This window comes from Parapedobacter lycopersici, from assembly GCF_024643285.1.
GTDB lineage: Bacteria > Bacteroidota > Bacteroidia > Sphingobacteriales > Sphingobacteriaceae > Parapedobacter > Parapedobacter lycopersici.
This window is the reverse complement of the sequence record NZ_JAMSLW010000004.1, coordinates 1-115,343: the sequence shown is the minus strand read 5'-3', so window position 1 is coordinate 115,343 and position 115,343 is coordinate 1. Positions and strand designations below refer to the sequence as shown.

The window sequence follows — 115,343 nt, the reverse complement described above, 5'->3', positions numbered from 1 at the left end:
TCGTCATATGCCTGTTGTCTTCCGTAGTGATAGATCGTTAGACCTGCAATCCCTGCCAGTACGATTGTGGCGGCTATCCGTATCAATCGCCCTTTCCAGAATTTACGGACCGGGGGTTGATTTTTTTGCTGTGCATCAAGTGCCGTTGCAATGGATAACCAAAGCCCGTCCGGTGGATTGGCATGGTCGAAGTCTGCCCGGTTATGCTGTATGAATTTTTTTAGCTGCTGTTTCATCTCCTTATCTTTATTCTTTTTCCTAAACTCGCTTTCGATCTTAATTAGCCAGATAATCCAGCAATTTTCGCCTACCCCGTAAAAACTGACTCCGGGAGGTCGCCTCGTTGATATGCAAAATATGTGCAATCTCCTCGTGATCGTAACCTTCGAGTAAATACAGTGTCAGTACCAGTCGGTAACCTTCGGGTAGTCTGTCGATGGCTTGTTTGACCGCTTCGACCCGGAAGGTAATATCCTGTTCTTCGGTATCTTCTTCAGCTACATGCTCCCCGTCTTCAATCGGACACCAGGTGACTTTGCGTTTGCGCAATGCGGAGATCGATTTGTTGACCACGATCTGCTTCATCCAGAGGCCAAAGGTGCTTTCCTGCCGAAAATTATCCAGCCGGGAAAACGCATCGATGAATGCCTCTTGCAATACATCTGCTGCTTCCGCTTCGTCCTGTACAATGCGAAGCGCCGTATTGTACATCGCTTTTGCATATAAATGGTACAACCTGAATTGTGATTGGCGATCACCCCGTTTACAGGCCAATACCAATTCATAGTGTTCATCATTGAATGAGGCTTTCAATTAATTGTGTTTTGCTATACTATTCAAAAATACATGATTTCACTGATGGTTCCCCTGCTTCTGATTCACTTGATCAATAGACGTTGAAATCAATGGGGCGTTGCACCTTTTTGAAAAAAAATTGATTATCACGTTTTCCAAAAAATTATTTTTGCGGTTCATGCATACCATACAACTCAAAAAGGGAAAAGACAAGGCGGCTTTTCAGTATCATCCGTGGATATTTTCGGGGGCTGTAGAGCGGTCGCCGGAGGCCACGGAAAATGGAGAACTGGTAGAGGTGATTAATCATGCAGGTGATTTTGTCGCCTATGGTTATTACAACGACCAATCGCGGGTGGCCATCAGGTTGCTTGAGTGGCGTGTTGACTGCCCTCCTGATGAGCAGTGGTGGCGTCAAAAAATACGACGTGCCGTGCATGCAAGGACAGCTCTGCTGCAGTCGGCGGATACCAATACCTTTCGGCTTATCTTTGGGGAAGCTGACTACCTACCTGGTTTAATTGTGGACCGTTATGCTGATTTTATTTCACTGCAGGTTCATGCCTCCGGCGTGGAGCGGATGAAACCGGTCATCATTGATGAACTGAATTCACTGCTACACCCCCATGGGATATATGAGCGCAGTGATGCCCGGGCACAGCAACATGAGGGGCTGACTACGGAGAATGGGTTGTTGGCAGGTGTATTACCCCCGGAATGGGTAACGGTAAAAGAGCACGGAATTTACTATGGTGTAAATATTGTGGAAGGGCAGAAATCGGGTTTCTATTGCGACCAGCGCGATAATCGGTTGATTACCGCCGGATATGCCCGTGATAAACGGGTACTCGATTGTTTTTGTTATTCGGGCGGGTTTTCACTTAATGCGCTAGCCCGTGGTGCCCGTGAAGTGATCAGCGTTGACAGCTCGGCGTTGGCGCTTGAGGCACTGGGAAAAAACATGGAGCAGAATGCATTTGACCGCAATAATCACCGGATGATCCAAGCCGACGTAAACAAGCAGTTACGTGCCTTTGCGGATGCTGGGGAGCGGTTCGATCTCCTGATACTTGATCCGCCGAAATATGCCCCTTCACGCTCCAGCCTCGATAAGGCGGCCCGCGCTTACAAAGAGTTAAACAGAAGGGGGCTGTTGCTGCTGGAAAGCGGCGGTTTGATGGCTACGTTCTCCTGCTCGGCGGCCATGGATATGGGTACATTTAAACAGGTGCTCGCCTGGGCGGCGTTGGATGCGGATAAGGAAATTCAGTTTATCCATCAGTTCTCTCAACCGGAAGACCATCCAATAAGGGCTTCGTTTCCCGAAGGGGAGTACCTGAAGGGATTACTGGTCCGGGTGGTATAAGGGCGGAAGTACCGCATTTGTCGCAGCTATAGCAGTGCGATGAATACGCATATGTATGTATTTATTGCATATAGGGAAAAGGCGGTCAGTCTTTTTGGGAGAGTGCGGCCAGAATCACATCGCAGGCAGCTATGATTTCTGTCTCACTGATGGTGAGTGGCGGGGCGATGCGCAAGGCGGTTTCGCAATGCAGAAACCAGTCGATCATTACACCATGGGAGGCACAATAGGCACTGACGGCGGACACCTGGCGGAAGGTGTCCAGCTGCAAGCACAACATCAGGCCTTTTCCGCGGATTTCGTGTATTGCCGGATGCTGCAATCGTTGCCGGAACAACTGCGCTTTTTCCTCCACATGCTGCAGGAGGCTGTCTCCGGTGATTACGCGAAGCGATGCCAGCGCCGCTGCACAGCTGACGGGATGGCCGCCGAAAGTGGTAATATGCCCTAATATGGGGTTTTCTTTGATGACGTCCATGATCCGTTTATTGGCGATAAACGCCCCGATGGGCATACCGCCGCCCATGCCTTTGGCGAGCAGCAGGATGTCGGGTACTATTCCATAGTGTTCAAAAGCGAATAACCGGCCTGTACGGCCGAACCCGGTCTGTATCTCATCAAAAATAAGTATGGCACCCACTTCATCACAGCGTTTGCGGACGGCCTGCATATATGCCGGAGTTGGCACCCGAATGCCTGCCTCACCCTGTATTGCTTCAAGTACAACCGCTGCGGTGGCATCGGTAATCCGGTCGAGGTCATCAAAATCGTGATATCGGATAAATCGGATACCCGGTAGCAGGGGAGCATAAGCCCGTCGGTATTCGGGGTTTCCAATGAGGCTCAGCGCGCCTTGAGTACTGCCATGATATGCTTTGTCTGCCGCAATGATCTCTTGCCTGCCAGTAAACTTTTTAGCGATTTTCATTGCCCCTTCCGTGGCTTCGGTTCCGGAATTGGTGAAGTAGACACTGTTGAGTTGCTGGGGAAGTAATGCAAGTAGCGCGGTAGCCAGCTGTACCTGCGGTGCCTGGACAAATTCGCCGTAAACCGTTACGTGCAGGTATTTGTTGAGTTGATCAGATATGGCCTCCAGCACTTCGGGGTGGCGGTGACCGATGTTGCTGACGGCAAAACCGGACACCAGATCGATATATTTCTCGCCGTTGGGGCCAAAGAGATAGACTCCCTCGGCCCGGTCGACCTCAATAAGTCGTGGGGCATCCGAAGTCTGGGCAGTGTTCAATAAGAAAAGCTGGCGATTATTAAGCATACTTCATCGTGGTGGACTTGTTATTCCTGGTCCCGTCCGTTTCTGCGTTGCTGTAGTTCGCGCATCAGGTAATTGCGGAATTCTTCTTCCACGGCAAAAAACTGCGAAGCACGTGCCGCACCAATGACATTGGAAAAGCGTTGGCGGTAAATTTTCTTAAGCTCCAGTTCCTTGGCGTCAAATGCCAGGACATCACGGCTGGAATTAAATCCGTTAGGTTGCAGCGATTGGCTCTGGCTTTGCAGGTAAGTACGAGCGGCTGGGCGCCTGTCCCGTTTTTCCTGCCGCAGTTTGGAAAACTCTGCCCGGTATTGGTTATAAATCGGGAAAAACTTTTCCGCCTCCCCCGGTGAGAGGTCGAGCTCTTTCGTAATAAACGCAATCTTTTCCATTTCGATCCGCTCAAAACGCGCTGCCCGGCTCTCTTGCGCCCATACACTGGTTGCTATGGATGACAGCAGTACAGCGATCACGATCTTGAAATAGTTAGCCATGGTCATTTTACAGCGTATTATTGAGGTATGCTTCGATATCCTCTTCACTTAATTCGTTTAATTCGACGGCAATGTCATCGTCCCGGTCCAGGTACTCCGCAATATATGTGATATCGGCTGGCTCGCCGTAAAACTCGAGGTAACTCAGTATTTCCTGATCAGATACCGTTGCTAAACGGCTCTCTTCGCGGTTGACTAATCCGAGATATCCCATTATACCCAATACACCTGCCACACAGGCCGCTGCGGCATATCGCAGCCATGTCCGGGGGATTATTCTTCTGACGGGAGGAACTGCCAGCACCGGTTCATCCTGGCTTATCCGGTTGAGTAGAGCGGCTTGGGAGACTTCAAAATAACCCGCTGGCACGGTAAAGCCCGAAGCGCCGGCTTTCTCCCTTAATTTTTCCTCTGCAACTTTAATCAGTATTCGGTCCTGCAGTTGATCGAAATACTCCGCATGTGGAGTGAATGCAGCTTCTGAAGCAACGATGTGCTGACACCGTTGAAGGATACGGCGATTTGATTCTTCAAAATAATGATCCGGCACGGTAAATGGAGTGGCCTGCAGGGAACCGGCTGATTCCTCCAATCCGTTCAAATCATGGTGTGTATCTTTTTCCTTCATGGTACTGCTTAGATACAAATGGTATCCGAAGGTTTAATCATGCGCCTCAAAAAACTGTGCTATTTTCTTTACTGCCAAATGGTAAGAGGCTTTCAGCGCCCCGACACTGGTGCCGACAATTTCTGAAATTTCTTCGTATTTCAAATCGTCAAAATATTTCATGTTGAAGACCAGTCGTTGTTTTTCAGGAAGGGTCAGCAATGCCTGCTGTAATTTCAGCTGCGCCTGGGTTCCATTGAAATACGTATGGTCGGCCAGTGAATCAACCAGATATGCTGAACTCTCATCATCCAGGGAAATTTGCTGGCGCTGTTTCTTTTTGTTCAAAAATGTGATACATTCATTCGTGGCAATCCGGTAAAGCCAGGTGTATAGTTGCGCATCCTCCCGGAAGTTGCCCAAGTTTTTCCACACCTTGACGAAGATATCCTGTACCAGGTCATCGGCATCATCGTGGTCGATGACCAGCCGGCGCACATGCCAATAAATCTTTTGCTGATACTTTTTCAATAACTGGGCAAACGCCTCGTCACGTGTACGCTCATCTGCAAATTTTTCCAGTATTTGGGCGTCTTCCATAGCTCAGGCGTGCGCAAAGCCACACACGCAGGGATTACTTTCGTTTAATTACCCGTTGTACGGCAGTCACGATGTTCGCTGCATTTAAGCCGTACTTTTCCATTAATTGCGCCGGTGTACCGCTCTCGCCAAAGCTGTCGTTTACCGCCACATATTCCTGGGGAGTAGGCCGGTGTTTGGCTAATACCTGGGCAATACTGTCGCCCAACCCACCGAGCCGGTTGTGTTCTTCGGCAGTGACCACGCAACCCGTTTTGGCTACCGACCGCAGCACGGCCTCCTCATCGAGTGGTTTAATGGTGTGAATATTAATAATTTCTGCATCAATACCGAGATCGGCTAGCTGCTCACCGGCCTGTATCGCTTCCCACACCAGGTGGCCAGTGGCGAAAATGCTTACGTCTTTACCTTCGTTAACCATCCATGCCTTGCCTATTTCAAATTTTTGATTGGCATCGGTAAAAACAGGAACAACCGGCCGACCGAAACGTAGGTAAACGGGGCCATGATGATCTGCAATGGCCATAGTAGCCGCCTTTGTCTGATTATAATCGCATGGATTGATTACCGTCATTCCGGGTAGCATTTTCATCAGCCCTATATCTTCCAGAATCTGGTGCGTGGCGCCGTCCTCCCCTAAAGTCAGCCCGGCATGTGAAGCACATATTTTTACATTTTTGTCGGAATAGGCGATCGACTGCCGGATCTGATCATAAACGCGTCCGGTTGAAAAATTGGCAAACGTCCCCGTATATGGGATCTTTCCGCCAATCGTTAACCCTGCTGCGATGCCCATCATATTGGCCTCAGCAATTCCGATCTGGAAAAACCGCTCGGGAAACGCTTTGATAAAATCGTTCATTTTGAGGGAACCGATCAAGTCAGCACACAATGCAACCACCCGGTCGTTGCGGCGGCCAGCTTCCAATAATCCTGCCCCGAATCCTGAACGGGTATCTTTCTTTTCAGTATATGTATATTTTTTCATGGTTATCCGTTAATAGTCTCCCAGGGTTTCTTCCAATTGGGCCAGTGCAGCGGCGAGTTGCTCATCATTCGGTGCCACGCCATGCCATTTGTGCGACCCCATCATGAAGTCCACACCATTACCCATCTCGGTTTTCATAAGGATTAATACCGGTTTTCCTTTGCCGGTATGTGCTTTCGCCTCCTGAAGCCCTGACACCACTTCGGCCATGACGTTGCCATTCATTTCCATTACATCCCAGCCAAAAGATTCCCATTTAGCTTTCAGATTGCCAAGCGATAAAACGTCTTCCGTAGCGCCGTCGATCTGTTGGCCATTATAATCGATAGTAGCAATCAGATTGTCCACCTTATTGTATGGGGCGTACATGGCTGCTTCCCAAATCTGTCCCTCCTGTTGTTCACCGTCTCCCATCAGCGCATAAACCAGGTTATCGTCGTGGTTCAGCTTCTTTGCCAGTGCTGCGCCGATTGCCACGGAAAGTCCCTGTCCCAATGATCCGGATGCTACACGGATGCCCGGAAGCCCCTCGTGGGTAGTGGGGTGACCCTGCAGACGGGAGTCAATTTTTCTGAATGTCGCCAGTTCACTGACTTCGAAATACCCAGCGCGGGCCAGTGTGCTGTAGAACACGGGGGATATGTGACCATTGGAGAGGAAAAAAAGATCTTCTCCAATGCCATCCATTTCAAATCCCTGTTTCCGCTTCATGATGCTAAAATACAGGGCTACAAAAAAGTCAGTGCAGCCTAATGATCCACCGGGGTGTCCCGACTGACAAGCATGTACCATGCGCACGATATCGCGCCTGACCTGCGATGCAATTTTTTCCAGTTTGGTGATGTCTTCGCTCATTTTATATACTTGCTTCAGATTTTGGTGCTAAAGTTAGTTATTTTAGGTTAGATATGGGATGCAAGATGTCAGATTGGGTAACACGGTGCACCGACTGGAAGGATATGGTGTGGCGATTATAGCATGGGTGCCAATATCTTCCACACGTTGTCTGCCAGTATCTGGTGGCCTTCTGCGGTTGGGTGGATGCCATCCTGCTGATTCAGCGCTGTTTCTCCGGCCACACCATCGAGGAGGAACGGAATAAACGCCATGTTGTTTTCCTTGGCCAGTGCCGGAAATATGGTTCTGAAGGCCTGTACATAGGTGCCTCCCATACTCGGCGGCACCATCATGCCAGCCAGTACCAATTGACAATCCGGATACTTCTTTTTTACCTTGTTAATGATACTTTGTAGATTTTTCTGCGTCTCATCTGTCGGGATGCCCCGGAGTCCGTCATTAGCCCCCAGTTCGAGTACGAAAACAGCTATCTCCTCATTGAGCAGCCAATCGATGCGTTCGTTTCCGCCTGCCGATGTTTCACCGCTTAATCCGCCGTTAATTACCCGGTACGGCAGTTCGAGGGAATCAATCCGTTGTTGAATAATTCCAGGAAAGGCAAGGTCCTGACGCTCCAGACCCAATCCGGCAGTAAGGCTATTGCCAAAAAAAAGAATGTTTTTGATTTTTTTCTGGGATCGAATTGCAGTATCCTGTAATGTTCCGGTTGCGCTGGCAGATTCTTTTTGCCCGGGTGAATTGCTGCAGGCAGCGAAAAAAGTCGCAACCAACATAAAAAGTACTCCCGGTAGCTTATATTTTAAGAGAAAAGGAGAAACAACAGACTTCATATCGGCGGTGGAATTACATAGCCTCTGCTACCACTTCCTGTACTTCGGGTACCATCCGCTTTAACAGGCCTTCTATACCCGCTTTCAGCGTAATGGTCGATGATGGGCAGCCACTGCACGAACCACGCAGTTCAACAACCACGGTTCCTTCCGCAAAGGATTTGTAACTGATGGCGCCGCCGTCCTGTTCTACTGCCGGCCTTACATAATCGTGCAGGATCTGCTGAATTTTGATCTCCGTTTCCGTGCCTTCAAAATTTACGTTTTCGTCTTTTTCAATTTCCTGCACCTTAAGTTCGGCTTCTACCGCACCCTTGACGAAATCCTTGAGGATCGCTTCGATATCTTCCCACTCCGCATCGTCGGTTTTGGTAATGGTTACGAAATTACTGGCAAAAAATACCCCGTTCACGAAATTAAACTTAAAAAGTTCGCGCGCAAAAGGGGAGGCATTTGCTTTTTCCTGATCCGGAAAATCCAGACTTCCGTTGATCAATAATTTGTTGACCAGGAACTTCATGGTTGCCGGATTAGGGGTATATTCGGTATATACGTTAATAGTAGCCATTTTATACACTGTTTTTACAAAGGTATTAAATTCCATGTGTATTTCAGTCAGCGTGAGGTCAAAGGGTAGATTTCTACATGTTACGTGCGTATACGAGCACATTTATGTGATGATAGTTCAGTCAGATTCGCCACGTAAAAGACGCCCGGACCTGCAAACGGCTGCAATGGGTATCAAGGTTGTAGGTTCTGGAACGCGGGAAGCGCATACATGGGCCGGCTTATACGCTTATCGCCGGGAAATGAATAAGGGAGGCTAGTCGGCGTCATTAGCAGGAGGCGCTGGATCCTGCTGCGGCTCTTTCACCTTATTAACGAGTTCCCTACCTGTTTTGCCCGCTTGTGTGGCTAAATCGGCAATCTTATTACCTGCTCCTGTAAATAACTGCTGTAACCGCTCGCCATCGTCCGTTTTGAAATCCTGTAGTGAAGTGACCTCATTCATCCCCGATACATCAAACTGCAAATAAGGTGCTTCAGGGAACCCCATTGCCCTGGCAATGAATACTGTTGGAATCCGTAACCTTTTTGTGTTGTATTCCTTAACGGCGTGATTGTATTTTTCGCGGCTTTCCTGGATGTTCTGCTCGCACTGCTGTATACTATCCACCAACCGGTGATACTGTTCATTGGCTTTTAGGTTAGGAAATTTTTCGGCAATTCCCTGAACCGTGGCCAGTACAGTGCCGGATTGCTGATAGGAGTTGGCTAGGTTGGTAGCCGACGTATCCTGCGATACCTTAAGCTGGATCAGCTGTTCACCTTCCTGGTAATTTTTCACCACATCGATCAACTGGTTAATTAATGCTAACTTTTTGCTGATTGCTACCTGAGCATTGGAAGCCTTTTCACGTACATCCTGCGCCAATTTCTGCAATCCATTGTAGGAACTGGCGGCCACGATGAGGAAGAGTACGAGCAGAGTAATAAAGGAAAATAACATAATACGATATGTGTTAACGATTCTGGTTGGATAGCAGGATGGGTACATAAAATTCGCCATCGGTAATGATCACTTCTTTCAGGTCTGGATACGTTGTATAAGCATGCATCGAAAACGTGCCCTTGACGGTTGTATCGTTAATCTGGCTAAACTGGGCAGATGCAACATCTTTCACTTCAAATGGAAGTGATGGTGATTGGTAAAGCTGCGCATGGTACTTTTCAGCCGATGCGCTGTAATGCGAACCGAAGACCTTCGAAATACGTTGATTGTATTCGGGCCACTCAAGCCGTTCCGAAAGTTGGTAGACCGTGCCTGTCTTGAGTGGTCCGGCATCCGTAACGGCAAGGAAAATCGCATCCCTATTCTGATCGTTTTCCTGCAAACGTCCTTGTATAAGGCATTGCCGGGCATCAGTATCGGGTAGCGTAAGAAATATTGCGTAGACTAGTTGCTTATCTGTGTATTCGTGGTTCACTCCGTTGGCTTTATATCGAATATAGTACGCCCCGGGAGCATCCGTTTTTTCAATCGGTCCATCATTCGATTTACTGCACGCACTTGCCAAAAGTCCCAGGCAAACCAGTATGGCGATAAAACGTAAAGGATAATTGTCCATCGTGGTGATTTTTCTTTTTCTCAAATAGAAGCTTCTTCTATGAAAAAAACAACACACAATGATTAACTGCCGCTTCATAATGATTAACTGCTGATGCTGGATGAATATGTGTGATGGGCCTGATCGCTGCGGGCTGATCACCCCATGGCATTGCGCTATTTTAAATTGTATATACCCTTATCTTTCTGTAAGTTTGATTCAGAAATCTCTGCAAATGAAGAAACTGGCAACCTTTACCTGTGTTTCAATGATTTGTTTATCTGCTACGGGGCAAACGCCCGTTGATTCGCTTAAGAATGAATTGGCCAGCCTTTCCTCAGCCGATACAACCCGCGTAACCTTACTGCTCAATATCGCGGATGCGCTTGTCTGGAATGATCCACAGGAAGCCTTAACATATGTAAAACAGGCAGCCCGGTTAACCGACGATCTCCGATGGCAAAAGGGTAAAGCGTATGCCTTACGGCAAGAAGGCGTTATATACTACGAGCAATCAGATCCAATACGTGCGATGGACCGGTTTCACGAAGCACTGAAGGCTGCAGAACCGTTGCAGGACCGATCTTTCGAGGCTTCTATTTATAACAACATCGCCAATATCTACAGCGATCTTAAACAATACGATATGGCGCTTGACCATTACAGGCGCTTATTAGCCGTTTCCGAAGCACTCCGGGACACGACGAGGATCATTATTGCCACAGTAAACATGGCCAGTGTGTATATCGAACAGCAACAACTATCGATGGGTATCGCTAGTCTGAACCAGGCACTTCCATTAGCCCAGTATATTAAAAATAAGCGATTTGAAATGGCTATCCAAAATAACCTGGGTAGGGCACTGTCTAAACAGGGTGACGACGAGTTGGCGCTTGGGCATTTCAACAGCTGTTTACAGCTCGCCGAACAATTGGGTAGCGACGGCATCAAAGCCAACGTGCTCAATAGCATCGCTGAAATCATGTTCAATCGGCACCAATATGCCCAGGCCGAAGACCGGAGCAAAGAGGCACTTGCACTGGCGGAAAAAGTAGCTGCCCTCGAATGGCAAGCTAATGCCTGGCAGACGTTAAGTAACATCCACGAACGCCAACACAGGCCAGGTGAGGCGTTGCACGCTTATAAACAGTTCATCACTCTTCGTGACAGTGCTGTAAATGATGGAAAAAAAGCGGAGATCACCCGAAAGGAAATGCAGTTTGCGTTGGAGAAACAGGAGGCGGCAGCTGTTGCTGAGATGATACGCCAACGAAGCATCACCTATGCCGTCATTGGCGTGGCTTTGGTGATCATGGGTGCATTTGCTATTGGTTGGCGCTTGTACAAGCGTAAACGCGACAGCGATGAGCTTAAGAAGATCGCTGAATTTGAAGCATTGGTGGCCGACACGGAGATGAAAGCGTTGCGGGCCCAATTGAACCCGCATTTTATCTTTAACGCGTTGAATGCCATTGGCAACAGTATTGCTGAACAGGATTTTGATGCCGCGGGAAGTTACCTCACCCGATTTGCCAAACTCATTCGGCAGATTCTGGAAAATTCAGAGCATAAGGAAATTCCCTTAACCACAGATTTGGAACTGTTAACGGGATACATTCAGCTCGAATCAATGCGATTACAGGGAAAATTCACATACGGGGTAGACGTCGCCGCTGACATCGATCCCGAAAATACCCTTGTGCCGCCGCTGATCCTGCAACCCTTGATCGAAAATAGTATCTGGCATGGAATCCTGCCCAAAAAAGGTCCGGGGCATATACAAATCCGGGTGCAGAAAGAAGAAGAATCACTTTGCTATACCGTGGAAGACAATGGTATAGGAAGAGCGAATGTAAACGGGCGGTCTACTACAGCGAAACGGTCCATGGGAATTGCGCTGACAAAAGCACGGGTTTCAATTGCGGGCACGCATCAAAATAAACCATCGGCTATTTTGTTTGACGATTTGCCCGATGGACTGGCTGTAACGGTGAAACTGCCGTTGTCCCTACAATTTTAATCAAATACACATGATCAATGCCGTTATCATAGACGACGAGCCGCACTGTATCCAGCACCTGCAGCGGCTCCTGCAATACCATGCTCAAGATAGCGTGCGGCTATTGGGCGCGTTTGAGAATATCGAACAGGGGATGGTTGCTATTGAAGAGCTGAAGCCCAACTTGCTGTTTTTGGATGTTCAGCTGCAGGGAGAGACGGGCTTTGACCTACTGCGCCAGCTTGATATTAGCCGGATAGCCGTTATTTTCACTACAGCCTATGATCAATATGCCGTGCAGGCATTCCGCTTCAGCGCGACGGACTACCTGCTCAAGCCCATTGATGGTGACGATTTGATGGAAAGCCTGCGGAAAGTAACCGACAATATCAACAAAAAAGAGACGGCTGCCCGATATGAACTTTTATTTGAGCATTTAGATCATCCGCCTGGTATGCAGGCCAAAATTGCATTACCATCTGCCGAAGGGTGGGATTTTATTTCAATCGATAAGATCATTCGATGCGAGGCCCAGGGTAATTATACGTTATTTATTTTACGGGAAGCGAAACCACTCTTGGTATCAAGGACATTAAAAGGGTACGAGCAATTGCTGGAGAACCGGGGTTTTTTCCGGATTCACCATGCGCACCTGATCAATCTGGACCATGTCAATAAGTACCACAAAAGTGGCTTTGTGACCCTGAACGATGGGTCCACTGTTGAAGTGTCCACCAGAAGGCGGGAAGCCTTTGTAGCCCGGATAACGGCACGTAGCAGATAATCTTCCTTTGTCCTTTAATCGAATGCTTAATCCAGGATGGTAGTCAGGAGGTAATTTTTCGTGATATTAGTCTATAGGAATAATCAGGACTTGTATCTTTGATGTTATATAGTTAATTAGGTTTGATTTGATGAAAGCGATCCAGTTATTTTTAGTGGGGTTATTTATGGCTGTTACCATAGCCAATGGTCAGGAAGCACCCACAGCGTCTAAAACGGTATTAGTAGATTCGGCCCTGGCCCAGCCTTTATTTGCAGTGGACGGCGGGCAGACTACCGTGGGCCAGGTATTGGCTGCCAATCGGGGAAAGACCGTACTGCTATACGTATGGGCCACTTGGTGCCCTGATTGTATCAAGGGATTCCCGGCGCTCTATGCGCTCCAGCGGGCTAATCCGGATGTTCATTTTTTGTTCCTTTCCTTGGACCGTGAAGCGCAACGCTGGACCGGCGGGATTGAAAAATATCAGCTAAAAGGGGAGCATTACTGGTTTAAAACCGGATGGAAAAATGCATTTACGAATTACATCGACCTGAACTGGATCCCGCGGTACATGGTCATTGATCCAGAGGGTAATATCGCCAGCTATTATGCAATTAATGCCGATGACCCGACTATTCAGCAGGCCATCGACGATATCGCAGACCGGTAACGGACGGTTTAAACCCCTGTATAATTCGCCGGCGTGATGGACTTAAGTTCGGTTTTCACGCGCTCATCGACATTAAGTCCGTCAACAAAGCCAGCAATTGCCTCTTGTGTCACGGCCTCATTGATGCGTGTCAGTTCTTTAAGCGCTTCATAGGGTTTCGGATAGCCTTCGCGTCGCAGTATGGTCTGTATGGCTTCAGCCACTACAGCCCAGTTTTGCTCCAGATCGGCCTTTAATGCGTTTTCGTTCAGAATAAGTTTCTGAAGCCCACGGACCGTCGATTTTATTGCAATCAATATATGCGCCATCGGAACGCCGATGTTGCGCAGTACGGTGGAGTCGGTCAGGTCGCGCTGCAACCTGGAAATCGGCAATTTAGCTGCCAGGTGTTCCAGCAACGCACTGGCGATACCCAGGTTGCCTTCTGCATTCTCAAAATCAATGGGATTCACCTTATGGGGCATAGCCGACGAGCCAATCTGGCCTTTGGTGATTTTCTGCTTGAAATAATCCATGGAGATATACGTCCAAATATCCCTGCAAAGGTCAATCAAGATCGTATTAATGCGTTTCAGCGCATCACAATGCGCGGCAAAATAATCGTAATGCTCAATCTGGGTGGTGGTTTTTGAACGGTGTAGGCCAAGCGTGTCCTCAACGAACGCATTGCCAAAAGCAACCCAGTCCGTTTCCGGGTAGGCGACCTTATGGGCATTGAAATTGCCGGTGGCCCCCCCAAATTTAGCACCATAGGGTATTGCTTCCAGTTGCTGGCGCTGCGCGATCAGCCGTTCGGTAAAAACGCGGATTTCCTTTCCCAGCCGCGTAGGAGAAGCTGGCTGTCCATGTGTCCGGGCAAGCATAGGTACCTCCGACCAATCGGTAGCCAGGCGGTCCAGCGCATCGATCAGCGCATTCAGCTGTGGCAGATAAACCTCAGTAAGGGCTTTCTTCCAGGAGTAGGGAATGGCGGTGTTGTTTATGTCCTGTGAAGTCAATCCAAAATGGATAAATTCGAGCGAATCGGTCAACCCCATCGCTTCGAAACGGTCTTTCAGGAAATATTCGACCGCTTTTACGTCGTGATTGGTTTCTTTCTCTTTCGTTTTGATCCATTGCGCATCTTCGAGTGAAAACTGCTCGTAAATAGCCCTTAATCTGCTATTAAGTGTACCGTCGAAATGCCGCAACTGCGGGATACCGCTATTGCAAAGACGAATAAAATACTCGACCTCAACAAACACCCGGTATTTTATGAGTGCATATTCGGAAAAGTAGTCCGCCAGTTCCTTCGTGGCGTTATGGTAGCGGCCGTCAACAGGAGAAACAGCCGTAAGCGGTAATAAGTCCATGCATTATGATTTGTCGCAAAGGTAAAAAAATGTAGGGAGAAACTTAAGGAAACGAAGGACTCTGCATGGAATCTGTGGTTTTTAACGAATCTCTGCTCCTGGCACGCGAGGTGTCGCCCCACGTCGGGGAGTCATCCGAAAGTGTATCTGTTAACATGGAATCGCCGGCTGACCCGTCAAGGTAAGGCGATCGTTCTTCATTTTGTCCGCGGTTTCCACAGGATAATGCCATCAGGCCAACCGAAATCAGCAGAATTAGTGCACCTGCTTTCAGGATCGCTATTTTTTGTTGTAAAGTGTTCAAATAAGAAGTCATCGTCGTCTATATTATGTGTGTTTACTAAAAGCAACAGCAGCTTCTGCCAGATGTTTTAAAAAACAGCCAATTTCGAATTCATGTTAACAAAAACGGGCTACGGTTGTTACCCTAACAGACAAACAGACGTTCCGCACATGGCAGATCATAATGAAAGTCAGCATAAAATACTTATTGCACTGATCGCAATCCATAAAGAACGCATCGCGCTGTACGAAGAGCTGGTGCGGCATGTGCCAGGCAATCCGATCGAATTGCGGTCAGCACTGGAAGACCTGATTGCCCAAGCGCGCATGTTCAAGCAGGCCCTCATTGAGGCATTAACTGGCTATGGTGAACTGTCGGACATTGGGAATGAATCTGACCGGCCGGCATTCTATGAAACCTGGTGCAGGCAGGTGGCGGCCATACGCGACCGGCCGTCCACGGTGCAACTTATGCACATTGAGCAGGCGATGCAGCTGGCCTATGAAATGGCCCAGGCTGACCTGCAGGACGAAACGCTCGGCGATATGCTCCAAAGCCAGCGGGACGAACTTGATTATAACATCACCAAACTTCATCTTCTTATCCGGAAAACAACGGATAACCCCGAATAAAAGCAATCACGGATATGAAAGTAGTGAAACAGGAACTGACAACTATTTATCGGGATGCATTGAAATTATTGCTCGATTCAGGATGCGACTTTATGGTAGGCGGCGGTTTCGCGGTTGTTCAATATACCGGCATTTTTCGGGATACCAAAGACCTGGATGTATTCTGCAGGGCAGCAGATTATCCAAAGATACTGAAATGTTTTGCCAGCAACGGATACCGTACGGAACTGACGGACGTGAGGTGGCTTGCCAAGATTTTTAAAAATGACTATTTTATTGACATTATTTTTGATACCGTAAACAACATCTGCACGGTGGATGATGTATGGTTCGATCATGCGCAGGTGGGCGATTTCTGCGGCCTGGATGTAAAATTCATTCCCCCGGAAGAATTGATCTGGTGCAAGATATACGTTCAGAACCGGGAAAGAAATGACAGCGCCGACATTAATCATATTTTATTGAAATACGGACGTAACCTGGATTGGTCGCGCCTGTTGCAGCGGCTTGATGCACACTGGCACCTGCTACTTTCACAGCTGACCATTTTCCAATTCGTTTATCCGGCTGATTATCGGGATATCATTCCCGATTGGCTGTACCACGATTTGCTGGCCCGGGCCCGGGAACAATACGAGCTGCCCCCACCCGTTGAAAAAGTATGCCGTGGACCATTAATTGATCAAACCCAGTATGCAACCGATATCAAATCGTGGGGATATAAAGCATACACCATTAAAACCGTATGAATACAATGGAAGCAGTAAAAAAGCGGGTCCGCATTGCGGCCACAGCCGATTTGCATGTCCGTGAAACCGATCGCGGAAAATGGAAAGATTACTTCAAGGCAATCTGTCAGGAGGCTGATATCCTGGTGTTAGCAGGCGACCTGACGGATACGGGTGATGAGGATGAGGCGGCATTGTTGGTGGAAGAACTGAAAGGGTGTAACCTGTCTGTCGTGGGGGTATTGGGGAACCATGATTATGAAAAGGACCGTCAAAAACTAATCAAACAAGTGCTTAATGAAGCAGGTGTGCAGGTCCTGGATGGAGAATCAGCCATTATACAGGGGATAGGTTTTGCAGGGATAAAGGGTTTTGGCGGTGGTTTTGGCAACCATATGCTCGCTAAATTCGGTGAGGGTATGATGAAAGCGTTCGTGCAGGAAGCCGTGGAAGAGGCGCTCAAACTGGAACGTGCCCTGGCCCGCCTGGGGCAGCACCATGGTCACCTGAACAAGATCGCCATCATGCACTATGCACCGCTGGCAGCCACCGTTGAGGGGGAACCATTGGAGATCTATCCTTTCCTGGGATCTTCGCGCCTTTTGGAGCCGTTGCAGCGCAATAAAGTGGCCGCAGTTTTTCATGGGCATGCACATATGGGCCAATACGAAGGGCAGACTGCGGATGGTACGAACGTCTGGAACGTATCCCTGCCGGTGCTGGCCAGACAGGGTAAAATCCAACCGTTCCACCTGATGGAGGTCGAAGCCATGGACAACGAAGTAACACAACGTATTCAGTAGGGTATCCATATATCAATGGACGAATAGCATAATAATTTGAATGATAACAACATGAGTAAACACCTTTACCAAAGCGGCATTATCGGAAATTGCGCCTTTATGGCTCACGTGCAGATGAACACTAATATTTCCTGGTTATGCTGGCCATCGTTTGACAGTTCATTTATTTTTGGAAGCATGCTCGATGAGGATAAGGGCGGAGAATTCTCCATACTTCCCGTGGGTGATTACAGCAGCAAACAGTATTACATCGAAAACACCAATATCATCCGCACCGAAATAACAACCGGTGACGGCACTTACCGGATTACGGATTTTGCCCCGCGCTTCAGGCAGTACCAGCGATATTTCAAGCCACTGATGCTGATCCGGAAAATCGAACCGCTGACGACCGACCGGCCCCGGATCCATATCAAGTGCCGGCCGGTGCATGCACATGGTCTCGGGCATTTTGAAAAGTACAGGGGCAGCAACCACGTGGAGTTCCGGAATGGTACAGAACAGTTGCGGCTTACAACCAATATACCGGTAAGTCATTTTTTCGGAGAAACCCCGATCGTTTTAAGTGAAACCAAGTACCTCGTACTCACGTACGGCAATCCCCTGGAAGCTCCACTTGAGCGGACCGTGGAAGAATTTCTGCGGGAAACCATTACCTATTGGCGTACCTGGATTAAGCATGCGACCATCTCGACTTTTTATCAGGAAGAAGTGATCCGTTCGGCGCTTACCTTAAAACTGCACCAGTACGAAGATACCGGTGCGATTATCGCGGCGAGTACCACCAGTCTGCCTGAATATCCCGGCAGTGGCCGGAACTGGGACTACCGATATTGCTGGTTGCGGGACAGCTACTATGTCCTTTCGGCCCTGAACCACATCGGCCAGTTTGAGGAAATGGAACAATATGCGCATTACATTACCGATATCACACATGCCGACACCGGTCGGCTGCAGCCACTTTATGGAATTAACGGGCAGCTGAAGCTAAGCGAAAAAATGCTTGACCACCTCGCCGGTTATCAGGGGAATAAACCTGTCAGGGTAGGCAACCAGGCTTATGAGCACATTCAGAATGACGTATACGGACAGGCTATGATTGCCCTACTGCCGTTGTATACCGATCACCGGTTTGTATTCAGGGAACGATCCGACACTGCCAGGTGGGTTGATTACATCCTTAAAAAAATAGAAGAGACCATTGACGAACAGGATGCGGGGATATGGGAGTTCCGGAATTTCGCTAATCATCACTGCTATTCCAATTTGTTTCAATGGGCCGGCTGTGCTGCAGCCCAGAAAATCGGCGTGGCCATCGGTGACGACGAGCTCATCCAGCGCGCCAAGGCACTTGGGCAGCGGGCCACCCAGTATGTTGAACGTTGTTACGATGAAAAACGACAGGTGTATACCAATGCGGTAGATAGCCCGCACTTGGACGCCAGTACGTTACAGCTGATCATGATGCATTATCTCGATCCGGCTTCCGACCGGGCGCAGCATCACCTACGGGCGCTGGAAAAGGAATTGAAGACCCCCCAGGGCCTTTTTTACCGTTACCTCCATGCCGACGATTTTGGCCGGCCGAAGTCCACGTTTTTAATCTGCGCTTTCTGGTATGTGGAAGCACTGGCATGTGTCGGACGCATTGACGAAGCTGTTTCGACATTTGAACGGCTATTGAGTTATTCCAACCACCTGATGCTATTCAGTGAAGATGTCGATGAAAATGACGGAAGCCAGTGGGGGAATTTTCCACAAGCCTACAGCCACGTAGGGTTGATGAACGCAGCCTACCGGATTTCCATGAAGTTGGATCGTCCGATCTTTCTTCCGTAAAACGGAAGTCTGCCGGTCTGTTATTGAATGAGTGATCCGAGCAAATGCCGCACATCCTGCCACCGCTTTACATAATAGCGGGCAGCGGACATCACGTCCCCCACTTTGATGGTAATGGCCGTATCGGGGAGCACTTCGAATGTGTCCTCATCGGTGCGGTCGTCGCCAATGGCCAGTATAAAATCGTAATGGTTGCCATGCAGGATATCCAGTGTCGCCCGTCCCTTATTTACCTCGGCACTCCTTATTTCTACCACTTTGTCACCATCCAGCAGTTGAAGGCCAAAGGTTGAAGAGAAATTTTTCAGGCTGTCAATCAGTTCGTTGGCTCGGAGGATCCCCAGGCCGGTTTCTACTTTGCGGTAGTGCCACGCAAGCGAAAAGCTCTTCTCCTCTACAAAAGCGCCCGGCGTCCGGTCGGCATACGATTCCATTAAGACGCCGACCTCTTCTTTCCATCGGTTGGACAATCCGGATTTAAGCCGCCACGGTGTTTCCGGATCCTTGGTCCATACCCCGTGCTCCGCCACCAGGCTGTACCTGGTTCCATTAAACCATTTGTCCAGTGTTTGGTGTTTTCGGCCGCTGATAATCACCATGTGATTGGCCACATCGCGGTCCAGGGCGTTCAAAAGCGTGTAAAGCGCCTCGTCGGGAGAGGCTTTGTCAATGTCGTCGTGAAACCCGACCAACGTTCCGTCGTAGTCGAGCAGGAGCAACCTGCTGGACGCCTGCCGGTAAGCTGAAATAATCCGGTCATTAATTTCCTCGTGTACCAGCCTGGCTTTTGTAGATTGTTGCAATGATTTGATTTCTTTTAATCGGTTCATAAATAATCTGGCCCAATGGTGTACGGTGAATTTAAACACCAATGCGCGCATGTTTTCCATCCTTCGTCGTTCTTCTTCGCGGGGCATGTCCAACGCCGTCAGCAGCGCATCCCTGATGTCGTGAATGTTATTCGGGTTTACGATCAGCGCATCGATCAACTCCTTGGATGCCCCAGCCATTTCACTTAGGATCAGAATACCATCGAGATTCTTCCGACAGGCGACATACTCCTTACAGACGAGATTCATCCCGTCGCGCATCGGCGTCACCAGGCAGATATCAGCGGCATTATACAGCGCGGTAATCTCTTCCATGGGGTAACCGTGATAAAAATAAGCGATCGGATACCAGTCGAATGTACCATACCGCCCATTAATATTACCAACCAGCTGGTCGATATGCTCCTTTAATCTGCGGTACTCCGGCACGGTGTCCCGCGAGGGAACCACCACCATATACAGCGTAATCTTTTTCAGGTACTCGGGATGTTCACTGAACAGCAGTTCAAAAGCGTTGAGTCGCTGTATGATGCCCTTACTGTAATCAAGCCGGTCAATGCAAAGAATAATTTTTTGCCCGTCAAAATTCTGTTTCAACTCCCTGACCCGTTTCAACACCCCTTTGTCGATCGAAAGCCGGGCAAATTTTTCACTGTCAATCCCCATGGGATAAGGTTCAGCAAAAACGGCGCGCCCGTCCACTTCCAGGCGGTTAAACCGACTGTGTATCGGCGAGAGCCGGGTGGCTGAACTTACAAAGTGCCGGACATCATCAAAGGTATGAAAACCCAGTAAATCGGCACCCAGCATGCCGCCCAGCAGTTCGCTGCGCCATGGGATCAAACGGAAAAGTTCCTGCGAAGGGAATGGAATGTGCTGAAAGAAGGCAATGGTAGCATCCGGCAATGCCTCGCGAATCAGTCCCGGCAGCAGCAACAGCTGGTAATCGTGGATCCAGATGGTGTCGTTCGCACCCGCATGCTCCAGCACGGCATCGCGGAAACGCTCGTTTACCCGCTGGTAAGTTTCCCAATTATTGATGTCGTAATTGGCATACGTACTGATGTAATGGAAAATCGGCCAGAGCACCTCGTTGGAAAAACCTTCGTAAAATCCATTGATTTCTTCCTCCGTCAGAAACAGCGGCACCAGTTGCTGTTTTTTCAGTGCCGTCCGGAAATAAGCCTGTTGGTCTGCATCCGCGATGTATAATCCGGGCCACCCGATCCAGATATTTCCTTCTTGTTTATGGATAGATGCCAGCCCTGTGGCCAGTCCGCCTTCGCTGGGCTGGAGTTCCGGTCCGTCTGTGCCTTCAGAAATCCTGACGGGTAACCGGTTGGAGACAATAATGGTTTTACTCACGCTTCTTTGGTTTCACGCTGATGGGCATCGCGTCCATCATGCGCAATCATATTTACTTGGTGCTTAATATAATCAATTTAATCCATACCCGCAATCAGATCGTAATCCTTCCGCCGGTTACCGGCAACGTTGCTCCGGATACATAATTGGCTTCGTCTGATGCTAGAAATACATACGCGGTTGCCACTTCCGCAGGCTGGCCCGGCCGTTTAAACGGGGTATTTTCACCAAAATGTTCATGTTCCGGTATCGTGGAAGGGATGAGCGGTGTCCAAATCGGTCCGGGTGCAACCGCATTGACCCGGATTCCCTTCCGTTGCTCCAGCAATATCTGACTGAGATTAGCAGAAAAATTCTGGATTGCCGCTTTAGTTGCAGCGTAGGGGAGGAGCGTGGCATTTGGTTCATAAGCATTGACAGATGTCGTATTTATGATACTTGATCCGGGGCGCATATGCGGGACGGCCGCCTTACACAGGTAGAACATGCTGTGAATATTGACGGCAAATGTTTTTTGCCATTCGTCGGCAGAGATGTCCTGCAGGGTTTTGCGCGACATCTGGAACGCGGCATTGTTGACCAGTATGTCAATGGTGCCAAATTCGCTTACCGCTGTTTCGATAATGTGCTGACAGTGTTGCTCCCGGCTGATGTCACCTTTAAGCAATACCGCCTGCTGTCCGGCTTCCCGTATGTAAGCCGCGGTATCTTCGGCATCCTCATCCTCCATATCGGCCAGGTAACTGATGAGCACATCTGCTCCTTCACGGGCAAATGCAATGGCCACAGCTTTGCCAATTCCCGAATCGCTACCGGTGATAATGGCTTTTTTGCCCGTTAACCGGCCTGATCCGCGGTAGGTCTTTTCTCCATGGTCGGCCCGTGGCACCAGGTCGCTTTCCTTTCCGGGGATTTCCTGGGGTTGTTTTGGGAAAGGCGGACTGGGGTAACGGTCGGCCGGATTCCCCTGTTCCCCTGCTGTGCCGGTGTTATGGTTCCCTTCTCCTGAATTGCTTTGATTCGTCATCATTGAAAGTTATTACTGAATTGTATACCACTAACAATTTACCGGATGTGTAGTTTTAATTTAATGGGATCCGTTAATGCAACCGGCCACTTTCCATCCAAAAGATGTTATCGCCAGTACGTTTCAAAACATTTAAGCAACCTGCACTGTTAAGGAAAAACAATAACACAGCTACTTATGGCAATTAAGAAAGAAAGTGAGGCACTCTCCGCCGGAGGAAAAGCACTGCCCAATAAAAAGGCGAGCGACCTGATTCGGGCACGACACGATCTCAAAGACAAAAAGGAGCAAAAGAATTACGAAGGGGGCATTGACCCGCAGGATGAACAGTTGAATACCCTTCCCGAAGGAACCGGCTCACAACAGGGCAATTCCAAACCGGGGGGCGGAAACCGCATACATCGTGATCCGGCCGGATCGGATAAAGACCGGGATTAACCAGATACATGCGGAAGGTATACGAAAACGATCCGGTGCATTTGCCCGAGGTGGTCCGTTGTGCGCGGTTACTTGCTGATAAGGGGCTGACAGTTGCTTTCGCCGAAAGTGCGACAGGGGGGCGCCTGTGTGCCGAATTTACGCTTGCGCCGAATGCGGGGGCATTTTTAAAAGGGTCTATCGTGTGTTATGACGCCTGCATCAAACATGCCTTACTCGGGGTACCGATGGCAGCCATTGAACGCCACACCGCTGAGTCCAGTGAGGTGACCCGCCTGCTGGCCCTCGGATTAAAAAACTGCATCGACGCGGACATCTACATCGCTGTTACCGGACTGACGCATCCCGGTGGCAGCGAGAGTGCGGCGAAACCGGTAGGTACCATGTTTATCCACCTGTTGGACAGCCGTGGAGAGGTTAGCCTTCGGAAAACATTCGAAGGAAATCCCGAAACCATCGTGTTGCAGACCATATCGGAGATCGCCAATCACCTGATCCGGCATTTTTAATGCTGAATAAATATGTTTATCTTGTAAAAATTTTTGAAACAAAAAGACGTATATATTGTATACTTCCCAAAGTAACCATTTGAGCAGTATATAATCGTTTTTTAGGGGATATAAACTTAAATTATTCTTACATTTTTCCAGCGCACTACTTCAATGAAGAAAAAAATTCTTTACATCGAAGACGATCCGGACATGGCAGAAATCGTTTCCGAAATCATACAATACGAGCATTATGAAGTGATCACAGATAGTGGAAAGTCAATGTATAAATACCTGGCAGGTGGGGAGGTAGGCCTTATCCTCATGGATGAGGGACTGAGCTGGTGCTGGGGCAGCAATCTTTGCCGGGAATTGAGGTCAAATAAAGACACGGCAGAGATTCCGATCATTATGATCTCGGCGGTCCGGGAGATTCAGGATATTGCAGCGAGCTGTGGTGCCAATGCGTACATACGCAAACCGTTTGAAATATATGACGTGATTGATGCGATCAATGAACATTACCCTAAGAGCCTTTCCTAATTTGGTGAGTTTTTAGTGTTTTTGAACTTTAATCCATCGATGTATATGTTTGAGGGGCATTGACCCCAAGGAGTCGTTTAATAAATTCAGTGAATCAACACAGATTGGTATGAAAGCAAACAAAGTACATCGTAATTTGGCAGGCGCTATGCTGGCTGCCTCTTCCCTGGGTTCAGCACAATTATCCGATTCAGGCCGGAGGGATCGGAATAGACATGACGGCAGAAATGACGATGCGTCTTTTCGAAGCCTCGAAAATTTTAAGATGGCACTGCTCTTTAATGAGGTCCAGGGTCAGTTCGGAAAAAAATAGAAAACCTAAAACATTCCATCCCCGGCCGTGTATATGTACATGGAGGAAATACAGGATGACTTATGTTGCGCAACAGCTGTTGCAGCTATTGGGAAGGTGGTCGGTTGGCTCAATACAAAAATTTGCCGAGGAGCTTCATGTCGACCCTTCGGAACTGTTTAGTGCCGTAACCGAATTGCGCGGAGCGGGCTATCTGGTAACCTATGCCATGAAAGACAGTCAGCTTCCCGGTAATAAAATGCTGGAGATCACCCAGGAAGGCCTCGACTTTATCGCTGCATATGATGGACAAACCGAGCAGGGACGATGAACCCCGGCCTGCTGTGCCACGAACCAAATTACGGTACATCCCGGATAACGTACCGGGCTATACCCGCGTCAAACGTGGTAGGGGTGTCTATTATGCAGACCCCGAAAACAATCGGATAACCGATGAAAAGACACTGGATCGCTTCCAGGCACTGGCCATTCCGCCCGCCTGGGGTGAGGTGTGGATATGCCCCAGTAAAAAAGGACATTTACAGGCCACTGGATTGGATGAGGAGGGCAGGAAGCAATATCTTTATCATCCCGCGTGGACAGCGGAAAGGCAACAGAAGAAAATTCGAAGGATGGTGGCCTTCGGCGAAGCGTTGCCGCGTATCAGGCGGCGGATGGCCCGCGATATCCGGTACCACACGCCAATAAGGGAAAAAGTCATCGCCATTGCCCTTCGGGTGATGGAAGAAACACTGATTCGGGTGGGCAGTGATCAATACCTGCATCGCTACAGCAGCCATGGATTAACCACGCTTAAAAAGAAACACATTAACATTTCGGACAATATCATTACGTGCTGTTTCCGCGGGAAAAAGAAAGTATATCATGAAATACAGCTTCAGCATTCCCGGTTGGCGGCCTGGTTAATGGAAGTGCAACAATTGGCCGGGCCGTTCTTCTTTCAGTACGTGGACGCGGCAGGTAAACCATGTCGGCTCCGCGCCCGTGATATCAACAGTTACCTCCAGCGAAATTCGGCTGTTGCATTTTCGTCGAAGGACTACCGGACCTGGTATGCCGGCCTCTGGACATTCCGCCTGCTGGCCGGATACCCCGAATATACCGATGACAAAACTTGCAAAGCCAATATTATTGAGGTGCTTGATGCGGTTTCCGAACGCCTGGGTAATACACGTTCCGTTTGCAGGCAATATTATGTGCCGGATAATCTCCTGGCTGCCTATGAAGATGGCACGTTACTGCCCTATCTTTTTAAAAGCAGGCAATACCGCCGGTTGCCGACATTGAAACAGTCAGAAACCCATTTGTTGGCATTTTTGCGTACCCACATGGAAAAAAGGTAAAGCGGCTATTTTCCCGGTAAAAGCCGTTTCAGGAAGTTCAATACCGATGTGGAGTCACCCCGTGATCTGATCGGACCGATCACGGCCCCGTAAGCATGTAATTCAGGTACGTTGTCGCATACTATCTTTACAATTCCCAGCAGGGGAATGGCCATCGCCATACCGGCAATACCCCAAAGTAATTCGCCGATCACCAGTGCGATGATGGTAAATAGCGGATTTATGTTTACCCGTTGTCCGACGACAAGCGGCTCCAGGATATAACTTTGCAGAAACTGAATGGTCAGGTAAACCGCCAGGATGCCCAGCACCATCGCGGCGTCGCCACCCTGGGACAGTACGGCCAGCACCGCTACCAGGTTGCCGACGAGATTACCGATGAACGGAACGATCTCAAAAATGCCGCATAATATGGCAAAAAACACTGCGCCCGTCAGCCCAACAAGACTGAATCCAATGCTATACATAACCCATAAAATGGCCACCATATTAAATAGACCGATTAAATAATCGCCCGATACATCGACGGATTTGCGGATAATCGTGCGGACATGGTTCCGGTTTGACTGGGGAACCGCTTTCAGGATAAATCGTTTAATGTGTGTGCGGTAATACAGTAGCAGGTAGGTATACACCACCACCAGTACGGCATCAACCAGCAGCCCGGTTAATTTGTTGATAAACTTCAGGAAGAGGTTACCGGCCTGGGACCCGCCACCCTGTGCCTGCGGGGTAACCAACTGCTGTTGCTGTACGAAATCAATGCCGGTCGACCGGCTTATCCATTCACGGAGCGCACGGAACTGGGAAACGACCTGCTCCTTCATCTTGTCGAAATTATCGGTCAGGCCGCTGATCTGCCAGGCCAAAATAACGCCGATTAATACAACCGTACCCAGCAGTGCAAGCACCGAAAACAGGGCGGATAGTCCACGGGGTATACCTTTCCGCTCCTGCCATTCACTGAACCGGTAAAACAGCATAGCTAACAGCGCAGCGAGCGACAGTGGAATCAGAAACGGAGCGGCAATATAAAGTGCAATAATGGATACGGCTGATATAATGACAATATTGGCAGCACGTGTCGTGCGATGTATCTGCATACAGTCTCCGGATTAGATCATGCACGTTATGGATAAGGGTAACGCTAATTAATCAGCTGCCTGTGAATAGCATTTCAGTTTTTTCTTCAGCTGCTGACGGGCTACATGGATCCGTGTTTTTACCGTTCCGATGGGTATGCGGAAATGTTCGGCAATCTCATGGTATTTGTATCCTTCAAAATACATGGAAAATGGCAGGTAATATTCTTCGGGCAGTTTGGATAATGCAGACTGGATGTCCTGCATCATAAACTTTCCCTCCGCGCTGTTATTACAGGCACTTTTGAACAGATCAGCCGATGAAATTTCGTTTGATTTAAGAATGATGCTGTTGGTCTTGGTCTGGCGGCGGTAATAATTAATGAAGGTATTCTTCAGAATGGTGTAAAGCCAGGCTTGTAAATTGGTGCCTTCCCTGAATTTATTGTAGTAGGAAAATGCCTTAAGCATGGTGTCCTGTACCAGATCGTGTGCATTTTCCTCGTTATGCGTAAAATATAATGCGTAATTATTCAATGAACCAACTTCTCTGACTACTAAGGTGTTAAATTCTATCTTATTCATAATCGATAATTTATTTATTCATTATTCCGTTAATCGCAGGGTTCAACCGACAGTATCACCTTGCGCAATTCACGTTAACCAGTAGCATGACCTGTTTGACACACTGATTTTTATGATCCCGGTAAATTTCTTTTCATACGAACAAGATTTTTAACTGATGATGGCGTTATATTTTCATTTTAGTAGTGTTAGTTGTAATTGAAGAAACAGAACTGCCTTTATTTTGTTTGAAAAAAAGTAAAATAATCCAGGGGTTACGGTAAATCGGTGCGTTTTGATTTCTGGGCTTCTATCCATTCGTTATGCCGGCACCTCGCGCAGTTGTGCTGGCCACTGGACAGCCGGGCCACCCGGCCGCAGTACGCACAGGCGTATACCCCTGTCTTGTCTATCCTTGCCGTGCGCTGGCTATATATTTTTGGCAGGATGGGAAGCCCGGGCTTCACCTCTTCATTCGGGTAGTAGAACACACTCATATTCCCATTGGTTTCCAAGATGGCTGTTTTTACCTGGCCAAGGTGCTCAACCCCCTTTTCCCGCAGTTCAGCAAAAAACTCATCCTTTGATAGCGTATCCTTGGCGTCGTCCTTAAAGACCATAATTCCTTCCTCCACAATATATACCGGCTCACCCTCCAGTATTCGCTCAAACTTTTCAGATTTGGGCGTGATCCAGGTAATAACGCGATACAGGCCAATGGTAGTGATACACACGATGACGGCAGGCAGCACGGCAATGTCTTCATTGAACATTGGATCCCCGGCTGCCGAACCCAGACTGATGATAATAGCCAATTCAAAGATTGAAAGCTGTCGGATGCCCCGCTTGCCCGAGAGCCGCAGAATGACCAGCACCACGACAAACATAAAGGCCGTTCGAAAGATGATTTCCAGAACGAACTGACCAGTTAGTTCATTGATGAAAATTTGCTGCCAATCAAAAGGTTCCATATGATTAATAATCGCCGTTTATTCGAGATGTCTGTGTTAAGCCAGGCTTGCTTTCAATTGTTCCAGCAGATCGGTTGCTTTGGTGTTTTTCACCTGTATTTTCCGGATAGCCGGACGCTTGCCTTTCGCCTTCGCCTGGATGATTTTCATCAGATCCTTGCTGTATTCATCCCGGTAGCCACTGATGTCAAAGGTCCGGTTATGCCGCTTGATCAATTCAACGGCCATATTCATCTCTTCCTTGTTGAGGCGTATGGCACCCGGTAATTTCAGGTCTTCCGGTTCACGGATTTCTTCTTCAAAACGTAAGGTATTCAGTAGAAGTAACTGGTCGTGCGGCCGGATAACCGCCAGGTTATCCGTAGTACGCATGACAAAAGTAGCCAGGCCCGCCATTTTTGTTTTTTCCAATGCTTTCAGCAATAGCCGATAGGCTTTTTCCCCGCCTTTCTGGGGCTCTAGGTAATACGGCGTATCATAATAAATCGGATCGATCTCTTCTTCCCTGACAAAGGATTGCAGGTTGATAATCTTATTTTTTTCAGGACTTGCCTCTTCAAAATCGGCCTCTTCCAGGATGATATACCGATCATCCAGGTAAAAGCCACGGACGATATTATCCCAGTCTACTTCCTTGCCGGTATTTTCATTTACCCTTTTGTACCGGATACGCGCATGGTCCTTACGGTCCAGCATGTCCAGGTCGGGCCGGCTGGCCGTTGTGGCGCTGAACAGCTTAACGGGGATATTTACCAAACCAAATCCGATGGCTCCGGTCCATATTGCACGCATAGTTTCTGTGGTTAATTTACTGGTATTAACAGCCAGGTTGCCAAACTGTTTCGTTGTGCATTCGCTTTTCATGTGCAGCTGATACCCGGCTGATGCGGATTGCGCCATATTAAACCTTTTATGGAAAACGCCGTTACATAAGTATGACGTTTTTATTATTTGCTTTATTGACATCGCAACTGCCGGCCCAACCGGATACTACCCGTGAACTTTCCATTTATAAAAAGAACAAGCAGATTCCGCATGCAATCGAACGGCAGGTGCTTACTGCACTTTCCCATTATCCGGAGTTGGAGGAAACAACCATCCGTTTTGTATTCACACGCCGCTTAAAACGCTCGGTCATGGCTGCGCGACCGGTCGTGGGATCGCTGCTGAAGCGTAAACGCAAACGCGCTTACTCCGTACTCATTAACCCTGTGTTTAAATTGAAGCATCATGTGGATCCCCTGCGTCAGATACCGGACAGCGTGCTTATTGGCTGGATCGGGCACGAACTGGGTCACATTATGGATTACGAACGCCGGAGCGCGTTGGACATGGCTGTGTTCGGCATTTCGTACGGGCTCTCGAAGAAATACATCCGCAAAGCGGAACGCACAGCCGATACCTTTGCCACCAATCACGGCATGGGGCCACACCTGGTGGCAACAAAAAATTTCATTCTGGATCATACGGAACTGCCGGCCCGCTATCGGGATAAAATCGCCGAGCTTTACCTGTCGCCCGATGACATCATGGAGCTGGTAACGGAATTGGAGGAAGAAGACGGGAATCAGGCCGCTGAAACACTGGAAGAGGAAGCAGGGTTGGCGAGGGAAATAGACGCGGAAAACACCTGATACAGTATTTTTCATGAAAATTCTGAGGGTGCCGGATTCCGGTACACATGATGCAGCGGCAGGAATATGCAATAACGCTGGCACAGTTGCCATCCGGCGGATACGACGATCGCCGAAACAATTAACCCGGTCAGGGGTTGTAAGAAAAAGGGCGTGATACGCATGAACGAAGGGAAAAATGGAAATTGTCCGCGGTGCGTTTCATGGTCTTTTAAAAACGTCAGGCATGAAAATTTACCGGCAGAATGAAAACGTAAAGTGGACTGTAAATAACTTTCCATTCGACGAGGACAACCTAAATCCCAATGTGCAGGAAAAGGCGGTGGAAATCGCGAACCAGCTGTATGCGTCCGGACGTGTCGAGGGGCCGTTGCTGTATCGCGAGGCTATCCGCAGAGCCAAGAAATGGTTTTTGGATATGGAGGGATAATGGCAGGCAATTGATAACCATTCGTAATTTTTACTTAAGCATATGGATCTGTATTCCGGGTTACCCTATTGGCTGATAAAAAACCAATTAGTCAATCATTACAATCCATTAAAGGCCGATATGCAGGTTGATGTAGCCATTATCGGCTCCGGCATAACAGGCGCATTAACCGCTCACGAACTCTGTCGTGCCGGAATTGACTGCGCCGTCTTTGATAAACGTATGGTCGCAACAGGCAGCACCGCCGCAAGTACTTCCCTACTGCAATACGAAATCGATGTTCCGTTGGTGGATATGGAGCGTTTATTAGGAACTGATGTGGCGGTGAAAGCTTATCAGGCAAGTTTGCAGGCGATTACCGACATCGAAGACGTATTTAACGAAGTGAGCTATAACCCCGATTTCAGTCGTGTGTCGAGTATTTACCTGGCAAGTAATAAAAAAGGAAGGCGGTTACTCGAAAGCGAGTTGGTCGCAAGGCAGCAATATGGACTTCCGGTTACCTGGCTTGATGCAGAGGCGCTTTGGGAGAAACACCGGCTTAAAGCACCCGCTGCCCTGAAAAATACGGAGGCCGCCCAAATGGATTGTTATCGGGCAGCTACTTATCTATTGCACTATCATGAACAGCAGCATGGACTCCGCGTGTTTTCACCAACGGAAATCAGGGGATACCAGGAAACGAAGCGAGGCTACGACCTGGTAACGGCAGATGGTTTCCGGATACAATCCCGATATGTCGTGATTGCAGCCGGATTCGAAGCAGGGTACTTTTTGCCGAAAAAGGTAATGGATCTGAATTCGACATACGCCCTGATTTCCCAGCCTGTGGATGAAGACCAGCTTTGGCCGGAGCGAAGCCTCATCTGGGAAACCCGGAAACCATATTTTTATATGCGTACCACATCCGATAATCGTATGATGATCGGCGGTGCGGACATTTCCTATAAGGACGCAGACAGAAGGGACAGGCAGCTTCGCGCTAAGGTTGAACAATTGAAACAGCAATTTGGAAAAATCTACCCAGACATTCCGTTTGAAGTCGATATGGCATGGTGCGGTACGTTCAGTACCACAAAAGACGGACTCCCCTATATTGGTTCATGGTCCGGTAAGAACCGTATGTTTTTTGCGTTGGGTTATGGGGGCAATGGCATTACATTCAGCATGATAGCCGCGCAGGTGATAAAACACATTTTGCTTGGTAACGACGATGAACGAATTAAGATCTTCGGTTTTGACCGAAGTCACTAACTTCAAAGGCAGCGGTGTAGGATAAAAAATGTAAATTTGCTTAAAAACAGATGAAAGATTATAAAGCATACTTTATCATACCTGCGTCCCCGTCACAGGTTTACCTGGCATTAACGGTGGAAACCACGATTCATTTGTGGACCGGTGAGGAGGCGCAGATGGAGGCGGTTCCCGATACCGAATTCTCCATGTGGGGCGGGTCTATTGTCGGAAAGAACCTGGCATTTGAGCCGGACAAAAAAATAGTGCAGGAATGGTATTTCGGCAATGAAACGGAGCAATCGATCGTTACCATTAAGCTCCATGAACACAAGCAGGGTACGTCCATGGAAGTCCGGCAGTCCAACATACCCGATGAGGCTTATGATGACATTGTGGATGGCTGGCAAGACACCTATGCCGCCGCGCTGATTGATTTTTACCTGGAATAACGGCTTTTAATCCAATGGCGATGAAGCGATTCTTTTTTTGCATCCTGGGCCTGGTCATCCTATCGATATCGGCCCATGGCCAGCAGCGGGAAGTGCTGGATATTGATCTTTCCAATTATAACTATCCCTACGAGGTGCATTTGCTGGCGCTGGAAAACCAGCAACAATCGCTGCAGATGGCTTACATGGACGTACACCCCGAACAGCCCAACGGTGAAACGGTGATGCTGTTTCACGGCAAGAATTTCAACGGTGCTTACTGGGGAACCACCATCGATGCACTCACCCGTGCCGGCTACCGGGTGGTGGTGCCCGACCAGATCGGATTTGGAAAGTCCACCAAACCCGCACATTACCAGTATAGCTTCCAGCAGTTGGCGCAAAATACAATGAAATTGCTGGAAACGCTGAACATCAGCCAGGTTTATTTACTGGGCCATTCCATGGGCGGCATGCTGGCCATGCGGTTTACCCTGATGTACCCTGAAGTGGTTAAAAAACTGGTGCTCGAAAACCCCATCGGGTTAGAAGACTGGAAATTGGTAGCGCCATACACGGCCATTGATCAGTTATACCAAAAAGAGCTGAATGCCGATTTCAATTCGGTCAAGAAATACCAGCTGGACAATTATTACGACGGCAAGTGGCGCCCGGAATACGATGAATGGGTATACTTGTTGACCGGGTGGGTAGATCACCCGGACTATCCACTGGTTGCCTGGAACAATGCGCTTACCTCAGACATGATTTTCACCCAGCCGGTTTACTATGAAATGGAACAGCTTAAGGCGCCTACCTTACTGATTATCGGTACGCGCGACCGCACCGCTATTGGCAAACAGCAGGTGTCCGAAACTGTCCGCGCAACCATGGGCCTTTACCAGCACCTGGGTAAGGCCGCGCAGCAACGTATAACAGGATCCAGCTTAGTGGAACTTGAAAATGTGGGCCACATGCCCCATATCGAGGCTTTTGGCCGATTCATTGAACCGTTACTCCGTTTTCTGAAGGATTAACGGCGCCTGATGGCGACCTGCTAAAACATTCACTGCATCACGTTGTTCTCTTAGTAAAGAACTACATGATGAGTACATACGCAACCATGACACCACTTTCCGTGGTATTGACGCGCCTTAAGGAAAAAGGCTACGGACGGGAATTAACAATAACCAAAACGGGTGCCCGGCTGGAAGGCGGGGAGAAGACCTATGGAGCCAGCCAGCTGACAATCGTCAAAATTTACCGGTTTGAGGGGGCGTCCGACCCGGCCGACATGGCCATTGTTTATGCCATACAGGCGGCTGATGGTGAAAAAGGATTCCTGCTCAATGCTTATGGCACTTATTCCGATCAGGATAACCCCTTCTACGATACATTTATAAAGGACGTCGCCGTCGATGAGGTAGACGCTATCTAAACCGGGGCCGGTGATGCACCACCTCATCGCCCAAGATTAGGTAAATGGCTGCGTCTTCAGACGGCGATACTGTATGCAATCCCGTATATTTGCCAAATGCCGGCAGGATAAAGGTCTGCCGTTCCCGGTAAAAACACGGCAGCCGGTACCGCTGCTTTCCCTTTGCACGGATCGTATAACCGGGGTGTACATGACCCGTCACATTGATAAAACCTTCGGGGACACTCGCCATTGGCTGATGGGTAAAGATCAGCTGATTATCCAATTCCCACTGATCATATAGCGCTAAATGACCGGAACCGTTGCGTTCAAAATCGATGATATCATGATTGCCGATGATCAAGCTGAACGTTAATGACGTACGCTCCGCTAAGTAAGTGAGCAGCATATCCCATTCCGGGTTCCAGCTGCTATGGAACAGGTCGCCCAGAAATAATACATGCCGTGTCGGATATACTGCCGTTAACGCAGTAAGCTGCTGAAGCTCATTCGCCAGGGTGTTCTGAGGGATAAATATCCCGTTTTTCCGAAAATGCTGTATTTTGCCCAGATGCCAATCGGCGATAACCAGTAACTGGTGCGCGGGGATATACAGGGCCCGTTGGGGGAGGAGGTATACCGCTATCCCGCCCAGGGTAATCGGGAGTGCGTTACCCAACATGCAATTCCTTTTTCAGTTTTTCCAATTGTTTTGCCCAGTCTTCATTACTGTATCTTGTCCGGAAAGACTCGGTAAAGATAGGGAATGCAAAAGGTGAAAACCGGTCATTTTTCATATAAATCAGCTGCTGCTGTTGCATCCGAAGGAAAGCCCGGTGCATCCGGGCCATTTGCAACTGCAGGTCGTACACCTCATCGAATGCCTGTTGGTACAGCAGATTTTCCGGTTCATATTCGGCAAAAACCTTAAAAAAAAGCGAAGCGTGTGCCTGCAGGTGTTTCGTTTTCTGCCGTTTTCCCGGATATCCGTTGAACATCAGTCCGGAAATGGATGCAATATCGCGGAAAGTCCGCTTTGCCATTTCTTCCACATTGACGCCGTGGTTGATGTCGTGCATCAGGGCCGCCGGATCAAACAACTGGACCACCTGTTGCCGGTCCAGTTCAAAAGGCTCGGCCGACAGGAGTTCAAACCCGTAGTCGTTGCTGCTGATACTGAAACTGTGGGGGTGGGCCTGCCCAATCCGGTATGCCAGGATAGCGGCCATTCCCTCATGTACGAGTTTTCCCTCAAATGGGTATACAAAAAGGTGGTACCCGTATTTGGATTGATTGTATTCGACCAGTAGTTCGTTTTCCCGGGGCAAATGCGAGCGGGCCTGCTGTTCATCAAACAGCGGCCGCAGGAAAGCGAGTTCGGGATAGGCACTATGGGGATTGTCCAGCACATGGCGGAGCGATTTTCCATAATCCACGGATATGGGAAATCTTCCCCCGAGCCAGGAAGGGACAGCCGCCCGGGTAGCGCGGGATGGCTTTACCACAGCGGCATTCTCGCGGATATATAGCAATTCCAGGGATCGGCCGCCGAACCAGAATACATCGCCCACCGACAGGCGGCTGATAAACCATTCTTCCACCACGCCCAGGTACTTGCCGGATTTGAACACCACCCGCATCATCATATCGGACACAATAGCACCGATGCTTAGGCGGTGCTGCATGGCAACCTTCCGGGATACCACTTTATAAAGGCCTTCTTCCACCACCACCTTATGGAATTCATCATAGCCGTGCAGCGTGTTGCCCCCCTGTGTAATCAGCAGTAAACATTGATCAAACTCGTCGCGGGTGATCTTTTCGAAACAATGTGTCCGGGTCACTTCGTCAAAAAGTGCGTCGGCCCGGAAGCCGTCGCTTACCGCCAGTGTCATCATGAACTGGATGAGCAGGTCGAAACTGCGGATAAAAGGAATCCGTTCCTCAATCATGTGCTGCCCGATGGCATAAGTGAGCGAGGCCCCCTCCATGATTTCCAGCGAGTGTGTGGGCAGGAAATAAATCTGGCTGACGGCGCCGGGTCGATGCCCGCTTCGGCCAGCCCGTTGTAAAAACCGGGCGATCCCTTTCGGCGACCCAATCTGGATCACGCAGTCCACCGCGGGAAAGTCTACCCCTAAATCGAGGCTACTGGTGCATACAACCGCCTTCAATTCTCCCTGCCGCAGCATGTCCTCCACCCACAGCCGGAGTTCCTCGCTCAGCGAGCCGTGGTGCAGCGCGAGCTGACCCGCTAGGCGGATATCAGCTTCCAGTAACTTCTGATACCAGATTTCTGCCTGTGACCGCGTATTGGTGAAAAGCAGCGTGGTGTGATTTGCGTGGATGACGTCCAGCGCTTTAGCTGCCAATCTGGTGCCTAAGTGGCCGCTCCACGGGTATTTATCCAGCTCGTCCGGAAACAGGGTCTCCAGGCGGATCGCTTTTTCGATATCCGCCCGTATCAAAGCGCTCCCATCGTCACGCGTAAGTATGGATTTTGCTTCCGCCAGGTTGCCGATGGTGGCGGAAATACCCCAGGTCATAAGCGCGGGCTGGATGGTCCGCAGATGCTGGATAGCCAGCTCGGCCAATACCCCCCTTTTATTGCCCAGCAACTCATGCCATTCGTCCACAATAATAAAAGCCAGGTTTTCAAAGAAAGATCGGTATCCTTTGCTCGCCAGAAGGAGATGTACGCTTTCCGGCGTGGTAATCAGCGCCTGGGGCGGATGTCGCCGCTGCCGCTGCCGATCGTGGGTCGGTGTATCCCCCGTACGCAGCTCAATGCGGTAATCCAGTTCCAGTTCCCGGCTTACGTCTTGCGTAGCCAGTAATATCTCCTTTGACAACGCACGGAGCGGCGTGATCCAGAGTGTATGCAATCCCCGGCGGCCAACCCCCGTGTCCTGGCGGTAATAATGATCCAGGATGCCGAACCACATGGCAAAGGTTTTACCGTAACCGGTGGGCGCATTCAACAGTCCGGATTTTCCCTGGGCCATGGCGGCCCAGCAGGCTTCCTGAAAAGGGTGCGGTGTCCACTGTTTATTGAAAAAATATGCGGAGGCAAAAGCGTTCATTGTCCATATAAACGTAAAAGATCCAGCAAATCGTCTTTCGTATTGGCTTCGGCCGCCGTTTTATCCAGCCGCCACCGAAGCATACGGGGAAACCGAAGCGCCACACCGGACTTATGGCGGTTACTTGCCTGAACGCCCTCAAAGCCGATTTCAAAAACGTGTACGGGCTTGACGCGCCGGACCGGACCGAATTTTTCGACTGTGTTCTGCTTAATCCAGCGGTCAAGTGATTTGATCTCCGTATCGGTCAGGCCGGAATAGGCTTTAGCAAAGGGAACCAGTGTGTCGCCGTCCCACACGGCAAATGTATAATCGGTATACAGATTTGCCCGCCGGCCGTGGCCGCTTTGTGCATAAATCATGACGGCATCGATGGAAAACGGGTCGGCTTTCCACTTCCACCAGTCGCCTTTCCTTCGCCCCACGCCATAAGCGCTTTGCCATTGTTTGAGCATCAGCCCTTCGCAATGAAACTGCCGCGCCCGTTCCCGGAAGTCGGCTGCCGCCTGCCAGTCGGGGAATGCCATTTCTTCCGATCGCAGCAGGATGCGCTGCAGTGCGGGGTTATCGATGAGTGCCGCAAGCTGCGCCCGCCGGATCAGGAGCGGTTCATGTCTGATATCCCTGCCCTCGTATTCCAGCAGGTCAAAGCAAACCATCACCAAGGGAACTTCCTGTAGCATTTTTGCCGAAAGGTTTTTGCGTCCGATACGCGTCTGCATCCGTGCAAAGGGCAATGGATGACCGTCTTTCCAGGGGATAATTTCGCCGTCAATGACGGTACCATCCGGCAAAAGGGTCGTAAGCGGTCCAAACTCAGGAAACTTATCGGTAAGCAAATCCTCGCCCCTCGACCAGATGAATAACTCCCCGTTGCGGCGGATCAGCTGGCCGCGGATACCGTCAAGTTTTTTCTCCAGGAGCCAGTTGTTGATATCGCCCAGATCGGCTGGTTCCCGGTCCAGCGCATAAGCGAGGTAAAAAGGATAGGGGATGTGATGGGGAAGCGCTGTCCCCTGTTGGGGAAACAGGTCGGTAAAACGGGTAGTCAAGGGGTCCCATTTGCCCATCAGCTGATGGGCTACCGTTGCCTCATCCCGGTCCAGGTGCCTTGCCAGCGCGTTGATCACGAGCTTACGCGAAACGCCGACACGCAGGCTGCCCGTTAGCATTTTGTTGAAGAGGAACAACGCCGTACCCCGGAGCGTTGTCCAAAAGGTATACAGCGTTTCCCGCTGTTCCATCGGGCTATATTTCCGCAGTGCGGTCATGGTCGCAAATACGGCCTTCAGTGTAGGCGTTTCCTCCGGCCGCGACTGCTGCGGCATAAGCAGCGTCAGCGTTTCGCCCAGGTCGCCAACAGCGTAATAGCTTTCCTCAAAGAGCCACGATGGAATGCCCGCGAGTGCGGAAGCCCATTCCCGCAGCGACGTGGTCGCTACCGGGCGTTTTGGTTTATTGCCGATCAGCAGCGCAACGGCAAACAATTTTTCTTCGTCGGATACGCGGTCGAAATAGTCGACCATGGCCGCCACCTTACGGCTGGTTTTGGTCGAGCTGTCAATGGCTTCAAAAAGCTGTGCAAACACTCTCATAATTCTTCCAGTTCCATATCCTCATACAAGGTGTTCATGATCTCGGCAGGTAATCCCCGTTCCTCACGCACCCAGCGGGTAAACTGGCTTTCATAGCCGTGCGTTACATAGATGTGTTCGGCCCCGGTTAAATCAATGGCCTCGTTAAGCTGCCGGAAATCACAGTGGTCCGAAAGCACAAACCCTTTATCCACCCCGCGTCTTCGCCGCGCGCCGCGTAGTTGCATCCATCCGCTGCACAGGGCTACCCGGTAATTGCCCATCCGCCGCATCCAGGGCGATCCGAGGGCTGATGGAGGAGCGAGAATCAATGCCCCTTTCGGTGCCTTGGTCACCGGCTCCGTTTCCATCCACTGCCCCGGGAAATGATAGCCCCGTGCGGCGAGAGCTCCATTTACATTGGCGACGGCACCATGCAGCAGGATGGGAACGTCTGTTTCTTCACGTAGCTGGTTTAAAATGGACTGTGCTTTCCCCAGCGCATAGCAGAGCAATACCGTATTCACACCTGCCTGCTGATTTTCCCGCCACCAGTCCTTTATTTCTTTATAGACAGCAAAAGGGGACTTAAACGCGTAAACCGGCAGTCCAAAGGTAGATTCCGTAATCAGGTGATGGCAAACTACAGGCTCATAAGGTTGGCTTAACCCGTCGTTGAGCAATTTATAATCGCCCGTTACTACCCAGATCTCGCCTTTATAGGCTACCCGGATCTGCGCAGACCCAAGGATGTGCCCGGCCGGGTGAAAACTGAATGTCACCCCGTTGATTTGTATCGGTTCACCGTAAGACACGCGCTGGATCCGGATATCGGTACCCAGCCTTAGGGTTAAGATCGGAGCGGTATCATGGTGACAAAGGTACTGCCCGTTACCCCTCCGGGCATGATCGCTATGGGCATGTGTGATGAGCGCACGTTGTACCGGTTGCCAGGGGTCTATATATACGTCGGCCCGCTCGCAATAAATCCCCCTGTCGTTTACCTGTAATAACCGTTTCATAGCTGCTTGTCCCTGGTTGTTGCTTATAATAAGGCGAAAGCCACCATTTTGTTTTAGCCGCCGGATAACAGGCTACGGATGGCTGCCGGGTTGGGCCAGCAGATAGAGGTACGGGTGGTGGCCATGATGCACAAATGGGGTTTCCGGATTGTCCGGATACCGTTTGTAATAGTCTTCACCGCCCATCAGAACCACGGTGGTTCCGGTTCTTACATAATGGTTACTGCTGTAATAATCGGGAGGTACATATCCGGGAAGGGTGTTTTTAACCATCTTGGAAGTCATTTTCCCCAGGAATTTTTCATAATTCCGCTGGGCGCGTATGGTGGGTTTGTTTAGCCGGTTGTATACGTACCGAAGCGTAAGCCGCTTTAAGAACCGCTGTTTTTTGATAAGCATATCCGCATTGACAAAGGGATTGGTTTCATTAAAATCCGCCAGGGTCTGGATCGACATCGGCGTCTCCGGCACCCAGTCTGCCGCGTTAACCACATTGTACGACCATCCACCCTGCGTCATCACCTCATAAGCATAGGCAAAATACAGGTTGCCGGGTTTGGGACTGGCACTGCAGTAGGTTTTGAAGCGGATATCCGCAGGCAATCTTCCCTGCTTTTGCAGGTTATACAGATACGCCGTTAGCAGAAAGGTGATCGCCCCGCCCTGGCTGTGGCCGGTCAGGATCACGTTTTTTATACCCGCGCGGTAGCACGAATCAAGTTTGGGAAGCATGTCCTGCGACAGAAAAGCCAGACTAACCAGCCAGCCCACATGCACCGCAGCCCGGGGATGGTCGGCCAGTGCATACGTAAAGGTGTCCCGCTCGCTGATCTGCAGCTGTCCCTTTGCCGGTACCATGGCCGCATAGAAGTTGGCCAGCCAGCTTTCCGCCTTTTCCGTAGTACCCCGGATACTGATGACTGCCGAGGAACGGTCATTTAACCAAAGCTCCCAACGGTTATCCAGCCCCATGACTGCCGATCGGTAGGCCATGTGATAACCTGGCTCGGGAATATCCTTGTAATAGCTGCTGTCAAAAGCGCCGGTCCTTGCCGAAATATACAGCAATTCCCGGAACTCCGCTTTATCAAAACCGGGCGCAAGCTGCTGCCCCCGGGAAGAAAGGCTGATGCTGAGTCCGATCATGACCAGCCCGTAAATACATGCGTTTTTCATCATGGGAAATAGTTATACGATGAATAAATATAGGCACTTTTGTCCGTTTCGACACCTTCAATATACTGTTCCCATACCGTAATGCGGCTCAACCATTTCTATTTCCGTTTGTTCTACTACGAAATAGGGCATCAATATGGCTGCAAAACGACAAACGACAACAGAAATGCCCGACCGGATTTCACCTATGCTTTGTACACTGGTTAAACAGCCGCTGAACAATCCGGAATACCTGTATGAAATTAAGTGGGACGGCTACCGCATTGTATCGTTTGTACAAAAAAAGCACGTACGGATGGCATCGCGGAACGGGCTTGATTATACCAAACGGTATCCGCTGATTGAAGCGGCATTGAAAGACCTGGGCCATGAGGTGATTATCGATGGGGAGGTCGTGGTCTTCGACGAACACGGCATGGCTGATTTTGATGCGCTGCAATTATATAACGGCAAGCGAACGCCAATCCGGTATTGCGTATTCGACCTGCTCTGGCTCGACGGTAATGACCTGCGGCCGCTGCCACTTGCCGAGCGAAAAGAGCTGCTGCGTTTGCTGGTAAAAAAAAACAGCGTACTCCAATTCAGTGAGAGCGTCGACGACGGGTCTGCGCTATACCGGAAAGTGCTTGAAGAAAACAGGGAAGGGGTTATTGCCAAACGGCGTGAAAGTAGCTACCAGGAGGGAATACGTAACAACGACTGGCTAAAAGTACCGACGCGCAAGCGGCAGGAGTTTGTGATCGGCGGCTGGGCTGATTCCGACAAAAGCCGCGCATTCAAAAACCTCCTGTTCGGCGCCTATGAAGACGGCAGGCTGGTCTGGATCGGCCGCAGTGGCAGCGGCTACAAGGAAAAGGAAATGCGTGAAATCCTGGATAAGCTGAAAGCCCTGGAGCGCGATACCTCCCCGTTTGTAAACCGTGTGCTGGACACCAAGGGAGCCATATCCCACTGGGTCGAACCGAAACTGATCGCCAATTTTGAGTTTGCTACATGGACCAAATCCGGCAGGATCCGCAAACCTGCTACTTTTTTAGGATTCCGCGACGATAAAAAGCCGACACAGGTTGTCCGTGAACTGCCCAAGCCACTGACCGAAATCGAAGCGGAAACGGAAGCTGGGGCAGCATCGCTGGGCGAATATTATGGAAAAAGGACCTTTGCCGATAATCCGGAACCTACGGGGGGCAAACCATCGGATGCCCGGCTCCGCTTTGTGGTACAGCAGCACCGGGCAACCAGCCTGCACTACGACCTGCGCCTGGAGATGGGAGGTGTGCTCAAAAGTTGGGCGGTGCCCAAGGGACCTTCCATCGATCCGGCTGTTAAGCGGCTGGCCATGATGACGGAGGACCACCCATTTGACTACCGGAATTTTGAAGGTGTCATCCCCAAAGGCAACTACGGTGCAGGTGCGATGATCATCTGGGACGAGGGTACCTACCAGCCGGTCGGGAACGCAGGAACCAAAACCGAGCAGGACCGGGAGATGCGCCGGCAATGGCATAAAGGAGCCATGAAATTTAAACTCAACGGCAGTAAACTGAAGGGAGAGTATGCGCTGGCCAGAACAAAAGGCCGGGCGGAAAATGCCTGGCTGCTCATCAAATTGAAAGACCGCTATGCCGGCGATACCGATATCACGGAAAATAATAAATCCGTACGGTCCGGCCATACGGTGGAAACCCTGGCAAAACCCAAAGCGATGACAACACCCAAAAAACGTACGGCAACCGCCCGACAGCGGAAACCGCTACTCGATACCGCGGGTAAGGAAGCGGTCGTGACCGTAGACGGACACGAACTGAAATTGACTAATCTCAATAAGGTGTTCTGGCCAGATGCAGGCTATACCAAACGCGACCTGCTGAACTATTACCATCAGGTGGCTCCGTATATTTTACCTTATTTGAAAGACCGGCCGCAATCCCTTAACCGTTTTCCCAATGGCATCCGGGGTAAGAGTTTTTACCAAAAAGATGTCACCGGCAAGGTGCCCGGCTGGATCGATAAATACCCGTACCGTTCGGAGGATGAAGACCGGCGGAAAAACTTTATGCTGGGTAATAACGAAGCCAGCTTGCTTTATATGGCTAATCTCGCGGCCATTGAAATGAATCCTTGGAGCAGCACGATCCGCAAGCCCGACCATCCGGATTGGTGTATCCTGGATCTCGACCCCGATAAAGGCAATACATTTGAGCAGGTCATCCAGGTAGCCCGCGTTATCAAAGACGTCCTCGATGAAGTGAATATTCCGGGTTACTGCAAAACATCGGGTTCCACGGGCCTGCACATTTACATTCCATTGGGCGCAAAATATACATATGACCAGTCCCAGTTACTGGCCCGATGGATAGCGGTTCACGCAAACGGACAGCTGGATTTTACAAGCGTAGCGCGGATGACAGACAAGCGGAAAGGAAAAATTTATATCGACTTTCTACAGAACAGGCCTTCCGCCACCTTAGCGGCTCCTTACTCCCTGCGACCCAAACCGGGTGCCACCGTATCGATGCCACTGCATTGGGATGAGGTAAAGCAGGGCCTGGACATGCGGGATTTCAACCTGGCTAATGCGCTGGACCGTATCCGCGAAAACGGAGACATCTTTAAACCCGTGCTGGGCAAGGGCATTGACCTGAAAAAAATCCTGAAGAACCTGGAATAGCCGCCGGGCAATTAAAGCAAAGCCCTGACTTCTTTTACCAGTGCCGCCGATACGGTATCCGCCCGGTTTCCGAAGCTGTTGCGAATGTACGATAGTACATTCGCAACTTCCTCGTCGCTCAAAAAAGCATGAGCAGGCATGGCATTACTGTAAACCGCGCCGTTCACTTCCAGTCCCACATTTGAACCATTCAAAACGATGCCGATCAGCCGGTTTTTATCTCCCGTTACGTAATCTGTACCGGCCAGCGGCGGGTTCAGGCCCGAAACGCCTTTCCCGTTGGTCTGGTGACACGTCACGCAATTCTGTTCGTATATGGCTTTCCCTGCTGTCATTCCCGCGGTGAGTACCGGCGGCTCCTGCTCCACAGTTTCGGGCGTATCCGTTACGGTGGCGGCAGTGCCGCTGTCTTTTGACTGGTTTCCACCACAGGCCATGCAGGCACCGGCTACCAATGCAACCAATAGGCCCCTGAACAGCGTGCGGTTATGCACCACCTTCATAGATAACGCGGTAAATTTTGCCGGTAACATCGTCGGAAATGTACAATGAGCCATCCGGCCCCTGTGCAAGACCGCAGGGGCGGTGTTTTGCATCATCCGGGGCGGCTATTTTTTCCACACCGGCGAAACCGTCCGCAAATACTTCCCACTCACCGCTTGGAGCGCCGTCTTTGAACGGAATGAAAGCAACCATGTAACCGGCCTGTTCCTCCGGTGCCCGGTTCCATGAACCGTGGAAGGCGACGAAGGCGCCGTTTTTATATTTCTCCGGGAACATATCTCCTGTATAGAACAGGAGGTCGTTCGGACCCATGTGGCCGGGGAAAGCGACCGCGGGCGTAAGGTAGTCTTCCGTACTTTCTTTCTTGCCGTCGCCGCCGTATTCGGGGGCTACGACGATTTTCTTCTGTTCCTGATCGTAATAGGTATATGGCCATCCGGCATTAGCTCCCTTGTCGAGACGGAACAACGCTTCCGCGGGTAAAGTCGCCGATGCCTTGGTGTCGTACAGTTCGGGGAACAGATCATGCAGGTTGTCCCGTCCATGCTGCGTCACAAAGAGGGTGTTGGCCTGGTTATTCCAGTCAATACCCATCACATTGCGCAGGCCGGTGGCGTAACGCTCACCGTCGCCATAAGTCTGCCTGATGCCGTCGGCCCTGAACTGCCAGATGCCACCGGCAGAATCGAGAATAGGGCAGGGTTGCATAGCCGGGGAACCTTTGGTCCGGTCCTGTACCTGGCAGGCATTTGAATAAGCGCCGATGTTTACGTAGAGGTTACCGGCACCATCAATGGTAAATGGCTTGGAATTATGCGCACGACGATCGATAAGTCCCGTAACCACGGTGTCCGGCGCATTAGGATCAATGACGTGGCCATTTTCATCCAGCGCATAGCGGAAAATGTCGGTGTTGGACGACGCGTATAAATAATTGCTGTCAAGAAAAATACCGGTTCCATTGTAATCGCCGAACCCGGTTTGCTTATCCGCCCGGCCGTCGCCATCGGTGTCGGAAAGCATCACGATGCCCCGTCCGTCTTCGATGTTACGGCGTTTGACAAAGATGTCACCCTTGGCGTTTACGGCCAGGTGGCGTGCTGCCCCGAGGCTGTCGGCAACGACCAATACCCCAAAGCCTTCGGGTAATTTCAATCCCCCGTTGTCGGTGTCTGTAGCCAGCTTGCCGCTGCCGGCCGGGTTGCAGGAAGCGAGTACCAGTCCTGAAAGCAGCGCAAGGCACCAGTTACTTCGCCCGTTTACGATGCTTGTCTTTTCAGTTTGATTTTTCATAGTTGCAGTTTTCTATTGGTAAAGAATGATGTAATGCAATATAAATACAACACAAAATTGCACTTTTTAACGGTCAATCCAATTGATTCTTCTTTTTTTTATCGCCGGAGGTGCTCGATGTTACAGGATTGTTACGCCCCATCTGCAAGCGGAAACACCGATGACGGTTGCCGGTTGTATAATACTGCACGCCGCATGCCGGCTATTAATCGGCGTTATTTGGCTAAATTTGCAAAATAATTCCGGCGCAGGTAAGGGTAACCGCGCGATGGATTGTCACAGGTACAAAAACCACAAACGATTGAAAGAAGAGCCATTGGCAACACATACCGGCGACGTGCCCCGCATGGATGAAAGGCAGTTTGAGCGGTTGTTTAAGGAATACTACAATCCGTTATTTGCCTATGCCTACACCATCGTCCACGACGAGGCGCTGGCTGAGGAAATTGTGCAGACGGTTTTCCTCAGGCTCTGGGAGAAGCGGGAGGCCATTGCCATCCAGGTTTCCTGGAAGGCCTACCTCTATAAGGCTATTTATCATGAAAGTCTGAACAGTAAGAAACGGTGGCACTTGCATCAGCGGTATGTGCAGGGACAGGGGGAATCCGTTGGGGTGGTGACGGACAGCACGGATGACCGGGAGCTGGAGCACCGCCTCGAAGAGGCACTGCAGCAACTGCCGGAAAAATGCCGTACCGTTTTCCAACTGAGCCGTTTCGAGGAACTGAAATACCAGGAAATTGCCGACCGCCTGCAAATATCGATCAAGACCGTGGAAGCGCACATGGGAAAGGCCCTGAAAGTACTGCGCGTGCAACTGGCCGACTTTCTTGTAAGCCTGGCTTTTTTGCTGATTAATCTCTTTAAGTTATGAACGACGAAATCCTGGTAAAATATATGTTGGGCGAAAGCGACGCCGAGGCGCAGCAAGTGGTACAGGACTGGCTTGCCGGAAATCCGGAAAATGAGCGGCACTACCAGCAGCTGCAGGCAGCATGGAAACTCAGCCATGACGCGGCGATGCCCGCCCACCGCGACAGTGACGCAGCATGGGAGCGGTTTAAAGGACGCCTGGCCGAACAGCAGCGGCAGACCCGGTTGCGGCCAACAGTCACAATGCGATGGATGCGCGTTGCGGCGATACTGCTGGCCTTCCTGTCGGTGGGCGCGATCCTTTATGGCGTGCTGTATACGCCGGCGGAACGTTTTGTAGGTAAGGACCTAGCCTCCACGCACGCCGTGCTGCGCGATACATTGCCGGACGGTACCGTAGTTACCCTGAATAAGGGCAGTTCCATCCATGTTGCCCCCACGGCACTGGCCCGCAGGCGGCTGGTCAGTATGGGTGCCGGTGAGGTCTTTTTCGATGTCGCCCGCAACGAAAGCAAACCTTTTGAGGTAACCGTGGGTGATACCCGGATAACGGTGCTGGGCACGTCATTTAATATCAGGAAAATGGGCGACCGGGTAGCGGTCACCGTGTCATCCGGCCGGGTCAGGGTGCAGTACGGTACGTGGGTGCGGCAGCTCGGTGCAGGACAGCGCGCTGTCATCAATCCGGACGACGACATATTTGTCGTAGACCGCGTGGAAGACAGCCTGTACCAATACTACGTGGAAAACCGGTTTGTACTGAAAAACACCTCCCTCCGGCGCGTTGCCGAAGTCCTGTCGGAAGCCTATGGACAGCCCATCCGGATCGAACGCCCCGAGTTGGAAAACCTGACACTGACGGCAACCTATGAACGCGATTCGCTGGAACAGATCCTGCATGTTGTTGCAGAAACATTGGCGGTAACGGTGGTAAACGAGGGGGGTACATGGGTGATCCGATAGCGGACAAACCCGCCTGCCGCGGGGGCTTTGTCTTCCTCGCCAGCTTACTATTAGCCATTCTGACAGCTGGCCCAGTCCGGGCGCAACACCTGCAGCAGCAGGTTGCCGTCCGGGAGATCACGCGGCAGCCCATCGCTGCCATCCTGGAAACGTTGGGTGCCGGTGGAAATTTCCATTTTTCATACAGCAGTGACCGCGTGCCGGCGGACAGCATCATTTCCGTGCCTGCTTTTCACGGCTCGCTGCACGACTTTCTGCTGCGCCTGCTGGGGCCGGGATACGACTTTAAAGAACTGTCGGATTACGTAATCATCCGGTATTCGCCCAACCGGTTGCAGCCTGCCATCGAAATAGGAGAGGCCACGGACCAGCTGCTGGTGGTGGAGGGCCGCATCACCGACGCGCAGACGCAAACGGGTGTAGCCAATGTGAGTGTCTATGATCAACATTCCTTCGCATCGGCGTTGTCCGACGGGCAGGGCTATTTCAAACTGGAGATCCGGAAACCCGACCCAACGGTATGGATGGGGGTGAGCAAGGAAGATTACCGGGATACCACGCTCGTGATATTGATGCCGGTGGAAGTGCGCCACAGGAACCGGCAGCTTACTTTCCGGTATTATCCCGGACACGATAGTGGCATGCCGCTTTGGCGGACGCGCTTCGGCCGTTTTTTTACCAATTCGAAACAGCGCGTGCAGCAGCTTAATATCGGTGCATTTTTGGCGGAACAGTCGTACCAGTTTTCACTGTTGCCGGGCATCAGTACCCAGGGCCTTTCCAGTAGCCGGACGGTCAGCCGCGTGTCGGTCAACCTCATTGGAGGCCATGCCGGCGGGGTAAGTGGCGTGGAGCTCTCCGGTGCATTCGCGGTCAACGAGCTGGACGTTTCCTATGCCCAGGCCGCTGGCCTATTTAACCTGGTCGGCGGCGACGTACGGGGGATTCAGGCGGCGGGGATCGCCAATCGCGTGGTAGGTTCATTCGAGGGCATGCAGGTGGCCGGACTGTACAACGCTACGGGAAAACACATAACAGGCATGCAGCTGGCGGGCATCATGAACCGTGCCGGAAAGGTGGACGGCGTCCAGCTGGCCGCACTGGTCAACCTGGCCGACAGCAGCGACTACCCCATCGGACTGGTCAATCTCATCAAAAACGGGCACCGGAGCCTCTCGGTGGAAGGCGACGAACAGGGCTATCTCCGGCTCAGTTTCCGGTCGGGGGGAAGCGTACTTTATGGCATCATCGGACTCGGGTACGGACTGGCAGGCCAGCAGCTTCCATACCAGGTACAGGCTGGTATCGGAGCACGGTTGATTGCCGGGGCACCGGTAGGGCTGGATGCCGAGTTAACGGGCAGCACAAACACCGATTTTCACCGACAGCAGTTCCGGTACGACATGGCGTTGCTGCCGCGGGTACGGCTGACCCCGCGGCTGGAGCTGTACGGCGGACCTTCGCTTGGTATTGTTTCCGGAAACGGACAGGTATTAGCTGAAGAGCAACCATGGACGATACGTAAGTTTCACGATGGAAAAGGAGCCTGGATTGCCGGCTTTACGGCCGGTATTCGCTATAGCTGGTAAATATTTTAAAAACGAGTAGGGGTAAAGCGCCGGACAGTTGTCTTAGGTCAAAAATCGTAATAAAATGCAAGTTAACATGAAAAAAACAACTCGTTTGATGACCGTATGCAGCATCCTGATGCTGGCTTTCACTTCCTGTGATAAGACCAGCGTTGTCGGAGCTGATGAACTGCCGAAAGAAGCCAGTATGTACCTGACCCAGCATTTTCCGGCACATGAAGTTACCCAGGTGGTAAAGGAACGGGATGACATGAAGACCACGTATGAGGTTTACCTGGCCGAAGGCTACCAGCTGGAATTCGGTAAAAAAGGGGAGATCCGCAGTGTGGAAGGTGTTGCAAAGCTGCCGGACAGTACCGTTCCCGCACCCATTCTCGATTATGTAAAAACCCAATATCCGGATATGTTCGTCGTCAGCTGGGAATTGGATGACCGCGGACAGGAAGTCCGGCTCTCCAATCGGATGGAGCTGAAATTTGATCGGAACGGCAACTTCCTGATGATTGACTAATATCGCGGTAATCACCTGTTTGTCCGGTGACAGCATGGCGTCGGCCGTTGCCGTCACCGGGCAATTTACAAACCGTTGGCCTGTCCTGAAAGCGCGTGGTGGCGCAGAAAAAATCATCGGATAATTTCCTGGTTAACCTGTTGCAATAATTAAGGGAAGAAAGCGTTTATTCCAGCAGTGGCCTGCGGAAGCACGGCACTGGTACATAAACATATCCGCCGATATGCGCGATAAAGAGACGATAACGGGCATTCAAAGGCCAGAAGCCGTTGAAACCGTAACTCCACCACCGGCCCGGCCATTGCGGCACCGGTGGTTTGGTATGTTAAAGGAGACCTTCATCAGAGCCAGCCATTGGGAATACTGGCCGGTATATGTCTTTTATGCGCCGGTTATTCCCTACTGGTTGTGGCTCAGCCTCCGTGCACGCACCTTGTTTTTCTTCAGCGCCGCCAATCCCGGCATGCCGAACGCCGGATTTACACTGGCCAAAAAGACCGAAATCTATCGCCTCATTCCCGTAGCCTATTACCCGAAAACATTGCTTTACCCTGCCGGTATTGCCAGCGATGCACTCCGGCAATCGCTTGACGAAAACGGATTGCATTTTCCCCTGATGGCCAAACCGGATATCGGCGACAGGGGTGTACAGGTGAAACTCCTGCACACGGTGTCCGACCTGGAAGCCTACTGCCGGAGCAGCAAGGTGGATTTCCTCATCCAGGAGTTTGTGGATTACGAACACGAAGCCGGTGTGTTTTATTACCGTTTTCCCGGTGAAGCGCACGGGCATATTTCCGGTATCGTCCATAAAAACTACCTGACGGTAACCGGCGACGGGGTATCGAGCATGGAACAGCTCCTGCAAAAAGAAGACCGGTATTTTATCCAGCTGCCGCGGCTCCGCACGACTTACGGTGCGCGGCTGGATGAGGTGTTGCCCAAGGGATTGCGGTATACGTTGCCTTATGGCAGCCACTGCCGGGGAGCCAAGTTTACCGATGCCAGCCATCAGGCCGATCACGCGCTCCGGCAAACCATGGATGAGCTATTCCAGCAGATCCCCGGTTTTCATTACGGACGCATGGATGTTAAATTCAAAAGCTGGGACGACCTCCGTGCCGGAACGAATTTTTCGATTATTGAGCTGAATGGCGCAGCGAGCGAGCCCGCCCATATCTATGACCCTGCGCATTCTGTATTTTTCGCCTGGAAGGAAGTCTGCCGGCATTGGCGGTTACTGTATCAGATCAGCAAAGCAAATGCGGTCCGCAGCGGACTGAACCTCATGCGTATGCCCGAAGGGCTTCGCATGATGAAAACACACTTCCGTAACCTGAAGCTCATGCGCTGACCCGAATGGGCTACAGCTGGTACTCCAGGTGCTCGCAGTAGATGTTTTCGTTGCGGAGCAGCCCTTCAATCAGCGCCGGCTGCATACCGGCAGTAACCACCCGTAAAATCCGGTCGCAGTCCTCCAGGTCAAAACTCCAATGTTTGACAAACGTGATTGACCGAAGGACAGTTTCCGCCCGTTGTACATGTTCCCGTGCGTTTACATCCGTTTTAAATATAAGTATTTGATCCATGGTAGCTATTTTTCATGATTTTGGGTATCTTCTTCCCGGTCCCGTACAGGGTCTGCGTCTTCCCATCCGCACCACCTGGCGCGCATTCGGGCTTTCATTTTCTCCCGTTCCGTTTCACTGAGATCCCTGAACCCGGCACCCCGGTATTTGCCCGCCCAGGGCGGACCTCCCCGCTTGGGACCGCCTTTTCCGAAGCCGAAGAGAATTTTACATAAGAAGAAGAGGGCTGTAGACTGCCATAGCGTGATGGTACTTACGCCCAGGAGCCCCGGTAATGTGTAATTCCACAGGACCATCACCAGGTAGCTCACCAGAAAAAGGAAGGCAATTGCCAGGATGGGAATGACCACAAACCGCATCCTGCTTTTAAATATTTTTTTCATTGATTAATTCGTTATTAATATTTCGTCCATTGATATCCATGCTGTTGCGTTATTCCGCATGGTTTAATACTTGTTGTTAATGATCCGTCAGTTCGTCGTAAAATACTTTCATCCGTTGCCGGAGATGCAGCACGGCGTACCGTTTGCGCATCACCAGTTTCGTTATTGGCTCGCCGGTTAATTCAGCGATTTCGGCAAACGGGATACCGTCCAAGGCATGCCAGATAAAGACATCCCGCTGTTCGGAAGGCAGTTCATCCAATGCCAGGTAAAGCTGCTGCCACATCATCCGTTCCTGATATTCCGTTTCCGGATTGCCATCCGTGGCCGCCGGTGCGTCCGCGATTTCCAGTAATGCGGGATCATCATCCGTACGGGCGGGCCAGGTATGCTCCTTTTTTTTTCGGTGCCTGTCGATAATTTTGTTCCGGGCAACGCGGTACAGCCAGGCGCCCAGCTGTTCCACGGGCTGTGAGTTGATGATGGAGCTCAGCTGGAACCAGACATCCTGCAACACATCTTCGGCATCCGCATCGCTGGCCACGCGTTTCCGGATAAAGCCGAGTAACACCCTTCCATAAGATTTTACAGCCGTCGAGATGTGGTGCTGTTTTTCATCGCTCATGAGATATGTCCTTGTTGCCGTTTCCATTAGCTGCTTATGAGTATAGACGAACGGATACCGGAAACATTTCAAAAAAAAATCATTTTTTTTCCGAAGGCGCCATTTGCTGCGGCGGGAGCCGCCATTCGTAAGGGCCACTTCGGGACCGGCTGATACCTGTTCCGGAATGCATCGACCCTGTGCCCGCGGTGTGTCCGTTATACGTCCACCTGCGTTCGGCAAAACGTGGACTCAACGTGGACTCAGGGTGGACTCACCGTGGACGCATTCCGAAGCAAGCCCGGTGATGCCCCGGGGCATGTACGTGCCGGTGCTGCTTGTAGCAGCCGGTAATTTTCGTAAATTTGGGATAACTTAATTAATAGCCTAACAGCGTATGACAACGGAAGTATTCAGGAAATTTGCACTGTCATTTCCGGGCACGGTTGAAAACCCTCATTTTGACCGGATGGCCTATAAGGTGGAAAAAAGGCGGATATTTGCCACCCTGCATGAGGTGTCCAATTCGGCGAATATAAAGCTGCCGGTGCGTGATCAGGGTGTTTTTTCGACGTTTGGCAACGGTGCCATTTACCCGGTTCCCAACAAGTGGGGGCTGCAGGGGTGGACGACCTTCGAACTGCACCGGATTCCGGATGAATTGCTGCGGGACGCGCTGGAAACGGCTTACAATGACGTGTTTACGGCCCGCCCGGGAAAATAACCGGATCATATAATGCAGCTGTCCCCTGTATTTGCCGGACAAACACAGGGGACAGCATTGGGTAATCGGGTCTAAAGGCGCCTAATTCATCGCCATATCGGGCCGTTTGGAGTTGACGATCACCGCCCGCACGTAATTGCTCCGGCGGCCGGAGGGTGCGATCACCGTGGCTTTAAATACCCGTTCTTCACCCGGGGGTACCACCACTTTTACCGCTTCGCGATATTCCAGGTCGGTATCGGACGGATCAAAGTTGTCGATCGTATAATAGATTTTCCCGCCTGCTACGGAGGACCTCAGCTGGTTAAACGTGTGTTCTGATGCGTAAATAACCGTATCCTGCAATCCCAGTACTTCAGGTACCCGGTATACCGTTTCCGTCCGGTCCAGTCTGGCCAGGTGCGCGGGCACCCGGAGGGTGGAAAAGTCCTGCCAGTTTTTCTTTGCGGGGTCGGTCCATGCGATTTCCGACAGGGCGAAAAGTCGCGGAAAAATCGTGAATTCCACCTTATTCGGCGTTTCGATATATTCCGTCCATACATTGGCCTGTACGCCGATGATGTGTTTTTTTTCGGCAGCTGACAGGGCCTGGGGAGTCGGGTCAGCGGAATACACCTTTTGTAGGGTGGAGAGACCACCGATGTTCAGTGGCTCCCGGTTGACATCAGGTCCCTGTTTGTGGTCGAAATAAAGCCCGTAGCTGTTTGCCGTCATGATCACGTCGTGTCCCAGTTTTGCCGCGTCAATGCCGCCTGCTTCGCCCCGCCAGCTCATTACCGTGGCATCAGGTGCCAATCCGCCTTCCAGGATCTCATCCCAGCCGATGATGCGGCGTCCTTTGCTGTTGACGTATTTTTCGATGCGGTGGATCACATAGCTTTGCAACTCGTGCTCGTCGGCTAATCCCTCGTCCTTGATCCGTTTCTGGCAGTAGGGGCAGGTTTCCCAGCGGTCTTTCGGGCATTCGTCGCCGCCGATGTGGATGTATGCACTGGGGAATATAGCAATGACTTCATCGAGCACATCCTCCAGAAAGGTGAACGTTTCTTCTTTGCCGGCGCAGAACACCTCTTCAAATACACCCCAGTGCTGTGCCACGTGGTAGGGTCCCGGGTTTTCACCGCACCCCAGGTGGGGGTATGCCGTCAGCGCTGCCTGGGCATGCCCCGGTAATTCAATTTCGGGGATAACCGTGACGTAACGCGCTGCCGCATAAGCTACAACCTCCCTTGCCTCTTCCTGGGTGTAGAAACCACCGTAACGGGCGCCGTCATACATGCCCGGCCGGCGGTTCCGGCCAATCAGTGTCTGGTCACGGAAGGCAGCCACCTCGGCGAGTTTGGGGTATTTTTTGATCTCGATGCGCCAGCCCTGGTCGTCCGTAAGGTGCCAGTGGAACGTGTTGAGTTTATAGGCGGCAATGAAGTCGATGTATTTCTTGATAAAGGAGATGGGAAACATGTGGCGGCCCACGTCCAGGTGCAGTCCGCGGTAAGCATACCGCGGCGCATCCCGGATGGTCACGGCCGGAACCATCAGACCTGCTTCAGCATCGGATGGCAGGAGCTGTATCAGGGTCTGCATGGCGTAAAACAGTCCGGCACCCTTTCCATGCAGCGCGATCCCGCCTGGCGACACGACCAGTTCATATCCCTCGGGGTTGGTGATATCTCCGGCTTTTTTCGACGCAAAATGGATGACCGAAGCGCCGGTTGCGTTTGGCTGGACGGGAAGATCCAGCTGCAGCGCTTCGCGGACATATGCCTGGAAAAATACGGCAATTTCCCGGTCTGCGTCGCTATCATACGCAATGCGCGTTGCTGCGCTAAGCGTGAAATTTCCGTCGCCTACCTGCAACACGTCCGGTGCGGGAATAATGGCCGGTACAGGGGTGGTTTCCTGGGCTAGGGCATAGGTAACTAAACACCACATAGCCAGTAAAAAGGAATAAATTTTCTTCATGAGCAATACTGTTTAAGTTCGTTGGTGTGATCTCGTAGACATCAAAGATATAAATGTTGGGCGAATGCACAATACCCAGTCAATATAATCATTGCGTGTTGCTGCCGGAAACTGCCGGATGTCGAAATAAATTTGGAAGTGTAACCTTTATTTTCTTTCTTAGCGTGTACGTTACCGTAACCTGATTATGAATCCGCCGGCGGCTCGCTGCCAGCATCGGTGCCGCATACCGCTGCGTGTACCCTAACTTAATTGTTCATCATGACAGAAACTAACCAAAGCAGACGGACGTTCATTAAATCGGCGGCAGTAACCGGGCTCGGCGTATCACTCGGGCAGGTGACTCTGCTGGGAAATACGGTCCGGCCGGGTAAGCGCGTTGGCATTATCGGCCTGGATACTTCACACAGCATTGCCTTTGCCAAGGCACTCAATGCGGCGTCGCCGGATCCAAAGCTGAAGGGATACCGGGCTGTTGCAGCCTATCCATACGGAAGCAAAACCATTGAAAGCAGTTTTTCCCGGATTCCGGGTTATATCGATGAAGTAAAAAAACTGGGCGTGGAGGTAGTGGATTCCATTCCGGCCCTGCTGTCCGGCGTGGACGCGGTGTTGCTGGAAACGAACGATGGCCGGCTGCACCTGGAGCAGGCACTGGAGGTGTTTAAGGCAGGCAAGCCGGTATTTATTGATAAGCCGATTGCGGCGTCGCTGGCCGATGCACAGGCCATCTTTGATGCGGCAGCCACCCACCGGGTTCCCGTATTCTCCACCTCATCACTGCGGTACGCCGAAAACATTGCTGAAATCAGGTCCGGCGCCCTGATTGGTCCGGTTACCGGCGCGGCTACCTATAGCCCGGCACCCATCGAGCCTACCCACCCGGATTTATTGTGGTATGGCATCCATGGCATCGAAATGCTGTATGCATTACTGGGTACGGGCTGTGAACGTGTTACCCGGGTTTACAGCGAGGGTACAGACATCGTCGTAGGTACGTGGTCGGACGGGCGGGTGGGTACTTTCCGGGGAATCCGGAGTGGCCGGACCGGCTACGGGGGGACGGCCTTCGGCGAAAAAGGACAGGCGGCCATCGGGGAATACGGCGGGTATATCCCGCTGCTGTATCAGATTGTTGATTTTTTTGACAGCGGTGTACCGCCGGTTGATTCGAAGGAAACCCTGGAACTGGTTGCGTTTATTGAGGCGGCAGACGAAAGCAGGAAACGCGGCGGCGCATCGGTGTCGCTTTGGAATCGTTAACCAACCATACCCGAGGATCATCATGGCACATTATTACGATACGTATTCACGGAGAACTTTTATTCAGGCCGGTTCATGGACGCTGGCCGGCCTGGCGTTGGGGCTGCCCGCGTTCGCTGGTGCGCGGCAAAACGGAACCACCCGGCTGGGCATTATCGGTATGGGAAACCGGGGCGGGGGCATCGCCAATATCTTACGGACGCTGCCGGGCATGGAACTGGTGGCTTGCTGCGATATCATGGAAACGCAGCTCGGCGTGTCGGCGGCCGCCCCCGAAGCAGTCAGGCGCTACACCGATTACCGGCAATTGCTGGACGACCGGGCGGTTGACGGTGTGGTGATTGCCCTGCCGGAATACCTTCATTTCGAGGCGGCCACCGCCGCTTTGCAGGCGGGCAAGCACGTTTACCTGGAGAAGACAATGACCCATACGCCCGATGAGGCTGACCAATTGGTGGCAATAGCTGCCAATCACCCGCAACAGGTACTGCAGATCGGTCACCAATACCGCTATTTTATGCTGTACCACAAGGTCAACGAGGCCATCCGGAAAGGCTGGATCGGAAACGTGCTGCAGTATGAGTGCCAGTATCACCGCAATTCGGACTGGCGGCGTCCGGTGCCGGACGCCGCGCTTGAACGGCAGGTCAACTGGCGCATGTACAAGGCGTATTCGGGTGGGTTGATGACGGAACTGTGTGCCCACCAGGTGGATATCCTGAATTGGTTCGCCGGTGCCCACCCCCTGCAGGTAACCGCTGTCGGGGGCATCGACTACTGGAAGGACGGACGGGAAACCTACGATAACATCCGGGCGATATATACCTATCCAGGCGGTGTCCGAGCTAACGTGAGCTCGATACTGACCAATGCCTATAACGGTTATTCCATACGGGTGCTGGGGACAGCGGGAACCATCGAAATACAGCGTACCGGGGCACTGGTATATCCTGAAAACAATAAAAAAGAACGGACTACGGTCGACGGCGTGACCGGAGCCACCAGCGAATCCTGGGGACAGGGAAAACCGGTGCCGCTTGCTTTTGAAAACCAGGATGCCGAGAACCGGGATCCCACGGCCTACGCGCTGCTTGATTTCGCCGACTGCATACGTACCGGAAAGAAACCTTTTTCCAACGTGGAAACGGGTCGTGATTCGGCAAAGGCTGTGATGCTGGCCAACCGTTCAGCAGAAACCGGAAAGATTCAGCAATGGCAATAACCCCGCAGGAACCGAAAAGCAGCGGCAGTTTTCCGCTGCGGCGCTGGCTGGCCACGATTGGTCCGGGGATTGTTACCGCGGCAATTGTGTTCGGTCCGAGCAAAATCACCATCACCTCCAAAATGGGGGCCCAATATGGCTATGCCCTGCTGTGGGTGGTTGTTGTGGCTATTTTCTTCATGACCATCTTCACCGCGATGGCCGCCCGTATCGGCCTGGCCACACAGCAAACGCTGCTGGGGACAATCCGTGCCCAGTATGGCAAATGGGTGTCGGGATTGGTGGGTGTCGGTGTGTTTCTGGTGGCTACATCGTTTCAGGCGGGCAATTCCGTGGGGGTAGGCATTTCCATTGCGGAGGCAAGTGGCACATCGCCGGTACCCTGGATCCTGCTGTTTAATGTCATTGGGATCGCCCTGCTTTTTTTCCGACATTTTTACCGCACACTGGAGCGGCTGATGATCGCCATTGTGGCCCTGATGCTTTTTTCCTTTCTCACGACGCTGTTTTTAGCTAAACCCACGGTTACCGAGCTGCTTGCCGGCTTCCACCCTTCCGTTCCGGAAGGTTCAACAGGACTGATCATTGCTTTTTTTGCTTCCTGTTTTTCCATTGTGGGTGCATTTTACCAGAGTTACCTTGTGCAGGAGCGGAAAAAGATCGGACAGGCCTCCGGGCAACAGGGCAACGACGGTTTCACGGGCATTATGATCCTGGGTGTCATGAGTGCCGTGGTCATGATCTGTGCGGCGGCGGTGCTGAACCGGCGGGGCATCAGCGTAACCAATGCGTCCGACATGGCGCGGGCGCTTGAACCGCTGTTCGGCCGTTATGCCTCGCAGCTGTTTTTGGTGGGATTGTTCGGAGCCTCTTTTTCTTCACTGATCGGCAACGCCACCATCGGGGGGTCGCTGCTTGCCGACGGCCTCGGTTACGGCAGCCGGCTGGATGCCAAAGCAGTGAAGCTGCTGATTGCCATTGTAATGACGGCGGGCAGTGCCATTGCCATTGGATTTGAAAAACCACCATTGGAACTGATCGTGTTTGCCCAGAGCGTAACGATTTTCCTGGTGCCGTTTATCGGTACCGCAATGTACCTGATTTCGAGTAACAGGGCGCTCATGGGCACATATGTCAATACACCGTTTGTCCGGTACAGCGGATTCGTCGGACTGCTGGCCCTGGTGCTGCTGGCCTGTTATAATTTTAATGAACTGTTTTTAACGTAATTGTTATGCATGAACTGGCAGAGCTGGAAACACGGATGCTGACCCCTTCGGCAGCATTGATTGAGGATATGCGCCGCATCAACGGCGATATCCTGTTGTTGGGTGTGGGTGGAAAGATGGGCCCGTCCATGGCGCAACTGGCCCGCCGGGCAGCCGATGCGGCAGGAACCGGGCAGCGTATCATCGGTGTTTCCCGGTTTTCAGATACGAAAGCGCGCGCGGCACTGGATGCAGCGGGGGTGGAGACCCTTGCCGCCGACCTGCTGGATGACGCGGCGCTGGCGGAACTGCCGGATGTACCCAATGTCATTTACCTCGCCGGCCAGAAATTCGGAACAACGGGCAACGCTGCATTCACCTGGGCCATGAATACCTACCTGCCGGGGCGGGTCGCCGAAAAGTACCGTAACTCCCGTATCGTCGCGTTTTCTACCGGAAATGTGTATCCCTTTTTGCCGGTTTCGGCAGGCGGTTCTTCCGAAGAGCAACCGGCCGATCCCCGGGGGGAATACGGTCAGTCCTGCCTCGGGCGCGAACGTATTTTTCAGTATTTCTCGGAAAAATACAGCACTCCGGTGCTGATTTACCGACTTAACTATGCGATTGACTACCGCTACGGTGTATTGCTGGAGATCGCCAGGTCCGTGCAGTCGGGACGGCCCGTTGACCTGTCAACCGGCCACGTCAACGTGATCTGGCAGGGTGATGCAAACGAGGTGGCGCTACGTTCACTGCTGCACTGTGCGGCACCGGCTAAGATTTTGAATGTCACCGGACCCGAAACGGTTTCGGTACGGTGGCTGGCACAGCAGTTCGGGACCCTGTTTAACCGCGAACCGGTGTTTGTCCATACCGAGGAACCAACGGCGCTGCTCAGCAACGCAGCGGAAGCCCACCGGCTTTTTGGTTACCCGAAAGTGACGCTGAAGGAGATGATCGGCCTGACCGCCGACTGGCTTATCCGGGGGGGTGAACTGCTTGACAAGCCAACCCATTTTCAGGAAAGAGAAGGTAAGTTTTAAGCTATGGAACCCATGCTTTCGAAAGAAAAACATAAACTGCTGCTGGATGGTACGGTTATCCCTGCCCATCCACTGGCACTGGACGCCGGGCGGAAGCTGGATGAAGACCGGCAACGGCTGCTGACGCGATATTACATTGCGGCGGGCGCCGGAGGTATCGCTGTAGGCGTGCACAGTACACAGTTTGCCATCCGCGACCCGGGTATTAACCTCTATGAGCCGGTGCTGCGGCTGGCGGCTGATGAGATTGATCAGGCGGACATCGGACGCCCGTTCCTGAAGGTCGCCGGCATCTGCGGCGATACCCGGCAGGCGGTAAAGGAAGCGGAAATCGCCCGCAGCTGCGGCTATGATATGGGATTGCTGAGCATGGGCGGACTGCCGGAGCTTACTGAAGAACAGTTGCTGGAACGGACTCGGGTGGTGGCGGAAACCATCCCCGTCTTCGGGTTTTACCTGCAACCCAGCGTGGGGGGGAGGATTTTTTCTTATGATTTCTGGACTGAATTTATTGCCATTCCCAACGTACTGGCCATCAAGGTAGCGGCATTCAACCGCTACCAGACGCTGGACGTCATGCGGGCGGCTTGTTTTGACCGGTCGGGCAAAAAGATTGCCCTGTATACCGGTAACGATGATAATATCATTGCCGACCTGCTGACGGACTATCGTTTTGAAGTAGATGGACATACCGTGGCCAGGCATTTTGTAGGGGGACTGCTGGGGCAGTGGGCTGTGGGAACGCATGCGGCAGTGCGTCTGCTGGATGAAATCCGGAGCTGCCGGGAATCCGGGTTCCATAATGCCGGGCAGCTGTTGGCCCGGGGCGTGCAGCTTACCGATGTCAATGCCGCTGTTTTTGACCCTGCACATCAATTCCATGGTTGCATTCCGGGCATCCATGAAGTGCTGCGCCGGGAGGGTCTGATGGCCGGTATCTGGTGCCTGGATCCGAAGGAAACGTTATCTGATGGCCAGGATACGGAGCTCGACCGGATATTCGCGGCGTACCCGGACTTACTTGATGTTGCATTTGTACAGGCTTTTCTAAAAACGGATAAACACGGATGAGATGATGTTGAATCCATTGATCCATATACAGAGGTACCACTGCCTGATTGCCTTGCTGGCCATCGGTTGCCTGGGATGCGAACCAACGCAGCAGGAAGCCGAGGCGCTGTTTACCTATGGGGCTACCACGCTGGCCATGACGACGGTCGCCGATAGCCTGGACGTGCCGTGGGAAATCTGTGCGGGTCCGGGCGGACAGCTCTGGGTTGCCGAACAGTCGGGCAAAATCAGCCGGATCGATCCCGAAACGGGCATACAGCAGGAACTGCTCTCCCTGAAGGACGTTTACCGGCAGCGGACGGGCGGACTGCTGGGGATGACGCTGCACCCGGATATGGATGCCAGCCCGTATGTTTTTATTGCCTACGTGGCGAAGAATGCGGCGGATCAACCGGTATCCCGGATTGTGCGGTATACCTATGCCGGCGATACGCTCGCCGCCCCGCTGGAAATACTGGAATATGCTGCCTGGAACGGACATTACGGTGCCAGGCTCGTGATTGCACCCGACGGCATGTTAATGGTGGCAACGGGTGATGGCGCGCAGCACGGGAATGCACAGGATGTCCTTGTGCCCCATGGAAAAATACTACGGTACCGGATCGATGGCAGCGTCCCCGCGGATAACCCGATTCCCGGCAGTCCGGTGTGGGCATGGGGCCTGCGCAATCCGCAGGGCCTGGCGTATGCCGCCGATGGACAGCTGTACAGCTCCGGACACGGGGACGCGATTGCAGATGAAGTCAATAAAATCATAAAAGGAGGAAATTACGGATGGCCGGTGGTGGAAGGATTTGTCGATACAGACGAGGAAAGGGCAGTAGCCCGCGACAGTATTATCCAGGAGCCGTTGCGGGCCTGGACACCCACTATCGGTCCTGCCGGACTGGCCCTGTACGAGTCGGATATCCTGCCGGAATTCCGTCACAGTATCCTGCTGACTACATTGAAGGGAAATGGGCTCCACGTGCTGAAACTGGATGCAGATGGGAGCCGCATTATGGCCGATACGATCTTATTCCAGCAACTGTTCGGTCGCCTGCGCTCCATTTGCGTAACCCCGGACGGCGATATTTACATCGGTACCAGTAACCGCGACTGGAACCCGAACGGATTTGCGGAAGCGCGCGACGACCGGATTATCCGGTTGTCAAAGGCTACGGCGCAGCAGCTGCGTAAGCAGAAGGCCACGCCCGCTGCGATAGCCAATCAATCCGATGTGGTGAGCCGTGGCGAACTGCTGTATACCGATTACTGTGCTTCCTGCCACCAGGGCAACGGACGGGGTGTGGAAGGGGTATTCCCGCCGCTTAACCAGGCCGGACCGGTGGCTGCTGCGGATGCGGACGCGTTGATCCGCCTGGTGCTGGAGGGCAGGGGCGAAATGCCGGCTTTTCATTTCCTGGAGGATAAGGAACTTGCGATTATACTTTCCTATGTACGGAAACGGTTTGGACCGCAGGCCAGCCGGGTATCGCGGGCGGAGGTCGCTGCGCGCAGACCGGCACCTGCCAGCAGGCAATGACGACCATTGGCGCATGCAGGTGCACGCTGCCGGTCTAAAAATGAACATACACATTCAAATAATACCGGATTATGAAAAAACGAACCAACACACGCAGGGATTTTATCAGGAAAACCGCCATCGGTACGGCGGCATTATCGGTTGGCGGAATCCTTCCGGGGTTCAGCGCCGCCAGTTACCGCCAGATCATTGGGGCTAACGAGCGGATCAGGGTGGCCATGATGGGTGTCAATGCCCGTGGGCTGGCCCTGTCGCAGAATTTTTCCCTGCAGCCCAATTGTGAGATTGTTTATGTATGTGATGTGGATACCCGGGCAGCTGAAAAATGCAGGGCAGCGGTGGAGAAAAACCAGCAGCGCCGCCCCAAAGCCGAGCCGGATATCCGGAAGCTGGTTACTTATGCTGATTTGGATGCATTGGTGGTAGCGGCGCCGGACCACTGGCATGCGCCGGCGGCAATTTTAGCGTCGCAGGCCGGCAAGCATGTTTACCTTGAAAAACCCTGCAGCCATAATCCGCACGAGGGAGAGCTGTTAGTTGCGGCACAGCAGAAGTACGGGAACGTGATCCAGATGGGTAACCAGCGGCGGTCGTGGCCCAATGTCATGGAAGGCATCCAGGCACTGCACGATGGCGCAATCGGCAGACCTTATTTCGCAAAAACGTGGTACACCAATAACCGCGCCTCCATCGGCACGGGAAAAGCGGCGGCAATACCGGAGTGGCTGAATTATGAATTATGGCAGGGACCGGCCCCGCGGAGGCCATTCAAGGACAATCTTATCCATTATAACTGGCATTGGTTCTGGCATTGGGGAACGGGAGAAGCACTCAATAATGGTACGCATATGGTAGACCTCGCCCGATGGGGGCTGCAGGTGGATTACCCGGAAAAGGTAAGCTCTTTGGGCGGACGGTACCGTTATCAAGACGACTGGGAAACACCCGATACACAGGTTATCCAGCTTGATTTCGGTAATAAAGGGCTGATTTCCTGGGAAGGGCACAGCTGCAACGGCCGCAGTGTGGAAGGTTCCAGCGTGGGCGTGATCTTTTATGGGGAAACCGGAGCACTCCAGATTAATGGCGATAATGGTTATACCATTTATGACCTGAAGAACCAGGTGATTAAGCGTGTAGAGCATAATGCCAACGTCGACTCGAGGAACCTGACCAATCCGTCCCAGGCATTGGATGCGGGGCATATCCAGAATTTTTTTGACGGCATAAAAAACGGAGGTAAGCTGCATGCAGACATCCTGAGCGGCCACATGAGCACCTTGCTGGTCCAGTTGGGCAATATTGCCCAGCGAAGCGGCAGCCTGCTGCACATCAATCCCGCCAATGGCCATATTCTTGACAATCCCGGGGCCCAGCAATATTGGCGCAGGGAATATGAACCCGGTTGGGAACCGGCGGGGTGAGCCGTAGGATGATGCAGGGAACACCTCCGGAATTTGCGCGGGCGTGTTGACGATGATTGGAAAAATCGTACCTTTGATCTGACCGGATGCCAACGGGATCCGGTTTTGATTGAGTGATGTTGACTAAAGGTATGAGTCCTATTGAAGATCAGTTTTCGGCCACGCATATTGCACATGATGAATTAATTGCCAGCCACGTGAAGCCGTATATCGGCGATGCGGATTGGCAGGTATTAACCGGCAATCTCGGCCGCATTGCCGAAGATCCGCAACCTGCGCTGCTCGCACGTGTGTTTACGGGGATTTCCAGAATCGTGAAACCGGCCGATAAGGGACGGTGGATCTCGCTGGACGGCGCCGCCGGTCCGGGGCGAAATCAGCTCCCTCTGCTGGTGAAGGACTGGATACCGGCACGACTCCTGCGGGTGTGGACACTGATGCATATTCCTCCGTTGGAACAGGCGGCTTATGTACAATTAATCGAACGGCTTTTTCTGTACGGTGAAATGGAGGAGCTGGTGGCGTTATATTCCGCATTACCGGTATTCCATTACCCTGAAGCCTGGCGCCATCGGTGTACCGAAGGCATCAGGAGCAATATCGGGCCTGTCCGGGAAGCCATCATGGCCGACAATCCTTATGCGGCAGCTTACCTGGATGAAGGCGCCTGGAACCAATTGGTGTTGAAAGGTTTTTTTACCGAAGCCGATATGCAGCGCATTGTCGGGCTGGAAAAACGCAATAATGCGCGATTGGCCTCGGCATTGGTTGATTACGCCCATGAACTTCATGCAGCCAAACGGACGATCAGTCCGCACCTGTGGCTGCTGGTTGCGCCTTTTATGGATGAACGTGCATACAGCCTGATGCGGAATATCCTGGAGCAGCATCCGGACACCGGGACCAGCCGGGCAATAGCGGTAGCGTTCCACCGGAGTGATTATGCGCCGGCAAAGGCACTGCTCAGGGAAAACAGCGAATTAACAGATTTATTGAATACGGCCGGCTAACCGAACGGTCCGCCAGCCGAAGTTTACCATTAAGATACTATGTGTAATTATAGTGATCGTGACCAGGCATCGATGGGGCAGCGTGTTGCGCTGGAATTGGACCTGGTGCAAGGATTCCGTTTTTTTGATCCGCACATCCATATGGTGTCGAGAACCACGGACGACTACCAGGCCATGGCAGATGCAGGCGTTGTCGCCGTTATTGAACCGGCGTTCTGGGTAGGGCAGCCGCGGACCGGCATCGATACGTTCCGCGATTATTACAGCAGCCTGATCGGCTGGGAGCGTTTCCGTGCTTCCCAGTTCGGTATCCGGCATTTCTGCACCATTGGATTGAATTCGCGGGAGGCCAATAACGAAGCCCTGGCTGCGCAGGTGATAGAGGTGCTTCCCTTCTTTATCCATAAAGAGGGGGTGGTTGGCATTGGCGAGATCGGCTTCGACGACCAGACACCTGCCGAGGAAAAATATTATCGCCTGCAGCTGGAGCTTGCCCGGGAAGCCGGGTTGCCTGTACAGGTACACACACCCCACCGCGACAAAACGAAGGGTACTTCCAGAAGCATGGATATTGCGCTGGAACATGGTCTGGACCCTGGGATGGTGATTATTGACCACAATACCGAAGAAACCGTCAAGGAAGTGCTGGACAGGGGATTCTGGGCTGCGTTTACAATTTATCCGTTTACGAAAATGGGCAATGAGCGGATGGTGGAAATTGTAAAAGAATACGGACCTGATCGGATCATGGTAAATTCTGCTGCCGACTGGGGGATCAGCGATCCACTGGCTGTGCCAAAAACTGCCGCCCTGATGGTGAAAAGCGGGATTTCCAGGGAAACAATTGAGGCGGTATGTTACAAAAACGCCATCGCCGCTTTTGGCCGGAGCGGCCAGCTTGACGAGGCGATGCTCCAGGAGCAGGCCCCCATTGACCAAGGCCAGAAATTTGAAGGCAATTCCATCCTGCGGGGTGGACAGCAGCCGCGGCGGAATGTCGGTTCCATTGTGATTTCCTAATTCCGGAACACGGACATGAAATGGAGGGCATATTTAACGCTGATGCGTCCGGCCAACGTTGTGACGGCTATTTCCGATGTGATGGCCGGGACTGCGGTTTCGGCTCTTTATTTCGCCGGTTGGAACGGACAGCTCGACCTGCAGGCGCTCCTGTTGCTGGTGGTTTCGACCATCGGCTTATATGGTGGCGGTGTGATTTTCAACGATATTTTTGATGCCCGGCTGGATGCTGTTGAGCGGCCCGAACGGCCGATTCCCAGCGGACGGGTACCGCTGAACCGGGCGATGATTTTCGGTACGGCATGGTTTGCAGTGGGCGTCTTTTCGGCTGCAGCGGTGAGCCTGCTTTCGGGTGCGATTGCAGTATCCATTGTGCTGATGTGTCTGTTATATGATAAATGGGCAAAACACCACGTGGTAACCGGACCCATTGCCATGGGGATGTGCCGGGGGTTGAACCTGCTGCTTGGCATGAGCCTGCTTGCGGGCGTACTCCCTGTAGTTTGGTGGCTGGCGGTTATTCCGGTAATTTATATTGCGGCCATTACGGTGGTCAGCCGGGGGGAGGTTCACGGGGGGCAGCGGGCACCGTTGCTTTTTGCTGCGCTGCTGTATGCAGCGGTCATCGGATTGATCATCTATTTCGGCCTCTGGAAGGGTGCAGCGTGGTTTGGCTGGCTGATCCTGCTGATATTTGCTTTTACAATTTATGCGCCATTGGTTAAGGCTATCCGGACAAAGGCCCCGCTGGATATCCGTAAATCGGTAAAATATGGTGTGCTCGCCTTGATTTTTATGAACGCCATCTGGGTGGCCGCGGCGGGTATGTGGGGCCTTACCGTCGTTGTATTGTCACTTTTTCCTATATCCATTTGGTTGTCAAAAATGTTTTCGGTTACTTAACGCGTTTTTCAGGTTTGGAAGCAATACGTGTTTATTCAGGAGTATGATTAAAGAAGTTATCCAGCAGTCGTTTCAGGTCAGCTATCAGTATCAGGTACATTTTACCCGTGACTTATTTGCGGCGACCAATCCGTTATTCAGGCAATTTCTCGCGGCGCACCCCGGGGCTCCGGCTGCCCGGGCTTTGGTGGTGGTGGATGAAGGAGTCATGCGGCATCATGCCCGCCTGCAAACGCAGATCCAGGCCTATTTTGAAACGGTACCCGGCGTTTCGCTGGTGAGCGGACCGATGGTGGTCAGCGGGGGAGAAGAGGCCAAGAATAACCAGGAGGTAGTCGACCAGATTATCATGGCAGTCGACCGCTACGGTATCGACCGGCATTCTTATGTAATTGCCATCGGCGGCGGTGCCGTATTGGACGCCGTGGGTTATGCGTCAGCCATCGCGCATCGGGGTATCCGGCACATCCGGATTCCGACGACCGTATTGTCGCAGAACGACTCGGGAATCGGGGTGAAGAACGGGGTGAATTACCGCGGCAAAAAGAACTTCATCGGCACCTTTTGTCCGCCCTTTGCCGTATTTAACGATTTTTCATTTTTACATACGCTCTCGCACCGTGCCTGGCTTTCGGGGATATCCGAAGCAATAAAAGTGGCGCTGATTAAGGACGCTGATTTCTTTGAATGGATTGTGCAGCATACCGCGGCGCTTCGCGAGCGCGACGCCGAAGCCATGGAATACCTGATTTACCGGTGTGCGGAACTGCACCTGCAGCATATTGCGGGAGCTGACCCGTTTGAATTCGGCTCATCAAGGCCGCTGGATTTCGGCCATTGGAGCGCCCACAAGCTGGAGCAGCTTTCGGCCTTTTCGGTGATGCACGGCGAAGCGGTTGCCATCGGCATTGCGCTGGATGCCAGCTATTCGTGCCTGGCAGGTTACCTGCCGCAGTCGGATGCCCAACGGATTATCCAGGTATTGCAGGAGCTGGGCCTGCCGGTGTTCCATCCGCTGATTAACGCGACGGGCGGAGCGCATCCGTTGCTGGTCGGACTGGACGAGTTCCGGGAGCACCTTGGCGGACGGCTGACCATTATGCTGCTGCAGGGCATTGGCAGGGGTATGGAGGTGAACGACATGGATACGGAACGGGTTATCACCGCGGCCGCCATGCTTCACAACGATTTTGCCATTCAATTATAACGCAATGCAGACACCTTATGGGCATCTTACCTATTGCACCAATATTCATGGAGGGGAGACCTGGCGGGATCATTTCGCCGCACTAAAAGCACATTTTCCGGTGATCCGGGCCCAGGTGGCTCCTGATCAGCCGATGGGGATCGGTTTACGGCTGTCGGACCGGGCCAGCAGGGAGCTGAGCGACCCGCAGACGCTGGCCGAATTTAAGGCGTGGCTGACCGATCAGGGGGGATATGTATTTACGATGAATGGGTTTCCCTTCGGGGCTTTCCATGACGAGGTGGTGAAAGCGGATGTACATGCGCCCGACTGGACGACAGACGAGCGCGTTGCCTATACGCTGCGGCTGGCGGACCTGCTTGCTGAATTACTTCCGGAGGGCATGGATGGCGGCATCTCGACATCGCCGCTGGCGTACCGTCATTGGTATAACGCGACGGCCGGCGACTGGAGTGCCATGCGGAAGCGGGCCACGCAGCATATTGCTGACGTGGCCGGACGGCTTGTCGAAATTGAACGGGAACAGGGAAAGGTCTTACACCTGGACATTGAACCGGAACCGGACGGAGTGCTGGAAAGCGGCCTCGAATTTATCGACTGGTTTGAAGGGGAACTGGTACCGGAGGGGATTTCGACATTGACCAGCCGTTTCGGCTTTACGCCCGCGGCGGCCGAAGCGGCAGTGAAAAAACACATCCGGCTCTGTTATGACGTGTGTCATTTTGCCCTGGGATATGAAGTGCATGCGCGGGTTATTGAAGCGCTGGCCCGGCACGGTATACAGATCGGTAAATTCCAGCTCAGCGCTGCAGTCGGCGCGCACTTACCGACCGACCAAAACGGGCGCCGGGCCATCGGCGAAGCGTTTATGGCTTTTGACGAACCGACTTACCTGCATCAGGTACTGGCCAGGCACCGGGATGGTTCGGTGCTTCGCTTCAGGGACCTGCCGGAAGCACAGGAAAGGCTTTATGATGCGGAGGCGACTGAATGGAGGGCACACTTCCATGTGCCGGTATTTTTCGAAGACCTGGGGCTGTTAACATCTACCCGGGCCGATATTGCCCGCGTGCTGCAACTGCAACGGGATCAATTACTGACGGGCCACCTGGAAGTGGAAACCTATACTTGGCAGGTACTGCCCCCGCACCTGCAACTGCCCATTGCCGGTTCCATTTCGCGCGAACTGAACTGGGTGCTCGATGAACTGAAAAAAACGGTTAACTCATGAGAAAAACGGTTGTTTTGGATATTGTGGGACTATCTTCGGCGCTGATCGGGGATAAAACACCTTTTTTGAAATCGTACCTGGAACGGGCAGACCTGAGCCGGATTAACCCTCACCTGCCCGCGGTGACCACTGCTATGCAGTCGACTTACTTAACCGGGCTTTGGCCCACGGACCACGGGATTGTGGGAAATGGGTGGTACGACCGGACGGACAGCGAAATAAAATTCTGGAAACAGTCGAATAAGCTGGTCCAGGGCGAATCGGTCTGGGACATTGCCAGGCAGCGGAATGCTGACTTTACCTGTGCCCAGCTGTTTTGGTGGTACAATATGTACTCCGGCGCCGACTATTCGGTAACTCCCCGCCCCAATTACCTGGCCGACGGGCGGAAAATGCCGGACTGCTATTCCCATCCGGCCGGACTGCGGGATGAATTGCAGGAGAAATTCGGGCAATTTCCGCTATTCAGTTTCTGGGGACCGGGAGCGGATATTACATCGTCCGAATGGATTGCAGAAGCATCGATGTATGTCGAGGAAAAATATAGCCCGACACTGAGCCTGGTATACCTGCCCCACCTGGATTACTGCCAGCAGAAATACGGTCCAGATACGGACCGGATCGGGAAAGAATTGCTGGAAATTGACGCCTTGGTACAGCGGTTGGTTACGTTTTACGAGAAGCGCGGGGCACGGGTGATCCTCTTATCCGAATATGGTATCGTACCGGTCTCCCGACCGGTTCACATTAACCGGATATTGCGGGAAGCGGGGCTTCTGGGTATCCGTGTTGAGCGTGGACTGGAACTGCTGGACGCAGGAGCCTCCCGGGCGTTTGCTGTGGCCGATCACCAGGTAGCCCACGTTTACGTGACGGATGAAGCAACGAAGAAACAGGTGGCGGAACTGCTGGAAAACGTACCGGGGGTTGCACAGGTGCTGGATGATGCCGGTAAGCAGGCACATCACATCGCCCACGGGCGGGCCGGCGACCTGGTAGCCGTGGCGGAACCAGACAGCTGGTTTACCTACTATTTCTGGCTGGATGACCGGAAAGCGCCTGACTATGCGCGTGTGGTGGACATCCATAAGAAACCGGGTTATGACCCGGTGGAGATGTTCATGACATCGAAACTCCGCGCGGGGTATAAGCTGCTGCGGAAGAAACTCGGCTTCCGGTACGTGATGGATGTCATTCCATTGGATGCCACGCTGGTAAAAGGCTCCCACGGTGCAATTGCCGTTCCGCCCGAATATTTTCCGGTGCTGATCACGCCAGATAGGCAGAGTACGGACCTGATAACCCCCATTGCGGTGAAAGACCTGATTCTGGACAGTATTTTCGGTTAGTTCAACAGCATATTGTCAATCAGCCTGACGCCATCCACCCACGCGGCGACCAGGGCCACGGACGATCGGGTTTCCGTAAATTCATCGATGGTTTCCAGTGTCTGTGCATCGCACAGGGCGACATACTCCACTTGGACACCGGGACTGCTTTCCAGGAACCGGATGGCTTCCTCACGGAGCGTTGACGGTGCCTTTGCCGTCATATCCGTTTTTATCCACAACAATGCGCGGTACAGGGCCAGTGCCTGCTGTCGTCCGGTTGCCGATAACCGCACGTTGCGTGAACTCATGGCGAGTCCGTCGGGTTCCCTGACGGTGGGGACCATGGCCAGCTTGACCGGCAGCTGAAACTGGGCAACCAGTCTTTCGACGACTTTGAATTGCTGGAAATCTTTTTGTCCGAAACAGGCAATATCCGGCTGTACGATATCGAAAAGTTTTTTGACGACCTGGGTGACACCCTGGAAATGGCCGGGACGATGACTTGCCTCCAGGATTTCGTCCAGTCGGCCGAGATCCATATGCCAGTGCTCGTCAGGTCCGTACATTTCACTGACCTCGGGCTGGAACAGCACGTGGCAGCCGGCCTCCTGAAGCAGCCGGATGTCCGTGTCAATCGGGCGCGGGTATTTCTTCAGGTCCTCCGGGTCATTAAACTGTGTGGGATTTACGAATATGCTGCACACGACAACATCGGCTAGTGTACGGGCATGATGGATGAGTGTAATGTGTCCCTGGTGAAGCGCGCCCATGGTAGGGACAAAGGCCACGCGCAGCCGGTCCTTCCGAACCTGTTGAAGGTGGTGGCGCAGTGTTTTCCGGGTGTTGAATCGTTTCAAACGCGTAATTTTTTATCCCGCAAAAATGGTTATTTTTTGCCGCATCTCCCGAGGGTAACCGCTAACTTATTGTTATATTGACAAAAAATGATTACCTTTGCGAATCAATTTTACTTTTCTAATAAAAAAACAAAAATATTTTGGAGATGGCAAAAACGAAGATTTTGTTTGTTACCCACGAGATGTCGCCTTTCCTCGAACTAAGTAAAATTTCTGAAATTACCCGTCAATTGCCGCAGGCCATGCAGGAAAAAGGATATGAAATCCGCATCCTGATGCCGCGCTTCGGCAATATCAATGAGCGCCGGAACCGCTTGCACGAGGTGATCAGGCTTTCAGGGATGAATATTGTTGTCGACAACAATGACAATCCATTGATTATCAAAGTAGCCTCGATACCCGCTGCGCGCATGCAGGTTTATTTTCTGGACAACGAGGAGTATTTCCAACGCAAGCATGTGTTCTGTGATGAGTGTGGTGAGTTTTTTGAAGACAACAATGAACGTACGGTGTTCTTCTGCAAAGGAGCACTGGAAACCGTTAAAAAACTGGGATGGGCACCGGATGTGATCCATTGCCACGGCTGGATGAGCGCGCTGGTACCTGCTTATGTAAAAACTGCGTACAAGGACGACCCGACGTTTAAGGACGCCCGCGTGGTCTATTCCTTATACAAGGAAGAATTCAATAGCTCACTGGGCGAAAATTTCCCTGATATCGCCCTGACCGGAAACATGACGGCCGATGACATCGCGCCTTACGGTGCGGGTGACTATACGGGACTGTACCAGGGTGCATTGGCGTATTCCGATGTGGCGGTACTTACCGACAGCGGGCTGGACGAAGAAGTGTTAAATATTGTTAAAAAGAGCGATATCCAGATTTTTGAAATGGAAGACGACAAAGAATTCGAAAATTATTGCAACCTTTACGAACAGTTTTCAAGGGTAGACCTTGAAACAGCTGTAGAGGCTTAATTTTGTATAATTTCTTTGTGGATGAAACACACCTGGCTGCAATCCGACTGCGTGACATGGGTGTTCCATCAGACCATTAAATAATAATGATTCGGATGAAATATCTTAATAGAGACTTATTGACATTGTTAATAAGTCTTTTTGTTTTGGGAAGCTGTGAAAACCCCTCCAGTATCGGTTTGGATGTACAGCCCGGCGATGAAATCGTCGGCGTGTTGACCGATACGCTCACCCTACATGCCGTAACGCTTAAGGATGACAGCGCAAGGTCAAATTCATTCAATCAGACGACCTTTGGATTGCTTAACGACCCAGTCATTGGCAAGACAACAGCCGATTTAGCGCTGGCAATCGGTAAGCCGGCCAGCGTACCCCGTATCCGTGAAGATGCCGAAATTGACTCCGTTATCCTTGTGCTGCCGTATGGGAATGAATATTTTGGCGATTCTACCGGCTCCTCGTTTACCTTACAGGTACGCCAGCTGGCGGAGGTATATACTGATGGCAATTATTCCGACAAAGAATGGGCAGTGAGCGACGAGGTGCTGGCGACGAAGCTGGTGCGCCGGTTTGCCTATCGGGATACGGTGAGTGTATATAAGCACATTGACGAAAAGGATTCGCTGGTAAAGGCCGACCCCCAGTTAAGGATGGCGTTGCCGGCCGCTTTCTTCAGGAACCTGTTCAGTGAATCGGTCGATTCTGCATCGATATCCACCGAGAAAGGATTCAGCAACCACGTGAAAGGGCTTTACCTCAGTGTAGATGAAGCTTCAATGACCGGTACGGGAGGATTAATCACGTTTCGCGGTGCAACGGATGTAACCGGGATCGAGCTTGTTTACCGGCAGCCGAACGGAAAGGACGGCGACGACGCGGCAATTGATACCTTCCGCACGTTTCTGCCAACAACTGTATCCGCATCGAGTAGCTTTGCGGCACGTATCTCTTCTTCCATTAAACACGAGTATACAACCGAGGTCGCTGCTCAGTTAGCTGATCCTTCCGGCAATTTTGAGACATTATACTTACAGGCACCTGCCGGGCTCCGGGCCAAGCTCAGCCTGCCGCATATTGATTCCCTCAAAGGACTCGATATGGCGATCAACAAGGCTGAACTGGTCATTTATGTAGATCAGGGGGCGACAGGGGATGATTTCGGTTATTATGCGCCCCGACTTACCCTCTACCGCGAGGACATTGCCAACCAGCGGCAGCCTGTGCCGGATGGGGACAGCCGGAGTGACGGTCAGCGGTTTTCCGGTGACGCGCGCAGCCTGTGGTACCGCTCCAATGGTTATTGGCAGGCTTTCGGCGGCGTCTACGATAAAGACAAGCAGCGTTATATTTTCCACATCACTTCTTTTGTACAGGACCTGCTGCGCGACCGGATAAAGAACAATGAATTTTTCATTGCACCGGCATCGGAAGGGGACCGGAATGTACCGTATCAATCGGTACTCAATACCGGCAGCCGGGCGGTTATTGGCGGTGGAAATCACCCGGAATATAAGATGAAACTGAATATTTATTACACAAAATCCAATTGAGCGATTTTAATCGCAAAAAGAAAAAGGGACAGCCCATTGGATGTCCCTTTTTCTTTTTTATAATTCCCGGACTGTTTGGCAACATAATTGCGCATGAACCGAAAAGCTTAAATTGTCGATAAATTCAATATAAAACTATGTGTGGAATTGTAGGTTACATTGGCCAGCGTGAAGCATGGCAAATTATTGTAAAAGGACTCAAAAGGCTGGAATACCGGGGTTATGACAGTGCGGGCGTTGCCCTGGTGGACCAGCAGCACATTAACCACTACAAGAAGACAGGCAAGGTGAGTGATCTGGAAGCTGCTGCAGCGGGTGCAAACCTGCAGGGCAGGACCGGTATCGGACATACCCGTTGGGCTACCCACGGTGAACCGTCCGACCGGAATGCACACCCGCATCTTTCCGAAGACGGCCGGTTGGCTATTGTACACAATGGGATTATTGAGAACTACGGCCCGCTGAAGGAGGAATTATCCAGCCGGGGACATGTGTTCCAGAGTGACACGGATACGGAAGTGCTTATTCACCTGATTGCCGACATCCTGGCGGAAGAAAAGACAGACCTGCTGGAGGCTGTACGGATTGCGTTGACGCAGGTCATCGGCGCTTATGCCATCCTGGTTACCGACCGGGAACACCCGGAGCAGCTGATTGCAGCCCGTAAAGGAAGTCCCATGGTGATCGGTGTAGGTAACGGCGAATATTTCATTGCTTCCGACGCATCGCCCATCATTGAATATACGCGCAATGTAATTTACCTCAAAGACCGGGAAATTGCCTTTATCAACGGAGGGGAACTGCTGATCAAGACCATCGATAATGAGGTGCAGACCCCATACATCCAGAAGCTGGAAATGCAGCTGGAGATGCTGGAAAAGGCGGGATATGACCACTTCATGCTGAAGGAGATCCATGAGCAGCCCCGGTCCATCCGCGATTGTATGCGGGGACGGATATATCCCCAGGAAGGGAAGGTACAGTTGGGCGGTATTAAAGAATATGCCGATAAGCTGCGCAATGCCGAACGCATTATTATCGTGGCCTGCGGAACTTCCTGGCACGCCGGCCTGGTCGGGGAATACCTCATTGAAGAGTTTGCCCGCATACCGGTAGGTGTTGAATACGCATCGGAATTCCGCTACCGGAACCCGATTATCACCGAGCGGGACATCGTGATCGCGATTTCGCAGTCCGGGGAAACGGCGGATACCATGGCGGCAATTGAATTGGCTAAAGAGCGGGGAGCCACCATATTGGGGATCTGCAACGTCGTGGGGTCTTCTATTCCGCGGCTGACCCACGGTGGCGTATATACCCATGCCGGTCCGGAGATCGGTGTCGCATCCACAAAGGCATTTACGGCACAGGTTACCGTGCTTACACTAATTGCCATGTATGCGGCGCAGCTGCGTGGAACGCTCGCACAGAGTAAATTGGTGGAGCTGCTTACCTCATTGGAAGACATTCCCACGCTGGTCGAAAAGACATTGGCGTGTGACCAGGCAACCCAGTATATTGCCGCTGAAATCAAGGATGCCACCAATGCGATTTTCCTGGGACGCGGCGTCGGTTTCCCCGTGGCGCTGGAAGGGGCATTGAAACTGAAAGAGATTTCGTATATCCATGCCGAAGGATATCCGGCTGCGGAGATGAAACACGGCCCCATTGCCCTGATCGATGAGGAAATGCCCGTGGTGGTTATCGCGACACAGAATTCTTCTTACGAAAAAGTGATCAGTAACATACAGGAAGTGAAAGCCCGTAAGGGACGTGTGATAGCCATTGTAACCGAGGGCGATACCGCGGTAAGGGCATTGGCAGACTATGTGATCGAGATCCCGGATGCAGATGAGGCATTTCTTCCCTTGCTGGCTACCATACCGCTGCAGCTATTATCCTATCATACCGCACTGTTGCGGGGATGTAATGTAGACCAGCCCAGGAACCTGGCAAAGTCCGTGACGGTGGAGTAGTAGCAACCGCCGCGGCGTTAACCCCTTATAGGGTCGTTAACTTAACTGAAAATAACTAAAATGACCTGCGCACGGTATAGCTTTGGCTTTACCACGCGCAGGTCTTTTAGTGATAGTCTTTCTCCACTGTTACGGATAGTTCCGCGCTTCTGTTTTTCCGTACGTTTGTAAAATAGCTGGTGCTAATTAAAATAAACCCAGGAATTTCCTGTCGCCCTGGCCGGCTGAACGGTTGGCGGGAAAAGTGGGTTTACTTCTGGTGTTTATTTCCGGCGAACCAACCAGGGTCATGGCACAGCGAAAGCCCGTCATCGCATTCGATTGATCCTGCTGCATGAAGCGACGGGTTGCAGGGTTAAGCCAATAGGCACGGTCGTTCCACGAACCGCCTTTATAAACCCGTGCTTTGTCGTTGATCAGCGTGGTCACACCATACAGTTCCGAGTTGGTTTCATCAGCAAACCCGCGGACATCATAGTCGAAGCTGTTCTGTGCCGAATCGCCTGTTGCGGCCTGCAGTTCTTCCCAGGTTTGTTTACGCGGCGCCTTTGCGGGTACCTTTATCGGGCGGCCGTATCTATCTTTTGCAATGATGCCTTTTTCCGCATCTTCATACTGTTTGTCCATGTACACGTTGCCCCGGAACGGATTGAAATCCTGGAAGTCCTCGAAGGATAACTGCCGGTAAACATCTGCTACCCATTCGTTGACATTCCCTGCCATGTTATACAGGCCATAGTCGTTAGGTAAGTAGCTGGTTACAGATACCGTGATGTCGCCACCGTCGTTGAGGTAGCCGGCAACGCCCATGTTATCACCTCCCGTGGGTTTGAAATTGGCCATGATGAGTCCCTGGGTACGGCGCTTAGCGGAGCGAACACCCAATCCATTCCACGGATAAACCTTTCCGCTCTCGATATTTCCATATTCGGTATTTCCTACCAGGCCGAGCGCCGCATATTCCCATTCAGCTTCGGTAGGCAGGCGGTAAGGCTGTTTCAATATCCCGTCTTCCATACGCACGGGCCGGCGCGCGCCATCTTCAGCTCCCGGCCGGTTGTCCTGGGGCATCCGCTCACCATCGATTCCCTCGCCGCGGTACTGGCCGTTAAGGTAAATGTCGGTGTTGAAAGGCTCACCCGGGCGCGACTGGGACTCGGATAAGGCGCGATAGTCGACTAACGCTCCCCGCTCACGCAGGATGTGTTCATTGACCCGATCGGTCCGCCAAGCGCTGTACGCGTTTGCCTGCTCCCAGGTAACGCCTACTACGGGATAATCCTGATAGGCAGGGTGCCGCAGATAGAGGTCGACATACGGTTCATTGTAAGAAAGCGGATGGCGCCATACCAGCGTGTCCGGCAGTGCATTGTAATAAAGCTCGTTGTCGTCCGGGAAATTCTGGTTAAGCCAGTGCAGGTATTCCAGCCAGTCGGCATTGGAAACCTCTGTTTCATCCATATAAAAGGACGCCACAGTGACCCGACGTTTCAGGTTGTCGTGCGCGTAGGTAATGTCTTCATTCAGGCTGCCTCCCATGACAAAAGTACCCCCTTCAATCACGATTAAGCCGGGTCCTGGACCTTCTTTTACTTTTCTGTTAATTTGCAGCCCTCCGTTATACGGATCGTTATACGGAACACCCGTTTTCGACGATACCCCGTTCCGATTACAGGAAACAAGTACCAGGCCACTCAGGAACAGCAGAAAAAAAGGAAAATGAAATGTCGTTATCTTCATCGTAATGGTTAGTAACTGTTACGGTATCTAACTTCCAAAATTAAAAAAATATTGGACATAATCGCAAACCTATCGGCAAAGTTTAAGCGAATGGGCGGAACAGCTTCCTTTGGAATTGATTTGAGATTGTATAATCATTTGGCTAAGTTTGGCGCATTAAGCGATTTGCATCATGACAAAAATAAAAGTAGGATTCGGTTTTGACGTGCACCAGCTCCGGGAAGGGCAGCCTTTTATGCTGGGCGGCGTCCAGGTTCCCCACCATGCCGGTGCTTTCGGACATTCCGACGCGGATGTTTTGGTGCATGCGATCTGCGATGCAATCCTTGGGGCAGCCAACCTGGAAGACATCGGTTACCATTTCCCCAATACCGACGACCGCTGGAAGGGAATAAGCAGCCTTGTACTGTTGTCGGAATGTGTGAAATTGCTGGTAAGGGCGGGATGGAGCCTGGGTAATATTGATGCCATGCTATGCCTGGAAGCACCCAAAATAAAACCTCACATCCCCGCGATGAAATACCAAATTGCCGCGGCGGCCGGCATTTCGGAAGAAGATGTTTCCATTAAAGCGACAACCAATGAAACGATGGGGTTTATCGGTCGGCAGGAGGGGGTAGTGGCTTATGCCGTGTGCCTGATTGAAAAAAAATAATCCCCACGGACCCAAACCAATTACAACGCCTTTGCCGGATGTTATCGAAAGTTACTTCGGGAGAGGTCGATATCTGCTGATATGGCTACACCCGATGAGTAGAGTTTGAGATTGCCATTGCCGATTCCCGTGAGCGGCACCTTAACGAACGGTTGTACGGTAATGCCCATGGCAGCACCGAGCTGCCGGCGGTAACCGATAGACACATTGCCCACGCCCATGATATGACGATTTTGATTACGCAGGGTATATTCCTTCGCCCCGCCATATGTATGTGGCGGATAAGTGTAGTCGTATGTTTCACGTAACATGAGGTAACTGGAAAGGCCGGCCGAGGCGAACCAGGAGGAATGGCGGTGGTGCGCGAAAGTGAAATTGAGGTTCAGGGGAATGTCCAGCACGGCGCAATCTGCCGCTACCAGGCTGGGAGTGAGCTGCGAATTCGGCCACGGAACCGAAGGACGGTAATCGCCGAAGTCTGCACGGTATAATTTCCGTCCGTAAAATACACCGCCGGTTACGCTAAGCTTGGTCGTTAGCCGGTAGGTGGCTGCCAATCCGACCTGACCACCAAATCTTCCGGTAAGGGGCCGTGTTCCCGACAGGTCGGGCGCGGCGGCGATACTTAATGTCCATCCCCTATGGAGCGGAGTTTCCTGCTGCTCAGGTTCCTGATTGCCGGTCGTTTCATTCCCGCCGGTTTGTGAAATTGCCGTGGGCATGCGCGATGTATTACGGGATAGGATGATTCCACTAGCCAGCGGAGTCGGCTGAGCGCTTGGCACCAATCCCTGTACAGGCACCAGGTTGTCGCCGGATTTCTTTAACGGATTTACAGGGGGATTAACACCGGTCTTAATGGATGAGCGTAGTGAAGCTTCCCCCATGGGGGGTAACAAGGCCTTTGTTACCGCAGGTGCCTGGCTGGTATTACCTGCAGCTGAGTCGCCGGGCTGCACAGCCAGGATCGGCTCGGTTGGAACCACCTGCCCGTTGTCGACGGTATGGTGTCCATTGAATAAAAGGATGGCGGCGATTATTGCGGCAGCTGCCACCCCGCCCCCGATCCAAAGCAAGCGCGGAAGGGACTTGCGTGCATGCAACTTCGTTGACAGTGCCGTCCATTGACCTTCGTCAAAAGGAATGTCAACCTGAGTCAACCTGTCCGTAAAAAACTGATCTATAGGATGTCTTTCTTCCATTATATATTCTTTTTGCTATCCCTGGCGACTTTGGACAGGTGTTCCGTTATGCTTTCTTTCGTTGTTTCGTTGAGCAGTTCCTGGAGCCTCCTGCGGGCTTTGTGCAAATTTGATTTGGATGTATTCACGGTAATGCCCAGCAATTCCGCAATTTCGTTATGATTATACCCATCGATTGCATACAGGTTAAAAACCGTTTGGTATGCGGGACTAAGTGACCTCACCATTGCCAGCAGGTCGTTATAAGCCAATTTTCCATATATGCCTGCGTCATCACTGATGTGCTCGTAATCATTCACGTCTTCCTGCTGCCCGAATTTTAGGCTGGCACGGTAGTAATCAATCGCCGTGTTGGTAATAATTTTTCCCATCCACGATTTAAATGGCTTTGATGTATCGTAATCCTTAAGGTGGTTGAAAACCTTTAAGAAACTTTCGTTCAGGATATCCGAAGCTTCATCCGACTGCCGGGCATAACGCCGGCATATCCCCATAGCATAGCTGTAGAAATGCTTGAACAAGGCATATTGACTGTCTCTATTGTATTTCAGGCAACCGGCAATATGCTTCCGTACAGTTTCATCCTGATTGATCGTCGGCAAGCTAAATGATCTTTTTAGCAATAATACGTTAGATCCGGGCAAATGGTTGCCCGGGAACAATTATTTTTTTTCTGCACGCAAAGGAGGCAACCTACGCACAGTTTGCCCCGTATTGTCGGTATAAACGCTTCGGAATAGGAGCTTCACGGTGAAGCTGTGGGACGGGTTGTTATGGCGATTAGTAGCTTAATCCGGCGGATACAATTAAAAATGAAGAAATGAAATACTATCTCATTCAATCCGTATGGCTGGTGGCCACAGTGGCCTGCCTGCCGGTCCTGTCATGTAAGGACGACGATCAGCCCGAACCGGAACCAAAGGAAATGGGGATCCTTGTACAGACAGACGCCACGTTCGGAGCGGTGCTGACGGATAGTGCCGGCATGACGTTGTATTTTTTCTCGCGCGATGCTGATGGAAATACGGCTTGCGAAGGAAACTGCCGCTCAATGTGGCCGGCGTACTATAGTAGCCACGCCGCCGAAAGCGAGGGAGTCGATCCTGAAGATATCGGTACCATTACGTTAACGAATGGCTCATTACAGACGACCTACAAAGGGCGGCCACTGTACTTTTATGCCAATGACGATGCTCCCGGTGAAATTGAAGGCGATGGGGTAGGAGGCAATTGGTTTGTTGCGAAGCCTGATTACACGGTGATGCTGGTCCAGCATCAGTTGATTGGCGGCGACGGAACCCTGTATATGAGTGACCTGACTCCGGGGGAAGGCCAGACGCAGCATTTCGTTGATAGCTATGGGCGCACGCTTTATGGGTTTGTGCAGGATCGGTATAACACCAATAATTTCACAAAACCTGATTTCAGCAACAATAGTGTATGGTCGATTTATGAAGCTGTAATCGGATCGTTGCCTTCAGGGGCCAATCTGGCGGATTTCGCAGAAATCACCGTACATGGACGGACACAGTTGACTTATAAGGGATGGCCGCTTTATTATTTTGGACAGGATGCTGCCCGTGGAGAAACCAAGGGTGTGGATTTCCCCAAAGTAGGTATTTGGCCGGTATTGAATCCCGATTCGCCGGAAGCCTTGGCACCGTAACCTTGTGTGATAACGGCATATCAGGGATTACAGCAGCATTTAATAAGGACACAAACAATTTACTTATGAAACAGCAGTTATGGAAGACATCATGGCTATGGTTGATGATGCTTGGTCTTTTGGGATGTAGTAAGGACAGTGATAGCCCCGCACCCGAACCGCCGGGGGGCGGCAGTGTAACGGCGGAAAACGTAACATATGACAACTTTGTAGGTTCACTCCTGCAATCGAAATGCAGCAGTTGCCATACCGGAAACGGGGAAGGGACATCATTATGGACATTTTCGGGCTACAATTCCGTATCAGCCAATCTGGCACGTATTAACGATGTGGTAGTAGTGCGGCGGATTATGCCCAAAAACGGAAGCCTCACAAATCGTGAACTGGACTTGCTCAAGGCGTGGATTGAAAAGGGGGCGCCGCAATGATCCGGTGCCTTACCGTTTTTTTTGTCGTGGTGCTGTGCGCTGAAGCGGAAGCACAGGCCTTGTTGATTGACCGGGAAAGTCGCGTGTCGTTCTTTTCGGAAGCACCGTTGGAGAATATTTCAGCGGTAACACAACAGGCTGCTTCGGTCCTTGATACGGTAAGTTACGAAATCGCATTCCGCGTGCCGATCAGCTCATTTGAATTTCGGAAGAAGCTCATGCGGGAACACTTTAATGAAACTTATTTGGCGAGTGATAAATTTCCGTATGCTACGTTTGGCGGAAAAATAAGCGGCCATGTCGACTGGAACAGTGACGGAGCCTATCCGGTAACGGTATCGGGAAATCTCGAAATACATGGCGTCAGAAAATTTTACACCACCGAGGCCGTCGTGACGGTAAAAGGTGCTTTGATAACCGCAGCTGCCCAATTTAAGGTGAAAGTAGCCGATCACGGCATCGAGATTCCCCGGTTAGTCATTAAGAACATCGCAGAAGTGGTAGACGTGGATGTTTCCGCAACCTATCGCATACAGTAATCTATTTTTTTATGTATACATCACGAATCATTGCGCGCGGTATTTTTTTGCTGATGATCGCTTCATCGGCGACCACGCCCCTGACGGCGCAGATCAATCTGGACAGCACCCTTGGCAACGACACCAACCGGATGCATGAGGTGGTAGACGCCACGTTCAAGACAACACGCATCATTAACAGCCAGTCTGTTGAGACCATCCACCGGCATGAGCTTGATTTTAAAGTGGACCACCGTTTCGGCGATATTGCCGGAGCCAATGGCGGAGCAACAAATTTTTTTGGCCTCGACAACTCCACCGATATTAAAATCGGATTCGAATATGGCATAACGGATGACCTGAATGTTGGAATTGCACGTGCCAAAGGCGCTACCCGGGTATCACAGCTGTATGAAGCAAATGTGAAATACCGCCTGCTGCGACAGACCGTTGACGGGCGCATACCCGTTTCCATGACTGCGTACGCCAGCCTGACCATACCCGGGGTAAAGGCCGACCAGAACATTGGCGAAGCTACTTCATATAACGGGTTTTCAGACCGCCTTAATACGGTAGTTCAGCTGATTATCGCCCGGAAATTCGGTGCCGGTCTGTCACTGGCATTGCATCCTACATACATCCGGAGAAACACCACCGCCGATTACGACGGAGAAAATAATCTGTTTGCCCTGGGGATAGGAGGAAGGCTGAAGGTAAGCAGGCGTATGGCGTTGGTGATGGATTATTTCCTACCTTTTCGGTCGGCGGCGAGCAAAGAAAGGTATGCGGATGCCATCACCACGTTATACAATCCATTGGGTATCGGATTAGAAATTGAAACCGGGGGTCATGTATTTAATTTGAATTTTACCAATGCCACGGCAATACAGGAAATGCAATACATTCCCAAAACGACCACATCGTGGCGCAAAGGCCAGTTCCGATGGGGGTTCACAATTTCGAGACGGTTCTCCTTAGGCCCGGCACAGCGCGGCGGGTAAGTCTGTATTAGTTGTTTTTCCGCGTTACCGCGCGGATTACGGTATATATACTGATACACACCCCGACAAGTGCAAAGATGGCGGTCCACACATTATTTTCATTGTCCTTTGCGCTGTCAATACGGTACCCGATGTAGGTGAATAAACCAATGATGGCCAACATCTGGAAGCCTACACCGCTAAAATAAGCGTATTTGCGCAGGGAATCATTCAGCGATGGCTTCGGCTTTCTCATAGTCAATCAACTTCACTTCAGGCAGGCGGTTGGTCGATTCCAGACTTTTATTTGTGGAGCAATGTCCGGTAATCGTGGCGCCGCTTTCGACAATGAAGTGCACGGATTCAATATCGCCCTTTATCGTTGCCGTTTGGTTCAGTTGCAGGTTTTCAATCGCGATAATACGCCCTTCGACCGTGCCTGACACTTCTCCGGATTTGCAATGGATGTTGCCGACGACAATGCCGTTTTCCCCGATAATTAATTTGGCGGTACACGAAACATCTCCTGCTATCCTCCCATCAATGCGCAGGTCGCCGGATGTCATGATATTTCCGTTAATATCCGTCCCCGTGGCGATGAGGTTAAAGCTTCGTTGCTGGTCCTGGTTTTTTTCGTTCTTTTTGTTCACGAACATGTTGATGATATTTAGGTGACATAGTTGGGTTTCAAAAAGCGATATAATCAGTAGGATTTACCGGATTACCATTGTACCACAATTCGAAATGGAGGTGCGGTCCGGTAGTTAACTCGCCTGTATCGCCTGCAAAGGCGATTACTTCTCCTCCACGGACAAAACTACCAACTTTTTTTATAATTGATGCACAATGCTTGTAGAGCGAAAGCAGGTTGTTACCATGCTGTACAATGGCGACGTATCCGGTTTCGGGTGTGTACGATGCGAAGACCACATGGCCGCTCAGGGTCGCCCGTACCGGTTCGTTCATCTTAACGGCGATATCGACCGCATAATGCTGTTCCCCGGCACTGAAGCTGGAACTGATGATCCCTTTAATGGGGCTGTAAAAAGTATAGGATGAGATACCGGAGCGGGCGGGCCCCGAATGCTCTGGCAGATCATACGGTGCGCCGGATTCGATCAACTCACGTAGCGCCAGCTCGTCTTCCGACGGCGGTACGCTTTTGGACTCGGGGATTTCTGCCGGTTCATTCCCGGTACCTGGTTCCTGATCTGGACGTTCAACCGTTTCACCGACACGGCCGCTGATGACAGCCTGCAGGTTATCCAAATACAAATCGTTGGCAAGCGCGATCTGTTCCAGCGAATCGATACGGGAATAGGCATCCATTAACTGGCTGCGTTCGTATCCGCTCAGTGAAGACCCGATCACGTATTCCCGTAAGGAAGTGGAGCGGATGAGAATAATGGTGAGGATGACCAGTACGGCGGTTGCCGACAACAGTCCCGTTATCCAATACCAGAGTTTGCCACTGAACGACGCTTTTTCCTCGAAGGTCTCTTCGTGGAGTACGACAAGCTTATAGCGCTGATGGAGTGCCTGGGAGAGTTTGTTGCGGTGTTTAGCCAACTTGATAAAATAAATGATATTTTTGCATGCGTATCCCTGCAAAGATATTCATTTTATATGTGACGAAAATGGTTAAGTTTTGTTAAATCTCCGTGAGTTTTAATGCGGTAATTGATAACATGTGCCATTATCGCTATATTGTGGCGATAAGCTTCGTCGGTATGAATTTGTGATGAAATTAAGAACGTTATATTGAAAGATTATATTTTCTCCATGTCGTATAAACGGGTGGCTGTGGCGATTGTTGCGGTTTGGTCGTGCATGGGATGTGCAGGAAAACGGGAACCCCAATACGATATGATGGAGAACCTTACGGCAAGGTACAACATCGTATACCATGGCCGTAAAATCATTCACGATGTGATGTACGACAATACCGCTGGCTACGTAGAAAATTACGAACAGCGGTTGCCGGTTTTCATTGAACCCACTGACATTACCGCAGCATCCAATAGCCCGTTGATGGATTCGGTTATTGGTAAGGCACTCACTATCATCAATAAAAAAAGCAAAAGCAAGTACATCAGCGAAGCATACCTGCTTACCGGCCAGGCAAATTACCTCAAGGGGAATTATTACAATGCGGCGGAGTATTTCAGTTACACTGCCGGCACATTTGCCGACATGCCGGAATACCGGCAGGCGGCGTTGGTGTGGAAGGCACGCGCACTGATGCAACTTGGCAACCTTACGGAAAGCGGTAATGTATTGGATACCGTGTTTACGGCATTGGAATCGGATCCGAATTCCATGGGATTGGCCTTTGCTACGCAGGCAAAATATTATTTACTTGTCCAGGATGAAGCGTCGGCGATTACCATGTTGCTGCAGGCCCTTGAGCACACGAAGGATAAGTCCACTCGGTTACGCTGGCATTTTCTACTTGGCCAGCTGCTCGAAAGCCAGGGACGGCCGGAGGAAGCTTACCCGCATTATAGCCGGGTTGTGAATAGCAATGCCTCCTATGAGATGGCATTTCACGCGGGGCTTAACCGTATTTTCCTGCCGGGAACGGTAGATACCACAACCGGAGATCGGATCAGGCTACTGCAACGCATGCTCCGTGATGGGAAAAATAAAGAATACAGGGACCAGATCTACTATCAGATTGCTGAAATGTATTCTGCTGACGGTGACTGGACGACGGCGCTGGTAAATTATGAACAGGCGTTGCGGCAGCAGGGTGATAACCGGTACCAGACGACGCGTACGTACCTGCGGCTGGCCGACCATTATTTTGACCAGGCGCAATACCCAACAGCGAAATTATATTACGATAGCGTGGGCATGTACCTTCCGATGGATTTCCCCGATGCCGGTCCGGTGCAGCGTAAAGTCGCGAATCTTGATGAGTTGATTACACAGCTGGAGGTGGTAAGCCATCAGGATAGCCTGTTTGTTCTCGCCGGGCTTCCGGAGGCACAGCGTCACGCACAGCTGGACAGCCTGGCCATCGCCCGGTATGTTGAAATCCAAGACGGGCGCCAGGCTAAAAATGAAAAACAACGACAGAACACAGTCCGTTCACCGTTTGAAGAAACGTTGTTCAGTCCGGCTACCACATATACCGATAATCGGTTTTACTTCAATAATCCGGATGCCATGGGCATGGGCACGACCGAGTTTAAGCGCCGGTGGGGTAACCGGCCATTACAGGATAACTGGCGGTTCAGCGATATGACGGCCGGGGGGATAACTGACAATCGGGAAACGGGGGATTTGGCAGCGGCCGGATCGGCAGTTGATTCCGTGGTTGTGGACAGTGCGGCCTGGGTACAGCAATTCCGGGACAGTTACCTGAACGAACTACCGGATACAGAATCAAAGCAGGCGGCAGCCAATAATCAAATACATACCGCCCTGCTTCGTGTAGGCGAATTGTACCGGGACGAACTGCTGGATAATAAGGGTGCAATTGACACATATGAAGACCTGTTGAACCGATATCCGGAGACGAAGGATGCAGCCCTGATCTACTATAACCTCTACCTGTTGTACAACGGTGTCGACCAGGCCCGTGCCGCAGCATACAAGGAGAAATTATTGACCCAGTTTCCGGATGCCCTGTACAGTCGAATTCTTCTTGATCCGATGTATCTTGCTAAACTTCAATCGCAAAAGCAGTTGCTTGACCAGGAATACGAAGAAGCATATGCAGCTTATACCCATCAGCAATTTCAGGAAGTTATCCAGCTGGTAGACAGCATCTCCGGACAGGTGCAGGAACCACAGCCCACCTTGGTGCAGCTGGCCTATTTGCGCGCACTCGCGTTGGGCAGGACATCGGGAATTGATACACTTGAAAATGCGTTCAGGGAATTGGTTGATGTATTTCCCGACGACAGCCTGATCAGCCCCCTTGTTCATCAGCATTTAGCTTACATCGCTGAAAACAGTGCAGCATTAGCCGGCAGAAGGCATGCATTACAGGGCATCGATGAAAACCGGATGCGCTTTATCGATGAGCCCACCATCACACCCTGGCCCCAGCTGATTATTAACCATGGGCCGGAGCGGCCGGTCCCGCGACGAAGCCTGGCGGTATCGACCGCAGGCCAAACCGGAATCGGCGAACGGATATCCCTGGCTAATGGGGGTACGCTTACCCGTCAGCAGCTCGCCAGGGAAGCCCAGTTTACTGACGATGGGGAAAACGCGTATCGCAATTTGGAGTTATTGCCTGATTCAGCAGTTTATTATTTCGTTATTAATGTCATGAATGAGCGGGTAAACCTGGCACCATCACGCTATGGTATCGGACAGTTCAACCGCACCCGGTATACCGGCCGGAATATTATGCACCAGCTTAAGCCGGTGAATGACGAAAATCAGCTCGTTTATGTTGGGCCGTTTCTGAATTATGAGGACGCAAAGACCTACGAAGTACGGATTATGCCATTGCTTCCCGACATCATGAAAATACCGGCGACGCTATATAATACCTTTTTGATTACGGAAGATAATTTTGGCACGTTATCTGATTTTGACAAAATAGACGATTACTATACCAGCTATCACGAACAGGAATAGAAACGGAAAGTGCGTAATGGATGTGGGCCGGTACCCTGCATCCGAGGATTATTAATCATTTAGAATGAAGCAACAGGCAAAGAAAAATACATTAACCAAGGAAGACATCAGTCGTTACACCCGCAATTTCTGGAAATTATTGATTGGGGTTATTCTGCTCGGGTTCTTATTTATCTTCAGTGTGGGTTTGGGACTGTTTGGCCAATTACCGACGTTCCGTGATCTGGAAAATCCGAAAAGTAACCTGGCTTCGGAGGTTATTTCCGAAGACGCTGCGGTACTGGGTACTTATTTTGTCCAGAACCGATCCAACGTACGGTATAATGAGCTGTCACCCAACCTAGTGCAGGCACTCATTGCGACGGAAGACAAACGTTTTTACCGCCATTCGGGCATTGACTACCGGCGTACATTCAGTATTATCTTTTATAACCTCGTCGGGAAGCGGCAGGGCGCTAGTACCATCACCCAGCAGCTGGCGCTGAACCTGTTTTCCGAAGGACGCGCCCGGAATACGGTGAAACGGGTGATCCAGAAATTTCAGGAATGGATTACAGCTGTACGCCTGGAGCGCAATTATACCAAGGAAGAAATTATCACCATGTATTTCAATACGGTCGATTTTGGTGCCTATAACACGTTTGGTATTAAATCGGCTGCGCGGACATACTTCAATACCACACCCGATAAACTCAATGTTACCCAGGCGGCTGTTTTAGTAGGGATGCTTAAGGGACCCGGCATATACTCTCCGGTACGGTATCCGCAGAATGCGATCAGGCGGCGCAATGTCGTCATTGAAAACATGCGCCGGGAAGGATTTATTACCCGTGAAGAGTCGCAGCGCCTGCAAAAGGAGCCCTTGGTACTGGATATGCGGATTTCGAATTATGGTGATGGTCCGGCACCCTACTTCCGGGCGGTGCTGAAGCGGGATATTCAACAGGAATTTAATAAATTGTCTATCACGAAGGCCGACGGTACACCATATGACCTTGATCGCGACGGGCTGAAGATTTATACGACAATCAATTCGAAAATGCAGCGTTACGCAGAGGAAGCGCAAAAAGAATGGATGACCGAACTGCAGACGGATTTTGACCGCCAATGGCGTAATGTTGATCCGTTCCGCGGCGACAAAGCGTCGCTGCTGGAAACCGGAATGAAACGGTCTGATCGATACCGTATGTTGAAACAGGCTGGTAAATCGGCGGCGGAAATAGAAAAGGACTTTAACACCCCGGTACCGATGACTGTCTTTACGTGGCAGGGAGACCGGGATACGGTAATGACGCCGATGGATTCCATTCGGTACAATAAATTAATCCTGCGTAATTCCATCATGTCCATGGAACCCCATACGGGTTATGTGCGTGCCTGGGTGGGCGGTATCAGCTTTGAACATTATAAGTACGACCAGGTAAAGATGGGAACCCGGCAGGTTGGTTCAACGGCAAAGCCATTTACGTATGCAGTAGCTATAGATAACGGCTTTTCACCGTGTTTTCAGGTACCTAACGTTCCGTTGACCATCGGAAGCGGCGCCAATGCGTGGTCGCCGCGGGGCGAATCGGTGGGAAGTCCCATCACCCTGCGCAGGGCGCTGGCCAACTCGCAGAACTTTGCCACGGCATACATGATCAATGAAGTTGGCGCCCGGGCGGTTGCTACCCTGACCAAGCGGATGGGCATTACCTCCGAAGTACCCGAATACCCTTCCATTGCGTTGGGTGCCTATGAGGCATCGATTTATGATATGGTGGGTGCGTACTCGGCTTTTGTAAACCACGGCGTATGGATCGAGCCAATCTACATTCTGCGTATTGAAGATAAGAATGGGATGCCAATTTATGAAAAGGCACCTAAGGTAACCAAGGTGCTTAACAGCGAAAGCGCTTATATTATGGTAGATATGCTGAAGAGTGTGGTAGATGGCGGATCGGGGGGGCGTTTGCGCTGGCGGTATAACCTGACTCCGCCTATGGGCGGAAAGACCGGAACAACGAACGATAACTCGGACGCCTGGTTTATTGGGGTTACCCCCGAGTTGGTAAGCGGCGTATGGACAGGAGCGGAAGACCGGGGCATCAGTTTCCATTCCATGGCCGCAGGCCAGGGAGCACAGGCGGCGTTACCGATTTTCGGACTGTATATGCAAAAAATATACGCTGATACGACCCTTCACTATTCCAAAGAAGATTTCCCATTGCCGGAAGGAGGGCTTACGCGTGAATTGGACTGCAACCAGTATCAGCAGTTTTACGGTGAACCGAGCGATCAGCAGCTGGATGACCGGCTTGGGTTTTGAGTTTTGGTGATGGATGGTCCGTGACTGGGTATAAGTGACCGACCACCGACCATTGGCTACCGACCACTGAATATGACGAAGTTTGATTACCGCAAGGCACTTGAAGAAATTCCACACCGCCCGGGAGTGTACCAGTACTGGGATGCCCAGGGTGCATTAATCTATATCGGTAAAGCAAAGGACCTGCGGAACCGGGTTAGTTCTTATTTTGTCAAGAACAGTCAGCTTAACGGCAAAACGCGCGTATTGGTCCGCCGGATCAACCGCATTACCTTCACAATCGTTGATACCGAAATTGACGCATGGCTCCTGGAAAACAGCCTGATTAAGAAGCATCAGCCCCGGTATAATGTCATGCTGAAAGATGACAAGACCTATCCCTGGATTGTCATCAAGAATGAGCGCTTTCCCCGGATATTCCCCACACGGAAGATGATCAAGGACGGTTCCCGGTATTTTGGGCCTTATGCATCTGTCGGGATGATGCACGCGATTATGGACACCATCCGGGAGCTTTACCCGCTGCGCACCTGCAATCTCGCGCTTACCCCTGAAAACATCAATAAAGGAAAGTTTAAGGTATGCTTGGAATACCAGATAGGCAATTGCAAGGGACCTTGCGAGGGATACCAAAGTGAAGCCGACTACGAGAAAAATCTGGAAGACATCCGTGACATATTAAACGGAAAAATCGGCGTGGTGATCCGCCGGCTGAAAGGACAGTTGGATGCGGCGGTAGCCGAGTTGAATTTTGAGTATGCGCATCAACTGAAAAACAAGCTGGATTTACTGGGGCGCTACCAGAGTAAATCAACTGTCGTTACTTCATCCATCACCAATGTGGACGTTTTCAGCATCGCGTCAGAGCAGAATTATGCTTTCGTCAACTACCTTAAGGTGATGAATGGTGTTATCATTCAAACGCAGACAGTAGAGATGAAAAAGCGGCTGGACGAAAGTGATGAGGAATTGCTTAACCTGGCCATACCTGAAATCCGCAGTCGCTTTGGCAGCACATCACGCGAGATTATCGTGCCGTTTGATATTGATATTGAGGCCAGTGAACTCCGCTTCACCGTCCCGAAACTGGGTGAAAAGAAGAAACTGCTCGAACTTTCACAGAAGAACGTATTTTATTTTAAAAAGGAACGGCTTAATCAATATGAGAAGCTCAACCCTGAACTGCGGACCGAGCGGGTACTGACGCAGATGCAGCACGACCTGCGGATGAATGTGCTTCCGCGGCATATCGAATGCTTTGACAACTCGAACTTTCAGGGGAAATATCCGGTTTCAGCTATTGTGGTATTCAGGGATGCAAAGCCCTGCAAAAAGGACTACCGTCATTTTAACGTGAAAACCGTGGAAGGCCCAAATGATTTCGCGACCATGGAGGAAGCGGTGCACCGCCGGTATCGGCGGCTATTGGACGAAGGGCAATCGCTCCCGCAGCTGATCGTTATCGATGGTGGCAAGGGACAGCTTTCCGCCGCATTGAAAAGCCTGAAGCTACTGGGAATCGACAAGCAGATGACCGTCATCGGCATCGCCAAGCGACTGGAAGAAATCTATTATCCGGGAGATCAATACCCCCTGTACCTGGACAAAAAATCGGAAACCCTGAAAATCATTCAGCACCTGCGTGACGAAGCACATCGTTTTGGTATCACATTTCACCGCAATCAACGGAGCAGGAAGACCTTCCAGACTGAATTGGAGAACATTCCCGGCATTGGTAAAACATCTGCGGAAAAGCTGCTGAAGCAATTCAAATCGGTAAAGAAAATCAGAGCAGCTACACCTGAACAACTCAGGGATATACTCACAGAAAAGCAGGTTCAGTCCGTTACAACCTACTTTTCCGAAGCCACTTCCGCCGATTGATCAACAGCTCTCCAGCTCAAGGACGTAACTCCAAGATACCGCATATAATCGAATAATACGGATTATCCCCAAACGTCGCTGACCTGTCTGATGCAGGTGTGCCACTGCCTTTAAATGCTTCAAGTACCCACTGATTTTCCGCTGCCGGATTATGGGCGAGCTGCTCCAGTAACGTATTCAATTGTTGTTGCCGGCCAGCCTGTTGCAGCGCCATCAATCCCAGTAGGTTGGCAAAAGTAGACCGCCTGGAATTGTCGAGTGTATAGGAAATTACCTGTTGGTTTAATGCTCCGGCTTCCTTGGTGCGTCCCAGTTTGGTTAGGCAATACGCTGTAAGGTAATCCTGAAAACGCCCATCCGAATCATATGGTTTGCCTACGCCCAGGTGTTCGGGCCATTCCCGGGACTTTTCCAGCAACTCCATAGCCGGCTTGTAACTGCCGGCCTTGATCAGGGTTACCGCCTGCATCAGCAATGCCTGTTCGTATACGACCCGTCCCTGACTGGCCCCCTCGTAGGGTAATACATGAATCTGGTCTAAAATGGCAGAACTCTCCTTTGGTTTTCCGGCAAGCAGCAGCTGCCGTGCATGCCAAAGGCCAATGGAATAATCGTCGGGGAAGTCATGCCATGCGCGGTCGGCAATGGCCAGTGCTTCCACATTATTTCCCACCCGGTGGTAATAATCAATCATCCATGTCCTCACACGCCGGTCATCAGGGGCAAAATGGTAGGCGCGGAGTATATCCTTTTCAGTCATTTCGGGGCCAGCATGGAGAAGCGCAGCGCGGGTTAGGTAAAAAGGTGCATAATCCGGTTCGTTTCCACAGGCTTTTAGCCGTTGTTCGGCGTCTTCCGCGCGACCGATGGCCTGGTAATTGAGTGCCAGGTAGTAGTTGAATTTCCAGTGTGGGTGCTGATTGGCTGCCCATTCCAATGCTTCCAGTGTTTCCAGGCGATAGGGAAACACAAAATCGGGAGGGGCTGAAGTGACGGCTTGCAGACGAGTCGCATCCTGTGCAAGATAGGCCCCCCACAGTGCAATCAGGGGATGCTCAGGAGCACGTGCAATAATATCCATGGCCTCTTCCTTCGCGCCCAGACTGAGGTAAGTGAGTGCCGTTTCGAGATGCGTTTGCCAGGCAAATTCATTTTGGATAACCGATGAGAAGGATTCATACGTTGCGTTGCCATTCCGGTATTCCTCATAACGTGCAAAATGATTCAGCGGATCCGCATCGTACAACTGCACTAGGTTCGCGGCAGCATCCGCAGCCCTACCCAGCTGCCGTAATGCCAATGCCCTTGCTTGTAGCGCAAATACATGGTGGTTGTTATAAGCAATAGCATTATCCGCGTAGTGCAGCGCCAATTCCGGTTGGTGTTGCTGCAGGTAGATGGCGGCCATACGCGCAAAGGCGTCGCTTCGATACTGGACCGAACGCGAGGCCCAGCCAAAGCAGTCCAGTGCATTGATCCAGTCTTTTTTGGCTACATAGGCGATGCCTGCCTGAAAATTAGCCGAGGGATGATATGTGTCTTCACGAAGTACCCGGTTGGCGTAATAGAGGGTGGAGTCATAGCGGCCATTGCGGTATTGCATTGCCGCCAGTTCCGTCAGCGCATCCAGGTGGTACGGGTCAAGTTCGATACTTTTTGCAAAGTAATGTTTGGCCTGTTCGTAATCACGGAATTCCTTGGATTCCACGCCTTCCTGGTAATACTGAGAGGCGGTGGTGAGGGAACGGACCGGCGAGGCCGAGGCGGTTGGCCGTTTTAGGGTATCCGCTTCGGCGGGTCCGTACCTGAGGTTCATTGCCGTGGCGGAAACTGCCCACTTCCGGCCGGCCGGCACATTTACCGTGGTTGTATAAACCTCCATCGGCTGGAGTCGGATGGTTTCCGAAAACAAGGTGTCGGTACCGACACGCAATACCACGGGCGATTCCGTAACAGCCAGTGCATTTATTGAAATGCGGACTTTTCCATCCGCCTCCGCTGCATACAGGATGCCGGAGGGCGATACGGCAGACAAGCCACCCGTCTCCTTTACAGGAAACCATAATTCACGCCATTGATCTGTAGTCCCGGGGGAGAAGCCAAGCTGCGTAATCGGGGTTTTGATGCGGGATGGGGAATATTGATTGTAGCCCCTGCCGGCCTGGAATTCCATGTACTGGCCGTCATCATCGGTAAGCAGGTCTTCCCATATACCGCCGTTTCTTGATAACGCCCAAAGCCACAGTTTTTTTCCCGGCATCTCATCATGGAGCGACCAATGACCAAAGCCAAAATCCGAATCATGATAATAGCCACCCATGAAGTCGTTATACGTTCCGGCAATGTGGAAAGATTTATGCGACCCAAAATCGTTATTGGCATACCACGAAAGGTCTCTTCCCAGCGAATCCACGGGCCAGGGGAACGCCGTACCATTATGTTCGTATTCCATGCTGCCCGGATAGAAAAACTGCAGGTCGTCGGAAACCCGCGCAGCGCCGGTCATCCAGTTGTAATACGACTGGACCAACGGTGTGGGATTATACCAGGTGGCATTGGTTTCGAACCATGCTTTATCCGCCGGCAGCCGTATTTCCACCCGCCAGTGGGTCCGCGAAGGCAAGTCCATGGCACCAACGATGCAGCTTACGCTGCCATCCGAGTTCTGCCTCGTGATGTAGTCGACCGGCGTAGCAGTAGACGGTGTATGGCCAATGTAACCGAAATTAAATTCAATACCGCCGGATGTCCACGGACCGCGCTGTGCAACATTCCGGAATTTCATTACTTCATTCTTATATAAGAATTCCTTGCCCGTTGATTTTTCAATCGCGCCCCATACCTTGCCACCCGCTTCGGGTAGCACATACACTTCGATATAGTCATTTTCCAGTTTGACTACTTTCCAGTCGCGGTCAACCCCTTCCACACTGTAACCATCAAATCCGTGATACGGATATATTTTTTTCTTGTTCTCTTCCGTGAGAAACGGGACTGGGTTAGGATCATCAAAAGGATAGGTCTTGATCGAATGTATTTCTTCGGTAATCCGGCTTTGCTGGGCGTGCAGCAGTCCAATGGGCGTAAATGCACAGCAAGCACAGGCCAATGCGTAAATAAATCGTTTCATATCAATTAAAATAAAAGAGCCATTACCTGCGCTCCACGGACAGATCCCGGTCGATTCGGTATACGACAGGCTCGGGATTGGCGTTGGGCTGGAATGGATCATAATAATAAATTCCGTGTTGTCTGTATAGGGCTAAATGCTCCTTCAGGAGCAGACTGAAAGGTTCAAATGCTTTTTTTTCGTCCGGTGTCCACGCAATTTCGGCCAGGGCCGCAATGCGGGGGAATAGCAGGAAGTCAAGCCGCTGTCCGTTGGGTATGGGCTCTGACCAGACATTAGCCTGCACGCCCAGAATCAGATCGCGCTCCGCAGCTGTCGAGGTAAGGCCATCGACTTCATAGGTATATACTGCCTCCAATGGATTAAAGGTGCCATCCCACCTGCGGCCGAATCGGTGGGTGCTGTCCTGTACAAAATCAAAGTATAGCGGAAGGCGTGGGCAGATAATGGTTTGGTAACCGTTTGCCCATGCTGTTTTTAACTGTGCCGGCTTGTCCTGCCGCCACCAGAAAATGATGGTGTTGTCGGTAGGCAGGCCTGCATCGGCCATCTCATCCCACGCCAGCAGCTTCGCGTTGAGCCGGTATACCGAGTCGGCCATCCGCTTCATGAAATAGCGTTCTACATCCTGATTCGTCTTCAGTCCCTCCCGGGCCATCAGGTCCTGGATTGCGGTATCCGATTGCCAGGCAGCGCTGCCGAAACTGACCTCGTCGCCGCCGAGGTGCAGCAACTGCGACGGAAAAAGACTATTGGTTTCCCGGAGGATATCCGTAAGGTAGGCATAAGTCGCTTCTTTACCGGGATTGAACGTAAAATGCGGGTGTGCCTCCGTACCGCCGCCGCTGTACTCCGGATACGCCCGGTTGGCAGCGGTTGCATGCCCCGGCATGTCTATTTCGGGAATAACAACAATATTCCGCTCCGCGGCGTATGCAACGATTTCCTGGATATCCTCCTGGGTATAGTAAGCCGCAGGTGCCGTACCATCGGTGAAGCTGCCGATACCGCCGATGAGCGTAAGCAATGGATATTGCTTGATTTCCAACCGCCAGGCAGGTTCATCCGTCAGATGCCAATGGAAACGGTTGAGTTTATAGTAAGCCATCCAGTCGAGAATCGACTTGACTTTTGCCTTTCCGAAAAAATGACGCGATTCATCCAGCATTAATCCCCGCCAGGCATACCGCGGGTTATCCGCGAGCTCCCAGGCCGGAATTTTCAGTACAGCGGTGGGTGTCGCTTCTCCCTGGGCCAGCTGCAGCATGCTGACGATACCATAGCGTAAACCAGCCAGTGTGCTTGCCGCAACGCGTATGCCCTCGGCCGTGACTTGCAGGGTGTAGGCTTCTTCTCCCTTTACGGACGGGTCAATCCCGATACGGATGGCTGGCAGGCTGCCTTCGTCAGCATGAACAGCTAACGGTGTTGTCATAAGGCGGAGCATTTCCCTTTGCAGAAAATGGGCCGCAGGTGCTGCCACCGGGTCCTCGACAACGATCGGCGTATGTTTATCCAGGGAGAAATATCCCGTGTGCCTTTCGGCATGGGCAGGCTGGGGGATGATAGGACAACGTTCCTGTGCCCGCACCGCGCCCACCGCGATACAGTAAATTAAGCCGATAAAAAGATAGCGTCGCATGTGTAAAGGAATCGATTAGCGATCAATAATACACACTGAAAGTCGGTTTTGCAACAGTTTCCGTTATGCAAACGGTTGTGTAATTTTAGGGGGGGTTAAGTATCCAGGTCGTTAGTTAACGATCCTAACGTGCTGGTTATCTGTTTAATTAGCTGACTTGGTAGTACTATCGCCTGTCTGTCGGCCCTGAGCCGGTCTCCCGCGGCACCATGGGTATAGCACGCCAATATGGCGGCTTCGGCTGACGTATACTTTTGCGCAAGAAACGCAACCAGCATACCGGTCAGTACGTCGCCCATTCCGCCGGTAGCCATGGCCGCATTGCCGGTGGGGTTGATGAGTACATGGCCTTCAGGCAATATGATGAAGGTATACCGATTTTTCAGTATGATAACAAGCCGGTACCGGGCCGCTTTTTCTTTCGCCGTCTGTACCCGGCTCCACCAGTCGGTATGATGACCGAACAGCCGGTCGAATTCCTTCATGTGGGGTGTCAGTATACATCCTTCCGGCAGCCTGTCCAGCAATGCAGGTTGTTCGCTTAGCCAATTCAGTGCATCCGCATCCAATACCAATGGCTTCGCCGGATAGTCAAAGATATCCGCCAGTTGTGTAGCCCGGCTTCCCAGTCCCGGTCCAATACCGACCGCATTTGCAGCTTCCCATTGGTCGCGTAACGCCGTATCAGTGCAATACATGACTTCGGGATACCGGGTATTCAGCGCTGCCAGCCCATTCACAGGAATACACGCGGTGGTTCGTCCGGCCCCGCTGAACAGACACCCCCCGCAGCTCAACAACGCGGCACCCATATGCGTTTCACTGCCGGCTACAATCAGCGCATGTCCATAGGTACCCTTATGTGTAAAAGGCTTCCGTGGCCGGTAAATCTGCTGGACATCCGCTGCTTCTATTAATTTAAAGCCGGTAGGCAGCTGTTCAATGAACGTTTCATCTAATCCGATATCGGCTACATGGAAACGATGCATTGCCTGCGCTGATTCGGGAAAAAAGAAACTGATTTTCGGACGTTGAAAGGTAACGACATCATGGGCAAAAACAGTTTCTTCCGTATCGGGTATAACACCATCTGCACGCATTCCGGTAGGCACGTCCATCGCGACGACCCGTTGCTGACTTTGATTGATATGCCGTACAAGCCGCAGCCAGTCGCCCGTCAAGGGTTTGTTCAACCCCGAACCCAGCAGGGCATCAACGATCACTTCCTGCGTGATGGGCGGTAATTCATCTCCGGGCAGCCATTCCGTAACCGGAATAGGCGTTTGACGCAACCGGTGAAGGTTCATGGCGAAATCGTCGCTTTCACGCGGAGAAAAACGGGCTACCCACACATGCAGGGAGTCATATCCGGCGACCTGCAGCAGCCGCGCCGCCGCCAGGCCGTCACCGCCGTTATTCCCTGTGCCGCAGCAAATCAGTATAGGGGTATGTTTATCGGTAAAAAGCGTCTGTGCTACCGTAACAAAAGCCGTAGCAGCGTTCTCCATTAAATCAATGGAAGAAATTGGGGCCGTCTCTATCGTATGTTGATCGGCAGCCCGCATTTGCTTCGCGGTGAGGATGCTTTTCATGGGGCATTGGCGGAGCGCTCCGCCAGTTGTTTAAATTATAGCGAAAGATACGGTATTGTATATAAAATGTCAAATATGGGATACCCACGGTTATTGGTTAACAGGGATTGGCTATATTTATCCATTGAAGCATAAGCTTAAGCCAGTGAGGAAGAAATTAATACGGACCCTAATGACCTTATTTTTTGCCATCGTTGCCCTTGCCTTCGCGGCAGTGATATTCATGCAGCAGCCTAAATTCGGGAAGATGCCGACAGGGGACAGGCTGGAACGCATCAAACGATCACCCAATTATAAGAACGGAGCTTTTCAGAACCTGAGTCCCACACCCAGTTTTACGGACGGTGCCAATTTCTTTACCGTAATGCGCGAATTCTTTTTTGGGGGCGATCCGCGTATCAAGCCGACAGACACGATCCCGCATGTCGAAACCGATTTACGGAATTTGCCTATTGATGAACAAGTGTTGATCTGGTTTGGCCACTCCTCTTATTTCATGCAGGTGGATGGAAAACGAATCCTGGTTGATCCGGTATTGAGTGGCGGAGCGTCGCCGCTTTCGTTCACCACGCGGAGTTTTGCGGGTACGGACGCTTATGCGGTGAGTGATCTGCCACCGATCGATTACCTTTTTATTACGCATGACCATTGGGACCACCTGGATCATGAAACGCTAAAGAAGCTGCGCTCAACGGTTAAGGCTGTTATTTGTCCTTTGGGCGTTGGTGCACACCTGGAATACTGGGACTATGATCCCGCCATCATTCATGAAGAAGACTGGAACCAGACGATCGCATTGGATGATCATTTTATGGCCTATACCACCCCCGCACGCCATTTTTCCGGGCGTGGGTTCCGTAGGAACCAGACATTGTGGACCTCCTATGTGTTACAGACTCCGTCGATGCGTATTTTCATTGGGGGCGATAGCGGGTACGACAGCCATTTTGCCGAAATTGGACGCACGTTCGGCGGTTTTGACCTGGCAATTCTGGAAAACGGACAGTACAATAAGTCTTGGCGGCACATCCACACCATGCCCGATGAGGTATTGCGTGCCGCAGCTGACCTGAAGGCGAAAAACGTATTTCCCGTGCATTCGTCGAAGTTTCCATTGGCTACCCATGCGTGGGATGAGCCGTTAATCAAAATCGTCCAGGCGGCCGAAAAGACCGATCTCCGGCTGCTTACCCCGATGATCGGCCAGGTGGTTCACCTGGATGATTCTACGCAGGTGTTTTCGCACTGGTGGGAAGGCGTAAACTGATTTGAAAATAAAGCTGTAAATTTGTTGAATTAAATAACGGAGGAACACATGATCATCATGGATGAATTAAAGCTGGCCCCTGATATCCAGGCAGTATTGGAAACGGTTTACGATCCTGAAATCCCGGTTAATATCTGTGAGTTGGGCCTGGTTTATGAATTGATTACCAAAGCAGATGGCACGGCAAAAGTTGTCATGACACTTACGGCACCCGGCTGCCCGGTGGCAGGGGATATCATCGATGAAGTACAACGTAAAGTAGGCGAGGTTGAAGGCGTTAAGCAGGCGCTGGTGGAACTGACGTTTGACCCTCCCTGGGATAAAAGCATGATGAGTGATGTCGCCCGCCTGGAACTGGGCTTTATGTAGGCGGATTATCCTGCGGTTGCCCCCGCGTTAAATCGCTTAAGGTTTTTACCGGTTTTTGCGTCGATTTATCCTTGCCGAATAAGGCACTCCAGATATTGCGCGACTCCTTGGTCAGCAACGGCGCAACGATCGATAAAATTAATACGTATACCACCACGAATGACTGGATAACCGGAAGCAGTTTCCCGGCTTTTCCAATGTTGGCCATGATGATGGAAAACTCGCCCCGCGCCGACAGGGTAAACCCGATATCGAACGCAGTCTTCTTTTTCAATCCCGAAAAGCGGGTAGCAAAAAAACCCGAAGCAACGTTGCACAGTATCGTAACGCCGGCTGCTACAGCTGCCCATAAGACTGATCCGCCAAGCGACAGGGGATCAATTGAAAGTCCGAAGCTGAAAAAAAACATGGCGCCAAAGAAATCCTTGAAGGGATACACCATCTGTTCAATGCGCTTGATGTACTGTGAGTCGGCCAGTACCAACCCAGCCATTAATGCCCCGATGGCTTCCGCCACATGAATGGTTTCCGAAAATCCGGCAACGATGAAGAGCAATGCGAAAATGACAAGGATAAATATCTCGGATGACTTCTCCTGAAGTATGCGATCGATCGCCGGTACCAGTTTCCGGCCCAGGATCAGAAACGCCAGAATAAACCCCAGCGCAAGCAGTGAGGTACCCGCTACGGTCCAGAACGAGCTGCTGCCTGTCAGTATCAATCCCGACAGAAAGGAAATGTGCATGGCTATGAACAGGTCGTCAAACATGATCATACCCATAATCACCTCCGTTTCCGGGTTTGCAGTACGCTTCAGGTCGGTCAGCACCTTCGCTACAATGGCCGTTGAAGAGCTGGTCATAATACCGCACAGCACCATCGTTTCCTTAAAAGGCAAGCCCATCAGCCAGCCGATCAGCAACCCCGAACAGAAGTTCAGGATCACATAGAAGGTACCCCCCGAAAGAATCGATTTTCCGGATTTGATGAGCCGGCCCACGGAGAACTCCAATCCCAGGTAGAAGAGCAGAAACAATACACCGAGGCGCCCCATAAAGTCAATGAAGGGTTTGCTTTCGGTAAACGTCAGGTCAATGTTGCCAACCTGCGGCGCATGCTGACCCAGTACCATCCCGATCAGGATAAAGAAGGGGATGACCGAAAAGCGGAGCTTGTTGGAAATCAGTCCAACCAACGCTACCAAGCCAACGGCAATTCCTACTTCTAATATCAGGGTATGCGACATACGGTTTCCGTTAACCTATTTTATTTTACTGCAGAACCTCTTTTAAATGCTTGATGTGATTTCGCTTACCGGCAACAACCAACGTGGTGTCTGCGGTAATGGAGTAGTTCGGCCCCGGATTGATGATGGTGTCGTCTTCCTTTATTGCGGCAATGATGGATGCACCGGTGCGCTGGCGGACTTCCAGGTCGCCAATTGTTTTGCCAACGCTGGAAGCATGTCCCTCCACTTTGTACCACTCAATAATCAGGTCGTCCAATGCAACTTCGATGGTTTCAAGCGCTTTTGGCTTGTAAGATAGGCCACCGATGATTCCGGCCACCTGCCTGGATTCCTCGTCGGAGAGCGTCATCACACATTTTGATTCGCTTTCCTCCTGATCGTAGCGATAGAGTTCGCGCCGGCCATCGTCATGGATCACCACGACCATGCTGTCGCCTGCGTCCGTTTCAATCTGGTATTTTTTTCCTATACCAATAAGGTCCGATTCTCTTACAATTGACATAACTGTCTCTCCCTAAATTTGAATTTTACAAAGATACGACTTAATTTGGTGATACTTCATATGGCTGTCAGCCTATGCTTCAACAATGCGATAGTCCCCATTTTCCTTTAACTCCGGCCGGCCGACTGCGATATTGGTAGAGTGATAGAAGAAAAACACCCATCCTTCCGGAGCTCCCTGCTCCCAGTACTGCTGCCGGAGCGCCATCGACTTCCGTCCGTCAAAATCATATTTCGCGGCGAAGTTCCGAAAAAACTGCTCCGGTTCCGGGGCTTCGTCGCCCCCAAAGAAAAAATGTTCACCCTGTGTCCGGATATGGAACACCTGATGGTGGGGGGTATGTCCGCCTGATACCTCATAACTTACTTCGGTGTTCAGCATGCCGTCCCCTTCCACAAGCAGCAGGTTGCCGCTTCGTTGCAATACATCAAATATTTCGGTTTTATAGGAGTCCGACTTTCCGCTGTACGCATCCTCCCATTCCCCGCGCTGGATGATATATTCTGCTTCGGGAAACGCCAGGCGGAAAGCGCCTTCGTTCTCCGTTACCATACCGCTGGCGTGATCCTTATGCAGGTGCGACATCAGCACATACCGTACGTCATTGGGCTCATATCCCAATTTCCGTATATTGTTATGCAGCAGCAGCTCCCCGTTATCGTCGGTGAATCCCAGACCGGTATCCAATAAAATCAGTCCGTTATCGGAAGCCACCAAAAACGGGTGTACATGGATAAAGAGCGAACCGGGACGGTCCTTCTTATCATGCTTGCCAGGATCGAATGGGACGAATTTTTTCGATGTATCAACAGAAAACGAACCCTCGTATAACGAATATGCTTGCATTTTTTATATGGTATTGAACGCTTGTATGTTACACAATCCGGAGTAGGGGCAGGCATGCCTATGTTAGGTAAATACCGTCCCAAACTGTATCTTTACACAATCGTAAGTGTGCAAAGATATGCAAAAAAGATGGGCAATAGCATCGTGTCATGATCCACTGACCTCACAGCGGCACCAGGCGGAGTTGGGCATCCACACCGTTTTGGCCGATATGCTGGTTAACCGTGGTATCAGTAACTTCGGTGAGGCGCGGGGCTTTTTCCGTCCGGACCTGTCTGCACTGCACGACCCGTTTTTGATGCGCGATATGAGTAAAGCAATCGCCCGCATTGAGCAGGCGATCGGCAATAACGAGAAGGTGCTGATTTACGGGGATTACGATGTGGACGGCACGACTGCGGTCGCGGTCGTATATAACTTCTTCAGGCAATTCCATTCCCGTCTGGAATACTACCTGCCCGACCGGTACGCGGAAGGCTATGGTATATCCCGGCAGGGCATTGATTATGCAGCCGAGCACGATTTCTCCCTGATCATCGCACTGGATTGCGGCATTAAGGCGCTGGATAAAGTGGCCTATGCCCGGGAAAAGCAGATCGATTTTATCATTGGCGACCACCATTTGCCCGGAGAGGAACTGCCTGATGCCGTTGCGGTACTGGACCCCAAGCGTGCCGATTGCAGCTACCCGTATAAGGAACTCTCCGGATGCGGCATCGGCTTCAAAATGGTGCAGGCCTTTATCCTCAAAAACGGCATGGATATCCAGCTGTGCTACCAGTACCTGGATCTCGTGGCCGTGAGCATAGCCTCGGATATTGTACCCATCACCGGCGAAAACCGGATACTCACCTATTATGGGCTCCAAAAACTGAATAATAACCCCTGCTGTGGTTTGCAGTCCCTTATTGATCTGTCCAATAACCGGAACAGCAGTTTTACCGTTAACGATATTGTTTTTCAGATCGGGCCGCGCATTAATGCCGCCGGCCGGATAGATCACGCCAAGGACGCGGTACAATTACTGACAGCCAAATCCCTGCAGGACGCCGCCAGGTTCAGCAGCAGTATTGACGTGCAGAACTCCCAGCGGAAGGATTTCGACCTGCGGATTACGGAAGAGGCACTGGCCATCATTGACTCGGATGAAATGCTCCGGAACCGGATGACTACGGTGGTGTTTAAACCCGATTGGCACAAAGGCGTGATCGGTATCGTCGCCTCGCGGCTCACAGAACGCTATTACCGGCCTACCGTGGTGCTCACTCAAACCAATGGACATGTCGCCGGTTCTGCACGGTCCGTTGTCGGATATGACCTATATGAGGCACTGCGTGAGTGCAGTGATCTGCTCGATCAATTCGGTGGGCATAAGTATGCGGCCGGACTGACCATGCCGCTGGAGAATATCCCGTTGTTCCAGGAGCGGTTTGAGGATGTCGTGTCGGCCAGTATCCTGCCGCACATGCTGCAAAGGGAATTTACCATCGAGGCAGAGTTGAAATTAACCGATATTAATGCAAAATTTTTTCGGATATTGAGGCAGTTTGAGCCGTTTGGTCCGCAGAATGAGGCACCTTTGTTTTTAAGCAGGCAGGTGCAGGCCTGCGGCGGTGCTGCCGTGGTGGGCGGCAATCACCTCAAATTAGCGATTACCCAGGCCGGCAATGTGAGTTTTGAATGCATTGGTTTCGGACTGGGCGCTTATGCCGATTTGATTAATGCAGGCAAACCGTTTGACGTTTGCTATACGGTGGATGAAAATATATGGCGCGATAAGCGAAATCTGCAACTTAACCTGAAAGACATCAGAATCTGACAGGAGAAACAGCATACAGATGCCCGTGTACGGAATGAGCAGCAGGCATCGCAACAGCAACACACAGCGAACCGGTTACGAAAAATAAGAGACCATCAATACATGATACTCAAAGCGGAACATCTAATAAAAAAATATCGACAGCGTACCGTGGTTAATGACGTTTCTTTTGAGGTGTCCCAGGGTGAGATTGTCGGGCTTCTGGGACCTAACGGGGCAGGCAAAACCACCTCGTTTTACATGATCGTAGGGCTTATCAAACCCAACGAGGGCCATGTATACCTCGATGGCGAGGAAATCACCGAGGACCCCATGTACCGGCGGGCACAGAAAGGAATCGGCTACCTTGCACAGGAGGCGTCTGTGTTCCGGAAACTGTCGGTTGAGCACAATATCATGGCGGTATTGGAAATCCACTATCCGGATAAAGCGCAACGAAAAGAAAAACTGGAGGAACTACTGGCCGAATTCAGCCTGAACCGGGTTCGCCATAACCGGGGCGATTTACTGTCAGGGGGAGAGCGCCGCCGCACCGAAATCGCGCGGGCGCTGGCTGCCAATCCGAATTTTATCCTATTGGACGAACCCTTCGCTGGGGTCGATCCCATCGCTGTGGAGGAAATACAGTCGATCGTTGCCAAGCTCAAGCACCGCAACATCGGTATCCTGATTACCGACCACAATGTGCAGGAAACGCTGTCCATTACCGATAGGGCCTACCTGCTTACGGAAGGCAAAATTATGCTGGCCGGCACCCCGGAGGAAATCGCGGCAAATGAAATGGCACGGAAATTTTACCTCGGGCGGAATTTTGAGTTAAGAAGAAAAAAACTTTAACCGGCCACCGGGCATCAGCAAAAACCGCTGGCAGCCGGAAACCGGGGCTGAATGCCGATAACCGAAAGCTAATATGAACGTATGGCTATAATCAACTCGATTTTCACCTGGATCATGAAGAAGCGTATCCACCAGATCGAGCTTTTCATGAAATATCCACATGAAGTACAGGAAGAGTGGTTCCAAAGCCTGATTGCCACAGCTGAAGCTACGGAATGGGGCAAAAAGTACGATTACAACTCCATTCTGACCCCCGAAGACTACCGGGAGCGGGTACCCATACAGGATTACAACAGCCTAAAGCCATATATCGACCGCATGATCCGGGGAGAGCAGAACATCCTGTGGCCCTCTGATATCAAATGGTTTGCCAAATCCTCCGGTACGACAGCCGACCGGAGTAAATTTATTCCCGTAAGCGAGGAAGCGCTGGAGGATTGCCATTACCAGGGCGGCAAAGACATGCTGTCGGTCTATTGCCATAACCGCCCGGACACAAAGATACTCACGGGTAAATCCGTTGTGCTGGGCGGAAGCTCCCAGATCAATAGCTTTAATTCGGATTCCTATTACGGTGACCTTTCTTCCATCATCCTGCGCAACCTGCCGTCCTGGGCCGAATTTCATCGGACACCGAACCTGGAAATTGCGCTGAATCCGAACTTCGAGGAAAAGATAGAAACCGTGGCACAGCTAACCATTCGGGAAAACGTCACGAACCTGGCCGGCGTACCCACCTGGAATGTGGTGCTGGCAAAACGGATACTGGAAATCACCGGAAAGGACAACCTCCTGGAGGTATGGCCCAACCTGGAGTTTTACAGCCATGGTGGCGTGAGTTTCAAACCCTACCGGGAGCAGTTCCGTAAGCTGATTCCCTCAGACAGCATGTACTACCTGGAAAATTACAACGCGTCCGAAGGGTATTTTGCCCTGCAGGACCGGTCTGATTCGGAAGACCTGCTGCTGATGCTGGACTATGGTATTTATTACGAGTTCCTGCCCCTGGAAAACCTGCACGATGCGCACCCCAGGACCCTTGGTCTTCATGAAGTCGAGTTAAATAAAAACTACGCGCTTATCATTTCCACCAATGCCGGGCTTTGGCGATACCTGATTGGCGATACGGTTAAGTTTGTCAGCCTGAATCCCTACCGCATACAGATTACCGGGCGTACCAAACAATACATCAATACGTTCGGCGAGGAGCTGATCGTAGACAATGCCGATGATGCACTCCGAAAGGCCTGTAATGCCACGCACGCCACCATACGGGACTATACCGCAGGTCCGGTGTATTTTAATGAAAAGCAGGCCGGTGCACACGAATGGATTATTGAATTTGAAGCGGAACCGGCTGATTTTAATGCCTTCTGCCAGGTGCTGGATACTACACTGCGCGAAGTCAATTCAGATTATGATGCCAAGCGGTTTAACGACATGGCGCTCCGTTTTCCGGTGATCCACCAGGCTCCGGCTGGCACTTTTTACCGCTGGATGAAAGTACGTGGAAAACTCGGCGGCCAGAACAAGGTGCCCCGACTGGCCAACGAACGTACTTATTTGGACGATATATTGAAGCTTATTCGAGAGGGGTAGTATAAATTATCTTACCTTTGCGTTTTATATTCCGGGCGCATGGAACAATACCACGCACCACGGCCCGGCAAACGTATTCAATATGGCAAATATTATCGCAATTGTCGGACGTCCCAATGTCGGAAAATCCACGCTCTACAACCGGTTGACGGAGAGCAGAAAAGCCATTGTCGACGATTTCAGCGGCGTCACCCGCGACCGGCATTACGGGCAGGCCGAATGGATCGGCAAGAAATTTACCGTAGTGGATACCGGAGGCTACGTGCACGGGTCTGAAGACGTATTTGAGTCGGCCATCCGGGAACAGGTGCGTATTGCCATTGATGAGGCAACCGTGATCCTGTTCATGGTTGACGTGACGACCGGAATCACCGACCTGGACGACGACATTGCCGATGTGCTGAGACGCAGCAAGAAACCTGTATTTGTAGTTGTCAACAAAGTAGATCACCCGCTGCTGCAGCAGGAGGCCAGCATATTCTATAGTTTTGGATTGGGTGAAATCTATCCACTGTCGTCCATCACCGGTTCCGGAACAGGGGAGTTGCTGGATGATGTTGCCGAGCACCTTATCGTTGAAGAGGAGGTGGAGGACGAGCGGCCGAAATACGCCATCGTCGGGCGTCCCAATGTCGGGAAATCCTCCCTGATTAACGTGCTTATCGGAAAGGACCGGAATATTGTAACACCCATCGCCGGAACCACCCGCGATTCCATCCGCATCCCATACAGCCAGTTCGGCCATGATTTCGTCCTGATTGACACGGCCGGGTTGCGCCGTAAGGCGAAGGTCAAGGAGAATATTGAGTTTTACTCCGTTATGCGCACGATCAAGGCATTGGAAGATTCCGATGTCGTCATCCTCATGCTCGATGCCACAGAAGGCGTAGAGGCACAGGATGTCAATATTTTCCACCTGGCCGAAAAGAACCGGAAAGGTGTGGTCATCCTGGTTAATAAGTGGGACCTGATTGAAAAGAATCATAAGACCACAAAGGTGTTCGAGGATCTTATCCGTGAAAAAATAGCCCCCTTTACCGATGTCCCGATTATTTTCACGTCCGTAACACAGAAGCAGCGTATTTTCAGGGCCGTTGAGGCCGCTGCCAAGGTGTACGAGAATAAAGTGAAGAAAATCCCGACTTCCCGGTTAAACGATGTGCTGCTGCCCATCATTGAGCAGTACCCGCCACCAGCGACCAAGGGCAAGTACATTAAGATCAAGTACATTACCCAATTGACCGGTAAATCACCCATGTTTGCATTTTTCTGCAACCTGCCGCAATACATCAAAGAGCCGTATGCCCGGTTTCTGGAAAACAAGGTCCGCGAACATTTTGATTTCGAGGGAGTGCCCATCCAGTTATATTTTCGTCAGAAATAAGTTACGGTTTCCGGCGGGCCGGGTTCTCCCGGCTTTCAGCTTTAATTTGTATTTTCGCCCACATGGATCATCAGCTGGTTTTATACAACACGCTAACACGAAAAAAAGAGCAATTTGAACCGTTAAATACCCCCTTCGTAGGGATGTACGTATGCGGGCCGACGGTGTACAGTGATGTGCACCTGGGCAATTGCCGGACGTTTGTTTCATTCGACCTGATTTTCCGTTACCTGCTTCACCTCGGCTATAAAGTCCGCTACGTACGCAACATTACCGATGCCGGCCACCTGGAAGGCGATAACGACGAAGGGGACGATAAATTTGCCAAAAAGGCCAAGCTGGAAAAACTGGAGCCGATGGAAATCGTGCAAAAGTATACCCTTGGTTTTCACGACATGCTGCGCCTCTTTAACACGCTGCCGCCAAGCATTGAACCAACGGCCACCGGTCACATCATCGAGCAGATCGAAATGGTCAAGCAGATCATGGCCAACGGATACGCATACGAAGTAAACGGAACCGTTTATTTTGACGTCGAGAAATACACCAGGGAACATAATTATACCATCCTGACTAATCGCAAGCTGGACGACATGCTGAACAACACCCGTGAACTGAACGGGCAGGACGAAAAGCGGGGCCGGCTCGACTTTGCCCTGTGGATCAAGGCGAAACCCGAACACATAATGCGGTGGCCTTCACCGTGGGGCATTGGGTTCCCCGGATGGCATATCGAATGCTCGGCAATGAGCAGCAAATACCTCGGCGAACAGTTTGATATCCACGGCGGGGGAATGGACCTGGCCGCTACCCACCATACCAATGAAATTGCCCAGTCGCAGGCCTGTAACCATACGCAGCCTGCAAAATACTGGATGCACACCAATATGCTCACCGTTAACGGTGCCCGCATGTCGAAATCTGCCGGCAACGGATTTTTGCCCGCAGAGCTGTTCACGGGCAGCCACCCGCTGCTCGACCGGGGATATTCTCCCATGGCTGTGCGGTTTTTTATGCTGCAGGCACATTACCGGAGCACGCTCGACTTTTCCAATGAGGCCCTTGATGCGGCAGATAAGGGATACCGGCGGCTGATGAATGCCATGGCGCTGCTGCCCAAGCTGATGGCGACCGCCAAAAAGTCGGACATCCGGATCGATGAGTTAAGGGACCGTTGTTATGCGGCCATGAACGACGATTTCAACAGTCCGGTGCTGATCGCCGAACTGTTTGAGGCGGTCCGCATGATCAACAGCATTTATGACGGCAAACTGGCTGTAGACGAGCCGATCCTGGAAGCAATCAAGCTGCTGATGCAACATTTTGTGTATGATGTGCTGGGGCTGATTGACGATCAGGCTGATTCGGACGATTTTGAAAAAATAATGGAAGTGGTCATCTCTTTACGCAACGAAGCAAAGAAAAACAAGGATTATACGGCGTCCGACCGTATCCGGGAAGGTCTTAGTGCGATGGGTATCCAACTTAAAGACAGTAAAGAGGGAACACTTTGGAATAAGATTTGATCGGTGTCAGCGATCAAATAAATAAGCATGATGAGGTTTACGAAATACGGCGTTCTGTGTTGTTTTCTGGTAGGGTCCATTCAGGCATTCCCACAGGTGCTTGGCAAAGTGGGCAGTCTGTTGGCTGCCGATCGGACGGCCGCCCGCTTATCCGCCACGGAAGGGCCCCACACGGCGCTGTTATCGGTTGTCGATGAAAACTCGACGTTCTTCACCCCGAAACCCGTGAATGCGATTGAATACCTGAATAACCGGCCGAATATCCCCGATGTGCTCACCTGGGAACCCACTTTTGCTGCCATTTCCAAAAGCATGGAGTGGGGCGTTACTTCGGGAACGCTTTCTTTTCAGCGGATCGGGGCAGTTAAGCGGTATGGCGAGTACCTTACCGTGTGGCGGCGCGACCGAAAAGGCAGGTGGAAAGTGGATCTCCGGGCGCAGATTGAGCACCACGGCAACGGCAGTGAACTGAAACCCCAGTATATAGAACCTGACACCGCTGGTTATACGCGGTTCCGTACCAAAGAGCGGATTGCCCAGCGCAAGGAAATTGTCATGCAGAACGACCAGCTGCTCTCCGCCGTGCTGAAGTCAAATGCCAAAGTCGCTTATGGCGAGTTTCTGGCGAAAGATGCCCGTTTCTTTTTTCCGTGGAATGCACCGTTGGACGGTAAAGATGCCGTGATGAAATTTCTGGAGAAGCAGGACGTGGCGATCCGTGCAGAGTCGCTGGTGGCCAGCCGGTCATACAGCGGTGAGCTGGCCTATTCTTACGGTACAGCGGATGTGGCCATTGCAGACAACATCATGAAATGCAATTACGTACGGATATGGCAGCTGCAAGCTGATTTCCAGTGGAAAGTGATAATCGAAATGCTTTTCGAGCGGTAAAATTACTGCTGGGCCAGCGCCCCTTCCTTATTTTTAAGCCAGATTTTTAAGTCGTTGCAGTTGTAATATTCCTCGTTGATGTCGATGTAGGTTGTCTGTCTCCGGTTTTCAAACCACTCGCTGAGCTTGCGGTTGATCTTATCCTGCAGTGCGGCTTCCTTGATTTTGGCGAAATCCTGTTCCAGGTTAGCCTGGTGGGGTGCGGTACGCGACTTGAGGTAGGTAAAACGGTAGCCGGTTTTGCCGGTCTGGTCGGTAAACTGTGCAGGTCTTGAATACGCACCCGGCTGCAGGGTGTCTATTGCGGTAAAGACCGAGGCATCCAGCTTGTCGGCCGGGATCAGGGTAGTGCGGCTTTGCTGGTTTTCCATATTCAGCAGCATCCCGCCATTATATTTCGTCTCCTTATTGTCTGAATGGAGGGTCGCTGCCGTATAGAAGTCCAGCTTATTGGTGACGATCAGGTTGTGGATGCTGTCAATATCCTTCTTGGCCCGTTCCAGGCTTGCCGCGGTAGGCTTAATCTGGACAAGGATATGCCGTGTGCGCACTTCTTCCCCGCGTCTTTCCAGCACTTCGAGGAAATGGAATCCGAACTCGGATTCGAATACCGGCGACAGCTCCCCGGGTTTAAGGCGGAATGCCACCGCCGAGAATTCCTTTACAAAGCCGTCACGCGTATTGAAGCCAAGATCACCCCCATACGGGGCTGATCCCGGGTCCTGTGAATATAACCGGGCAACGGTCGCAAAGTCCGTCCCGTCTGCAACCTGCTTACGCAGGTCCTCGGCCCGATCGCGGTATTGCTGCTTTTCTTCACGGGTGAGTTTAGGATATACCACCAGTTCGCCCACTTCCACCTCGGTATTGAAATAGGGCAGGCTGTCCTTATCAAGCGACTCAAAATAACGCTTTACTTCCAAAGGCGTTACGTCAATGTCTGCCACGATATTCTGCTGCATCTTGTTCGCCTTCAACTGCTCGTATACGCTTGGGCGCATTTCTTCTTTATACTGGAGCAGCGAGCGGTTAAGGAAACGTTCCAGGCGTTCCTGTCCGCCGGCCTGGCTGGACATATACCGTAGCCGGGAGTTAATGTTGTCATCAACTTCACTTTCCCCCACTTCAATCGAATCGATCGCAGCCTGCTGTGCCAGCAGCTTTTGGGTAAGCTGCTGCTGAAGAATGTAGCATTTAAAGTCCTCATTTGCTTTATTACCCTGCGCCAGGTACTGGGCATATTGCATCTCTATTTCGGATTGCAGGATAATGTTTGATCCAACAACAGCCGCAACTTCATCAATGACCTGAGACTGGGCTGCTGCAAACCGGGGTGCGCCAAACAGCGCAAACAGCAAGAGAATACCGGTATATTTACTCATCAGTTATATGTTTCTATATTGTTTTTCTTACGTGCATCGTCCATAATGAGTTTATGCATCTGGTCGATCAGCTCAATTTTGCGTTTATTCAATATGAGGTTCCGGATATTTTCATACTCCAATGCGAGCGGCGACCGGTCATCCCCGAATCTTGAGTCGTGCAAAATTATCAGATATAATTCATTATTTTCAATTATTTCAAAAATTCGGCCGGTTTTGCCATAATCGCCCTCATTGATGCGGGCAAACGGAACGCGATTGGCCAGTTCCGAAGCGTAATGCCAGCCGGTATCCTGCAGCTGGTAATCCAATGCGTATACCGCGCAATACTTCTCCAGCAGGTCACGGTCTTCAAAATCGGCCGACAGGAACCATCGCTTTACACGGTCCAGTTCCGGTGCATCCGGTTTAAGTTTCACATAAGACATTTTAAAGATCGGCTGCTTCAGCGTAAACAAGGCCTCGCGGGCCTTGTAATAGGCCTGGATTTCCCCATCCGTAACCACCGTGTCCAATTTCTGGCTTACCAGTGCCTGTTCGTACTCGTAGACGATCAGGCCATTCCGGTATTCCGTTACCTGCCGCTCCAGTCGCTCCGAATTAATACTGACGTTGCGCTGGGCATGATGAAGCAAAGCCTGCTGGCGGATCCATTGTTCAATGTATGCATGGGCCAGCTGAATGCTGTCGTTCCCGGTCACGCCCGGGGGAACTACGCCCTGCAGGCCTTCGGGATAGAGGTAGGCATCATACGATCTGGCCACGGGTTGCGACTTCCCCCGGTGGCACGATTCCAGTGCAATGGCCAAAACAGCGGCAAACCCCATCAAAAAACACGTGTTTATTTTTCCCATACCAGCAGGTCGACCTACTTAAACATGGCTAAAATAATGTATTTGAGCATAATAATAAGCCCTTTTAACCATTTTTAACACTTTCCCGCAGCCTATTTCCCTGTAACCCACCCCGGTTATCGGACAATGGATTCACCACGAATTAAAATATGATTAATATTTGCAAAATGGTCGGCAGATATCCTATATTTGAAATACCAATTATAAAATCATGTCAAACACACTACCAGCGCTACCCCTTTTGGTTGAGGAGATGGCTTCGGCAAATTCGGAGGATGCTTATGGGAAAGTATTTGCTTTGCTGTTTGCCCCCCTGCTTAAATTCTGTTACGGAATCGTTAAATCGGAAATGGCCGCTGAGGAGATTGCCAGTGACGTTTTATTGATGCTATGGCAGCGTCGGCAAACGCTGACAGCTGTTAATAACGTCAAGCATTATGCCTTTATATCCGCCCGGAATATGGCACTCAATTACGTCAAAAAGCAATCGGGTAAAACGGTGGTCTCCCTGAATGATATCGACGTGGATATCCAGCTCGGTACGGTCGCCTCACCCGAGGCAATCCTGATACAGGGGGAAATGAAGGCGGGCCTCGAACGGGCCATCGCCAAGCTTCCGAATCAGGCTAAACTGGTTTTTAAACTCGTGAAAGAGGAAGGGTTTTCCTACAAAGAAACCGCAGATATATTGGGAATATCACCCAAAACGGTGGATGCACATTTGGTCAATGCGGTACGCAAACTGGTCCATATCCTTAAACAGGAGTTCAACCTGACCTAGTTTTTTTTATGGTACTATACCAACGTTGGCATTGTGTTTGGACCCACGCCATGCTTGTTTTTTTTCCTATTTGTGCGTATGTTTGGTATCTTAACGGTTGCCTTTTCGGGATTGGATAGCATCCGGCAGAAAACCCCGCACAGCCGTACGAACGACGTAACTCATGTAGAAAAGCAATATAAATGATGATGACAGATTTAACAGATCGCCGCAAGCTCAGAATGGGCATGGTAGGAGGGGGACAGGGTGCCTTTATCGGAGAAGTACATCGTATTGCAGCCGCAATGGATGGATGGATCGAGCTGGTTTGCGGCGCGTTCAGCTCGTCCGCCGACCGATCAAAGGCGAGCGGCCGCTCGCTGCTGCTGCCTGATGACCGGGTATATGGCAGCTATCAGGAAATGATCGAGTCGGAAAGCCGGCTTCCGGAGGGCGAACGCATGGATTTTATCAGCATTGTGACGCCTAATAATATGCACTTCGGGCCCGCTATGATGGCCCTGGAACACGGATTCCACGTCGTGTTGGAAAAACCCATGGCATTTAACCTCGAAGAAGCCAGGCAGCTTCAGCAAAAAGTGACCGAAACCGGCTGCTCACTGCTGCTTACGCATACTTATGTGGGGTATCCCATGGTAAAGGAAGCCCGCCACCTGGTCCGCGAAGGAAAACTGGGGGCCATCCGTAAAATCTACGTGGAATATCCGCAGGGATGGCTTAGCAAATTATCCGAAGTCACCGGCAACAAACAGGCTGCGTGGCGCACCGACCCGCAGCAGTCCGGGCAAAGCGGCTGCATGGGGGATATTGGTACGCATGCCCTGCATCTGGCCGAATACATTTCCGGCCTGCGGGCAACCCGGCTCTGTGCTTCGCTGCAGACTTTCGTCGCCGGCCGGAAGCTGGACGACGATGGCAGCGTATTACTGCAGTTTGATAACGGCACAAGTGGCGTGCTGATGGCATCGCAGGTTGCGGCAGGGGAGGAGAATGCATTGAAAATACGGATTTACGGCGAAAACGGCGGAATAGAGTGGAACCAGCAGGAACCGAATACGCTATTGGTCAAATGGCTGGAACAGCCTACCCAGGTTTATCGGGCGTCCGCCGCGTACCTTTCGGAAGAAGCGCGTGCCTTTTGCCGGACGCCGGCTGGGCACCCCGAGGGATACCTGGAAGCATTTGCGAACCTCTACAGAGGCTTGGCGTTATCGTTGCAGCCCTGGCGGAACGAAGGGAAAGCAGGGCCGTACGACTTTCCCGGCGTGGAAGACGGGGTGCGGGGGATGGCCTTTCTGGATTGCCTGCTGAAAAGCAACGAAAGCAACGATAAATGGACGGATTTCACGGTTTAGCCGTGCGTTCCGGTTTCCCGTCATCGCGCCGCAACGCAGGCCATGCGCAGCGTGCTGCGCCGTTATCGGGTTAGGGCCTGATCACGGCTGTCTGGCCCGATCGAATACATTGTTAACTATAAAAACTCAACGCATATGCAGACCATCAAAGGCCCCGGCATCTTCCTTGCCCAGTTCCTGGGCGACCAACCCCCGTTTAATACACTCAAATCCATTTGCCAGTGGGCAAAGGACCTGGGGTTTAAAGGGGTGCAGATTCCGACTTGGGCAACTGATTATTTCGACCTGAAACAGGCAGCGGAAAGTAAAACCTATGCCGATGAGATCAAAGGCATGATCAATGAGATGGGACTGGAGATTACGGAACTGTCCACTCACCTCCAGGGACAGCTGGTTGCCGTGCATCCGGCTTTTGACCAGCTATTTGACGGCTTTGCACCACCGGAATACCATAACGCACCCAAAGCACGGACGGAATGGGCCGTTCAGCAGCTGAAATATGCTGCACAGGCATCCCATAACCTCGGATTAACCGCCCATGCAACGTTCAGCGGAGCCCTGCTTTGGCACATGGTGTACCCCTGGCCCCAACGGCCGCAGGGGGTCGTGGATACCGGATTTACCGAGCTGGCTAACCGGTGGCGCCCCATTCTGGATACATTCGATGAATATGGCGTCGATGTCTGTTATGAGATCCATCCGGGTGAAGACCTGCACGACGGCGTAAGCTACGAACGGTTCCTGGAGAAGGTAAACTACCATCCCCGGGCCTGTCTGCTATACGACCCTTCCCATTTTGTGCTGCAGGCACTGGACTACCTGGCTTATATTGACCACTACCATGAACGGATCAGGATGTTCCACGTCAAGGATGCCGAATTTAACCCTACCGGCAAACAAGGGGTCTATGGCGGATACGAAGGCTGGGTAAACCGCGTCGGACGGTTCCGTTCGCTTGGCGATGGACAGGTCGACTTTAAGGCCATATTCAGTAAACTAACCGCGTACGACTTCAAGGGCTGGGCAGTAATGGAATGGGAGTGCGCACTTAAGCATCCCGAGGATGGCGCCCGCGAAGGTGCGGTATTCATCCGGGACCATATCATCCGGGTTACGGAAAAAGCATTTGACGATTTTGCGGGCGGACAGGTAGACGAAGCGCAGAACCGGCATTTACTGGGCCTGGACCGCGACTGATCCGGGAGTACCCGTTGACTTTTATCTCCCTGTTGCCGACTGGCATGAGCGGGCATTGTCCGCGCCGGCTTCGGGATCTGTCCGGGGGCGCTTCGACTCGGCTTCGAGTGCGCTTCGAGGCTTGTTCGGGACTTGTTCGAGGCTGCTTCGACTCTTGTTCGGGACCGCTTCGACCGGGCTTCGGGGCTGCTTCGGGTGCAACCGTTTGCATTCCGAAACGCTTCGAGGAATGCCCGAACGAGCCCCGAAGAAATCCCGAACAAGTCCCGAACAAGCCCCGAAGGGTAGCCGGACGCACCTGCTACCGCACACCCGCATAACCACCTGCGTCCGGACCGGTAATTACCTGCCCTGAAAAAAAGTTAATTTTCCTTTAGGGAGTTTCCTGAAAAGAGATGTCTTTAAGTTAAAGGCCCGAATTATAATTATAAGCCGAGGGGGTGTCTTTTAAATTTTATGGATGAGAAAAGGATCGTTGCATTGCTGGCACGCAGGGCAGCAGGAGAGCTGAGTGCTTCGGAGGACAGGGAGCTTTCGGAGCTGCTGTTGTCGCACCCGGACGGGGTTTATTACGAGGAGTTTGTCCGGGAGCTGTGGCAGTTCGGCGGAGGTACGGCCGGCGCCGGCGGGGATTATTATTCGCGGCACCTGGAGCGCCATTCGGGGGCGCTTGATTTTTCGGAGGGGGGTGTTTCGCGGGGA

At 51.5% G+C, this 115,343-nt stretch carries 109 protein-coding genes (1 of these 109 running past the window's edge); 63 read left to right on the top strand and 46 right to left on the bottom strand.

Going from position 1 to position 115,343, the window contains the following annotated elements; all coding sequences use genetic code 11:
• Together NEV57_RS09730 and NEV57_RS09725 are read right to left on the bottom strand one after the other, a co-directional pair.
• Positions 1–236, bottom strand: partial view of a hypothetical protein gene (locus NEV57_RS09730; protein ID WP_257658131.1) — the 5' end (the start) only. Its footprint begins 319 nt before the window's first position; 236 of the gene's 555 nt are visible here — the first part of the coding sequence; it begins with the start codon at positions 234–236; the stop codon falls past the left edge of the window.
• 40 nt (positions 237–276) lie between these two features.
• The gene (locus NEV57_RS09725) at positions 277–813 is read right to left on the bottom strand and encodes an RNA polymerase sigma factor (RefSeq protein ID WP_257658130.1); all 537 of its coding nucleotides are present in this window, start codon (positions 811–813) and stop codon (positions 277–279) included.
• Positions 814–973: 160 nt separating this feature from the next.
• Here NEV57_RS09725 and NEV57_RS09720 point away from each other — a divergent pair, with 160 nt between their 5' ends.
• Positions 974–2,161, top strand: a complete 1,188-nt coding sequence (locus NEV57_RS09720; RefSeq protein WP_257658129.1) for a class I SAM-dependent rRNA methyltransferase — start codon at positions 974–976, stop codon at positions 2,159–2,161.
• Between the two features lie 85 nt (positions 2,162–2,246).
• Here the strand turns inward: NEV57_RS09720 and NEV57_RS09715 are convergent, their stop codons facing one another.
• The 10 genes from NEV57_RS09715 to NEV57_RS09670 all read right to left on the bottom strand — a co-directional run bounded on the left by NEV57_RS09715 (position 2,247) and on the right by NEV57_RS09670 (position 9,940).
• Positions 2,247–3,434 carry an aspartate aminotransferase family protein gene (locus NEV57_RS09715; RefSeq protein ID WP_257658128.1) on the bottom strand — a complete coding sequence of 396 codons (1,188 nt, stop codon included), beginning with the start codon at positions 3,432–3,434 and terminating at the stop codon, positions 2,247–2,249.
• 20 nt (positions 3,435–3,454) lie between these two features.
• Complete coding sequence (locus NEV57_RS09710) at positions 3,455–3,928, bottom strand: hypothetical protein (protein ID WP_257658127.1); 474 nt, start codon at positions 3,926–3,928, stop codon at positions 3,455–3,457.
• Between the two features lie 7 nt (positions 3,929–3,935).
• Positions 3,936–4,556: a hypothetical protein gene (locus NEV57_RS09705; protein ID WP_257658126.1), complete on the bottom strand. Its 621-nt coding sequence runs from the start codon at positions 4,554–4,556 to the stop codon at positions 3,936–3,938.
• A gap of 33 nt (positions 4,557–4,589) precedes the next feature.
• A complete protein-coding gene (locus NEV57_RS09700) occupies positions 4,590–5,135 on the bottom strand; it encodes an RNA polymerase sigma factor (protein ID WP_257658125.1) in 546 nt (181 codons plus the stop codon).
• 34 nt (positions 5,136–5,169) lie between these two features.
• Entirely contained in the window at positions 5,170–6,123 is a 954-nt protein-coding gene (locus tag NEV57_RS09695) for a transketolase family protein (RefSeq protein ID WP_257658124.1), read from the bottom strand.
• Positions 6,124–6,132: 9 nt separating this feature from the next.
• The gene (locus tag NEV57_RS09690) at positions 6,133–6,978 is read right to left on the bottom strand and encodes a transketolase (protein ID WP_257658123.1); all 846 of its coding nucleotides are present in this window, start codon (positions 6,976–6,978) and stop codon (positions 6,133–6,135) included.
• A 116-nt stretch (positions 6,979–7,094) separates the two neighbouring features.
• Positions 7,095–7,811, bottom strand: a complete 717-nt coding sequence (locus NEV57_RS09685; RefSeq protein ID WP_257658122.1) for an arylesterase — start codon at positions 7,809–7,811, stop codon at positions 7,095–7,097.
• A gap of 13 nt (positions 7,812–7,824) precedes the next feature.
• A complete protein-coding gene (locus tag NEV57_RS09680) occupies positions 7,825–8,379 on the bottom strand; it encodes a NifU family protein (protein ID WP_257658121.1) in 555 nt (184 codons plus the stop codon).
• 255 nt (positions 8,380–8,634) lie between these two features.
• Positions 8,635–9,321: a LemA family protein gene (locus NEV57_RS09675; protein ID WP_257658120.1), complete on the bottom strand. Its 687-nt coding sequence runs from the start codon at positions 9,319–9,321 to the stop codon at positions 8,635–8,637.
• Between the two features lie 13 nt (positions 9,322–9,334).
• Positions 9,335–9,940: a hypothetical protein gene (locus NEV57_RS09670; RefSeq protein WP_257658119.1), complete on the bottom strand. Its 606-nt coding sequence runs from the start codon at positions 9,938–9,940 to the stop codon at positions 9,335–9,337.
• A 214-nt stretch (positions 9,941–10,154) separates the two neighbouring features.
• Between NEV57_RS09670 and NEV57_RS09665 the strand changes: the two genes are divergently transcribed.
• From NEV57_RS09665 to NEV57_RS09655, 3 genes are all read left to right on the top strand, one after another.
• Positions 10,155–11,939, top strand: a complete 1,785-nt coding sequence (locus tag NEV57_RS09665; RefSeq protein ID WP_257658118.1) for a tetratricopeptide repeat protein — start codon at positions 10,155–10,157, stop codon at positions 11,937–11,939.
• 10 nt (positions 11,940–11,949) lie between these two features.
• Positions 11,950–12,702: a LytR/AlgR family response regulator transcription factor gene (locus NEV57_RS09660; RefSeq protein WP_257658117.1), complete on the top strand. Its 753-nt coding sequence runs from the start codon at positions 11,950–11,952 to the stop codon at positions 12,700–12,702.
• Positions 12,703–12,832: 130 nt separating this feature from the next.
• On the top strand, positions 12,833–13,354 hold the full coding sequence (locus tag NEV57_RS09655) for a TlpA family protein disulfide reductase (protein ID WP_257658377.1): 522 nt from the start codon (positions 12,833–12,835) through the stop codon (positions 13,352–13,354).
• Positions 13,355–13,362: 8 nt separating this feature from the next.
• Here the strand turns inward: NEV57_RS09655 and purB are convergent, their stop codons facing one another.
• Together purB and NEV57_RS09645 are read right to left on the bottom strand one after the other, a co-directional pair.
• A complete protein-coding gene (purB, locus tag NEV57_RS09650; RefSeq protein WP_257658116.1) occupies positions 13,363–14,706 on the bottom strand; it encodes an adenylosuccinate lyase in 1,344 nt (447 codons plus the stop codon).
• Positions 14,707–14,749: 43 nt separating this feature from the next.
• Entirely contained in the window at positions 14,750–15,022 is a 273-nt protein-coding gene (locus NEV57_RS09645) for a hypothetical protein (protein ID WP_257658115.1), read from the bottom strand.
• Positions 15,023–15,159: 137 nt separating this feature from the next.
• Here NEV57_RS09645 and NEV57_RS09640 point away from each other — a divergent pair, with 137 nt between their 5' ends.
• From NEV57_RS09640 to NEV57_RS09625, 4 genes are read left to right on the top strand one after another with little or no spacing between them, the layout of a single operon-like run.
• On the top strand, positions 15,160–15,621 hold the full coding sequence (locus NEV57_RS09640) for a hypothetical protein (protein WP_257658114.1): 462 nt from the start codon (positions 15,160–15,162) through the stop codon (positions 15,619–15,621).
• Positions 15,622–15,635: 14 nt separating this feature from the next.
• A complete protein-coding gene (locus tag NEV57_RS09635; protein WP_257658113.1) occupies positions 15,636–16,370 on the top strand; it encodes a nucleotidyltransferase in 735 nt (244 codons plus the stop codon).
• Positions 16,367–17,152, top strand: a complete 786-nt coding sequence (locus NEV57_RS09630) for a metallophosphoesterase family protein (RefSeq protein ID WP_257658112.1) — start codon at positions 16,367–16,369, stop codon at positions 17,150–17,152. Before NEV57_RS09635 ends, NEV57_RS09630 begins: the two co-directional genes overlap by 4 nt.
• Before the next feature lie 51 nt (positions 17,153–17,203).
• Positions 17,204–18,991 (top strand): glycoside hydrolase family 15 protein, encoded by a 1,788-nt coding sequence (locus NEV57_RS09625; RefSeq protein ID WP_257658111.1) that lies wholly within the window; start codon positions 17,204–17,206, stop codon positions 18,989–18,991.
• Positions 18,992–19,011: 20 nt separating this feature from the next.
• Here NEV57_RS09625 and NEV57_RS09620 read toward each other — a convergent pair whose 3' ends face one another.
• Complete coding sequence (locus tag NEV57_RS09620) at positions 19,012–21,186, bottom strand: bifunctional alpha,alpha-trehalose-phosphate synthase (UDP-forming)/trehalose-phosphatase (protein ID WP_257658110.1); 2,175 nt, start codon at positions 21,184–21,186, stop codon at positions 19,012–19,014.
• 94 nt (positions 21,187–21,280) lie between these two features.
• Positions 21,281–22,216, bottom strand: a complete 936-nt coding sequence (locus NEV57_RS09615) for a glucose 1-dehydrogenase (protein WP_257658109.1) — start codon at positions 22,214–22,216, stop codon at positions 21,281–21,283.
• A gap of 174 nt (positions 22,217–22,390) precedes the next feature.
• Here NEV57_RS09615 and NEV57_RS09610 point away from each other — a divergent pair, with 174 nt between their 5' ends.
• The 6 genes from NEV57_RS09610 to NEV57_RS09585 all read left to right on the top strand — a co-directional run bounded on the left by NEV57_RS09610 (position 22,391) and on the right by NEV57_RS09585 (position 25,338).
• The gene (locus NEV57_RS09610; protein WP_257658108.1) at positions 22,391–22,651 is read left to right on the top strand and encodes a hypothetical protein; all 261 of its coding nucleotides are present in this window, start codon (positions 22,391–22,393) and stop codon (positions 22,649–22,651) included.
• Positions 22,652–22,659: 8 nt separating this feature from the next.
• Positions 22,660–23,160: a CinA family protein gene (locus NEV57_RS09605; protein ID WP_257658107.1), complete on the top strand. Its 501-nt coding sequence runs from the start codon at positions 22,660–22,662 to the stop codon at positions 23,158–23,160.
• 153 nt (positions 23,161–23,313) lie between these two features.
• On the top strand, positions 23,314–23,682 hold the full coding sequence (locus NEV57_RS09600) for a response regulator transcription factor (protein WP_257658106.1): 369 nt from the start codon (positions 23,314–23,316) through the stop codon (positions 23,680–23,682).
• 109 nt (positions 23,683–23,791) lie between these two features.
• Complete coding sequence (locus NEV57_RS09595) at positions 23,792–23,995, top strand: hypothetical protein (protein WP_257658105.1); 204 nt, start codon at positions 23,792–23,794, stop codon at positions 23,993–23,995.
• A gap of 55 nt (positions 23,996–24,050) precedes the next feature.
• Positions 24,051–24,305: a hypothetical protein gene (locus tag NEV57_RS09590; RefSeq protein ID WP_257658104.1), complete on the top strand. Its 255-nt coding sequence runs from the start codon at positions 24,051–24,053 to the stop codon at positions 24,303–24,305.
• Positions 24,277–25,338 (top strand): DNA topoisomerase IB, encoded by a 1,062-nt coding sequence (locus NEV57_RS09585; protein WP_257658103.1) that lies wholly within the window; start codon positions 24,277–24,279, stop codon positions 25,336–25,338. The genes NEV57_RS09590 and NEV57_RS09585 overlap by 29 nt, the downstream gene beginning before the upstream one ends.
• 5 nt (positions 25,339–25,343) lie before the next feature.
• Here the strand turns inward: NEV57_RS09585 and NEV57_RS09580 are convergent, their stop codons facing one another.
• From NEV57_RS09580 to ku, 4 genes are all read right to left on the bottom strand, one after another.
• Complete coding sequence (locus NEV57_RS09580) at positions 25,344–26,441, bottom strand: AI-2E family transporter (protein WP_257658102.1); 1,098 nt, start codon at positions 26,439–26,441, stop codon at positions 25,344–25,346.
• Positions 26,442–26,489: 48 nt separating this feature from the next.
• Complete coding sequence (locus tag NEV57_RS09575; RefSeq protein ID WP_257658101.1) at positions 26,490–27,005, bottom strand: RNA polymerase sigma factor; 516 nt, start codon at positions 27,003–27,005, stop codon at positions 26,490–26,492.
• A 254-nt stretch (positions 27,006–27,259) separates the two neighbouring features.
• Entirely contained in the window at positions 27,260–27,955 is a 696-nt protein-coding gene (locus NEV57_RS09570; protein ID WP_257658100.1) for a DUF421 domain-containing protein, read from the bottom strand.
• Between the two features lie 36 nt (positions 27,956–27,991).
• On the bottom strand, positions 27,992–28,855 hold the full coding sequence (gene ku, locus NEV57_RS09565) for a non-homologous end joining protein Ku (protein ID WP_307876420.1): 864 nt from the start codon (positions 28,853–28,855) through the stop codon (positions 27,992–27,994).
• A gap of 35 nt (positions 28,856–28,890) precedes the next feature.
• Here ku and NEV57_RS09560 point away from each other — a divergent pair, with 35 nt between their 5' ends.
• The 6 genes from NEV57_RS09560 (at position 28,891) to NEV57_RS09535 (ending at position 33,121) form a co-directional block, all read left to right on the top strand.
• Positions 28,891–29,589, top strand: coding sequence for a hypothetical protein (locus NEV57_RS09560; RefSeq protein WP_257658099.1), 699 nt, complete (start codon positions 28,891–28,893; stop codon positions 29,587–29,589).
• Positions 29,590–29,815: 226 nt separating this feature from the next.
• On the top strand, positions 29,816–30,019 hold the full coding sequence (locus NEV57_RS09555) for a hypothetical protein (protein ID WP_257658098.1): 204 nt from the start codon (positions 29,816–29,818) through the stop codon (positions 30,017–30,019).
• A gap of 42 nt (positions 30,020–30,061) precedes the next feature.
• Entirely contained in the window at positions 30,062–31,273 is a 1,212-nt protein-coding gene (locus tag NEV57_RS09550; protein WP_257658097.1) for an NAD(P)/FAD-dependent oxidoreductase, read from the top strand.
• Positions 31,274–31,323: 50 nt separating this feature from the next.
• Positions 31,324–31,704: an SRPBCC domain-containing protein gene (locus NEV57_RS09545; RefSeq protein WP_257658096.1), complete on the top strand. Its 381-nt coding sequence runs from the start codon at positions 31,324–31,326 to the stop codon at positions 31,702–31,704.
• A gap of 20 nt (positions 31,705–31,724) precedes the next feature.
• Entirely contained in the window at positions 31,725–32,720 is a 996-nt protein-coding gene (locus NEV57_RS09540; RefSeq protein ID WP_257658095.1) for an alpha/beta fold hydrolase, read from the top strand.
• 65 nt (positions 32,721–32,785) lie between these two features.
• Positions 32,786–33,121, top strand: coding sequence for a hypothetical protein (locus tag NEV57_RS09535; RefSeq protein ID WP_257658094.1), 336 nt, complete (start codon positions 32,786–32,788; stop codon positions 33,119–33,121).
• Here the strand turns inward: NEV57_RS09535 and pdeM are convergent.
• From pdeM to NEV57_RS09510, 5 genes are all read right to left on the bottom strand, one after another.
• A complete protein-coding gene (pdeM, locus tag NEV57_RS09530) occupies positions 33,114–33,782 on the bottom strand; it encodes a ligase-associated DNA damage response endonuclease PdeM (protein ID WP_257658093.1) in 669 nt (222 codons plus the stop codon). The genes NEV57_RS09535 and pdeM overlap by 8 nt on opposite strands.
• On the bottom strand, positions 33,772–36,183 hold the full coding sequence (locus NEV57_RS09525; RefSeq protein WP_257658092.1) for a ligase-associated DNA damage response DEXH box helicase: 2,412 nt from the start codon (positions 36,181–36,183) through the stop codon (positions 33,772–33,774). Before NEV57_RS09525 ends, pdeM begins: the two co-directional genes overlap by 11 nt.
• Positions 36,180–37,778, bottom strand: coding sequence for an ATP-dependent DNA ligase (locus NEV57_RS09520; RefSeq protein ID WP_257658091.1), 1,599 nt, complete (start codon positions 37,776–37,778; stop codon positions 36,180–36,182). Before NEV57_RS09520 ends, NEV57_RS09525 begins: the two co-directional genes overlap by 4 nt.
• On the bottom strand, positions 37,775–38,779 hold the full coding sequence (locus tag NEV57_RS09515; protein ID WP_257658090.1) for a ligase-associated DNA damage response exonuclease: 1,005 nt from the start codon (positions 38,777–38,779) through the stop codon (positions 37,775–37,777). The genes NEV57_RS09520 and NEV57_RS09515 overlap by 4 nt, the downstream gene beginning before the upstream one ends.
• Positions 38,780–38,851: 72 nt before the next feature.
• Positions 38,852–39,958 (bottom strand): lipase family protein, encoded by a 1,107-nt coding sequence (locus NEV57_RS09510; RefSeq protein WP_257658089.1) that lies wholly within the window; start codon positions 39,956–39,958, stop codon positions 38,852–38,854.
• A gap of 133 nt (positions 39,959–40,091) precedes the next feature.
• On the opposite strand from NEV57_RS09510, the gene ligD reads away from it, so the two are divergent.
• A complete protein-coding gene (gene ligD / locus NEV57_RS09505) occupies positions 40,092–42,626 on the top strand; it encodes a non-homologous end-joining DNA ligase (protein WP_257658088.1) in 2,535 nt (844 codons plus the stop codon).
• 11 nt (positions 42,627–42,637) lie between these two features.
• Here ligD and NEV57_RS09500 read toward each other — a convergent pair whose 3' ends face one another.
• Complete coding sequence (locus tag NEV57_RS09500) at positions 42,638–43,129, bottom strand: c-type cytochrome (protein WP_257658087.1); 492 nt, start codon at positions 43,127–43,129, stop codon at positions 42,638–42,640.
• On the bottom strand, positions 43,113–44,423 hold the full coding sequence (locus NEV57_RS09495) for a PQQ-dependent sugar dehydrogenase (RefSeq protein WP_257658086.1): 1,311 nt from the start codon (positions 44,421–44,423) through the stop codon (positions 43,113–43,115). The genes NEV57_RS09500 and NEV57_RS09495 overlap by 17 nt, the downstream gene beginning before the upstream one ends.
• A 301-nt stretch (positions 44,424–44,724) precedes the next feature.
• Here NEV57_RS09495 and NEV57_RS09490 point away from each other — a divergent pair, with 301 nt between their 5' ends.
• The 5 genes from NEV57_RS09490 to NEV57_RS09470 all read left to right on the top strand — a co-directional run bounded on the left by NEV57_RS09490 (position 44,725) and on the right by NEV57_RS09470 (position 49,713).
• Entirely contained in the window at positions 44,725–45,297 is a 573-nt protein-coding gene (locus NEV57_RS09490; RefSeq protein WP_257658085.1) for an RNA polymerase sigma-70 factor, read from the top strand.
• Complete coding sequence (locus NEV57_RS09485) at positions 45,294–46,259, top strand: FecR family protein (protein ID WP_257658084.1); 966 nt, start codon at positions 45,294–45,296, stop codon at positions 46,257–46,259. The genes NEV57_RS09490 and NEV57_RS09485 overlap by 4 nt, the downstream gene beginning before the upstream one ends.
• Positions 46,244–47,848 carry a peptidase associated/transthyretin-like domain-containing protein gene (locus NEV57_RS09480; protein WP_257658083.1) on the top strand — a complete coding sequence of 535 codons (1,605 nt, stop codon included), beginning with the start codon at positions 46,244–46,246 and terminating at the stop codon, positions 47,846–47,848. The genes NEV57_RS09485 and NEV57_RS09480 overlap by 16 nt, the downstream gene beginning before the upstream one ends.
• 76 nt (positions 47,849–47,924) lie before the next feature.
• Entirely contained in the window at positions 47,925–48,359 is a 435-nt protein-coding gene (locus tag NEV57_RS09475; protein WP_257658082.1) for a PepSY-like domain-containing protein, read from the top strand.
• A gap of 223 nt (positions 48,360–48,582) precedes the next feature.
• A complete protein-coding gene (locus NEV57_RS09470; RefSeq protein ID WP_257658081.1) occupies positions 48,583–49,713 on the top strand; it encodes an ATP-grasp domain-containing protein in 1,131 nt (376 codons plus the stop codon).
• Between the two features lie 10 nt (positions 49,714–49,723).
• On the opposite strand, the gene NEV57_RS09465 is transcribed toward NEV57_RS09470, so the two are convergent.
• From NEV57_RS09465 to NEV57_RS09455, 3 genes are all read right to left on the bottom strand, one after another.
• Entirely contained in the window at positions 49,724–49,948 is a 225-nt protein-coding gene (locus tag NEV57_RS09465) for a hypothetical protein (protein WP_257658080.1), read from the bottom strand.
• Positions 49,949–49,953: 5 nt separating this feature from the next.
• Positions 49,954–50,331 carry a hypothetical protein gene (locus NEV57_RS09460; RefSeq protein ID WP_257658079.1) on the bottom strand — a complete coding sequence of 126 codons (378 nt, stop codon included), beginning with the start codon at positions 50,329–50,331 and terminating at the stop codon, positions 49,954–49,956.
• Positions 50,332–50,407: 76 nt separating this feature from the next.
• Positions 50,408–50,983, bottom strand: coding sequence for an RNA polymerase sigma factor (locus tag NEV57_RS09455; RefSeq protein ID WP_257658078.1), 576 nt, complete (start codon positions 50,981–50,983; stop codon positions 50,408–50,410).
• 349 nt (positions 50,984–51,332) lie between these two features.
• Between NEV57_RS09455 and NEV57_RS09450 the strand changes: the two genes are divergently transcribed.
• Positions 51,333–51,659, top strand: coding sequence for an MmcQ/YjbR family DNA-binding protein (locus NEV57_RS09450; protein WP_257658077.1), 327 nt, complete (start codon positions 51,333–51,335; stop codon positions 51,657–51,659).
• An 81-nt stretch (positions 51,660–51,740) separates the two neighbouring features.
• Here NEV57_RS09450 and NEV57_RS09445 read toward each other — a convergent pair whose 3' ends face one another.
• Positions 51,741–53,621 carry a beta-N-acetylhexosaminidase gene (locus NEV57_RS09445; protein WP_257658076.1) on the bottom strand — a complete coding sequence of 627 codons (1,881 nt, stop codon included), beginning with the start codon at positions 53,619–53,621 and terminating at the stop codon, positions 51,741–51,743.
• A gap of 261 nt (positions 53,622–53,882) precedes the next feature.
• Here NEV57_RS09445 and NEV57_RS09440 point away from each other — a divergent pair, with 261 nt between their 5' ends.
• The 13 genes from NEV57_RS09440 (at position 53,883) to NEV57_RS09380 (ending at position 69,097) form a co-directional block, all read left to right on the top strand.
• Positions 53,883–54,884, top strand: a complete 1,002-nt coding sequence (locus NEV57_RS09440; RefSeq protein ID WP_257658075.1) for a Gfo/Idh/MocA family protein — start codon at positions 53,883–53,885, stop codon at positions 54,882–54,884.
• Positions 54,885–54,906: 22 nt separating this feature from the next.
• Positions 54,907–56,106, top strand: a complete 1,200-nt coding sequence (locus NEV57_RS09435; RefSeq protein ID WP_257658074.1) for a Gfo/Idh/MocA family protein — start codon at positions 54,907–54,909, stop codon at positions 56,104–56,106.
• Positions 56,097–57,335: an Nramp family divalent metal transporter gene (locus NEV57_RS09430; protein ID WP_257658073.1), complete on the top strand. Its 1,239-nt coding sequence runs from the start codon at positions 56,097–56,099 to the stop codon at positions 57,333–57,335. Before NEV57_RS09435 ends, NEV57_RS09430 begins: the two co-directional genes overlap by 10 nt.
• A 5-nt stretch (positions 57,336–57,340) precedes the next feature.
• On the top strand, positions 57,341–58,357 hold the full coding sequence (locus tag NEV57_RS09425) for an NAD-dependent epimerase/dehydratase family protein (RefSeq protein ID WP_257658072.1): 1,017 nt from the start codon (positions 57,341–57,343) through the stop codon (positions 58,355–58,357).
• Positions 58,358–58,369: 12 nt separating this feature from the next.
• A complete protein-coding gene (locus NEV57_RS09420) occupies positions 58,370–59,428 on the top strand; it encodes a dihydrodipicolinate synthase family protein (RefSeq protein WP_257658071.1) in 1,059 nt (352 codons plus the stop codon).
• A gap of 1 nt (position 59,429) precedes the next feature.
• Complete coding sequence (locus NEV57_RS09415) at positions 59,430–60,953, top strand: PQQ-dependent sugar dehydrogenase (RefSeq protein ID WP_257658070.1); 1,524 nt, start codon at positions 59,430–59,432, stop codon at positions 60,951–60,953.
• A gap of 71 nt (positions 60,954–61,024) precedes the next feature.
• On the top strand, positions 61,025–62,377 hold the full coding sequence (locus NEV57_RS09410) for a Gfo/Idh/MocA family oxidoreductase (RefSeq protein ID WP_257658069.1): 1,353 nt from the start codon (positions 61,025–61,027) through the stop codon (positions 62,375–62,377).
• A gap of 131 nt (positions 62,378–62,508) precedes the next feature.
• Entirely contained in the window at positions 62,509–63,387 is an 879-nt protein-coding gene (locus NEV57_RS09405) for an EboA domain-containing protein (RefSeq protein ID WP_257658068.1), read from the top strand.
• A 39-nt stretch (positions 63,388–63,426) separates the two neighbouring features.
• Positions 63,427–64,407: a TatD family hydrolase gene (locus NEV57_RS09400; RefSeq protein ID WP_257658067.1), complete on the top strand. Its 981-nt coding sequence runs from the start codon at positions 63,427–63,429 to the stop codon at positions 64,405–64,407.
• Between the two features lie 15 nt (positions 64,408–64,422).
• On the top strand, positions 64,423–65,310 hold the full coding sequence (gene eboC / locus NEV57_RS09395; protein WP_257658066.1) for a UbiA-like protein EboC: 888 nt from the start codon (positions 64,423–64,425) through the stop codon (positions 65,308–65,310).
• Positions 65,311–65,353: 43 nt separating this feature from the next.
• Positions 65,354–66,517, top strand: coding sequence for a 3-dehydroquinate synthase (locus NEV57_RS09390; RefSeq protein WP_257658065.1), 1,164 nt, complete (start codon positions 65,354–65,356; stop codon positions 66,515–66,517).
• A gap of 4 nt (positions 66,518–66,521) precedes the next feature.
• Positions 66,522–67,748, top strand: coding sequence for a metabolite traffic protein EboE (eboE, locus tag NEV57_RS09385; protein ID WP_257658064.1), 1,227 nt, complete (start codon positions 66,522–66,524; stop codon positions 67,746–67,748).
• On the top strand, positions 67,745–69,097 hold the full coding sequence (locus NEV57_RS09380) for an alkaline phosphatase family protein (protein ID WP_257658063.1): 1,353 nt from the start codon (positions 67,745–67,747) through the stop codon (positions 69,095–69,097). Before eboE ends, NEV57_RS09380 begins: the two co-directional genes overlap by 4 nt.
• Here the strand turns inward: NEV57_RS09380 and panC are convergent.
• A complete protein-coding gene (gene panC, locus NEV57_RS09375) occupies positions 69,094–69,936 on the bottom strand; it encodes a pantoate--beta-alanine ligase (protein ID WP_257658062.1) in 843 nt (280 codons plus the stop codon). The genes NEV57_RS09380 and panC overlap by 4 nt on opposite strands.
• A gap of 146 nt (positions 69,937–70,082) precedes the next feature.
• Between panC and NEV57_RS09370 the strand changes: the two genes are divergently transcribed.
• The 3 genes from NEV57_RS09370 (at position 70,083) to glmS (ending at position 74,439) form a co-directional block, all read left to right on the top strand.
• Positions 70,083–70,913: a glycogen/starch synthase gene (locus tag NEV57_RS09370; protein ID WP_257658061.1), complete on the top strand. Its 831-nt coding sequence runs from the start codon at positions 70,083–70,085 to the stop codon at positions 70,911–70,913.
• Positions 70,914–71,008: 95 nt separating this feature from the next.
• Positions 71,009–72,463: a DUF4270 domain-containing protein gene (locus tag NEV57_RS09365; RefSeq protein WP_257658060.1), complete on the top strand. Its 1,455-nt coding sequence runs from the start codon at positions 71,009–71,011 to the stop codon at positions 72,461–72,463.
• 137 nt (positions 72,464–72,600) lie between these two features.
• A complete protein-coding gene (glmS, locus tag NEV57_RS09360) occupies positions 72,601–74,439 on the top strand; it encodes a glutamine--fructose-6-phosphate transaminase (isomerizing) (RefSeq protein ID WP_257658059.1) in 1,839 nt (612 codons plus the stop codon).
• Between the two features lie 186 nt (positions 74,440–74,625).
• Here the strand turns inward: glmS and NEV57_RS09355 are convergent, their stop codons facing one another.
• Complete coding sequence (locus NEV57_RS09355; RefSeq protein WP_257658058.1) at positions 74,626–76,179, bottom strand: SUMF1/EgtB/PvdO family nonheme iron enzyme; 1,554 nt, start codon at positions 76,177–76,179, stop codon at positions 74,626–74,628.
• A gap of 172 nt (positions 76,180–76,351) precedes the next feature.
• Here NEV57_RS09355 and ispF point away from each other — a divergent pair, with 172 nt between their 5' ends.
• Complete coding sequence (gene ispF, locus NEV57_RS09350) at positions 76,352–76,834, top strand: 2-C-methyl-D-erythritol 2,4-cyclodiphosphate synthase (protein WP_257658057.1); 483 nt, start codon at positions 76,352–76,354, stop codon at positions 76,832–76,834.
• A gap of 41 nt (positions 76,835–76,875) precedes the next feature.
• On the opposite strand, the gene NEV57_RS09345 is transcribed toward ispF, so the two are convergent.
• Both NEV57_RS09345 and NEV57_RS09340 read right to left on the bottom strand, forming a co-directional pair.
• Entirely contained in the window at positions 76,876–78,036 is a 1,161-nt protein-coding gene (locus tag NEV57_RS09345; protein WP_257658056.1) for a hypothetical protein, read from the bottom strand.
• Positions 78,036–78,638 (bottom strand): RNA polymerase sigma factor, encoded by a 603-nt coding sequence (locus tag NEV57_RS09340; RefSeq protein WP_257658055.1) that lies wholly within the window; start codon positions 78,636–78,638, stop codon positions 78,036–78,038. Before NEV57_RS09340 ends, NEV57_RS09345 begins: the two co-directional genes overlap by 1 nt.
• 218 nt (positions 78,639–78,856) lie before the next feature.
• Here NEV57_RS09340 and NEV57_RS09335 point away from each other — a divergent pair, with 218 nt between their 5' ends.
• The 4 genes from NEV57_RS09335 (at position 78,857) to NEV57_RS09320 (ending at position 81,649) form a co-directional block, all read left to right on the top strand.
• Positions 78,857–79,702, top strand: a complete 846-nt coding sequence (locus NEV57_RS09335) for a hypothetical protein (RefSeq protein ID WP_257658054.1) — start codon at positions 78,857–78,859, stop codon at positions 79,700–79,702.
• Between the two features lie 65 nt (positions 79,703–79,767).
• Positions 79,768–80,130, top strand: a complete 363-nt coding sequence (locus NEV57_RS09330) for a hypothetical protein (RefSeq protein WP_257658053.1) — start codon at positions 79,768–79,770, stop codon at positions 80,128–80,130.
• Positions 80,127–80,669, top strand: a complete 543-nt coding sequence (locus NEV57_RS09325; RefSeq protein WP_257658052.1) for a YceI family protein — start codon at positions 80,127–80,129, stop codon at positions 80,667–80,669. The genes NEV57_RS09330 and NEV57_RS09325 overlap by 4 nt, the downstream gene beginning before the upstream one ends.
• A gap of 11 nt (positions 80,670–80,680) precedes the next feature.
• Positions 80,681–81,649: a DUF5777 family beta-barrel protein gene (locus NEV57_RS09320; protein WP_257658051.1), complete on the top strand. Its 969-nt coding sequence runs from the start codon at positions 80,681–80,683 to the stop codon at positions 81,647–81,649.
• A 7-nt stretch (positions 81,650–81,656) separates the two neighbouring features.
• On the opposite strand, the gene NEV57_RS09315 is transcribed toward NEV57_RS09320, so the two are convergent.
• The 3 genes from NEV57_RS09315 to NEV57_RS09305 are packed head-to-tail and all read right to left on the bottom strand — an operon-like array spanning position 81,657 to position 83,197.
• Positions 81,657–81,884: an AtpZ/AtpI family protein gene (locus tag NEV57_RS09315; protein ID WP_257658050.1), complete on the bottom strand. Its 228-nt coding sequence runs from the start codon at positions 81,882–81,884 to the stop codon at positions 81,657–81,659.
• Positions 81,856–82,284, bottom strand: coding sequence for a bactofilin family protein (locus NEV57_RS09310; protein WP_257658049.1), 429 nt, complete (start codon positions 82,282–82,284; stop codon positions 81,856–81,858). Before NEV57_RS09310 ends, NEV57_RS09315 begins: the two co-directional genes overlap by 29 nt.
• Positions 82,285–82,315: 31 nt before the next feature.
• Positions 82,316–83,197, bottom strand: coding sequence for a M23 family metallopeptidase (locus NEV57_RS09305; RefSeq protein ID WP_257658048.1), 882 nt, complete (start codon positions 83,195–83,197; stop codon positions 82,316–82,318).
• Positions 83,198–83,389: 192 nt separating this feature from the next.
• Between NEV57_RS09305 and porW the strand changes: the two genes are divergently transcribed.
• The 3 genes from porW (at position 83,390) to uvrC (ending at position 90,419) form a co-directional block, all read left to right on the top strand.
• Entirely contained in the window at positions 83,390–86,227 is a 2,838-nt protein-coding gene (gene porW, locus NEV57_RS09300) for a type IX secretion system periplasmic lipoprotein PorW/SprE (protein ID WP_257658047.1), read from the top strand.
• 64 nt (positions 86,228–86,291) lie between these two features.
• The gene (locus NEV57_RS09295) at positions 86,292–88,535 is read left to right on the top strand and encodes a penicillin-binding protein 1A (RefSeq protein WP_257658046.1); all 2,244 of its coding nucleotides are present in this window, start codon (positions 86,292–86,294) and stop codon (positions 88,533–88,535) included.
• Between the two features lie 72 nt (positions 88,536–88,607).
• Complete coding sequence (gene uvrC, locus NEV57_RS09290; RefSeq protein ID WP_257658045.1) at positions 88,608–90,419, top strand: excinuclease ABC subunit UvrC; 1,812 nt, start codon at positions 88,608–88,610, stop codon at positions 90,417–90,419.
• Between the two features lie 16 nt (positions 90,420–90,435).
• Here the strand turns inward: uvrC and NEV57_RS09285 are convergent, their stop codons facing one another.
• The 3 genes from NEV57_RS09285 to NEV57_RS09275 all read right to left on the bottom strand — a co-directional run bounded on the left by NEV57_RS09285 (position 90,436) and on the right by NEV57_RS09275 (position 96,783).
• A complete protein-coding gene (locus NEV57_RS09285; RefSeq protein ID WP_257658044.1) occupies positions 90,436–93,549 on the bottom strand; it encodes a DUF5107 domain-containing protein in 3,114 nt (1,037 codons plus the stop codon).
• A 22-nt stretch (positions 93,550–93,571) separates the two neighbouring features.
• On the bottom strand, positions 93,572–95,191 hold the full coding sequence (locus tag NEV57_RS09280) for a beta-N-acetylhexosaminidase (protein ID WP_257658043.1): 1,620 nt from the start codon (positions 95,189–95,191) through the stop codon (positions 93,572–93,574).
• A 95-nt stretch (positions 95,192–95,286) separates the two neighbouring features.
• A complete protein-coding gene (locus NEV57_RS09275) occupies positions 95,287–96,783 on the bottom strand; it encodes an NAD(P)H-hydrate dehydratase (RefSeq protein WP_257658042.1) in 1,497 nt (498 codons plus the stop codon).
• 172 nt (positions 96,784–96,955) lie between these two features.
• On the opposite strand from NEV57_RS09275, the gene NEV57_RS09270 reads away from it, so the two are divergent.
• Both NEV57_RS09270 and NEV57_RS09265 read left to right on the top strand, forming a co-directional pair.
• Positions 96,956–98,050 (top strand): MBL fold metallo-hydrolase, encoded by a 1,095-nt coding sequence (locus NEV57_RS09270; RefSeq protein ID WP_257658041.1) that lies wholly within the window; start codon positions 96,956–96,958, stop codon positions 98,048–98,050.
• A gap of 48 nt (positions 98,051–98,098) precedes the next feature.
• Positions 98,099–98,419 carry an iron-sulfur cluster assembly protein gene (locus NEV57_RS09265; protein WP_257658040.1) on the top strand — a complete coding sequence of 107 codons (321 nt, stop codon included), beginning with the start codon at positions 98,099–98,101 and terminating at the stop codon, positions 98,417–98,419.
• Here the strand turns inward: NEV57_RS09265 and NEV57_RS09260 are convergent.
• The 3 genes from NEV57_RS09260 to NEV57_RS09250 form a co-directional block, all read right to left on the bottom strand.
• Positions 98,412–99,665, bottom strand: coding sequence for a cation:proton antiporter (locus NEV57_RS09260; RefSeq protein WP_257658039.1), 1,254 nt, complete (start codon positions 99,663–99,665; stop codon positions 98,412–98,414). The two genes, NEV57_RS09265 and NEV57_RS09260, sit on opposite strands and share 8 nt — an antisense overlap.
• 25 nt (positions 99,666–99,690) lie before the next feature.
• Entirely contained in the window at positions 99,691–100,170 is a 480-nt protein-coding gene (locus NEV57_RS09255; protein WP_257658038.1) for a cation:proton antiporter regulatory subunit, read from the bottom strand.
• A 72-nt stretch (positions 100,171–100,242) separates the two neighbouring features.
• Positions 100,243–101,016: an MBL fold metallo-hydrolase gene (locus NEV57_RS09250; RefSeq protein ID WP_257658037.1), complete on the bottom strand. Its 774-nt coding sequence runs from the start codon at positions 101,014–101,016 to the stop codon at positions 100,243–100,245.
• Between the two features lie 118 nt (positions 101,017–101,134).
• On the opposite strand from NEV57_RS09250, the gene recJ reads away from it, so the two are divergent.
• From recJ to NEV57_RS09220, 6 genes are all read left to right on the top strand, one after another.
• Positions 101,135–102,835: a single-stranded-DNA-specific exonuclease RecJ gene (gene recJ / locus NEV57_RS09245; protein WP_257658036.1), complete on the top strand. Its 1,701-nt coding sequence runs from the start codon at positions 101,135–101,137 to the stop codon at positions 102,833–102,835.
• A gap of 102 nt (positions 102,836–102,937) precedes the next feature.
• A complete protein-coding gene (lptB, locus tag NEV57_RS09240) occupies positions 102,938–103,672 on the top strand; it encodes an LPS export ABC transporter ATP-binding protein (RefSeq protein WP_257658035.1) in 735 nt (244 codons plus the stop codon).
• An 81-nt stretch (positions 103,673–103,753) separates the two neighbouring features.
• Positions 103,754–105,271 carry a GH3 auxin-responsive promoter family protein gene (locus NEV57_RS09235; RefSeq protein WP_257658034.1) on the top strand — a complete coding sequence of 506 codons (1,518 nt, stop codon included), beginning with the start codon at positions 103,754–103,756 and terminating at the stop codon, positions 105,269–105,271.
• 82 nt (positions 105,272–105,353) lie between these two features.
• On the top strand, positions 105,354–106,655 hold the full coding sequence (gene der, locus NEV57_RS09230; RefSeq protein ID WP_257658033.1) for a ribosome biogenesis GTPase Der: 1,302 nt from the start codon (positions 105,354–105,356) through the stop codon (positions 106,653–106,655).
• Between the two features lie 62 nt (positions 106,656–106,717).
• A complete protein-coding gene (gene cysS, locus NEV57_RS09225; protein ID WP_257658032.1) occupies positions 106,718–108,181 on the top strand; it encodes a cysteine--tRNA ligase in 1,464 nt (487 codons plus the stop codon).
• Positions 108,182–108,208: 27 nt separating this feature from the next.
• Positions 108,209–109,072 (top strand): YybH family protein, encoded by an 864-nt coding sequence (locus tag NEV57_RS09220; RefSeq protein ID WP_257658031.1) that lies wholly within the window; start codon positions 108,209–108,211, stop codon positions 109,070–109,072.
• 2 nt (positions 109,073–109,074) lie between these two features.
• Here the strand turns inward: NEV57_RS09220 and NEV57_RS09215 are convergent, their stop codons facing one another.
• Together NEV57_RS09215 and NEV57_RS09210 are read right to left on the bottom strand one after the other, a co-directional pair.
• Positions 109,075–110,454, bottom strand: coding sequence for a peptidylprolyl isomerase (locus tag NEV57_RS09215; RefSeq protein WP_257658030.1), 1,380 nt, complete (start codon positions 110,452–110,454; stop codon positions 109,075–109,077).
• Entirely contained in the window at positions 110,454–111,308 is an 855-nt protein-coding gene (locus NEV57_RS09210; RefSeq protein ID WP_257658029.1) for a peptidylprolyl isomerase, read from the bottom strand. The genes NEV57_RS09215 and NEV57_RS09210 overlap by 1 nt, the downstream gene beginning before the upstream one ends.
• 211 nt (positions 111,309–111,519) lie before the next feature.
• Between NEV57_RS09210 and NEV57_RS09205 the strand changes: the two genes are divergently transcribed.
• From NEV57_RS09205 to NEV57_RS09190, 4 genes are all read left to right on the top strand, one after another.
• Complete coding sequence (locus NEV57_RS09205; protein ID WP_257658028.1) at positions 111,520–112,089, top strand: RNA polymerase sigma factor; 570 nt, start codon at positions 111,520–111,522, stop codon at positions 112,087–112,089.
• Between the two features lie 182 nt (positions 112,090–112,271).
• On the top strand, positions 112,272–113,444 hold the full coding sequence (locus tag NEV57_RS09200; RefSeq protein WP_257658027.1) for a Gfo/Idh/MocA family protein: 1,173 nt from the start codon (positions 112,272–112,274) through the stop codon (positions 113,442–113,444).
• Positions 113,445–113,579: 135 nt separating this feature from the next.
• On the top strand, positions 113,580–114,641 hold the full coding sequence (locus tag NEV57_RS09195) for a sugar phosphate isomerase/epimerase family protein (RefSeq protein WP_257658026.1): 1,062 nt from the start codon (positions 113,580–113,582) through the stop codon (positions 114,639–114,641).
• Between the two features lie 456 nt (positions 114,642–115,097).
• Positions 115,098–115,343 (top strand): hypothetical protein (locus NEV57_RS09190; RefSeq protein WP_257658025.1); only part of this gene is annotated, 246 nt, incomplete at its 3' end.

Coding starts and splice junctions, on each gene's coding strand:
- NEV57_RS09510 (WP_257658089.1), bottom strand. CDS start 39,958: ATGATGAAAAACGCATGTATTTACGGGCTGGTCATGATCGGACTCAGC.
- NEV57_RS09525 (WP_257658092.1), bottom strand. CDS start 36,183: ATGAACGCTTTTGCCTCCGCATATTTTTTCAATAAACAGTGGACACCG.
- NEV57_RS09690 (WP_257658123.1), bottom strand. CDS start 6,978: ATGAGCGAAGACATCACCAAACTGGAAAAAATTGCATCGCAGGTCAGG.
- NEV57_RS09460 (WP_257658079.1), bottom strand. CDS start 50,331: ATGAAAAAAATATTTAAAAGCAGGATGCGGTTTGTGGTCATTCCCATC.
- eboE (WP_257658064.1), top strand. CDS start 66,522: ATGCAGACACCTTATGGGCATCTTACCTATTGCACCAATATTCATGGA.
- NEV57_RS09660 (WP_257658117.1), top strand. CDS start 11,950: ATGATCAATGCCGTTATCATAGACGACGAGCCGCACTGTATCCAGCAC.
- NEV57_RS09380 (WP_257658063.1), top strand. CDS start 67,745: ATGAGAAAAACGGTTGTTTTGGATATTGTGGGACTATCTTCGGCGCTG.
- NEV57_RS09355 (WP_257658058.1), bottom strand. CDS start 76,179: ATGAAGATAACGACATTTCATTTTCCTTTTTTTCTGCTGTTCCTGAGT.
- NEV57_RS09335 (WP_257658054.1), top strand. CDS start 78,857: ATGAAATACTATCTCATTCAATCCGTATGGCTGGTGGCCACAGTGGCC.
- NEV57_RS09425 (WP_257658072.1), top strand. CDS start 57,341: ATGCATGAACTGGCAGAGCTGGAAACACGGATGCTGACCCCTTCGGCA.
- NEV57_RS09270 (WP_257658041.1), top strand. CDS start 96,956: ATGACCTTATTTTTTGCCATCGTTGCCCTTGCCTTCGCGGCAGTGATA.
- NEV57_RS09705 (WP_257658126.1), bottom strand. CDS start 4,556: ATGAAGGAAAAAGATACACACCATGATTTGAACGGATTGGAGGAATCA.
- ligD (WP_257658088.1), top strand. CDS start 40,092: ATGGCTGCAAAACGACAAACGACAACAGAAATGCCCGACCGGATTTCA.
- NEV57_RS09205 (WP_257658028.1), top strand. CDS start 111,520: ATGTCAAACACACTACCAGCGCTACCCCTTTTGGTTGAGGAGATGGCT.
- NEV57_RS09570 (WP_257658100.1), bottom strand. CDS start 27,955: ATGGAACCTTTTGATTGGCAGCAAATTTTCATCAATGAACTAACTGGT.
- NEV57_RS09275 (WP_257658042.1), bottom strand. CDS start 96,783: ATGAAAAGCATCCTCACCGCGAAGCAAATGCGGGCTGCCGATCAACAT.
- NEV57_RS09410 (WP_257658069.1), top strand. CDS start 61,025: ATGAAAAAACGAACCAACACACGCAGGGATTTTATCAGGAAAACCGCC.
- eboC (WP_257658066.1), top strand. CDS start 64,423: ATGAAATGGAGGGCATATTTAACGCTGATGCGTCCGGCCAACGTTGTG.
- NEV57_RS09200 (WP_257658027.1), top strand. CDS start 112,272: ATGATGATGACAGATTTAACAGATCGCCGCAAGCTCAGAATGGGCATG.
- uvrC (WP_257658045.1), top strand. CDS start 88,608: ATGACGAAGTTTGATTACCGCAAGGCACTTGAAGAAATTCCACACCGC.
- NEV57_RS09615 (WP_257658109.1), bottom strand. CDS start 22,216: ATGATGACGAATCAAAGCAATTCAGGAGAAGGGAACCATAACACCGGC.
- NEV57_RS09420 (WP_257658071.1), top strand. CDS start 58,370: ATGCTTTCGAAAGAAAAACATAAACTGCTGCTGGATGGTACGGTTATC.
- NEV57_RS09480 (WP_257658083.1), top strand. CDS start 46,244: ATGGGTGATCCGATAGCGGACAAACCCGCCTGCCGCGGGGGCTTTGTC.
- NEV57_RS09675 (WP_257658120.1), bottom strand. CDS start 9,321: ATGTTATTTTCCTTTATTACTCTGCTCGTACTCTTCCTCATCGTGGCC.
- NEV57_RS09220 (WP_257658031.1), top strand. CDS start 108,209: ATGATGAGGTTTACGAAATACGGCGTTCTGTGTTGTTTTCTGGTAGGG.
- NEV57_RS09550 (WP_257658097.1), top strand. CDS start 30,062: ATGGATCTGTATTCCGGGTTACCCTATTGGCTGATAAAAAACCAATTA.
- NEV57_RS09485 (WP_257658084.1), top strand. CDS start 45,294: ATGAACGACGAAATCCTGGTAAAATATATGTTGGGCGAAAGCGACGCC.
- NEV57_RS09370 (WP_257658061.1), top strand. CDS start 70,083: ATGGCAAAAACGAAGATTTTGTTTGTTACCCACGAGATGTCGCCTTTC.
- NEV57_RS09210 (WP_257658029.1), bottom strand. CDS start 111,308: ATGGGAAAAATAAACACGTGTTTTTTGATGGGGTTTGCCGCTGTTTTG.
- NEV57_RS09400 (WP_257658067.1), top strand. CDS start 63,427: ATGTGTAATTATAGTGATCGTGACCAGGCATCGATGGGGCAGCGTGTT.
- NEV57_RS09515 (WP_257658090.1), bottom strand. CDS start 38,779: ATGAAACGGTTATTACAGGTAAACGACAGGGGGATTTATTGCGAGCGG.
- NEV57_RS09695 (WP_257658124.1), bottom strand. CDS start 6,123: ATGAAAAAATATACATATACTGAAAAGAAAGATACCCGTTCAGGATTC.
- NEV57_RS09600 (WP_257658106.1), top strand. CDS start 23,314: ATGAAGAAAAAAATTCTTTACATCGAAGACGATCCGGACATGGCAGAA.
- NEV57_RS09520 (WP_257658091.1), bottom strand. CDS start 37,778: ATGAGAGTGTTTGCACAGCTTTTTGAAGCCATTGACAGCTCGACCAAA.
- glmS (WP_257658059.1), top strand. CDS start 72,601: ATGTGTGGAATTGTAGGTTACATTGGCCAGCGTGAAGCATGGCAAATT.
- NEV57_RS09255 (WP_257658038.1), bottom strand. CDS start 100,170: ATGTCAATTGTAAGAGAATCGGACCTTATTGGTATAGGAAAAAAATAC.
- NEV57_RS09555 (WP_257658098.1), top strand. CDS start 29,816: ATGAAAATTTACCGGCAGAATGAAAACGTAAAGTGGACTGTAAATAAC.
- NEV57_RS09610 (WP_257658108.1), top strand. CDS start 22,391: ATGGCAATTAAGAAAGAAAGTGAGGCACTCTCCGCCGGAGGAAAAGCA.
- NEV57_RS09315 (WP_257658050.1), bottom strand. CDS start 81,884: ATGAGAAAGCCGAAGCCATCGCTGAATGATTCCCTGCGCAAATACGCT.
- pdeM (WP_257658093.1), bottom strand. CDS start 33,782: ATGTTGGGTAACGCACTCCCGATTACCCTGGGCGGGATAGCGGTATAC.
- NEV57_RS09540 (WP_257658095.1), top strand. CDS start 31,725: ATGAAGCGATTCTTTTTTTGCATCCTGGGCCTGGTCATCCTATCGATA.
- NEV57_RS09495 (WP_257658086.1), bottom strand. CDS start 44,423: ATGAAAAATCAAACTGAAAAGACAAGCATCGTAAACGGGCGAAGTAAC.
- NEV57_RS09285 (WP_257658044.1), bottom strand. CDS start 93,549: ATGAAACGATTTATTTACGCATTGGCCTGTGCTTGCTGTGCATTTACG.
- der (WP_257658033.1), top strand. CDS start 105,354: ATGGCAAATATTATCGCAATTGTCGGACGTCCCAATGTCGGAAAATCC.
- NEV57_RS09435 (WP_257658074.1), top strand. CDS start 54,907: ATGGCACATTATTACGATACGTATTCACGGAGAACTTTTATTCAGGCC.
- lptB (WP_257658035.1), top strand. CDS start 102,938: ATGATACTCAAAGCGGAACATCTAATAAAAAAATATCGACAGCGTACC.
- NEV57_RS09665 (WP_257658118.1), top strand. CDS start 10,155: ATGAAGAAACTGGCAACCTTTACCTGTGTTTCAATGATTTGTTTATCT.
- NEV57_RS09625 (WP_257658111.1), top strand. CDS start 17,204: ATGAGTAAACACCTTTACCAAAGCGGCATTATCGGAAATTGCGCCTTT.
- NEV57_RS09450 (WP_257658077.1), top strand. CDS start 51,333: ATGACAACGGAAGTATTCAGGAAATTTGCACTGTCATTTCCGGGCACG.
- NEV57_RS09560 (WP_257658099.1), top strand. CDS start 28,891: ATGACGTTTTTATTATTTGCTTTATTGACATCGCAACTGCCGGCCCAA.
- NEV57_RS09640 (WP_257658114.1), top strand. CDS start 15,160: ATGGCAGATCATAATGAAAGTCAGCATAAAATACTTATTGCACTGATC.
- NEV57_RS09440 (WP_257658075.1), top strand. CDS start 53,883: ATGACAGAAACTAACCAAAGCAGACGGACGTTCATTAAATCGGCGGCA.
- NEV57_RS09645 (WP_257658115.1), bottom strand. CDS start 15,022: ATGACTTCTTATTTGAACACTTTACAACAAAAAATAGCGATCCTGAAA.
- NEV57_RS09535 (WP_257658094.1), top strand. CDS start 32,786: ATGATGAGTACATACGCAACCATGACACCACTTTCCGTGGTATTGACG.
- NEV57_RS09580 (WP_257658102.1), bottom strand. CDS start 26,441: ATGCAGATACATCGCACGACACGTGCTGCCAATATTGTCATTATATCA.
- NEV57_RS09715 (WP_257658128.1), bottom strand. CDS start 3,434: ATGCTTAATAATCGCCAGCTTTTCTTATTGAACACTGCCCAGACTTCG.
- NEV57_RS09475 (WP_257658082.1), top strand. CDS start 47,925: ATGAAAAAAACAACTCGTTTGATGACCGTATGCAGCATCCTGATGCTG.
- NEV57_RS09685 (WP_257658122.1), bottom strand. CDS start 7,811: ATGAAGTCTGTTGTTTCTCCTTTTCTCTTAAAATATAAGCTACCGGGA.
- NEV57_RS09720 (WP_257658129.1), top strand. CDS start 974: ATGCATACCATACAACTCAAAAAGGGAAAAGACAAGGCGGCTTTTCAG.
- NEV57_RS09320 (WP_257658051.1), top strand. CDS start 80,681: ATGTATACATCACGAATCATTGCGCGCGGTATTTTTTTGCTGATGATC.
- purB (WP_257658116.1), bottom strand. CDS start 14,706: ATGGACTTATTACCGCTTACGGCTGTTTCTCCTGTTGACGGCCGCTAC.
- NEV57_RS09500 (WP_257658087.1), bottom strand. CDS start 43,129: ATGAAGGTGGTGCATAACCGCACGCTGTTCAGGGGCCTATTGGTTGCA.
- ispF (WP_257658057.1), top strand. CDS start 76,352: ATGACAAAAATAAAAGTAGGATTCGGTTTTGACGTGCACCAGCTCCGG.
- NEV57_RS09295 (WP_257658046.1), top strand. CDS start 86,292: ATGAAGCAACAGGCAAAGAAAAATACATTAACCAAGGAAGACATCAGT.
- NEV57_RS09590 (WP_257658104.1), top strand. CDS start 24,051: ATGACTTATGTTGCGCAACAGCTGTTGCAGCTATTGGGAAGGTGGTCG.
- NEV57_RS09390 (WP_257658065.1), top strand. CDS start 65,354: ATGATTAAAGAAGTTATCCAGCAGTCGTTTCAGGTCAGCTATCAGTAT.
- NEV57_RS09445 (WP_257658076.1), bottom strand. CDS start 53,621: ATGAAGAAAATTTATTCCTTTTTACTGGCTATGTGGTGTTTAGTTACC.
- NEV57_RS09630 (WP_257658112.1), top strand. CDS start 16,367: ATGAATACAATGGAAGCAGTAAAAAAGCGGGTCCGCATTGCGGCCACA.
- NEV57_RS09585 (WP_257658103.1), top strand. CDS start 24,277: ATGATGGACAAACCGAGCAGGGACGATGAACCCCGGCCTGCTGTGCCA.
- NEV57_RS09415 (WP_257658070.1), top strand. CDS start 59,430: ATGATGTTGAATCCATTGATCCATATACAGAGGTACCACTGCCTGATT.
- NEV57_RS09345 (WP_257658056.1), bottom strand. CDS start 78,036: ATGGAAGAAAGACATCCTATAGATCAGTTTTTTACGGACAGGTTGACT.
- NEV57_RS09250 (WP_257658037.1), bottom strand. CDS start 101,016: ATGCAAGCATATTCGTTATACGAGGGTTCGTTTTCTGTTGATACATCG.
- NEV57_RS09655 (WP_257658377.1), top strand. CDS start 12,833: ATGAAAGCGATCCAGTTATTTTTAGTGGGGTTATTTATGGCTGTTACC.
- NEV57_RS09260 (WP_257658039.1), bottom strand. CDS start 99,665: ATGTCGCATACCCTGATATTAGAAGTAGGAATTGCCGTTGGCTTGGTA.
- NEV57_RS09700 (WP_257658125.1), bottom strand. CDS start 5,135: ATGGAAGACGCCCAAATACTGGAAAAATTTGCAGATGAGCGTACACGT.
- NEV57_RS09545 (WP_257658096.1), top strand. CDS start 31,324: ATGAAAGATTATAAAGCATACTTTATCATACCTGCGTCCCCGTCACAG.
- NEV57_RS09455 (WP_257658078.1), bottom strand. CDS start 50,983: ATGGAAACGGCAACAAGGACATATCTCATGAGCGATGAAAAACAGCAC.
- NEV57_RS09280 (WP_257658043.1), bottom strand. CDS start 95,191: ATGCGACGCTATCTTTTTATCGGCTTAATTTACTGTATCGCGGTGGGC.
- NEV57_RS09215 (WP_257658030.1), bottom strand. CDS start 110,454: ATGAGTAAATATACCGGTATTCTCTTGCTGTTTGCGCTGTTTGGCGCA.
- NEV57_RS09595 (WP_257658105.1), top strand. CDS start 23,792: ATGAAAGCAAACAAAGTACATCGTAATTTGGCAGGCGCTATGCTGGCT.
- NEV57_RS09265 (WP_257658040.1), top strand. CDS start 98,099: ATGATCATCATGGATGAATTAAAGCTGGCCCCTGATATCCAGGCAGTA.
- NEV57_RS09235 (WP_257658034.1), top strand. CDS start 103,754: ATGGCTATAATCAACTCGATTTTCACCTGGATCATGAAGAAGCGTATC.
- NEV57_RS09330 (WP_257658053.1), top strand. CDS start 79,768: ATGAAACAGCAGTTATGGAAGACATCATGGCTATGGTTGATGATGCTT.
- NEV57_RS09470 (WP_257658081.1), top strand. CDS start 48,583: ATGCGCGATAAAGAGACGATAACGGGCATTCAAAGGCCAGAAGCCGTT.
- NEV57_RS09310 (WP_257658049.1), bottom strand. CDS start 82,284: ATGTTCGTGAACAAAAAGAACGAAAAAAACCAGGACCAGCAACGAAGC.
- NEV57_RS09670 (WP_257658119.1), bottom strand. CDS start 9,940: ATGGACAATTATCCTTTACGTTTTATCGCCATACTGGTTTGCCTGGGA.
- NEV57_RS09465 (WP_257658080.1), bottom strand. CDS start 49,948: ATGGATCAAATACTTATATTTAAAACGGATGTAAACGCACGGGAACAT.
- NEV57_RS09365 (WP_257658060.1), top strand. CDS start 71,009: ATGAAATATCTTAATAGAGACTTATTGACATTGTTAATAAGTCTTTTT.
- NEV57_RS09710 (WP_257658127.1), bottom strand. CDS start 3,928: ATGGCTAACTATTTCAAGATCGTGATCGCTGTACTGCTGTCATCCATA.
- NEV57_RS09605 (WP_257658107.1), top strand. CDS start 22,660: ATGCGGAAGGTATACGAAAACGATCCGGTGCATTTGCCCGAGGTGGTC.
- NEV57_RS09430 (WP_257658073.1), top strand. CDS start 56,097: ATGGCAATAACCCCGCAGGAACCGAAAAGCAGCGGCAGTTTTCCGCTG.
- recJ (WP_257658036.1), top strand. CDS start 101,135: ATGCAAAAAAGATGGGCAATAGCATCGTGTCATGATCCACTGACCTCA.
- NEV57_RS09195 (WP_257658026.1), top strand. CDS start 113,580: ATGCAGACCATCAAAGGCCCCGGCATCTTCCTTGCCCAGTTCCTGGGC.
- NEV57_RS09575 (WP_257658101.1), bottom strand. CDS start 27,005: ATGAATAAGATAGAATTTAACACCTTAGTAGTCAGAGAAGTTGGTTCA.
- NEV57_RS09635 (WP_257658113.1), top strand. CDS start 15,636: ATGAAAGTAGTGAAACAGGAACTGACAACTATTTATCGGGATGCATTG.
- NEV57_RS09325 (WP_257658052.1), top strand. CDS start 80,127: ATGATCCGGTGCCTTACCGTTTTTTTTGTCGTGGTGCTGTGCGCTGAA.
- cysS (WP_257658032.1), top strand. CDS start 106,718: ATGGATCATCAGCTGGTTTTATACAACACGCTAACACGAAAAAAAGAG.
- NEV57_RS09680 (WP_257658121.1), bottom strand. CDS start 8,379: ATGGCTACTATTAACGTATATACCGAATATACCCCTAATCCGGCAACC.
- ku (WP_307876420.1), bottom strand. CDS start 28,855: ATGGCGCAATCCGCATCAGCCGGGTATCAGCTGCACATGAAAAGCGAA.
- NEV57_RS09405 (WP_257658068.1), top strand. CDS start 62,509: ATGAGTCCTATTGAAGATCAGTTTTCGGCCACGCATATTGCACATGAT.